Origin of the sequence: Pseudomonas sp. IAC-BECa141 (assembly GCF_020544405.1) — a bacterium.
In the GTDB taxonomy this organism is placed as follows: Bacteria; Pseudomonadota; Gammaproteobacteria; order Pseudomonadales; family Pseudomonadaceae; genus Aquipseudomonas.
The window spans coordinates 2,862,765-2,975,807 of record NZ_CP065410.1; the positions used below are offsets into that span (position 1 = coordinate 2,862,765).

Consider the following 113,043-nt stretch of genomic DNA (forward strand, 5'->3'; position numbering starts at 1 on the left):
CGCGGCGTTGGGATCGGGAATCTGCTCCCGTCGCTGTGGGTCGGCGAAGGCGCTGAACGCTGCAAATTCGTTGCGTCGGCCTTCGCGCACGAGCTTGGCCAATTCGCCGTGATGGCTGGTGAAGAACAGGAACGGTTGTTCGGCAGCGTATTCGTCGCCCATGAACATCAGCGGAATCATCGGCGATAGCAGCAACAGCACCGTGGCGGCTTGAAGCGCGCGCGGGTCGGCCAATTGATGCAGGCGTTCGCCAAAGGCGCGGTTGCCGATCTGGTCATGGTTCTGCAGGAACAGCACGAACGCGGTGGAGGGCAGATGCTCGCTGGGCTCGCCACGGGGCGTGCCATGTCGGGTGGTATGCCCCTGAAACACGAAGCCCTGGCTCAGGCAGCGGGCCAGTTGTTCGGTGGGTTGCTCGGCGTAGTCGGCGTAATAGGCGTCGGTCTCGCCGGTCAGCAGCACATGCAAAGCGTTGTGGCCGTCATCGTTCCACTGAGCATCGTAGGCGTCTTCCAGCAGGCTGGCCTGATTGTGTTCATTCTCCACGGTCAGCCAGACGTGGCGGGTCGGGTCGATCTGCTGACGTACGCGTCGGGCGAGTTCCTGGAGGAAATCCGGGTCCTCGATGGCGTGCACCGCGTCCAGGCGCAGGCCGTCGAAACGGTATTCCAGCAGCCACATCAATGCGTTTTCGATGAAGAAGTCCCGCACTTCGCGACGACGAAAATCGATGGCCGCGCCCCACGGCGTATGTTTGTCTTCGCGAAAAAAGCCTTTGGCGTAGCGATGCAGATAATTGCCGTCGGGACCGAAATGGTTGTAAACCACGTCGAGAATCACCGCCAGGCCATAACCGTGGGCGCTGTCGATCAGGTGTTTGAGTTGTTCCGGCGTGCCGTAACTCGCTTGCGGCGCGTAATGCAGCACACCGTCGTAGCCCCAGTTGCGATCACCGGGAAATTGCGCAATCGGCATCAGTTCAATGGCCGTGATGCCGAGCCCGGCCAGACGCGCCAGATGCTGCTCGACTTCGGCAAACCCGCCGAGTGCACCGACATGCAGTTCGTAGATCACCGCCTCATTCCACGGCCTGCCGTGCCAGGTGGTGTTGCGCCAGGAATAAAGATGAGGATCGACCACCACGCTGTGACAGTCGAGGTCTCCGTCCTGCGCCCTGGAGGCGGGGTCGGGCACCTCCAGTTCGCCATCGATATTGAAACGGTAGCGGCTGCCGGCCGGGCAACGGCTCTTGATCACGAACCAGCCATCGCCTTGAGGCAGCATGGGCAGGGACTGACCGTCTTCCAGCTCGACGCTGACGTAAAACGCATCCGGCGCCCACAACGCGAACTGTGTGTGGTCGGCATCCAGCATGATCGCGCCGTGTGGCCAGCTTTCAGGTGTCCGTGACGCCATCGTTGAAACCTCCCTGGTTATTTGTGGTGCGTTTTGCCCAGTGCCTTGGCCACCAGTTGTTCGTAGAGTTCGGCGTAGGGTTCGACGGCTTTGCACCAGTTGAACGGCGCGGCCATCGCCCGGCAGCGCATCGCGTGCAGCAGTTCCGGGAAAGCAAACACCTTGAACGCGCGGCTCAGGGCTTCGCGGTAGCTGTCCGGTGTCGATTCGTTGAAGAGGAAACCGGTGACGCCGTTTTCGATGGTGTCGGCCAGCCCGCCGGTATTGCGTGCCACCGGCAGCGAGCCGAAACGCTGGGCGTACATCTGGCTCAGGCCGCAAGGCTCGTAACGCGATGGCATCAGCAGGAAATCGCTGCCGGCAAACATGCGCCGGGCGTCGGTTTCATTGAAGCCGATGCGCACGCCGATCTGGCCGGGGAAACGCAGCGCCAGCTCGCGCATGGCCTGTTCTTCTTCCGGTTCGCCACGACCGATGATCGCGATCTGGCCACCATTCTGGACGATGTATTCCGACACCGCTTCGGTCAGGTCCAGGCCTTTTTGATAGACCAGACGCGAAACCACGGCAAACAGCGGGCCTTCGGAGTCATGCAGACCGAACAGTTCGCGCACGTGGGCGGCGTTGATTGCCTTGCCTTCCCAGTCGCCGATGGCGAACGGCGCGAACAGGTGCGGATCGGTGGCGGCGTCCCAGCTTTCATCGATGCCGTTGGGGATGCCGCTGAGCAAACCTTGCTGGGTCTTGGCGGCGAGAAAGCCGTCCAGACCACAGCCGAAATCCGGGGTGGTGATTTCTTGCGCATAGGTGGCGCTGACCGTGGTGATGTGGCTCGAATAGGCCATGCCGGCCTTGAGGAACGACATCTTGCCGTAGAACTCCATGCCTTCCTGTTGCAGGGCATGGGCAGGAATCCCGAGTTCCGGGCACGAGCCCAGGCTGGTCACGCCTTGATAGGCGAGATTGTGAATAGTGAACAGAGTCGGCGTGCGCTGCCCGCGCCAGTGCATGTAGGCAGGCGCCAGCCCGGCCGGCCAGTCGTGGGCGTGCACCAGATCCGGGCACCAGTGGATTTGGGCGAGGTTGGCGGCGATGTCGGCAGCTGCCAGGCCCAGACGGGCGAAGCGAATGTGGTTGTCCGGCCAGTCGCGACCGTTGTTGGCGCCATAAGGGCCGCCGTCACGGGCATAGAGTTCAGGGCAGATCAGCACATAAATCACCAGACCATCGGGCATGTCCATGCGCCCGATCTTGCAGGGCGGCAGTGCGGCGTGGCCACCCAGTTCGCCGATGATATGGATCGGATTCTCGCTGTTCATCACTTGCGGGTAACCGGGGATCAACACCCGGACGTCATGCAGATGCGCCATGGCGCGGGGCAGGGCGGCAGAAACGTCTCCCAGACCACCGGTCTTCACCAGATCGGCGATTTCCGAGGTCACGAACAACACTTTCTTCTTGTTGGGGTTCTGACTGGCCACTGGCGTCAGTGTCTTGGTGCCCGGGACGTTGATCGACCGGCTGCCGGGAACGCTTACGGTGCTCGATTCACCCATCGGCTGATGAGCCCGTTCTCCCTGAATTTCCAATGCCGCACTGATCATATGAATCTCCCGTTTTGTTTGATCTGATTCTTGTCTTGAACAAGCGATGTCCATGGCCAAGTCCTGTGGCCGGGCGCAAACGCGCCACGCATCGGTGAGCAAACGCTACCCAACACGCGCAAGCAGAATGGGTGAAGAGGCCGTTGCAAGGAACGAACCAAACGCTTTGGCCCAGTTGTTCAGATGACCCGGTGCGATCAGCAAAAGTTTCGATTAATTTTCGGCTTTGTGACCGCTCGGTTTAGCTCCGCGAAAACCAGTCTAGGTCAGATCCTAGAGCGGGCCAGGGCAATCGGATGAATTGTTCGACAATCGGTGGGAAGACCTCGAATCTTGCGGGCTGCACGGTGTAACGCACCGACGAAGTGCATGTTTGCCCGTACGAGTGGATCACAACAGTGACTTGTTGGTCGCGATTTAGAGCGCTTCGTGTGGGCGGCTGCACTGTTGCGGTGCGCAGTTTGTTGCCGTGTAGTTCATTTTTCAGAGACGCATCCTACAAGAAGCCTAGAAGTATCTGACTGCGCCTGAGCGCGAAGCCCAGCAAAGTCCTGTGTTTGGATATCACCAGGACCTGTGAATGTTTATCGTCGCTCACTCAGTCACCATCAGGTTCGTCACCGGGGTGGCGCGCCCATGACCCATCCCGCCATCCTCGACGCTGCCGCCGCCTCGAAAGCCCCCATCGTTGCGCCCGCTGCCTGCCCGCTGGAACAAACCCATGTGCAACTGCTGCCGTTGAGCTACGGCCTGGTGGAAAGAGCGGTCGATCCGGGCGCCGAATTGAAATTGCCGTACACCTTGACCGCGCGCCCGCTGGGCATCCGTCGGCTGCGCGATGGCTGGCTGTACATCATCGACAGCCTCAGCGGCGAGTTGTACGAATACCGAATGCTTGACGGTATCGTCACGGCGCTGCTGCATCAGGGCAAACAGGTCAGCGAGGATCAGCGCGCAGCGATTGAAGAGCGTCCGGCGCTGATCTTTCCCCGGCAAAGTACGTTGTACGTGACCTTTGCCGAGGTGCAGTGGACGGCAAGCAAATGCCATCAGGTGCTGGACAGCCGCGAAGAGCGCAACCATTTCATGCAGGCGGTCGATCTTGCACCGGTGGATTGCCTGACCGGTGGCGAGCATTTACTCACGGTCGAGCAGACCCGGCAGTGGTTGGCGGAAGTGGCGGCAGGGGCCGGGCCGGTTGCCGATGCGGACGCGACGCGGATGCCCACCGTGCAGGTCAGCGACGCCCCCGAGCACGAGCGCGAACCTTATCTGTGGGAGCAACCCCGGCGTTTTCGCCCAGCACACATCGGCGAATTCCTCGGCCGGGTGCGCGGGCCCTATCAGGACGACACGCTGTTTCTGCTGGTCAACGACGATCTGGGCGTGATGCGTGACCTGGCCGAGTATCAGGACACCGTGGTCGGCTGGGTCGATGAGTGGAGCAATACCGGCAACAACGCGCGCGATTATCTGCTCGCCAGTTACATCGAGTCGCTGAGCCAACTGAGCGGCGCCGATGTCGACGGATTGGCCAAGGCCAGCGAACAGCCGCAGGCCAAAGCCCTGTTTGCTGATCTGGAGCAGTTGCCCGAGCCGGATCGCGAAAATACGCGCAAGGCGTTGCTCGATTACCTGAACAAGGGTGGGGAGGTCCAGGCCGATGGGCCGGCGCCGCCCGAACTGCAAAAACTGCGCGCCCAGGGTTTTGATGACGGCATGGGACAGAATCGTCTGGCCCCTACGGCTGAGGTGGATCGGCGTTTTTATACCCGCCAGTACTTCGAAGCCGTCGCCCCCGAGGAATTTGTCGAACAGCATCTGGAGACGCTGATCCGCCTCGGCAAGGATCAGGATCGGCGCATCAAGGACGTGCTCGACGGCCCGCTGCTCAGCGGTAAACGCGGGATCAACGACCTGATCGACCGCCCGGCGATGGACGAGCGACTGAACCTGCTGCGTGACGACCTCGGTCGCTGGAACCGCCTGCTCGAACGCATCACCGCCGACCGCACGCAACTGCTGGTCGCCGGACGCTTCCATCGTTCGGCCTGGTACTACGACGCGCAAGTGGCGGCGCAACTCCATCAAGCCCTCAGCGCCGAATACGCGTGCCTCAAGGACCTGTGCCGCAGCGATGAAGCGAGCGAAAAAGTGCTCGGTTATCTGGAGGAACACCCGGAACTGACCCGAACCGTCTTCTACACCTTGCCGCTGCGCCTGCAATCGGAGCAGAGCGGGCAATACTCGACGCTGTTCAACGCGCTCATGGCCACGTTCAACAACCTGCCGGACTGGCTGGCCAGACTGAAAAAGATCGAACAGCCGCAACTGCCGGCCCTCGACGACATGCCCGAACACACCCGCGTCGTCGCGGCGGCGGTGCAGGACACCTACAGCCCGGCACTGAACCTGGGCCTGAACCGTGTGCTGGAAGGCTTCGACCTGTCGGGCGAGAAAATCCCCGACCTCGACGAACTGTTCCAGCGCCTGCCCAAAGCACTGCGCCTGCGCCTGTTCGATGCGGCGAAAACCAGCGGCGTGACCTTCACCGTCGCCAGCCCGGCTGAGCAGTCCGCGCTGCAAACGGCGATCAAGGAACTACTGCGCGAACGCGAATACCTCAAGACCCTCAACCGCGAACGCAACCAGATCACCCACAACAAGAATCGCCAAGGACACAAAACCCCAAGGGCGATGGAGTTGCAGGAAGAAATTGTGCGGGTGCGGGCTCAATTGACGCAGATCGAAGGGCGATTGGCGGCAGCGTTAAGCCCGATTGAAGAACTGCCGGATCGCTCGGCCCGGTTGTACGGCGCGACGCCTGCAAGAGCAGGGGTGACGGTGGTGTTTCCGCCGGCGCAGCAGCAGGAACTGCGCGGGTTGTTGGGGAATATTCGGATGGGGTTGGGTGGGGTGTCGGCGGGGAGTCTGGTGAAGACGGAAGGGATGGGGTTGGTGGTGGTTTTGGTGCAGGTGGTGAATTTGGTGGGGCAGCAAAGGAGCTGAAACAGCAGTCCAAGAACGAAAGGAGTTGGGGGCCGGTTTTGAATGCCTTGATGGCCACTGGTGCTGCTGGGTTCACGGCGGCACAAAGTCTGGCTGATACGGCATTGAAAGCTCGGGGCACGGCGCTTGTTGCTGGGCTTCAGCATCATGCCTTGCAGCACGTGCATGTGCAGATGGGGAAATTACATATTGGGTTGGGAGGTTTTACATACTTTCTAGGATTTTTAGCTTCGTTCTCCAACCTAAAGAATCAGCTTAAAAGTTGGCAGCAGGCAATTCGTAGTGGAAATGTTGCAGCCGAGAGAAGCGCGGCTTTAGCCACAATCGGTGCAACTGGTATGACAGCGGTTAACTCTTACGGGTTGGGTCATACAGTTCACGCTGGGTACAACGTGCTGGCTGCGGAAAACACTGCGGCACGAAGAGCTGCTTGGGCGGCAGCCGGCACACGCCTTTCTACCGTGTTTTTCCGCTTCAACTTGGCGGGCGCGTTATTCACAGTTTTGGAATTCAGCGGCACTTGGCTGTTCAACCGCTACAACCTTAGCGCCCACGACAAGTGGCTAAAGATCACGCCTTGGAGCCGGGACACGGAAATGCGCGGTGATCACACACTGGATGACTATCAAAGCTATCTGGCCTTTCTGATCCACGCGCCTTATGCGCAACTTGGCCCAAATCCATACGACTCCTGGCTGAAAAAACTGTTGTTCAAAGCCAAACCCAGCGATATCCATCTGGTGCTGCCAAGACTGACGTTGAGTGATCTCTTGCCTCCTTGGGGAGGCAAACCGAAATATCGATTAGGTATTGGCGCGCACCGTATTTCCATTCCCTTGCATAGCCGAGGAGCGCCGCGAGAACGCAAGGACGTGATCAGCGATCAGATTTTAAGTAGCCTGCGCATCGTCAACTCAACGCCCGAGGGACTGGTGCTTTGTCTTCACTACCCGGTGGATCCTGATTCGGAGTTCACTCCCGCGAAAGAAACGTTGGAACTGGCAGTTTGCATTCAAAAAATGGGTGACAAAGGCGAGTGGACGTCGCGGACTCGCGTCATACATCTAGACCCAAAGGGTGAAGGGCATTTCGCTGTTGTCACGGCTCAACTAGTCAAGGGGAACCCGCCCATGCTACTGGTTGAAACACAATTTCTGGAGCAGGCCGATCATGCTGAATTATCTCGATAAGTTAGATATGCCGCCGCCTGAAAAGCCCAGAAGAGCAGGCGATATCGAGCCCTTCCCGAGCGGAAAAATTACCTCTCTCGCTCCACTGCCATTACCAACACTAATGCCACCTTACGGTCCGCATATTGGTGAGCTGAATGATGGGTACATGGACTTTGGATTAGGAACTCCTCAAGTTTTCATGTGGCAAGTGACTGTTGGATTGCCGTTCAGTGGGATGTTCTTGGTCGCATTCTTATTTCCGCTTATTGGCGGTTTCATGTTCCTTTTATTTGGCATGGGCTGGGATGATATTTCTCACGCAATCAAGGGTATTTTCGATGAATCTTTTGGACTCGCTTTGTTAGGCGGCTTTTGGGCTCTTTCCATTTGTATTGGAGTCTGGCACCACAACCACAAAAAACGCGCCTCAATCATCCCGACCCGCTTCAACCGCCAACGCCGCGAAGTCTGCTTCATGCCCGAGGGCGCCACCGAGCCAGTGTTCGTCCCCTGGGAATCCCTCTCCGCCTGGATCATCGAAGCCCAGGGCGCCACCCAATACGGCATCCATCGCCAATACGGCATGGGCATCGGCTTCTACGAAGGCGAAACCCTCACCAGCCTCGAATTCCAATGCGCCGGCCTGCCCCTCGCGATCAGCCATTGGGAAGCCATTCGCGGCTACATGGAATACGAGGTCAACGACCTCAAATCGATCCAGGATCTGCAAGACCTGCAAGGCCCCGACGACCCGCCTCACGAAGGCCTGCACACCTTCCGCAACGCCCGAGCGCGCATGCACCAGCAGATCCACGACGGTTCACGTTCTCGGCTGTCGGGTTTCTTCTGGTACCTCTATCACGTCATGACCTTGTGGACGATTCCCAACCACCTCGTCGAATGGGAAGTGCGGCGTCTCGAACGGATCGGCAAACAGGCCCTGCCCGAGGCCATGCGCCAATGGTCGGAGCCTCTGCCGAAAGAGCAGTGGGCCAAACCGAGTGAAGAGTTGCTGCGGCTGAGCGAGCAGGTACGTCAACTGCAAAAGCGCCAGCCGCATCGGCCGATCACCGAGATCTTTGCCGAGGTGCAGCGCACGGCATCTACGGGTAAGCGCCGCGCATGAATTGTTTTCCCAAACAGCGAACGGGGGCCGAATTCACGCCAGCGAGGGAAACACTGGAGTTGGCCGTTTGTATTCAGAACTTGAACGACAAAGGTGAATGGACATCGCGCACCCGTGTCATTCATATCGACCCAAGGGGAGAAGGGCATTTTGCAGTGGTTGCTCCACAACTGGTCGAAGAGAAACCACCGGTTCTAATGGTTGAAACGCAGTTTCTGGAGCAGGCCGACCATGCTGAATAATCACATTGAACCTGTAGTTATCTCGCAAATTGAGACACCTCGAAAAGCAGGAGATGTCGAGCCATTTCCGAGCGGTAAGGTCACTTATCTCGCACCGTTGCCATTGCCAACCTCTATACCTGCTTATGGACCTCATGTCGGGGAGATGAATGATGGTTTCCTGGATTTTGGTTTGGGATCACCGCAAGTATTTATGTGGCAAATGACTTTAGGTGGACCATTCAGCGTGACCTGTACGGTTTTATTTCTCTTCCCGCTGATTACAGGATTTCTTGGGGTCATTTTTGGATATGGACAGGAAGCCATATGGGATTCGATGGCCGCAATCTTTGAAGAGGCATGGGAAAACATAATGTTCACAGGCCCTCTCATGCTCCCAATAACCTTGGGAGTCTGGCACCACAACCACAAAAAACGCGCCTCAATCATCCCAACCCGCTTCAACCGCCAACGCCGCGAAGTCTGCTTCATGCCCGAGGGCGCCACTGAGCCGGTCTTCGTCCCCTGGGAATCCCTCTCCGCCTGGATCATCGAAGCCCAGGGCGCCACCCAATACGGCATTCACCGCCAGTACGGCATGGGCATCGGTTTCTACGAAGGCGAAACCCTCACCAGCCTCGAATTCCAATGCGCCGGCCTGCCACTCGCGATCAGCCATTGGGAAGCCATTCGCGGCTACATGGAATACGAAATCCACGACCTCAAACCGATCCAGGATCTGCAAGACTTGCAAGGCCCCGACGACCCACCTCACGAAGGCCTGCACACCTTCCGTAATGCCCGAGCGCGCATGCATCAGCAGATCCGCGACGGCTCTCGTTCGCAGCTGTCGGGTTTCTTCTGGTACCTCTATCACGTCATGACCTTGTGGACGATTCCCAACCGCCTCGTCGAATGGGAAGTGCGCCGCCTCGAACGGATCGGCAAACAGGCCCTGCCCGAGGCCATGCGCCAATGGTCGGAGCCGCTGCCGAAAGAGCAGTGGGCCAAGCCGAGTGAAGAGCTGCTGCGGCTGAGTGAGCAAGTACGCCAACTGCAAAAGCGCCAGCCGCATCGACCGATCACCGAGATATTTGCCGAGGTGCAGCGCATGGGATCTACGGGTAAGCGCCGCGCATGAATTGTTTTCCCAAACAGCGAACGGGGGCCGAATTCACACCAGCGAAGGAAACTCTGGAGTTGGCTGTTTGTGTTCAGAGCCTGGACGACAAAGGTGAATGGACATCCCGCACCCGTGTCATTCATATCGATCCTCGGGGTGATGGTCATTTTTCAGTGGTTGCTCCTGAACTCGTCAAAGAGAAACCGCCGATTTTGCTTGTCGAAACCCAGTTTTTAGAGCAGGCCGATCATGCCGAATAATCTCGTCGAGCCATTGGTTGTGCAGCAGCTTGAACAACCCAGAAAGGCAGGAGATACGGAGCCGTTTCCGAGTGGGCAAATTACTTATGTCTCTCCGCTGCCATTACCAACACTAATGCCACCTTACGGCCCACATATCGGTGAGTTGAATAATGAGTACATGGACTTTGGGTTGGGGTCGCCACAAGTCTTTTCTTGGCAGGTCGTATTGGGTGGACCATTGAGCGTGTCTTTCACAGTAGTTTTCTTATTCCCACTGATTACCGGGTTTTTGGGAGTTATTTTTGGGTACGGGCAGGAAGCCATTTGGGACTCGATGGTCGGTATCTTTGAAATAGCCTGCGAGAACATATCGTTCACTGGCCCATTCATGCTGCTCATCACCCTCGGCGTCTGGCACCACAACCACAAAAAACGCGCCTCAATCATCCCGACCCGCTTCAACCGCCAACGCCGCGAAGTCTGCTTCATGCCTGAAGGCGAAACCGAACCTGTCTTCGTCCCCTGGGAATCCCTCTCCGCCTGGATCATCGAAGCCCAGGGCGCCACCCAATACGGCATCCACCGCCAATACGGCATGGGCATCGGCTTCTACCACGGCGAAACCCTCACCAGCCTCGAATTCCAATGCGCCGGCCTGCCACTCGCTATCAGCCATTGGGAAGCCATTCGCGGCTACATGGAATACGAAATCCACGACCTCAAATCGATCCAGGATCTGCAAGACCTGCAAGGCCCCGACGACCCACCCCACGAAGGCCTGCACACCTTCCGCAATGCCCGCGCACGCATGCACCAGCAGATCCGCGACGGCTCTCGTTCTCGGTTGTCGGGTTTCTTCTGGTACCTCTATCACGTCATGACCTTGTGGACGATTCCCAATCGACTCGTCGAATGGGAAGTGCGCCGTTTCCAAAGGATCGGCAAACAGGCACTACCCGAGGCCATGCGCCAATGGTCGGAGCCGCTGCCGAAAGAGCAGTGGGCCAAACCGAGTGAAGAGTTGCTGCGGCTGAGCGAGCAGGTACGTCAACTGCAAAAGCGCCAGCCGCATCGGCCGATCACCGAGATTTTTGCCGAGGTGCAGCGTATGGCATCGACCAACGGTCGCCAAGCATGAGTGGATGTTATCGATGGCGAGGTTGCCCGGTGGCTTAGCCACCACCGGTCAAGGCGTCCGATCTGTTCAACAGCCGGATGGGGTTTCCCGCCGACCAGGCCTGAATGTCCTCGATCATCTGTGAAAAGAACAACTCATAGTTCTGACGGCTGACATACCCGACATGGGGCGTGGCCAGCACGTTGTCGAGGGTGCGAAACGGGTGCAGGGCCGGCAGCGGTTCCTGATCGAACACGTCCAGGGCCGCACCGGCGATGCGCTGTTTCTGCAAGGCCTTGATCAGCGCCGCTTCGTCGACAATCGGCCCGCGCGCGGTGTTCACCAGCAGCGCGGTCGGCTTCATCCAGCCCAGTGCCTGGGCATCGACGAGACCCCGGCTGCGGTCGCTGAGCACCAGGTGCACCGACAGCACGTCAGCCTGTTCGAACAGCTGTTGCTTGCTGACATAGGTGACGCCGGCCTGTTCGGCGCGCTCGGCGGTGAGGTTTTCGCTCCAGGCGATGACGCGCATGCCGAACACCTGACCGAACTGCGCCACCCGCTGGCCGATGCTGCCGAGCCCGAGAATGCCGAGGGTCTTGCCGTGCAGGTCGCTACCCAGCCCTTGCTGCCACTGGCCGGCGCGCAAGGCATTGGCTTCGTTCACCAGATTGCGGGTGGCGGCCATGATCAGCGCCCAGGTCAGTTCCGGCGCCGCGTGCTTATAGCTGTCGGTGCCGCAGACCTTGATCCCGAGCCGGGCGGCGGCCGGCATGTCCAGCGCCGCGTTGCGCATGCCGCCGGTGACCAGCAGCTTCAGGTTCGGCAAGCGCTTGAGCAGGTCCTCATCGAAGCGCGTGCGTTCACGCATCACGCAGATCACTTCGTATGGGCCCAGACGCTCGGCCAGTGTGGCGTTGTCCGCCGGGTAGTCATGGACAAAGGTCACTTTGCCGAGACTGTCGAGCACCGACCAGTCGACTACGCCCCGCGCGACGTCCTGCCAGTCATCGATCACCGCAATCTGCACCACCATCAGCGTTACCTCTTCAACGAACGGGATTGGTTTTGTCCAGCCAGCCCAGCAGTGCCTGGTGGAACTTCGCTGGCTCTTCCATCTGCGGGGCGTGGCCCATGCCGGGGAACTCCACCAGCGTGGACTGAGGAATCAGTTTGGCAACCTGCTTGCCCAGCACCTCGTAGTGACCGATTTTGGCCTTCACTTCCGGCGGCGCGATGTCCTTGCCGATGGCGGTTGTGTCGGAAGTGCCGATCAGCAGCAGGGTCGGCATCTTCAGGTCCTTGAACTCGTAGTACACCGGCTGGGTGAAGATCATGTCGTAGATCAGCGCCGAGTTCCATGCGACCTGAGTCTTGCCCGGGCCGTTACTCAGCCCGGCGAGCATGTCGACCCAGCGGTCGAATTCGGGTTTCCAGCGCCCGTCGTAATAGGTCGTGCGTTCATAGTCACGAATGCCCTGGGCGGTGACTTTCAATTCGCGCTGATACCACTGATCGACGCTGCGATAGGGAACGCCGAGGGCTTTCCAGTCTTCCAGGCCGATCGGATTGACCAGCGCCAGTTGCTCGACCTGATCCGGGTATTGCAGCGCATAACGGGTGGCAAGCATGCCGCCGGTGGAGTGGCCGAGCAGGGTGGCTTTCTGGATGCCCAGGGCCTTGAGCAGTTGCTGGGTGTTGGCCGCCAGTTGCTGGAAGGTGTACTGGTAGTGATCGGGTTTGCTGGAGGTGCAGAAACCGATCTGGTCCGGGGCAACCACCCGGTAGCCGGCTTCGCTCAAGGCCTGGATCGAACTGTCCCAGGTCGCGCCGCAGAAATTCTTGCCGTGCATCAGGACCACGGTGCGCCCGTTGGCCTTGCCGTGGGCGGCGACGTCCATGTAACCCATTTGCAGCGACTTGCCCTGGGACTGAAAGGCAAAGTGCTTGAGGGTGTAGGGATAATCGAAACCTTGCAGTTCCGGGCCGTATTGCGGGCCTTCGGCGTGAGCAAGCAGGGGCAGGGCGGCGGTCAGCAACAGGCCGGGCAGCCAGCGGGTCAGCGACACAGACATAGGACAACTCCACAAGAAATCGGCCGATGCTGGAACGGCCGGATTAGGGCGACGTTAAACACAGGCAATGTCCGGGCCCGATCGTTCAACCGAGCCAGCCCAGGGTGAGTATCGCCAGCACCCCGTAGCGGGCGCCTTTGGCGATAGTGACGATTAACAGGAATCGTCCAAGAGGTTCGCGCATGACCCCGGCGATCAACGTCAGTGGATCGCCGATGACCGGCAACCAGCTGAACAGTAGCGACCAGTGACCATAGCGCTGATAGTGAACCCGGGCGCGTTCCATATGTTTGCGGCTGACAGGAAACCAGCGCCGGTCCTGAAACCGTTCCAGCCCGCGCCCCAGCCACCAGTTCACCAGCGAACCGAGGACGTTGCCCAGCGTCGCCACCGCCAGCAGGCCCCAAAGCCAGTAACGATCGCTGACCAGCAACCCGACCAGCACGGCTTCCGATTGCAGCGGCAACAGGGTTGCTGCACCAAACGCGGCCAGGAACAGCCCGAGATAACCCGCCGTCATCAATGGGCCGGGTAATCCGCCACCACGACATCGGCGCCGTCTTTCTTCAGGCCGATCACTTGATACGCATCGCTCATGCCGTCCATTTCCATGCCAGGCGAACCCATCGGCATACCCGGTGCAGCAACGCCAAGCAGGTCGTCGCGCTTGCTCAGGGCCAGCACCTGTTCCGCCGGAACATGGCCTTCGACGAATTTGCCGTTGATGATCGCCGTGTGGCAGGACGCCAGACGCGGCGGTACGCCGTGTTGTTGCTTGAAGCTGCTCATGTCGGATTCGACGTGGTCTTCGACCTTGAAGCCATTGGCTTCCAGGTGGCTGATCCACTTCTTGCAGCAGCCGCAGTTGGCGTCGCGGTGGACTTCGATCGGGATGAGGTCGGCGGCTTGCGCCAGGGAGGAGATAAACAATGCGCTCAGGGCGGCCAGACGCAGATGGTTTCGCATGGAGGGCTCTCGGCTCAAAGGAGAAACGGTCAAAAAAGGAAGGCATTTTGACCGGTTTTTCCTGCCGGGCATCAACGGAGTGTTTCCAAGTGATACGAGGCAGGCCTGCCAACATGATCGTAGATCAAAGCTGACAGGCCGCTGAGCACAAGATGACAAAACTGTCAGCGCACCTTGAAACGCCCCATGATCGCGCTTACCCGGCTGTTGGCTTCCAGCAGCTGGCGGGTGTTGAGTTCGCTGGCCTGGCCGCTTTCTACCAGTTCATCAACCATGTGGCGGATCTGCACCATGCTGCGGTTGATCTCTTCGGTGACCGCACTTTGCTGTTCGGCGGCGGTGGCGATCTGAGTGCTGAGGCTGTTGATGTGGCTGACTGCACCGGCCATTTCGTCCAGCCCGCTGTTGACCCGGGTGGTGGCATCGGCGGCCGACTGGCAGCTGGCCTGGGTGTTTTCCATGGCGCTGACCGACGAGCTCACGCCTTGGGTCAGGCGGGTCAACATCTCGTTGATTTCCGAGGTACTGGCCTGCGTGCGGGCGGCGAGGGCACGGACTTCGTCCGCCACCACCGCAAAACCGCGACCCTGTTCACCAGCCCGTGCCGCTTCGATCGCAGCGTTGAGCGCCAGCAGGTTGGTCTGGCCGGCGATGGCGCCAATCACACCAAGGATTTCGGTGATGCGCTGGGCGTCCTGCTGCATGCTTTCTACCTTGTGGGTGGCGCTGGCCACCTCGTCGATCAACGCCACCACGCTGCCGGACGCTTCACCGACCACGATGCGCGAACGGTCGGCGTTTTCGTTGGCGCGCTGGGTGAAGGCGGCGGTTTCGGCGGCATTTTGCGCGACACTTTCGGCGGTCGAGCTCATTTCGTTGATCGCGGTAACCGTCTGATCGGTTTCCGAAGCGTGACGCAGCAGAATCTGGCTGGTGTGCGCCGAGGTGCGTTGCAGGTTGTCGAGGCTCGAAGCCATGGCGCCGGTAGCCTGGGTGACTTCGCCGATCATGTTTTGCAGGTAGGCGATGAAGGTGTTGACCGAATGCCCGATGGCGCCGAGTTCGTCTTCAGCGCGGATGGTGATGCGCCGGGTCAGGTCGGCATCGCCGCTGGACAGCGAATCGATATTGGCTTTCAGCGCTTTCATGCGCGAAACCAGTTGGCGGATCGCGTAGACCTGCAACAGCACCAGCAGAATCACCAGCGGAATCTGCAACAGGCTCAGACTGCTGAGCACGTCGTCACGCTGGGCGGTGAGCATTTTGGTGGGCAGCGCGGTGGCGAGGAACCACGGGGTGCCTTCGATCGGACGCATGAAGAACGTGCTGGCTTCACCGTGGTTGTCGAATTCGACGCGCTGCGCCTGCTCGCGGTTTTGCAATCCGGCCTTGACCTGGCTGGCGAAGGTGGAGCCGCCGGCCAGTTCGCTGATGTTTTTCAGCACGATCGGCCCGCTGATGCGCGAACTGTTGCTGATGATCTTGCCGTCGGCCTCGACAATCAGCATTTCGGCGTTGAGGTCTTTTTCCTTGCGCGCCACCAGATCGTTGAAGAAGCCCAGGGTCACGTCGATGGTCGAGACGCCCCAGGCGCTGCCGTTTTTCTGAATGGCCATGGCGCAGTTGGTGCGTGGTTCGGCGCTGGCGTCATCTTTATAGGCAGCAGCCCAGGCACACTGGCCGCGCGGGGTCTGCATGCCGCCCTTGTACCAGCTCTGGTCGTAATAGTTGGGGGCCGCGTCGCTGTTCCAGAAGGTGTTCACCGCCAGTTTGCCGGAGGCATCACGGTGCCAGAACGTACTGAACTTGTTGCGTCCGGCCTCACGCTGACCGGGCAACGGCCAGATGCCGCCGCCGAATACTTTCAGTTCACCGTATTGATCCACCAGCCCGGGCAACACGGTGTCGATGGCTGCGCTGTCGAGCAACGGAATGGTCTGGGTGATGCTGCGCTGTTGCGCCTGGACCTTGTTCAATTCGCCCTGGATCTGCTCGGCCACTTCCGCAATGCGGTTGAGCACGACTTGTTCTTCGGTATGGCGCAGCTTGGGCGCGACCAGTTGGCTGATGCCAACCACCGTCAGAACTGACAACAGCAGAATGAACAGAACCAGAAACAGCGTGTAGCGAGCCTGAATGGTACGGAATGCGGGCATGGAAACCGGTCCTTGAGCAGGGATTCTTATTGTGGGCAGGGAAAAAAACAGCGCGGGTTTCCTAACGTATCGTCGGGTCCTCGGGAAGCTTTAGGTACTTTCGTCCTAAAAAAAGCGGTCCCGACCAAAGGAACGTATCGGGCCTGATACACAAGAACTAACCGGGCCGAACATTAGAGCAATAAACCCACTTTAATCACCTTGTCATGATCGCTCTGGTCCCGTATTTCCGGGCGGTTTACGGTTTGTATCGTGAATGTACAAAAATTGTAAAAAAGTGCAGAAAGGAGTTGGTGCCACTAGTTTGCCGGCCGATACTCCGCGCAACTCAAAAGTGGTTCAACAAGGAATTTTTCATGTTTTCTTCGCAAGGAGCCTGCGCATGACTATCGGATATACCGGTGCCTGGCAACCCAAGGCGGGTCTGCTGGTTCGAGATACAGCAAGCTCAAGCAAACCGGTTTCTCAAAGCGTGAAGGTCAAGCAGATGCTGGCCCTGGTCGGCAACGATCCCACCGTGATCAATACGGCGGAGATGGACAAGCAGGGTCTGCACAAGAACATCAAGGGTTTCGATCCGACCAATGTTTCGGCCAAGCAACTGGGCAGCCTGAGCGCAATGCTGCGTAGCCGCGGCCTGATTTCCGAAATCACGTCCATGACCTTGCTCAATGCAGGCGACAAGTTCGATCGCTTCGGCATCCAGAAAGACCCGGATGCCAAGTTCAATGCGCTGGAGTATTTCGCCACGCAACTCGATACCATCCAGAACAACAATCTCAAGGGCAACAAGTACGCGAATACGTTGATCCCCGAGTACAAGAAAGCCATTTATGTACTGCAGAGCCTGCAGACTTACGGTCAGGGCGGGGAGCGCAAGCCTCCTACCGATCAAGGTGTAAAAGCCAAGGCCTGAAAGACAGGGCCCACTCCGGTAACGGGGTGGGCCCTTTCGTTTATATGCGGCGTTTATGGGCGGCTGCCACTTCTGCGATGACAGGCCGGCGGTGCGATCTGCCGCTGCATATCGTCATGCAATCGCTGCATTTGCGGGCAATGCAAGGTCAGGGATTTGGGCTGGAATCCCCGATGAAACAACGCCAGCCATCCTGCTCCTCTGTCATCGGGCGCCAGTCCGCTGAACACGAAGCCTATCGTCGTCAGCCGGTGCCAGGCCTTGTCGAAACCCTGCGCCAGCCTGAGTCTGATCGATATCAGCCAATGGTCGGGCAGTTGCTGCAATTCTTTGAGCAAACTGTCGTCCACTTCTTTGAAAACCCCGTCATATCGCCCCCAGCGCTGCTCCAGCTGCGCCGGCGCGCCGATCCACGGCGACACGTTCAACCGCGTTCCGAACACGTCGCACAGCTGTTGCATGAACTCACGGCATTCATCCGGCCAGGTCAATGCCGGCAGCGGGCGCTGATAACCATCGACGGGGGCGTAACCCAATACCAGCGATTCCGTCACGGCGTCGCCAAAGGGCGACGGCGCATGATCGGGCAATAAGCCGGTGTTGTGAAACCCAAGACCGGCGGCCATTTTCTGCGTGTAGGGGTGATGGGTCATTTGCTTGATCGTGACGCCCTGATAACCCAACGCTTGCGCATGGATCAGCAAGTGCCGGCCCAGTTCAGTGGCGACGTTCTGCCCACGGATCTGCGGATCCACCACGCTCAGCGCCAGCTCGGCGATGGACGATTCCTTGTCGAGAATCAGCGTGGAGTGGCCCGCCACCCGATTGTCGGACACCGCCACCAACGAATGCCAGTGGCCGTCGGCGTGGTTCTGGCTGATCAACCGGGGCAGGTAAACATGCGGCTGAGCGTAATGATCGCCATAGATCTTCCTGAACAGGCGACTGACCGCCGCAGCGTCACTGGTGCGATAACTTCGCAGGGTGATGGAATCCATCAGCAACGCTCCTGGTTATGGCCGTTGTAGACACGACGGTCCAGCACACGCTGACGTTTGCCGGAGCGTGGATGACGTTCCAGTTCCTGCGTCGTACAGCAGCGAATCCGCAGCGCAAGCTGGTGATCGGCGCTCAGTTGCTCGATCAACGGATAGTCTTCAAGCAAGGCGCGATGCAGCGTCTGGTCGGCTTCAGCGATTGCCGGTGACAGGGCGTCCGGTGCCCAGTGCAGACGCAGAATATCCGTCGCACCCTCCTGCTCGATCACCAGTTGCCATTCGTCGCTGCCGGTGATGCGCCACACTGTCTCGCCGATCGATTGCGGCAGCAGGGTCAGGATACCCACGCGCACCCGCTGGCTGTCGGCGCAGCGGCCCATCAATGCGAACTTGCGCCGGGGCGTGCCGGACGGTTCGCACCAGCATGCACGGTCACCGACCGGGTAGCGGATCAACGGCATCAACCGGCGTGTGAGGTTGGTCATCACCAGTCGTCCGGACCGGCCGCATTCTTCGATCACTTCGCCGCTGTTCTCGTCGAGGATTTCCAGCAGTGCGTGACCTTCAGGAACCCGATGTTCACCCAGGGCACAGTCGCGATGACTGGCACCGATGAAGCCGGCGTCGACGCTGGCGTAGCCGATGGACGCCACTCGGGCGTTGGGAAACACTCGCTCAAGCCGTCGCAACTGGGCGTCAAACAGGCTTTCACCGGCGTAAAGCAGGGCGGTGATGTGCTCGAGAGTCCGGCCCTGTTGTTCGAGCCAGGCTGCGAAGGTCAGCAGATGGGCGGGCAGGCCCGCCAGCACGTTGATCCGGTGCCGGGTAATTGCATCGGTCAGCAGGATCGAGTCGACATGGCCGGTAAAGGGAAACTCGACAACCTCGGTTTGCACATGCGCCAGGGCATCGTGGGTAAAGATGAAACTGGCATACAGGTCACCGACAAAAAACAGGTTGGCGACCCGGTCCCCGGCGTTCAATTGCGCACCGAGGCTGCGACCGAAGTCTGTTACCAGCGTCCGCCATTCCTCGCGCCGGAACAGTGAAAACTTGCCGGCGCTGGTGGTGCCTCCGGTCTTGAACACCAGCGCGTCAGTCAGCGGCGCTGTCAGGGCAGGCCAATGGTCGAGGTCATGACTGCCTTTCCAGTATTCCCCTGGGTCAATCACCGGCAGTTGTTCCAGTGATGTGACCGGCCGGGAAAGTTCGGCGAAGTGACGTGCATAAAAGCCGGAATACTGTCGAGCAAACGTGACCAGCTCTTGCCATTCAAACCGTGTGTTCATGTTCGGTTCCTTGCGTGTCTGTGCAGGGACCAACGCCCCGATTGTCGATCAGCAACGGCGTCTTGCCGCTGTGTTTGTTGCGGGTGAACCCGTCGCTGCCGCAAACCTCTACCTCGACGGTCAGCAGCCCGGTCTGGATGAGCGTGGCCAGCGTCGGGTAATCCAGCAGGCGACGCTGAACATCATCGGATTGCCTCGGGCTGCGAAAACGCATGCGCTCCAGTCCGTCCGGGGCGTGCTCGAGGATCAGCTGGAACTCGGTCTCCAGGTGCTCTGCCAGTTGCGACAGACAGATGAAGTCGGTGCCGATGCGGATCAACTTGCCGTGACGTTGCAGCAGCTCGAAGCGCGGTGTAGGCAGCCCGCAGTCACACATACCGGGGAGCCAGCGACCGCTGTCACCGACGTCGTAGCGCTGAACGTCCTGGCCTTCGCGCTCAATGGAGGTAAACACCAGGCGCCCGGTTTCATTACCGGTCACCGCACGATCCGACTCGAAATCGACGATCTCCAGGTGCTGGATATCGCTCATCAGATGGAACACCCCATCGCCGGTGGCCGGGCAGGCATGGCCGAGCGGTCCGGCGTCGACGCTGCCGTAAATGGCCGAGCGGATCAGCCTGACGCCGCAGCTGCGCATCAGGGCGAGGCTTTGTTCACCGGGATGTTCGCCGCCGAGGAAGACTTTTTCGATCCCGCCATAGGTACGCAGTCGTGCCTGCTCGTTGAGGAACAGACGGTGCAGGGTGCTGGGCATGCCGACCAGTACGGTGACGCGCTGATCGATGATGACCTGCGCGATCTCGCGGTAATCGTCATCGGCCGGAGCCCCCATCGGCAGGTGCGTGGCACCCAGCAGTTCCAGCACTTTGGAGAAACTGAAGAAACCGCCATACAGCCCCCCACTGAAGAACAGGTTCATTACCCGGTCGCAACTCGGGTCGAGACCCGCCGCGAACAACCCGTCAGCGCTGGCGCGCATCTGTCGATCAAAGTCGCGGTAGCTGTAACCGGCCAGCGCCGGGGTTCCGCTGCTGCCACCCGAGCGGAAATACAAACGGGCCGCTGGATGGATAGGGCGTCTGACGAAGGTCTCCTTGCTCATGATCGGCAGATTGGCCACGCGAGGTGGCGCCGGCAGCGGATCGAGCGTGGCGCAGGTCGTCAGCGCCGTCGTCGACAGGCTGACCGACACGCGCCGGCTCAAGCGTTGCAGGGCATACACGCCGTCGTGGGGCTCGCCTTCGTAACCATCGTGAATCGCCTGCACCGGGGTAATCCGTGTGACGCCGGCGGCAATCAGCGTCCGGGCCAGTCCGGCCATTTCGTGATCGGCACACATCAGTCCGGCGCTTTGCAATACGTTTCGCCAAGGCAGTAGCGCCTCGGTCACCCGCGCACGTGGCACAGGCTTGAGCAGCAGACTGCGAAACAGCGGCGAGGGGCCCAGTTGCCGGTCGTGGTTCCAGATGACGCGCCAGTCCGGCGCCTGCCAGACCTGTCCGCTGGCCCCGCCAAAGCTCTGAGCCAGTCGCGCCATCGCGGTTCGGGTGGTGATTTGCGAAGCCTCCTGAATTGAAGGTTGCAAGGCCGGCCAGTGTCGGGATCGACGTTCGAATGCCTCGGCCATGCCATTGCCGATCGAGCGCAAGACGTTCTCGTCGTCACTGTCCACCAGCAGCCATTGCGGACTGGAACAAGCCTGCTGGTCGAGGCGGCAGACTTCATCGGCCACGGCGTCCAGCGCTTGTGGCGAGACCGCTGCCGGTGTCAGGTAGATGAAACTGATGCGGTGGCCCCAGTCGATCCAGCGACATCCAGGCGCGAGTTGCTGGCGGATGGCTTGCAGCGCGGACTCGCCGCCCCACGCCGACACTCCGTTGGCCTGTTGGCACAATTCACCGATCCGGGCCGTGCTGGCCGGAACGACTGCAACATGCCCGGCGATCTGGCCGGTGGCATCGCACTGCGCCAATCCATGCAGCAATTGCGCGGTCATCCCCTGATCGCTGCTGCTGGGCCGCAACCAGTTGACGTTGCCGGCCAGCAGTCCCTCGATCACCGCGCAGAACGCCAGCAACGGCGAGTTGCCGGGAGTGATGTGGACCACTAGGCCCAGCGGACTCCAGCGTTCAAAGCGCGGCTGGCGATAATCGAGGCGACGCAGGCTGGCCGGTTGTGCGCCGAGTTCGCGCTCAAGCTTGCAGCGCAGCGCAGCGGGTTGGCAGAACCCGATCAGTAACTGACGTTGTTCAGCGTCGAGCGGAAAGGGCAGATCCGGGTCTTGCAGGCGTCTGGCAAAGGTAGCCGCCGTGTCAAGGACCGTCGCCGTGTCCAGCGGCGTGACCAGCCGTTGTGGCAAGTCCGGATAAAGCTTTTCCAATGCGAGGTCGAAGGTGAAGTCGTCGTGAAGTTGTCCGTTGATCAGGTACATATCAGTGCTTCCCCAGCAGTTCAGACGCGGCCATGGCGCAGCTTCGGCCGGCGGTGGTGGCCGCCCGGCCATGCAGTTCGAACCAGTCCACTGGCAGCCCGCAGCCGCAACTGTCGCCGGGATGCAGGGTGGCGAGGTCACTCATGACCACCGCGTGCGCCGGGCTCGACGAAATGTAAGGCGAGACAAAACTCAGCAAGCCTTGACGGCCATACGGCAGCAGCGAGAAGTCGGCGGGATCACGTACCAAGACCTTCGAATAGACCGGTACGTGGAAGTGGTGGTCAGCGCACTCAAGGTACGGCACTGCATGCTCGACCGCGCCGTAACCGTCACGGCAGCGGGACACCTCGATGCCCAATTGGCGGTGGATCCGCTCGTACAGTTGCCGGCGGGGAATCTCTTGCGCCGCCTGGGTTTTCCAGCCGCCGCCAAACAGCGCCAGCGAACCTTCTGCCAGTTGCAGATCGGCCACCCCGGTGGCCTGCATGCGTTGCAGGGTCTGCCAGAGAAATGCGGGGAAACCGAAGATTCGTACCGGCAAGCCTTCCTCGGCGAAGGACTGCAAGGCGGCGATTACGCCAAAGCTGTCGAATTCATGGCCGTTGCCCGTACGGCGCAGTGCATAGGCCACGCGGTTGACGGGGGCGAAGCGGCACAGGAACTGATCGGTGAAGGACGTTCCCAGGCTGATGCGTCCTTCGGGTTCATAGCTCAGCAGCAGGTAGTTGCACGGCGTGTCCGGGGTGTCCCAGGCATAGTGCCGGAAGATTCGTTCGACCATGTTCTGGGCTGCGCTCAGGCTGCGTTCGTCATATCGCATGCGGCTTTTCTCGCCGCTGGTGCCGGAGGAGGTGAGCTCCCGAGCGTCCGCTGCGGTGGAGCTGAGCAAAGCCTGGCGCTTGAAGTAACTGGCGAAAACCGGCGGGAGTCGCGACCAGTCATCGAGGTGATCCAGATCGCCCACGGTCAGGCCATTGGCGTTCAGCCAGTGTTCGTAGCCGGGTGTGTGCTGGCAGTGAAACCGGCTGATCTCGGCCATGGCCTGGCTGAACAGTCCGTCCGGCACGGAATCCGGGCAATAGGGTTGCGTCAACGCGCAGAGCGCGTCGCTGTGGGGGAGGTGGTTCATCAGGCGTCCTTTTCTTTATGTTGAAGAGGCGGAGTCTGTCGGGGCATGTGGCAGAAACCGGTACAGCAAAGGCAGGCTGAGCAAACCACCCAGCGCCGCCAGAATGGCGAAGGATTCGAGACGGTTGCCGCCGCCGGTCGCAGCAATCAGCGAGCCACCGACACCCATCACGGCAATCGAAATCATGCCGATCGCAGCGGAGACCAGTCCTTTGCTGTCATCGCTGGAAAACAGAGCCAGCCGGTACAGCGCGGCGTTGCTCATGCCAAGCCCGACGGCATACAGCGCAAGACCGGTCATCAATCCGGCAAGGGAAAGGCCGGTCAGTGCGGTGGCTATCAAGGTCAGCAACCCCAGGCAGAACGGCCAGAGCGCCAGACGAATCAATTGCGGCAGATCCCGCGAATTGAGCAGTCTGTCGAGGATCAGATTGCCGACGATCACCGCCGAGAACACCGGAATTTGCCACAGCGCATATTCGCGGGTCGTCAGGCCCAGCAACTGAACCAGCAGCAGCGGCGCGAGACCGATCCAGGCAATCAGCGGCAGGCTCATCAGACCCAGGGCAAGGCAGATGCCGACGAACCGGTGATTGCGCAGCAGCGCCACGTAACGGGTCCTGATCTGGCGGAAGGAGAAGGGGATCGGCGCTTGTTGACCGCCATCGTGGCGGACAACGCCGATCGTCTCCGGCATGCAGGTATACAGTCCGATCCAGGTCAGTGTCGCGATCAGGCCCAGGCCGAGAAACAGCTCGCGCCAGCTCAGCCACTCCAGCAGCAGACTGCCGAGCAGCGGACCGAGCAGGGGCGAAAGCAGGGCGACGTTGCCCAGCAGTGCCATCAGTCGCACGGCATCGGCCTCGCAGAAGACTTCCTGAAGGGCGGGATAACTGACCGCCACGACAAATCCCAGGCCCATGCCTTGCAACAGTCGCAGGGCGTTGAACACTTCGATGCCGGGCGTGGCGACGGCCGCCGCACAGGTCATGCCGAACAGCGCACAACCGGCGAGCAACAGCGGGCGCCGGCCAAACCGGTCGGACAAAGGCCCGATCAGCCATTGCAGGCAGACGCCGCCGATCAGATAGAGATTGAACGCATTGGGAATGTGAGCCGCATCGGCTTCCAGATCCCGGGTGACGGTCAGCATGGCCGGCATGACCATGTCGCTGGCCATGTAGGTCAGCCATTCGAACAGCGTGATGGCGAGACAGAAGCCGAGCGCCTGGAGTGGCGGGAGGGGAATGAGAGTTCGTTGCATGCGCTTTCACGATCGTCGAGAGGTAGCGCAAGAGTAGGGAGGAGCGGGGAATGTCCCTAAGCCATTGGTGTGACGGTATATGACGAGGTTGTGCGTAATGTTACGGAGGGCAGCATTCCTACTTGAGGAGGCGAAGACTCCTATACCGGTAATCGCCGATCCATAAAAAACGCCCACATTCCTGCGGGCAATTCTCCTGACGCTTAAATCCGTTGTTGCATTTGAACGGATGGACGCTGGCATCCTTTCCGCGAGATTGACTTAACGATGGTAGTAATAGCCCGGGCCAGGCGCGTAGTGGCGATGATCGCCATGCCCGCCGCCGTGGGGAAAGATGATGCAGCCGCTCAGGGCGAGCAGTGCAAGGACAGGAATCAGCCAGGTGATTCGACGCAGCATTTCAAAGATCCTCATGGTTGACGCCGCTTGAAGCCAAAGCTCTTCATCGGCTGTAACATGAGACCCCGTTAACGGCGGCGCATCCCCGTCAAAAGGTATGCGCATGGCATCAACGCCGATACAAACCCGATACATTCCAACGGTTCAGGAACCTGTAATGACCCATAAGCAACGCTTGATATATTCGATTCTGATCGCTGTCGCCGTACTGCTGATCATGCTCGGCCTGTCCTGGCTGCAAAACGCCGGCAAGCTCAGCGAGCAAACGTTCCAGTACATCGCCATCGGTGTGGCGGTAGTGGTCGTGGTGATCAACGGCGTGATGCGCCGCAAGGTCAAGCCCTGACGGCGTCTGCCGCGTGCATCAATCGCTGTTGAGCACGGCGGCAGCCTGGGGATGGAGGCTGTAGCTCTTGTCGTCGTTGAACGTGATCACGCCTTCGGCGCACAGGCGCTTGAGTACTTCGCGCACGCTGAGAAAGGACAACGGAATGTCCAGATCCAGCAGTTGGCTATGCACGCCACGCACACCCAGGCGACGGTCGTCCTCGGCGGCGACCAGCAAGGTGTCGATGACTTTGAGGCGAATCAGGCTGGTGCGCAGGCCGAAGCTTTTAAGCAGCAAACGGATGCGTTCATTGCCGTGACGCTCGACCCGTTGCCCGAATACGTCGGCGTGCGAACCCATGGGCGCTCCTTTGGGGGTCTGGCTACCTTCCGATGGTAGTGGCGGGTTGTACATGCGATTACTCCTTTCAGAGCCTGATCAGGAAAGGTTTCTTGTGCTCTCTCTAAACAAGACGTTTCAGCTCGACAAATCATGAAGCGAAAAATGTAGAAATTTTGTCGTCGTTTCGTCTTTTCCCCGTGATCACGGCGCCAAACGGGTGTGTGACCGACTAAATTTTTTTCCGCGGCTTCGTTTTCTGAACAGGCTCATTGCGCGTGACGCGTGGGTGATTTCAGAGCGAGCCGGGCCCGACGTGTTCACGGTGGCGGGTGGTTCGCTCTTCGGCATTTCGATCAGGAGCGAGCGTGACTATTTCCAGGCAATTCACCGGACTGACCCTTGCCGGCCTGTTTCTCGGGCTGAGTCTGTCGGCGCAGGCGTTCAGCCCTTCCGCTTCCGGGCAGGCCGGCGCCGATATCCGTCGCACAGGTTATGGCGTACCGCACATCCGCGCGGAAAACGAACGCGGACTCGGTTTCGGCATCGGTTATGCCTATGCGCAGGACAACCTGTGCCTGCTGGCCAACGAGATCGTGACGGTCAACGGCGAGCGGTCACGGTACTTCGGGCCGGAGCAACTGACGGTCGAGGAGCGCGAGAACCGCGTCAGCGATCTGTTTTTCCAATGGCTCAACACGCCCCAGGCAGTGAATGCCTTCTGGCAGGCGCAGCCGGTCGAAGTGCGTGATCTGGTGGAAGGATATGCCGCCGGCTACAACCGTTATCTGGCCGAGCGCCGCCAGCAGGGGCTGCCGCAACAGTGCCAGGGTGAATGGGTGCGCGATATCGCCGCCGAAGACCTCGTGAAGCTGACCCGGCGTCTGCTGGTCGAGGGCGGTGTCGGGCAGTTCGCCGAAGCTTTGGCGGGTGCAACACCGCCGCAATCCACAGCGCAGATCGAAAACGATGCACGGGCTTACCAACTGGCGGACACGCGGTTGCAACGCTTCGCCCTGGACCGCGGCAGCAACGCCGTGGCGGTGGGCAGCGAGCGCTCGTTCAATGGTCGCGGGATGCTGCTGGCCAACCCGCATTTCCCGTGGGTCGGCGGCATGCGTTTTTATCAGATGCACCTGACCATCCCCGGCAAACTGGATGTGATGGGCGCGGCGCTGCCGGGCCTGCCGATGATCAACATCGGCTTCAACCAGCACCTGGCGTGGACCCATACCGTCGACTCGTCCAAGCACTTCACCCTGTATCGCCTGCAACTCGATCCGAAGGATCCGACCCGTTACCTGCTCGACGGCCAGTCCCTGCCGATGAACAAGCAGACCGTCACGGTGCAGGTCAAACAGGCAGACGGCCAGGTCGTGCCGGTCTCGCGGGATGTGTACAGTTCGCAGTTCGGGCCGATCGTACAGTGGCCCGGCAAACTCGACTGGAACAATCAGTTCGCCTACAGCCTGCGCGATGCCAACCTCGAAAATGACCGGGTGCTGAAGCAGTGGTACGCCATGAACCGCGCCGGCAATCTCAAGGATCTGCAGGATTCGGTGCACACGATCCAGGGCATCCCGTGGGTCAACACGCTGGCCGTGGATGACAAGGGCCAGACGCTGTACATGAACCTGTCGGTGGTGCCGAACGTCAGTGCCGACAAACTGGCCAAGTGCAGCGACCCGCGCATCGGCCTGCAAATGATCGTGCTCGACGGCTCCAACAGCGCCTGTGCCTGGGACATCGACCCGCAAGCCGCGCAAAAGGGCATTTACGCCTCCAGCCAGTTGCCGCAGCTGTTGCGCAAGGACTTCGTCCAGCACTCCAACGACTCGGCCTGGCTGGCCAACCCGGCGCAACCGCTGACCGGTTTCTCGCCACTGATCAGTCAGGACGGGCAGCCTCTGGGCCTGCGCTCGCGCTTTGCGCTGGATCGTCTGGCGACGCTAGACAAGAAAGGCCCGCTGTCGGTGCAGGACCTGCAACACATGGTGATGGACGATCAGGTGTTCCTGGCAACTCAGGTGATGCCGGATCTGTTGAAGTTCTGTGCCTCGCAGTCTGAGGCGGCGTTGAAATCGGTGTGCAGCAGTCTGAAAGCGTGGGACAGCCGGGCGAATCTGGACTCGGGCATCGGCCTGGTGCATTTCCAGAACATCATGCAAGCGATGCAGGAATCGCCGCAGGCCTGGCGCGTGGCGTTCGATCCGAAGGACGCGCAGCACACACCGCGCGGACTGGCCGTCGAAAATCCCGACGTGGCCAAAGTGTTGCGCGAGGCCATGCTGGCGTCGGCCGAGTCGGCGACAAAAATGGGTCTGACCGAGAAAAGTCGTTGGGGCGACGTGCAGGTGGTCAGCAGTGGTGGCCAGCAAACGCCGATTCACGGTGGCCCGGGCACGCTGGGCATCTACAACGCCATCCAGAGCGTGCCCCGTGAAGACGGCAAGCTGGAAGTGGTCAGTGGCACCAGTTATCTGCAAGTCGTGACGTTCGATGACAAGGGGCCGCATGCCCAGGGCCTGCTCGCGTTCTCGCTGTCCAGCGATCCGGCATCGAAATACGCCCGTGACCAGACCGAGGCGTTCTCGAAGAAACAGTGGAGCGTGTTGCCGTTCACCGAACAGCAGATCAAGGCCGATCCGCAGTATCAGGTACAGACCGTACGCGATGATCTGGAAAAAGCAGGGAAAGTCGCGGCGCAGTAATCAGCCGTGCGAGGGGCTGACACCGTAAAAGCAGAAGGCCGCTCCCTCACGGGAACGGCCTTCAGTTTTTTCGCGGTTGTTGCGGCATCGGATTGATCACCGGGTTGCCTTCCTTGTTGCGGGTCAGGAACACCGGCAACACCTTTGGCATCGAGCTGGCGAAACTGTTCAGCTCCTTGATGTTGTAAATGCCGCCCACCCGGATCGCGCCGGTCGCGCTGTCGGCGAGCATCAAGGGTTTGTCCAGGTAGCGGTTGATCATCGGCAGCGCTTCGTTCAGCGACAGGTTGTCGAGAATCAGTTTGCCGCTGCGCCAGGCCAGAGAAGTGTCATTGGCATAGGTCTGGCTGATTTGCGGCGTGAAGTCGCCGTGCCTGTAGCGGGCCTGCATGGAAGGGCCGAGGCGCAAGCCATCGCCCGACAGTTGAGTATTGCTGGTGACCAGTACGGAACCCTCGATCAGGTTCACCTTCACCTGATCTTCGTACATCCAGACGTTGAAACGGGTGCCGGTGACGCGGATTTTGCCTTCTGCGGCCCTGACGACGAACGGATGGCTCAGGTCATGGCTGACTTCGAAGAAGGCTTCACCCTTTTTCAGGGTGACGCGACGCTCGTCCTTGTAATTGCTGTAGGTCAGCTCGGTGTTGAGGTTCAGCTCGACCTGACTGCCGTCAGCCAGCGTGACATGGCGCACATTATCGGTGGCAGCAAAGTGTTGATAGCTGTCGGGCAGCCAACCCAGATTCCACCCGGCCCAGGCCGCCAGCGGCAGCGCCAGAGCGCAAACGGCGGCGGCTACTGCGTATTGGCGCCACGTCCGGGCCGGCGCAGTCTTCGGTACAACCACCGCAGGCTCGGGGCGCGGCAAATGCTCGGCGACATCCCAGATCTCCAGCATCGCCTCATACTCGAATGCGTGAAGCGGATGTGCATCGCGCCACTGTTCGAACGCCTGCCGCTCTTCAGCGGTGCAGTCGACGGCGTGCAGACGCATGCACCAATGCGCGGCGGCATCGGTGATGGCATCGTATTCGGCTTCCGAGAGGGTGTTCTGGGTCATTGACTCTTCCTGATTTCGCGCATTCTAACCTTGAGGGGAAGGCGCCGAGAACAACCGTCATGGCATTTACCCATCAAACGTTGAACTTTTTTCCGCTCAGGCGCCCCAAAAACCAGGACGTCCCATGAACCCTATCCATGAATGGAGTGAAAAAATGATCAAAAGAACCTTGGCCGCCTTCGTCGCAACCGCCAGTCTCCTGAGTGCAGGCGCGGCGCTGGCCGACCGTCCGGGCGCTGGATGGATCACTATCGAAAAGGCTATCGAAATCGTTAAAACCAAGGCCGGTTATGTCGAGGTCTACGAGATCGAGGCCGACAACAACGGCTATTGGAAAGGGGAAGGGCGCAAGGCGGACGGCGTGGTGTACGAGTTCCGTATCGATGGCGCGTCGGGCAATGTCTTGCGTGATCAGAAAGACTGATCCTGAGGCCGTTGCCGGAATGCGCAGGTGATGAGCCTGCGCATTTTTTTTGGATCAAGGGGACGGCACAACCTCCAGCTGCCGGCCGACTTCGCAGATCAGCTGCGCTATCGAATCGGCGTTGTGCAAGATGACACCGACGCGGGCATCTGAAGACTGCCGATCCAGGAACGCATCGCGCGCCTCGCTCATGGTGGCGCTGCCTGTCTGCCTGAAAATCTCCGCCGCCGTGGTCTGTTTCTCCGCAATTCTGTCCAGGTCGATCCAGGCCGCTTGATTCGGGCTCCACTCTGCAAACAGTTGTGCACGGGGCGTGGCCAGTGACAGCGCGGTTCTTCGTTCGTCCTGCAGATGATTGAGCAATCTTTCACCGTCGGGGGTAGCGGAAGATATCAGGTCACAGAAAGGCTCACGCGCCCTGACCGTCGCGATGTCCCACGCATTGCTCAGTTGATGGGCCAACTCATGTATCAGGGTTGCGGCTTGTGCATGGCCGTCAATATCAAAACCAGATGCAGTGACGGGCACGTAGTCCCCCAGATCCTGATTGAAAAAATGCTGGGTGAAATGGACTTTGTTCTTCAGGTCGCCATCGAGGACAAACGCAATCACGTCGTGAAACCATCTGGTTGAGCCGACGATGAAGCGGTCAGTGTTGAGCAGGTCGTCTGCCGGATCTACCAGAGCCTTGCAGATGGGCAGGATCGCGGCGTTTATCCTGGACAGGATCTGCGTCGTGACGCGTGGGACATCAAAGAACTCCATGAGAAACCGGTTGACCCGCCCACCGGGCACGACGTTGATGTCCAGAATGGCCAGATTGTGCAGGCAGTTGAATGCGTAATCCCGCGCCACCGCCACTGCATGCCCCAGTATCCGGGCTTTTTCAGGGTATCTTCGACTGATCTCTTCCATGCCGTGCGCTTCGATGTTGAGCATCATGCGGCGCAGGTGCGTGTACTGTTTGTGCACGATCATTCTGGAATAGGCCTTGCCGTAATGAACGGTCTGACCCTCGGTGATCCGGACTGTCCGTGAGTCGGTCTTGCGCAGCAATGGGCCGCGAACGTCATCCTTTGCCAATTGCCAGTCCGCTCCGTTTTTGACGACCCGGTATACCTTGCCGTCCACTGCGGCATAGCTACGGTTGTTGGATGTCTTCTGGTACACGCCCTGAGTCGCGCTGTAGGTCAGATCCTTGAGTGCGACGTCCATTGCTTCGAAAGGCTGCAGGAGGGTGCGTTGAGGTGACGTCGTTTCGATTTCCGACAGATTCGGAACCACAGGTTTTTCGATATTCTGCGTGCCGGAGGCGATCGTCTGCTGACCGACATCGGCGCCAACCGCCTGTTCAGCGGACGTTTCGGACAGCATCCCGACGGTCACCATATGTTCGGCGCCATCGATAAACGACTTCAGCGCCTTCTTCCAGTGATGATTCTGCAAGGCCTCGGCCGAATCCTTGAAGGCATCGTAGGCTTGCCAGAGAAAGCGTCCGCAGGCGAGTTTGCCCGGCAGCACGTCCGCGACCTGTCGGATGCCGTCGCTGAACAGGGCTTTGGCGTTTTCCCAGTCAGACTGCCCGTCGCTGTCGTTCTGCGAGTCGAGCATCTGTTTCAACAGATCGAGATTGTCCTGATACAGACGTTCCAGCAGGTTGCCGGCAATCGGGTGGTAGTCCAGCGTCATTTCGCTGATCTGTCCCAGGGTGCTGGCAAACAGACTGCGGAAAATCGCTCGCTGAGGTTGCGGCAGGCGACGAAGCAGCAGGTTTTGCAGCAAACCCGGCATGTTCAGCGCGCTGATCAGACTTTCTTCATCGGGAAATTCGTGAAAGGCCTGCTCGGTGTAGGGGCTGTAAAGCAGCCGAGGCCCCTTGTGCCCGGTGCCGGGGGCCAACACATACAGTCCGCATGCTTCGACTGCGGCGGCGCCGACTGTCTTTATCAGCGACAGCGGGCACACCATGGCCTGTGCACCGGACACGGCAGCACGGGCGATGGCATCTGGCATGTCCAGGGCCTGGCGGATGTAACTGAATGCCGTTTCTGACAAATGCTGCTGCAGTTTCAGCGCGTGAGCATGCTGCAACAACTGCCAGGGTAATTGACGGAAGAAAGTCTGCTGCCGCGCGAGGCCGGCAGTCGTATTCGTCGCCAGTGCCTGCCTGACCTTTTCGCTGTAGGTGGCAGGAATCTCGAGCGATAGCAGCAGTTGCGTCACTGCACTTTGATCGAGCCCCTTGGGCAACGCGTTGGCGGTTGTCGATGCCACCTTGAAACCGGTGCCTTGGGCGATATTGATGTGATTGAGGGCAAACTCGAGAAGATTGCGGGCCGGTCCGGCCAGGGCCAGGTTCGGCGTTATCCGGATGTGGCGAGGGTTGAGCCCGGTATCCGGGAATCGCCCTTCGAGCAATGACGTCAACGTCTTTTCGACATGGCTGACCAGAGTTGGCACACCGCTCAGGTAATCCTTGTCGTCGACGACGCTCTGGCGCCACTGCTCCAGGAGTTCGACGTGCAGTTTCTGTTCGGCGAGCGACGCCATGCCGAGCCAGGCAGGATAAGTTTGCCGGGAGACGATTGCCCGGGCATGAGCCGTTGCGAGCTTCAGGTTGGTGTGAAAAGTCGACTCACCCAGCGTTGTCAGCGCCTTGTCGCGCTTTGCCGGATCCTTCACGCGGGTGCGCACCTGCTCGCAGCGCCCGAGAAAATGCTCGGTCGCCGATTGCATGCGGTTATGCAGCACGTTGTGTTCGATGAACTGAAAAGGCCCCAGGGTATAACGCTGATGCAGCTGAAACTGTGCAGGCAGAATATTTTCCAGCAGCGACAGGCGTTGCACCTTGTGCAGCAAGCGTTGCTCGAGCTTTTGCCGGGCAATTGCAACGGAGTCGAATACTTCAAGCCCGAGTGCAGGTGTCCACAACACTGCACGACCGGAGTGCTGGACGTCGAGACCGCCACGCTCGGTCATCAGCAGGCAGTGGGCGAGTGGCAGCAGCTTCTGCTGGTCGCCAGACCGTAGGGTGAGCCCATAGGCATCGGGGCGAAAACCCTGCAGCGCCTGGCGTTGCGCGCGGGTCGGCTGGTCTGGATTGCACACGGCATCGACGATCGCCCGTACCGAGGCTGGCAGTGTGCCGTTCAATGCTCGCAGCCGGGCTTCGCCAGTTACCCCGATAGACCAGGCATGCGCCAGGGTTGCCTTCAGGTTTTCGAGAAACGACCGCTGAGCCTCCTGAGTGGCCATGGGTTGGGTCTTGAGTGTCTGGCGAAGCGGCGCTTCAACGCTGCTGAACGTCTTGATCGCGGCGCGCGCCTTTTCCGCCAGAACCATGGACGGCTGTTGATTGCCCGAAAGTACCGGGTGCGTGCTCCAGCGTCCTGCGCTGTCGAGCTCGAGCAAACGCGCATGAATCATCGAGCGGATGTCCAGGCTCTTGTCGAACAGGGCGTGCAGATTCACCGCGCCATCGCTGTGGCGAAACACTTGCAGGGCGTATTCGATGTTTTGCCGCTGCTTGGTGATGATCCATTCGAAGAGGATCTTGAAGACTTCTCCGACGATCCGCTCTCCCGATACCTGCGGCTGGTCGAAACCGAGAAACCGGTTGCGCTCTTCCAGGCTGAGCAGGCCGTAAAGCTCGTCTTCATGGCCCTTGGCAATGAACTTGCTCTGCAATGTCTGTTTCAGGTCGTTGTAATCGGCGAGCACTTGCAGGCCCTGCACCGGGGTGTAAAGAAAGGCCTGGCTGGCGCTGATCATCAGTGACCCCGCCAGTTCGACGTAATTGGCTTCGTGCTCCCAAAGACGCACGGTTTCGGTGACGGGGCGCTGCGGGCCTTGTGCATCGTGCGACATCAACTGATGCAGTGCGCTGAACTGCGTTGCATCGAGAACGCCGTTTTCGCGTTTGATCATCCATTCGCTGAGCGCCTGGTCCTCCAGAACGTTGGCGAAGAACGCGCGTCGCGTCGAACCGTCGGCAGAAGCCGCGTCCCAATAGTGTTCCAATTGCCGGAAAAGCAGCGCCGGCAACTTTCCGGACGCGCTGGTGACAGCCTCTTCCCATTGCGCCTGATCGCCTGTGGCGGCCGATCTGTCGGGGTGGGAGAACTCTCGCAACGCAGTGGTCGGCCATTGTTGATGCCGGTAATGCAACAGCACTGCATCGCTCAGGCTCATGGAGTCGAGCCAGTGTCTTGTCAGCGCGGTGTCATCGTCCTGGGTGTAGAAACCGACGCGGGTACGGTTTTGCTGCAAGCTGCCGAAATGCGGTTTGAGCAATTCATCAAGGATGTTTTCCAGCCGGTGACTGAGCGTCGGCAGCTTTTCCAGCTCCGCCCGCATGGCCTGTGCATTCAGAATCTGCGCCTGCTGGATGGCCGTGGTGTTTTCATCAAATACATCGCCATCGATGATGCTGAAGGTCACCGTGATGTTGTCGGCATCGAACAGCCGCTTGCGTTGCGGCAAAGACAGGAACGCAAACAGACTGGCCTGGTCATCGGCATTGTTCAGGCGCCGCTCGAGCTGTTGTCTCAATTCGGCGCGGTCACGGTATTTTTTCAGGCCGTCGAACACGGTGTAGAGGATCAGGGCGTTATCGACGGGCGTCTCGCCAAGAACGAACGCACCCGGCAACGGCAGAGGTATTTCACTGCCAACATTGAGCAGGATGCGCTCGGCGCGCATCGGCGGGGTCTGCTGGCTGCGCAAACTGCTGGAGGAGAGCCTGGCATGGGCGAGCCATTTGAATTCGGATTCGGACAGACCGTGGGCCTTGCCCAGTTCGGTCCATCGTCCGGGGGCGTCGAAGACTTCGGGGAACAACAACGGCTGAATGAGGGCTGACATGATTGAGTCTCGATGAGGGGCGCATGCTGGCGGGCGCCGGTGGGTCGAGACGCAAGGCTAGGGCGGGTGAAGGCGACGAGGGTGGTAGATAAATATTGCGGGGTTGACAGGCAACCGGCCAGCCGTGGTTAATCCTCAGGCGGGTTGTTTGTTCGCTGTTGTTCCCTCCAATAATTACTCTGGAGCTTCAGATGTCTGCGCCACACGATCATGCGGTCTCGTCCACGGTTTCGCTGGACGAGCTGACTCAATTGCTGGAAACGATTTTCACCCGTCACGGCACCTCGGCCGAAGTCGCCAGAACGCTGGCCGCCAATTGCGCCAACGCCGAGCGGGACGGTGCTCACAGTCACGGCGTATTCCGGATTCCCGGATATGTCTCTACGCTCAACAGCGGCTGGGTCAACGGCAAGGCTGTGCCAAAGGTCGAGGATGTGGCTTCAGGTTTCGTCAGCGTCGATGCCGGCAACGGTTTTGCTCAACCTGCGCTGGCGGCGGCCCGTGCATTGCTGGTGGAAAAGGCCCGCAGTGCCGGGATCGCCCTATTGGCGATCCGCAATTCCCATCACTTTGCCGCGCTGTGGCCGGACGTCGAGCCTTTTGCCGACGAGGGCCTGGTGGCGCTGAGCGTGGTCAACAGCATGACCTGCGTGGTACCCCACGGCGCCGACCGGCCACTGTTCGGCACCAACCCGATTGCCTTTGCCGCTCCACGGGCCGACGGCGCGCCGATCGTCTTCGATCTGGCCACCAGCGCCATCGCCCATGGCGACGTGCAGATCGCCGCGCGCAAGGGCGAGAAACTGCCGGCGGGCATGGGCGTCGACAGCCTCGGTCAGCCGACCTGCGACCCGAAAGCGATTCTGGAAGGCGGCGCATTGCTGCCGTTCGGCGGGCACAAGGGCTCGGCGCTGTCGATGATGGTGGAGTTGCTCGCCGCCGCGCTGACCGGCGGCAATTTTTCGTTCGAATTCGACTGGAAGAACCATCCGGGCGCCAAGACGCCATGGACTGGCCAACTGCTGATCGTGATCGACCCGAGCAAGACCTCCGGGCAAAGCTTCGCCGAACGCAGTCAGGAACTCGTGCGGCAGATGCACGGGGTAGGGCTCAAGCGCTTGCCGGGAGATCGGCGGCATTTGCAGCGGGCCAAGTCATTGGCCAAAGGAATCGAGCTGGATCAGCAGACCCTGTCACAGTTGCGAGAACTGGCCGGCGAATGAGTGTTTGCCGGACATGAAAAAGGCGAGCCACCGAGGGCTCGCCTTTTTTGATCGCGCTCAGCGGCGACCGAGCAGCAATCCGACCACCAGACCGAAACCGGCGGAAATCGCCACGGTCTGCCACGGGTGCCCGCCGATGTAACTCTCGGTGGCGTCTACCGCGGGTTTGGTGCGGTCACGCACGTTGGTGACCGAATCCAGGGCCAGCTGCAACTTCTGGGCGATTTGACCGCGCAGGGTCTCCGCTTCTTCGCCGACCAGCGAGGCACTGCTCTTGAGCAGTTTTTCCGACTCTTCGATCAGCGCCTGAAGTTCGCTGAAGGCCTGGTCCTTGATTTGGTCTTCGGCGGCTTGAACGGCGGTTTTCCGGGCCATTGGGTGACTCCTTGCAGGTGAATGGACAGTGAACAATGGAGTGTGGCGTGTCTTGAAAAGTTGCAGCAATTTTCCATTCGGAGCAAAAACCTGCGTCAGAGGTTTCCGCCCAGCGTGTAAGATGTCGCCATTTCATGCAGCAGGTAATTCCCGATGAGTTTCAATCTGGCCGATAAATCCCTCGCAGAGCGCGCTGCGCTGGAAGACGAGAAATCCCGACTGTTCGAACTCTGGCAGAACAATCTGGGCAAAGCCAAGGGCGAAGCCGCGCGGTTGTTCGGCGAGCGCTCCAAGCGCAAGGGCAAATGGGCTGAATTCGTGCGCGCAGAACTGGACGGCATGTCGCCGCCAGAGTTCGCCAACATGGTGCGCAGTGAAGTCAATCGCCTGATGGCGGCCAACAAGTAATCACTCGGCCCCGAAACTGGTGGCAATCGCTTCACGTACCGTCAGCACCACCGGATCGATCTGGGTGCTGGTGCGCCAGCCCAGTTCGATCGGATAACGCGGCAACGCCAATGGGCAGGGCAGCAACGCCAGCCCGCTCAGCGAGGCAATGGCCTGCGCCGCGTGAGTGGGAATGGTCGCCACGGCATCGCTGCCCTTGAGCAGGTGCGGCAACGCCGCGAAGTGCGTGGTCGAGGCGCAGACCCGGCGACTGCGGCCCAGCGCCGCCAGCCCTTCATCGGTGATCCCGATAAAACCGCCCGACGACACCAGAAGATGCTCGCGGGTGACGAATTCCTCCAGATCGATCTGCTGCTGGCCCGGCGTCAGACTTGCCGGATCCACCAGACACGCGTAACCCCCTTCGCCCAGCACCTGACGACTGAGCAGCCGCTCGGCAAACCCGCCGGCGGTGATCGCCAGATCGATGCTGCGCTCCATCAGCGCCCGGGCGACGATCTGGCTGTGGGTCTGGCGGAAGATCAGCCGCAGTTTCGGTGCGCGGCGGGCGATTTCCTCGATCAGACGGCGGCCGTAAGCGATTTCGAAATCGTCGGAGAGGCCCACGGTGACCGAGCGTCCGTCGTAGTGATTGGCGGTCGGATCGACCATTGCCAGGCTTTGCCGGCATTTGTTCAGGGCATCGCTGACGACTGGTTTCAACTGATTGGCCTTAAGGGTTGGCGCCAGACCCCGGCCAGTGCGCACGAACAACTGATCGCCATACACCTCACGCAACCGCCGCAACGCTGCGCTGACCGCTGACTGGGTCACGCCCAGACGCAACGCTGCGCGGCTGGCGCTGGACTCTTCATGTAGCGCTTCGAAAACTTTCAGCAGATTGAGGTCGACGGTCACGATATTCATATGGTTCATATCAATCAGCAGTGGATCGGTCTTTATTCATGATCCCGTGGCGCTGGAGAATGAGCAACACCTGAACTTCACGGAGTGACCGCCATGCCCAAATCAATCGTTGCCGCCCTGCAGATCGGCGCCTTGCCCGGTGGCAAGGCTGAAACCCTGGAACAGATCCTGAGCTGGGAAAGCGCAATCATCGAATCCGGCGCCGCGCTGGTGGTGATGCCCGAAGCGTTGCTTGGCGGTTACCCGAAAGGCGAGGGCTTCGGCACCCAGCTGGGTTATCGCTTGCCGGAAGGCCGCGAAGCCTTCGCCCGTTATTTCGCCAACGCCATTGATGTGCCGGGCGCGGAAACCGAAGCGCTGGCCGGGCTGTCGGCGCGCACCGGGGCCAACCTGGTGATCGGCGTGATCGAACGGGCCGGCAGCACCTTGCATTGCACTGCGCTGTATTTCGACCCGCAGGCCGGTCTGGTGGCCAAGCACCGCAAACTGATGCCGACCGGCACCGAACGGCTGATCTGGGGCAAGGGCGACGGTTCGACGCTGCCGGTGCTCGATACACAGGTCGGCAAGCTCGGTGCGGTGATTTGCTGGGAAAACATGATGCCGCTGCTGCGCACGGCGATGTACGCCAAGGGCATCGAGGTCTGGTGTGCGCCGACTGTAGACGAGCGCGAGATGTGGCAGGTCAGCATGCGCCACATTGCCCATGAAGGGCGCTGCTTTGTGGTCAGCGCTTGTCAGGTGCAGGCCTCGCCGAATGAACTGGGCGTAGAAATCGCCAACTGGCCGGGGGATCGACCGCTGATCGCCGGCGGCAGCGTGATCGTCGGGCCGATGGGCGACGTATTGGCCGGGCCGTTACGCGGCGAGGCCGGCTTGCTCACCGCCGAGATCGATACCGATGAACTGGTGCGGGCCCGCTATGACTACGACGTGGTCGGCCACTATGCACGACCGGATGTGTTCGAGCTGAGCGTGGATGAGCGCGCCAAACCCGGTGTTCGCTTCACCGCTTGAGGCGTTGCCGTTGCCACTCCTCACGGGTGATTTCCCAGATTTCCCGTGGGAAGCGGCCGCTGACGAAGTCATCCTCGTCGGTGCGGATCAAGCGCATGCCGGTACGCTCCGAGAGCTTGCGCGAACCAAGGTTCGGCGCGGCTTTCGGCACGCGCATCAACGGTTGATCGAGGGTTTCGAACCAGTAGCGGGTCACGGCTTCGCTGGCTTCGGTCATCAAACCCTGGCCCTGCCAGGCCGGGGCGAGCCAGAACCCGCGATGGTTGTCCGGCTCGTCCATCAGGCTGATGTTGCCGATCAATTGCTCAGGTGCCGACTTGAGACGAAGCGTCCAGTGCCACTCTTTGCCCGCCGCAATGGCAGGCAGCGCAATGTCGCGCAGATAGGTGAGGGCGCCGTCGTCCGGATACGGCCAGGGCACGAAGACGTTCAGATAACGCACCACTTCCCAATGGGGAAATTGTTGCTGGATGGCCTCGGCATCCGCCAGCTCAAGCGGGCGCAGAATCAGCCGTTCGGTATACAGCGTGGGCGTATCTTGCATAAACCAGCGACTTCCATGTTGTTGACGGTGAGCGCTGCAGGCTACCGCATCTTTACCAGGTTGCGGCACTGGCTCGCGGCAGGCTGAGTTTGCCGCTGTCGACAAAACGCATGGTGCCGAAAACGCCGCCCGCCAGTTTGCCGCGCAGCACGTAAGGCAGGTTGTCGAGGGATTGCGTCTGGCTCAGGCCCAGGGTCTGGCGCAATACCGAGAACGCCGAAATGCTCACCGGGACGCTGACAATGGTTTCGGAAAACCGTGGAATCGAACCGCTCTGATCGCTCACACCCGACGCCAGGGAATGCCCGTTCACGTCAAGATCCAGCGCGATGCCGTTGTAGTCGATGGCGGTTTCATTGGGATTCTGCACCCGCAGCTTGATCGCGAAGCGCACTTCCAGATCCTGGCTCGGCAGCGGTTCGAGGCCGACCACGTTGATGTTCACCGGGTCGCGGTTGGGGAACAGCGCACAGGCGCTGAGGGAGAGCAGAAGCAGGGACAGGATGACGGCTTGGATACGGCGCATTGATGCTCTCTCATTGAAAAAGGGCTGAACCGCTGCCGGTATCAGCCCTTTTTCATCGAGCGGACAAGGTCAACGGTTCAAGTGTGCGACAGCGGCCTTTGATGCGGGTTCAGCTTTGGCCGGCAGGTCGGGGTTTTCCATGACCTGAAGGATAGAGGCTTCCGGGTCGAAGTCATCTTCTTCCAGTTCGATGAATTCTTCCGGCAGGAAGATGTTCAGCACGATCGCACACAGCGCGCCAACGGTGATCGGCGATTCGAAGATGTTGCGCAGCGCCTGCGGCAGTTCACGCAGCACTTCCGGCACGGCGGCAATGCCAAGGCCCATGCCGACGGAAATTGCCACGATCAGCATGTTGCGCCGATGCAGGCCGGCTTCGGCGAGGATCTTGATCCCGGCCACGGCCACGGTGCCGAACATCACCAGTTCGGCGCCGCCGAGCACCGGTTTCGGCATCAGTTGCAGCACCGCGCCGATCATCGGGAACAGCCCCAGCACCACCAACAGCCCGGCGATGAAGAACGCCACGTAACGGCTGGCAACGCCGGTGAGCTGAATCACCCCGTTGTTCTGGGCGAAGGTCACCATCGGCATGCTGTTGAACACCGCGGCCATGGCCGAGTTGAGGCCGTCGGCCAGCAGCCCGGACTTGATCCGGCGGATGTACAGCGGGCCTTTGACCGGTTGCCGGGAAATCATCGAGTTGGCAGTCAGGTCACCGGCGGCTTCCAGCGGCGACACCAGGAAAATCACCGCCACCGGCACGAACGCCACCCAGTCGAAGTTGAAACCGTACTTGAACGGCACCGGCACGCTGACCACTGGTACTTCCGGCAGGTTGGCAAAATCCACGGCGCCCATCAGCCACGCCACCACGTAGCCGAGGGTCAGACCGATGACGATCGCACCCAGGCGCAGGAATGGCACGTCGACCCTGTTCAACACCACGATGGTGGCAAGTACCAGCGCCGCCAGGAACACATGGCTGCCCGCGCCCAGATCCGCCGCGCCGAAGCCGCCGGCAATGTCGGTCATTGCCACTTTGATCAGCGACAGGCCCATCAGGGTGATGATGGTGCCGGTCACCACGGGGGTGATCAGCATGCGCAGCTTGCCGATGAACTGGCTCAGCACCACTTCGATGAAGGCAGCGAAGAAGCACACGCCGAAGATCGTCGAGAGGATCTCATCGGTGCCGCCGCCCCGGGCCTTGACCATGAAACCGGCGCTGAGAATCACGCTGATAAAGGAAAAACTCGTGCCTTGCAGGCACAACAGCCCCGAACCGACCGGGCCGAAGCGTTTGGCCTGAACGAAGGTGCCGAGGCCCGAGACGAATAGCGCCATGCTGATCAGGTATGGAATTTCGCTTTGCAGGCCGAGGGCGCCGCCCATGATCAGGGTCGGGGTGATGATGCCGACGAAGCTGGCCAGCACATGTTGCAGGGCGGCAAACACCGTTGCGGTGAAGTGCGGACGGTCGTTGAGGCCGTAGATCAGATCGTTGTTGCGCGGGACTTTTTCAGAGACGGTCATGGTGGTTTGCGTGCCGCAATGCGGGGCCGGGTCGGAAAATGGGTGCGCAGGATGCCGCAAGCGAGGGGCGAGGGCAACGCATGATCGTTCCCACGCTCTGCGTGGGAATGCAGCCGGAGACGCTCAGCGTTCCAAAAAATGATCAGGTTCGACCAAAGGCTGACAGCAGGTCTTCTTCAAAAGCCTTCTGCGCATCTCCCGGCACCTGCGCCCGATGCCGGGCCAGATGGAACGCCACGTCAAAGCTCAACTCGCCTTCGCGCACCGGGCGCAACAGGCCTTTGTCCTGCCATTGGCGGGCGTAATGGTTCGGCAGATAACCGACGTGTTTGCCGGACAAAATGAAGGCGAGGGTGCCTTCGACCTGTTCCGAACGCGCCGAACAGACCTTGCCCTGAAACGGCTCGTCACTGCGCAGAAACCGGTAGGGGTGATCGACCCGGTCGCAGGCCTGCAAAACCGCGTCATCGGGCGCCTCGTCGGTAAACAGCGGATGGCCGGGCGCGCAATACAAATGCTGGGTTTCGCTGAATAGCTCGCGGTAGTCGAACGCGCTCTGCACCTGGGAGAAGTAACCGATGGCTAGGTCCAGCCGCTGTTGCAGCAACAGACGCTCCATTTCGCCGGGCATGGCGCTGATCAGCTCGATGCGCACCGATTCGTCCCGCTCGCGAAAGCGCCGGATCGCCTCGGCCACCCGTTGCAGCACCGAGTGGTCGACCGCCTCCGAGAGGCCCAGCCGCACTTCACCGATCAGGCGCCCGGCGACGCCGTTGGATTGATGACGGAAGGTTTCTATCGAGTCGAACAGGCTGCGAGCGGCAATCAGCAGTTGCTCGCCTTTGGGAGTGAGGCTGAAACCGCCCTTGCCCCGGTTGCACACCCGATAGCCAAGGCGCGTCTCTAGTTTGGCCATTTGCTGGCTGATGCTCGACTGGCTCAGGCCCAGCTCACCCTGCGCGGCGCTGAAACCGTTGGATTCGACCACTCCGAGAAACAGCCGCAGAAGCTGAAGATCGACATCGTGGAGCTGGCCGAGCATCACATTACTCCTGGATAAAGTCAGGTTAACAAACTTGATATTTCTCGAATGTATCCGACGGCGCATCCTGCCACCACTTCCTTCGGTCAGGTGTTCGTCATGGCTCCCGTCTTCAAGCTGTGTTTGCCCGCTTTGTTGCTTACCGTCTCCATCGCTGTCCAGGCGGAAGAAAAAACGCTCAATCTTTACAGTTGGGCCGATTACGTGGCGCCGGAAACCCTGCAGCGCTTCGAAAAGGAAACCGGCATTCACGTGCGCTACGACACTTTCGATACCTCAGAGGTGCTCGAGACCAAACTACTGACCGGCGGCAGCGGTTATGACGTGGTGGTGCCTTCGTCCAGTGTGCTGGCCCGTGGATTGGCGGCGGGTGCGCTCAAGGAAATCCCCCACGAAGGACTCAAGGGTTACGCCAATCTCGATCCGGATCTGTTGGAAAAACTGGCGGCGGTCGATCCCGGCAACCGCTACGGCGTGCCTTACACCTGGGGCACGTTGGGGCTGGGCATGAACGTCGAGGCGGTCAAACAGCGGCTGCCGGACGCGCCGCTCAACAGCCTTGATCTGCTGTTCAAACCCGAATACGCCAGCAAACTCAAGGATTGCGGGATCGCGATTCTCGACTCGCCGCAGGAGGTGATCGGCCTCGCGCTGCACTACCTCGGTAAAGATCCCTACAGCACCGACAAGACCGATCTGGCCGCCGCCGAAGCCTTGTTGCAGAAGTTGCAGCCTTCTGTTCTGTACGTCGCCACTGGCCGGCAGATCAACGATCTGGCCAACGGTAGCGTCTGCCTGGCGCTGACCTACAACGGTGACGCGAGCATGGCCGCCGATCAGGCCCGCAAGGCCAACAAGCCGTTTGAGGTGGCTTACCGGATTCCCAGGGAAGGCACGCTGGTGTGGCAGGACAACCTCGCGATCCCCAAAGACGCGCCGCACCCCGAAGCTGCGCGCACCTTCATCGAGTTCATGTTGCGCCCCGAATCCGTGGCGGCGCTGACCAATACGCTGTTCTTCGCCACCGCCAACCAGGCCGCCACGCCGTTGGTGGATGAAGCGGTGCGCAACGATCCGGACATTTACCCGAAACCCGAAGTGCGCGAGCGGCTGTACGCCGATCGCAGCATGAGCCTCAAGGACATGCGCCAGCGCACACGGCTGTGGACCACTTTCCGCAGCCGCCAATAACACCGTTCATAAAAACAGGAGCACACCGATGGACGTGCCAATGCAAAACGATCAGGCCCTGACCCGTGACAGCCTTTTCGGCACCGCAGCCGAAAGCACCTACGCCGGTATCACCAGTTTCATGCGCCGGCGCTACAGCCGCGACCTGCGCGGCGTGGACGTGGCGGTCAGCGGTGTGCCGTTCGACACCGCCACCAGCAATCGCCCCGGCGCACGGTTCGGGCCGCGCGGGATTCGTGCAGCGTCCACCGGGATTGCCTGGGAACGGCACTGGCCATGGGCGTTCGACCCGTTCGATCATCTGGCGGTGATCGATTACGGCGATTGCGACTTCGATTACGGCTCGCCGCACACCATCCCGGAAAGCATTGAAGCCCACGCCGAACACATTCTGAGCTCCGGCAGCGCCATGCTCACCTTTGGCGGCGATCACTTCATCAGCTATCCGCTGCTCAAGGCCCACGCGCGCAAGCACGGCGCGCTGTCGCTGATCCACTTCGATGCCCACAGCGACACCTGGCCTGACGAGGGCGGCAAACGGGTCGATCACGGCACCATGTTCTGGCACGCAGCGCGGGAAGGGCTGGTGGATCCGGCGCGTTCGGTGCAGATCGGTTTGCGTACCACCAACGACGATCATCAGGGCTTTCAGGTGCTGGACGCGCGGCAGGTGCATCGTCGGGGCTGCGAGGCGATTGTCGAGGCCATTCGCGCGCGGGTCGGAGATAACCCGGTGTACCTGACGTTCGACATCGATTGCCTGGATCCGGCCTTTGCGCCGGGCACCGGTACGCCGGTCTGCGGCGGCCTGAGCACGGTGCAGGCGCTGGAGATTCTGGGCGGCCTGCGCGGGATCAATCTGGTGGGCATGGACGTGGTGGAAGTGGCCCCGGCCTATGATCATGCGGACGTGACGTCGCTGGCGGCGGCAACCCTGGCCATGGAGATGCTTTGCCTGTACGCGGCCAGGCACAAAGTCGACGCGTGATCCCCTTTGAGCCTGGTGAAAGCTCCTGACAATTTCTGACACCAGGCTCTGCTAAGCTCCGGCAAATTTTTGCCCGGAGCCTCACACCGTGTCGCGAACCACTCGATTGTTGACCCTGCTGCAAGTGCTGCGCGGCAAGAAACGTCCGGTGACCGCCGCGACGCTGGCGTCCGAGCTGGAAATCTCTGAACGCACCCTCTATCGCGACATCGCCGAACTGACCGCACTGGGTGCGCCGATCCACGGCGAGGCGGGCATCGGTTACGTGTTGCGCAGCGGTCTGTTTCTGCCACCGCTGATGCTCAACGCCGACGAGACCGAAGCCATCGTGCTGGGCCTGCGTTATGTCGATCAGCGTGGTGACGAGGTACTGAGCAAGGCAGCGGCGGATGCACTGGCGAAAATCGCGGCAGTGCTGGACCCGCAGGCTCAGGAAGCGCTGCGCAATCCGACCGTCATGCCCGGGCCACCGGGTTACGGTTTTCCGCAAAACGCAGTGCCCTTGAACGTTTTCCGCCACGCGATTCGCGATCAGGCCAAGTTGCACATCGATTACGCCGATGCGCAGCAGGTCCAGAGCCAGCGCTTGATCTGGCCGCTGGCGCTGGGCTTTCTCAACGAGGTGCGAATCATCGTCGCGTGGTGTGAGTTGCGCGGCGCCTATCGCACCTTTCGCACCGACCGGATCGCCGCCGCCAGCTTGCAGGGCGAGCGCTATCCGGGGCGTCGCAGCGACCTGTTGCGCACCTGGCAGCGGCAGATGCAACTGGACGAAAACGGCCGTTTCACTCCTGACAAGAATTGACGCAGGGCTGTTCTAGGATGGCGACAGAACCCGAAAAAGGAGCTGTAATCATGTTCCATCCCACCTCGATACTCGCCCCGGCCATCGTTGAATACATCAACGCCGCCAATGCTCGCGATACGTCCCGGGTCGGCAGTTTTTTTGCCGAGGATGCCCATGTGTTCGACGAAGGCCATCATCAGGTCGGCCCGCAGGCCATTGCCGACTGGATGCAAGACACCGCCCGGCGCTATCAGCCACGGGTCGAAGTGCTCGGTGTGCAGCAGCGCACCGGCAAAGTGCTGGTGCAAGGGCTGATTTCCGGGACCTTTCCCGGCAGCCCGCTGGAGCTGCGCTACACCTTTCGCCTGAACGAGCAGGGCAAAATCGCACGGCTGGATATTTCCGCGTAGCCATCGTGGCATACTGCCGCGCATGACTTTCGACTCTCCCCTGAGCGCCTGGCAATACGCCGTCGACCATAAGGGTTTCATCCAGGATGAAGCCCAGGAACACGCGGTCTGGGCCTTGCAAAAATGCCATGAAGCCCTGCACGCCGGTGCCCGTTCGGTCACCGGCGTTTACCTGTGGGGCCCGGTCGGGCGCGGCAAGACCTGGCTGATGGATCAGTTCTACCAAAGCCTGCGGGTGCCGGCGCGGCGGCAGCACTTTCATCACTTCATGGGCTGGGTCCATCAGCGTTCGTTTCAGTTGACCGGGATCGCCGATCCATTGCGGGCCCTGGCCCGTGAGCTGGCGGCCGAGGTGCGGGTGCTGTGTTTCGATGAGCTGTTCGTCAATGACATCGGTGACGCGATCATTCTCGGGCGGCTGTTTCAGGTGATGTTCGATGAAGGCGTGGTGGTGGTCTGCACCTCCAACCTGCCGCCGGATCAGCTGTATGCCGACGGCTTCAACCGCGACCGCTTTTTGCCGGCGATCACCGCGATCAAGCAGCACATGCAAGTGGTCGCGGTGAATGGTGCCGAAGATCACCGATTGCATCCCGGCGCCATCGAACAGCGCTACTGGGTCGCCACTTCGGGGCAGGAGAGCGCGCTGAGCCAGGTCTTCGACGCCCTGGCCGCCGGGCACACCGTCAGTACCGAACCGGTGCCGGTCGGTTACCGCGCCCTGAACGTGGTGCAGGCCAGCGATTCGGTGCTGTGGTGTCGTTACGCCGAGCTGTGCGAGCAACCGTTCGCCGCCATGGATTTCATCGCGCTGTGCGACACCTACCGGGCTATCCTGTTGAGCGAGGTGCCTAACCTCAGCGCGAAAAAACGCGAAGGGCGGATCGCCCGTGGCACTGAGGACGGCGCGGAACGGGTGGTGGCCGGCGATCGCCAATTGCCGCAGCTGTCGGTGCATGACGACGGCGTGCGCCGCTTTATCGCGCTGGTCGACGAGTGCTACGACCGCAAGGTGCCGCTGTACATCGAGGCCGAAGTGCCGATGGACGCGCTGTACACCGAGGGTTATCTGGAATTCCCGTTTCGCCGGACCCTCAGCCGCTTGCAGGAGATGCAGCTGCAACGCTTCGCCGAGACCTGAAAACAAGGAGGGCGCGACATGACTCAGCCACTGTCCCACCATTTGCTGACCATGGCTTATCAGAATGCCTGGGCCAACCATCGACTGGCCAAGGCCTGGAGCCAGCTCGACGACGCCGAGCTGGCAGCGCCACGGGTGAGTTTCTTCCCGAGCATCCGCCTGACCCTCAACCACATCCTCACCTGCGACTGGTTCTACGTCGACGCGCTGGAGCGCGAGTTGCGCGCAGATGAGCCACATCCCGATTGTTACGTGTTCTTCAACGCTGACGAGCCCTTCACCGAGGCGCAGGCCTTGCGCCGTGAACAGGCCCATGTCGACCGCCGCTTGATCGCCTACTGCGAGCAACAGCGCGATGCCGATCTGGGGCGTCTCGTCACCATCGCTCGCGACACGCCGCAACACGACAGCCGCCTGCGGATGATTTCCCACCTGTTCGAGCATCAGATCCACCACCGTGGGCAGGTCCACGCGATGCTCAGCGGTACGTCGGTAAAACCGCCGCAACTGGACGAGTTTTTCTGTGCCGGCGAGTCAAGTTTGCGAGCCGAGGATTTCGCCGAACTGGGCTGGACCGAAGAACTCATCTGGGGTCACTGAAAACGCCGGGTTGTGGCCGGGGCCTTGCGCAAAACGCCTATGTCAAATTCGGCTTCGCGCCGGGCATGTTCGACCCTGATCACGGGCGCATGCTGTTCTGGATCAAGGACCTTCAGGCATAAAAAAGGGCGCCCGGAATGGGCGCCCAAACTGTCGTCTGCGAGGCCAGAGCGGAGCCATCGCAGGTCCATCGGTAAAGTGTTCGCTCAAGGGCGATAGGACTCGGTGACCTGGGCGGTCTGGTCGTCCGGAACCCGAAGCTCGTTGGTCTTCGTGTCAGCCTGCTGGCTTTGTGCGGAGTGAACCGGGAAATTGGCCCAGTAATGTCTCATGCGCTCGGCGCCGCCTTCGGCGAATGCGCTGGCGGATGCGAGGGTGAGTAGAGCAGCAAGGATTGCAGTGGTGGTTTTCATGGTGCCTCCTTCGAAAAATGTCGGAGCCGTTCATCCATGAATCAGGTCCTCGGCGCAGTGTCGGCCGAGGGCATTAACAAGCGGTTAACGCTTGTTCAGTCCAGGTTTTACAGGGTGTTTCCACTGCGTATCGGACGAACGCTGCACGCGTGAATGACGCGTGCAGGTTGCAAGGGAAGGGCGTCAGAGTTTCCAGTCGAGGCTCAGCGTCACGGTGCGAGGATCGCCCCAGAACACGCCGTTGTAGAAGCCGACGTTGTCGTAATACTTCTTGTCGAACAGGTTGTCGACGTTGAGGGATGCCGACAGGTGTTTGTCGAACTCGTAGCGCGACATCAGCTTGACCACGGTGTACGCCTCCTGACGAATGCGCGCCGGTTCAGTGATGATCCGGCCGTTCGCGCCGCGCCCGATCGGCCGTTTGGAATTGCCGTACACATCGCTCTGCCAGTTCACGGCACCGCCTACGGTCAGGGCGTTCCAGTTACCCGGCAGGCGATAGGTCGTGGACAGGCGGAACAGGTTCAGCGGCTGATTGGTGTTGCTGCGCTGTTTTTCGCCGTTGAGCGAGTGGGTGTAGGTGTAACCGGCGGTCATGTTCCAGCCGTCGAGGACTTCACCGGAGACTTCGGCTTCGAAGCCATTGACCTTGTTGCCCTTGCCGCCTGATTTGTAGAACTGCTCGCCGGTGTCCGGATCGGGCAGCGCGGACTCATCGAGCTCGGCGACGTTGTCCTGCTTGCTCCAGAACACGGCGGTGGAGACGTTCAGGCGTTCTTCCAGCAAGCTGCCTTTGAGCCCCACTTCATAGTTGCTGCCAACCACCGGATCGATGTAATTGCGGCTGGCGTCACGCACGCCCTGTGGTTTGAAAATGTCTGTGTAGCTGACGTACGCGGTGTATTCCGGCGTCAGGTCATACAGCAGGCCGGCGTACGGCGTCCACATGTCGTTGTGTCGCTGGCTGCTGGCATCGACGCCAGTCAGTTGCAGGCTCTGATCGTAGGCGTAGGTCTTGCTCGAGGCCTCCCAGCTGCCGTAGCGACTGCCCAGCACCGCGTGCAATTCATCGGTCAGGCTCAGGCGCGTCGCAAGGTAGCCTGCCTTTTGCCGAGTGCTGTCCTTGAAGCTCGGCAGGCTGGTAGTGGTGTCGGGGAATTTGTTGATGCCGCCCATGTATTTCCAGTCGCGCACGCTTTCGTAATCGGATGCGCGCGGGCCATCAACGTTGTACGGGTCGTTCGAGCGGCGCTCGGCTTCGCCGTAGCCGAACATCAATTCGTGTTCACGGCCAAACAGCGAGTAAGGGCCGGCCAGGTTGAGGTCGTAGGCGCGCATGCTCTGGTCGCCGATCATGTGGCCGATGGTCGCGGTCATGCCGCTGCGGTCGGGTTCCGGGTAACCGGAGCCGGCATAGTAGACCTTGCCGTCACCGTCGCTCTTGCGGTGGGTATAGGCCGCCTTCAGATGCCAACCGGCCGCCAGTTGCTGATCGAGGGTGGCGAACGCGGTCTTGTCGCGCAATGGCCAGGAGCTCCATGAGGTCGCCATGTTGGTCGAGCGACCGAGGCCGGCCTTGCTGCCATCGGCATTCCAGTACGGCGTCGTACCCCACGAGGTGCCTTGCACCTGCTTGTCCTGATAGTCGTAACCGACGGCCAGCACGGTCGAATCGGTCAGGTCCGCTTCGAGGATGCCGTAGCCGACTTCCCGTTGCAGGGCGTACTTGTCGCGAAACGAACCGCTGTCGCGATAGGCCAGCACACTGCGACCGCGCAGGCGTCCGTCAAACGCCAGAGGGCCGCCGACATCGACGTAACTGTAGTAATCGTCATAGCTGCCGCCACTGACGCCGGCCTGAGCCTGCCATTGTGCGGTGGGACGTTTGCGCACCATGTTGATGGTGGCAGACGGGTCGCCTGCGCCGGTCGTCAGGCCGGTCGCGCCGCGAACCACTTCGATACGATCGTAGATGATGGTGTCGGCATCGCTCTTCATGTAGCTGAAGGTGTTGAGCATGCCGTCGATCTGGAAATTGTTGATCGAATAGCCGCGGGACGAATAGCTGACCCGATCCGAATCGTTGTGCTGCACCACGATGCCGGTGGTCTGGCTCATGGCTTCGGACAATGTCCCGAGCTTGAAATCATCCATCTGCTGGCGGGTGACCACGGACACCGATTGCGGGGTTTCCTTGATCGACAGGTTCAGCTTGGTCGCGGTGCTCATCGCGCCGGTGGTGTAGGAGCCAGTGTTTTCGGTGTTGCTGCCCAGGCCTTGGGCGGTGACGCTGGTGGAGGCCAGTTCGAGTGTCGTGCCGGCGGGCTCCGGCGCCTGTCCGGCGGAGGTTTCAGCCAGCAGGTCCGGGCTCAGTGCCACACTGCACAGACCGAGGGTGAGGGTCATGGAACGGGTGATGGGCGCGAGCATCGCAGCCGACTCCTTGTCTTCGAGGGAAAAATTCCGTTTGCTCAAAGACGAAGGTGAGCGGTGCGATTTAGTGTCAAACGAGAAATATTGTTATTTGAAGATGTTTCACCTGTATGAAGAAAGGGCCGTTTCCGGCCCTTTCTTGATTATTGCTTTACCACCTCTGCGACATTGGCGACGGGTTTTTTCGGCTTCATCAGGCTGAAGTCGATCAGGGCTCGCTGTTCGCGTTCGTAAGGGTTGCCGATCAACAGCGGACGCGGCTTGAAGCTGTCGCTGACCAGGCTCTTGCTGCGATCCAGTTCATCGAAACTCAAACCGGCCAGATCCGCCCAGGTGTGGATCAGGTGCGAGCTGCTGTACGGCCGGCTCAGATCCCCGGCAAAGTTCCAGTCGTGGTTTTCGCGCCATTTTGGCGACGCCCAGGCCATGAACGGAATGGTGTACATCGGCGCCGTCGGCTTGTTTTCGTTGCGGCCCAGGGTGCCGTGGCCCACCGAGTCGAACACGTCTTCACCGTGGTCGGAGAGGTACAGCAGGAAGCCGTTCGGATCGGATTTGGCGTAGTCCTTGATCAGGCTCGAAACCACGAAATCGTTGTACAGCACCGCGTTGTCGTAGCTGTTGTAAGTCGGCACCTGATCGTCCCGCACGCCGGCCGGAACGCCGTTGCGATCCTGGAACTTGTCGAAGCTCGGCGGATAACGGTACTGGTAGCTCATATGCGTACCGAGCAAGTGCACGACGATCAGCTTGCGCGGTGCTGCATCGGCCAGGGCCTTGTTGAACGGCTCGATCACGTCGCCATCGTACTGGGCGGCGTTCTGGTTGCGGTTGTTGTTCAGGTACACCTGCTCGTCGGCCTGTTCGGAGAAGGTCGTGAGCATGGTGTTGCGCTTGGTCATGGTCTGCTGGTTGGTGATCCAGAAGGTCTTGTAGCCGGCCTGTTTCATCATGCTGACCAGCGATGGCGTGGACAGGTACAGATCCGGATTTTCTTCGTCGGCGAAGGTCAGCACCTGTTGCAGCGCCTCGATGGTGTAAGGGCGCGGGGTGATGACATTGTCGAAGATCGACAGCTGATCCTTGAGCTTGTCCAGCTCTGGCGTGGTTTTACGCGGGTAACCGTACAGGCTCATGCGCTGGCGGTTGGTGGATTCGCCGATCACCAGCACCAGGGTAGCCGGCTGGTTGGCGCCCGAGTCCTTGAGGTTATGCAGCGGCGGGATTTTGCTCGCGCTGTGCAACATGCTCTGCATTTCGCCCAAGGTGTCGAGATAACGGTGATACGCCACTGCCATCTGCCAAGGCACCGCCGGCTCGATACGGGTTTCGAATTTCTCGAATCCGCCGGCGAAGCTGCCGGTGCGCATCGTCTGCTTGACCAGCGGATAACCGATCACGGCTATCAGGATCGCCATGGCGGCCACGAACGCCCGGCCACGGGGCAGGTACACCGGACGCAGTCGGGTCCACAGGAAGTACGCGAACGCGGTGTGCGCGAGGAACGCCGGGATCATCCACCAGGCAAAGTACTGGGTCATGTACTCGCCGGCTTCGGACACGTTCGACTCGAACATGATGAAAATCACGCTCTGCGAGAATTCCTGCTGGTAGATGAAGAAGTAGCCCAGGCTGGCCATCGAACAGGCCCACAGCACGACGCCAATCAGCGCGGCGAGCAGACGGGTGCGCTTGGGGAACAGGAGCATCGGCGCGAGCCATACGGCGCTCATCACGAAGGCCTGGCGGAACCCGGTGAACCCTGAGGTGCCCGTCAACTGGATCAGCAGTTGGGTGATACCGGAGAAGTACCAGAAAAACACGAACAGCCAGATCAAACCGGCCCAGTCGAAACCTGTCGCAGTCGTATTGCTGCGTTTGAACACCGCCATTCAGCACTCCAGCTCTATCGTTACATCCAACGCCGGGCGCCACATGAAAACGGCGCATGAAACCGACGAACGGAGGCCATGCGCAGACACGCACGGCCAGAATGCGCGCGAGTATCAACAAGGGTCTGTGAAAACTTTGTTAATTGCCGAAATCGGTGGGGGGAGCAGTATGTCGGGAACAGCTGAGGCCGTTCCCGAATCGGGCAGGGGAGATCAGGCGTGCGGCGAGCGTTGTACGCGTGGCAGGGGCTGTGGCTCGGCGCCCTGGGTCAGCAGGCGCAATTGCGCGAGTTCCTGCTTGAGCTGGTCGCGTTCATCTTTCAACTGACGCAATTCATCGCGACGGATGGTGACGTACAGGGTTTGTGGCGGCATTGCTGTGTGTACTGTGCCCATTGCTCACCTCGCAAATGGCGTGTCTCAACTGCAGATCAGCCCCCGGTCTGGAGCCTTGATCTGCTATCGGCGCCGATTTTGATTTCTTTTGCTCGTGAATGGAACTTTTTTATTTTTCATGGTCGTTGTGTCTTCGACACGTTTCCCGACGTTATCACTCTGGATCGGGCACAATGCCCGGAAACTTCACACCAACGCTCTGGACTAAGCTCCATGAGTCACGTTGGGCTATAACCTTTGACACACTTTTATTTGTAGTAAGGAGCATCAGCACATGCAACTCGGGATTATTGGACTGGGCCGCATGGGCGGCAATATTGCGCGACGTCTGATGCTCAACGGTCACACCACCGTTGTTTACGACCGCAATACCGCCTTTGTCGACACCCTGGCCGCCGAGGGCTCTACCGGCGTCGCCGATCTGCCTGCACTGGTCGCAGGCCTGGCCAAGCCGCGTGCGGTGTGGGTCATGCTGCCGGCGGGCGCACCGACTGAAGACACCATCGAAACCTTGAGCAATCTGCTCGAAGCGGGCGACACCATTATCGATGGCGGCAACACCAACTATAAGGACGACATCCGTCGGGCCAAGACTCTGGCCGAGAAGGGCCTGCACTACATCGACGTCGGCACCTCCGGCGGCGTCTGGGGCCTGGAACGCGGTTACTGCATGATGATCGGCGGCGATGCCGAGACTGTTAAGCGTCTGGACCCGCTGTTCGCCGCGCTGGCGCCGGGCATGGGCGATATTCCGCGCACCAAGGACCGCAAGTCCGATGACCACCGTGCCGAGCACGGCTACATCCACGCCGGTCCTGCCGGTGCCGGTCACTTCGTGAAGATGATCCACAACGGGATCGAGTACGGCATGATGGCGGCCTTCGCCGAAGGTTTCGACATCCTCAAGACCAAGTCCAGCGAGCTTCTGCCGGAGGATCAGCGTTTCGACCTGAACGTGGCCGACATCGCCGAAGTCTGGCGTCGTGGCAGTGTGGTGTCGTCCTGGTTGCTCGACCTGACCGCCGATGCCCTGGCGGTCGACCCGAAACTCGACGGTTTCTCCGGCTCCGTGGCCGACAGCGGTGAAGGCCAATGGACCATCGAAGCGGCAATGGAACAAAAGGTGCCGGTACCGGTGCTGTCCAACTCGCTGTTCTCGCGCTACCGCTCCCGCGGCCAGGGCACTTTCGGCGACAAGATCCTCTCGGCCCAGCGCTTCGGCTTCGGCGGCCACGTGGAGACTCCGAAGAAATGACCCATACGATCCGCAGAAAATCCAAGGCAGAACCCGCACCACCGACCACGCTGTTTTTGTTCGGTGCCCACGGCGACCTGGTCAAGCGCTTGCTGATGCCGGCGCTGTACAACCTCAGTCGCGACGGCTTGCTTGACGAAAATCTGCGGATCGTCGGCGTTGACCACAACGCCATCACCGATGAAGCCTTCGCGCAAAAGCTCGAAGACTTCATCCGTACCGAAGTGGCAGCCAAGGTCGGCAAGGGCGATCAGATCCTTGATCCAGCCTTGTGGGCCAAGCTCGCCAAAGGCATCAGCTACGTCCAGGGTGACTTCCTGGACGACAGCACCTATTCAGCCCTGGCGGCGAAAATCGCCGACAGCGGCACCGGCAATGCGGTGTTCTACCTGGCCACCGCGCCACGTTTTTTCAGCGAAGTGGTGCGCCGTCTCGGCAGCGCCGGGTTGCTCGAGGAAAACCCGGAAGCGTTCAGAAGGGTGGTGATCGAAAAACCGTTCGGCTCCGACCTGCAAACCGCCGAGGCGTTGAACGCCTGCCTGCTCAAGGTCATGTCGGAAAAGCAGATCTACCGGATCGATCACTATCTGGGCAAGGAAACCGTGCAGAACATTCTGGTCAGCCGGTTCTCCAACAGCCTGTTCGAAGCGTTCTGGAACAATCACTACATCGACCACGTACAGATCACCGCCGCCGAAACCGTCGGCGTTGAAACCCGTGGCAGTTTTTACGAACACACCGGCGCCCTGCGGGACATGGTGCCCAATCACCTGTTCCAGTTGCTGGCCATGGTGGCGATGGAGCCGCCGGCCGCGTTCGGCGCCGATGCGGTGCGGGGCGAGAAGGCCAAGGTAGTCGGTGCGATCCGGCCCTGGACCACCGAGCAAGCACGGGAAAACTCGGTGCGCGGTCAGTACGGCGCCGGTGAAGTCGCGGGCAAACCGGTGGCTGGTTATCGCGATGAAAACAACGTCTCCCCTGAAAGCACCACGGAAACCTACGTGGCGCTCAAGGTGATGATCGACAACTGGCGTTGGGTCGGCGTGCCGTTCTACCTGCGCACCGGCAAGCGCATGAGCGTGCGCGATACCGAGATCGTCATCTGCTTCAAACCGGCGCCGTATGCGCAGTTCCGGGATACCGAGGTCGACGAATTGCAGCCGACTTACCTGCGTATCCAGATCCAGCCCAACGAAGGCATGTGGTTCGACCTGCTGGCCAAGCGGCCGGGGCCGGCGCTGAACATGGCCAACATCGAGCTGGGGTTCGCCTACAAGGACTTCTTTGAAATGCAGCCGTCCACCGGCTACGAAACCCTGATCTACGACTGTCTGACCGGTGACCAGACGCTGTTCCAGCGCGCTGACAACATCGAGAACGGCTGGCGCGCGGTGCAGCCGTTCCTCGACGCCTGGCAGCAGGACGCCAGTGTGCAGGGTTATGCCGCCGGCGAAGACGGGCCGAAAGCCGCCGATGATCTGCTGACTCGCGATGGTCGCGTCTGGCATGGTCTGGGATGAGCGAACCGTTCCGTTTTCTGTTGAGCGACATGGACGGCACGCTGTTGCTGCCCGATCACAGCCTGAGTCAGCGTACGATTGACGCGGTTCGTTCGCTGCGCGAGGCGGGCGTGCTGTTCAGCCTCGCCACCGGGCGTCCGCCCAAAGCCATGCTGCAACAGATCGAGGCCTTGGGCGTGGACCTGCCGACAGCAGCGTTCAACGGCGGCACGATCGTCAATCCGGACGGCAGCATTCTGGTGGCTCATTTCCTGCCCGCGACGGCAGTGTTGACCGCATTGGCATTGTTCGCCGATCAACCGGATGTCGAAATCTGGGTGTTCAGCGGCGGCGACTGGTTGCTCAAGGATCCTCACGGGCCGATGGTGCCGCGTGAGCAGCACGGGCTCGGATATCCACCAGTGGTGGTGGAGAGTTTCGAGCCGTATCTGGAGCGTATCGACAAGATCGTGGCGACCAGCAACAACACGGAACTGCTGATCGAGCTGGAGGCGCGGTTGCTGCCGAAAGTCGAGGGCATGGCACAGGTGTCACGCTCGCAACCGGTATATCTGGACGTGACGGCGCTGGAGGCCAACAAGGGCTCGGCGCTGGTGACGCTGGCTGAACATCTGGGCGTATCAATGGCGCAGACGGTGGCAATTGGCGACGGCGGCAATGATCCGGCGATGTTCCATGTCGCCGGTTTGGCGATTGCCATGGGGCAGGCCGAGGACGCGGTGAAGCGTCAGGCCGATGTGGTCACCGGGCCGAACACCGAGGACGGGGTGGCGCAGGCGATCGAGAAATATATTTTGCCGCGTTGATCGATGCATAAAAAAACGGGAGCCTGATGGCTCCCGTTGTTGTTTTTACAGCCAGTAGCTCACGGCATACCAGCCCAGCAATCCCATCACGATGGTGTAGGGCAATGCCATCCACACCATTCGCCCGTAGGACAACCGCACCAGCGGCGCAATCGCCGACGTCAGCAGAAACAGGAACGCCGCCTGGCCATTGGGTGTGGCCACGCTCGGCAGGTTGGTGCCGGTGTTGATCGCAATCGCCAGTGTCTCGAAATGCTCGCGGCTCATGTGTCCGGACAGGAACGCCTGTTTCACCTCGGTGATGTAGATCGTGGCGACGAACACGTTGTCACTGATGGCCGATAACAGGCCGTTGGCGATGAACAGCATCCCCGGCTGCTGATCGGCCGGCAATGTCAGTACCCACTGAATCAACGGCGCGAACAGTTGTTGATCGTGAATCACCGCCACCACGGCGAAGAACACCACAAGCAGCGAAGTGAACGGCATCGCATCCTTGAAGGCATTGCCCAGACGATGCTCGTCGGTAATGCCGCTGAAAGCCGTGATCAGCACAATCACCATCAGGCCGATCAAGCCGACTTCGGCGATATGGAACGCCAGCCCGGCAATCAGGATCAGCGCAGCGCAGCCTTGCACCAGCAGAGCGGCACGTTGGCGCGGGGTGCGTTCGGCATTGTCTTCGGCGGCGTAGTTGGCCAGCACGGCACGTACGTTGTCCGGCAGCAACGTGCCGTAGCCGAACCAGCGCAGTTTTTCCAGCAGCAGGCAGGTCACCAGTCCCGCAACCAGAACCGGCAGCGACACGGGGGCGACCTTCACGAAAAACTCGGCGAAGTGCCAGCCCATTTCGTGGCCGATCAGAAGATTCTGCGGCTCGCCGACCAGGGTGCAGACGCCTCCCAGTGCGGTGCCGACAGCGCCGTGCATCAACAGGCTGCGCAGGAACGCGCGAAACTGTTCCAGGTCATCATGATGCAACTGGGGCAGATGGCGGTCATCGCTGAACTCGCTGTCCTGGCGCGGGTCGTTGCCGGAGGCCACTCGGTGGTAAACCGAATAGAAGCCCACAGCGGCACTGATGATCACCGCGGTCACGGTCAACGCGTCAAGAAACGCCGAAAGAAACGCCGATAAAAAGCAGAACATCAGGGCCAGCAGCGCCTTCGAACGCACGCCGAGCAACAGGCGCGAGAACAGGAACAACAGCAGGTCTTTCATGAAGTAGATGCCGGCGACCATGAACATAAGCAGCAGAATCACCGGGAAATTGTGCTGCAACTCTTCGTACAGCGCCTGGGGCGTGGTCATTTTCAGCAGCAGCGCTTCGATCAGCAGCAAGCCACCTGGCATCAGCGGGTAGCACTTGAGCGCCATGGCCAGAGTGAAAATGAACTCGATCACCAGCAACCAGCCGGCCGCGACCGGGCCGACGGTCCACAGCACCAGTGCGTTGAGAATCAGAAACCCGACGATGCACGCCTTGTACCAGCGGGGCGAATGCCCGAGAAAGTTGTGCGCGAACGCCTGAGCCATCGAACCGGACATCGGTTGCTCCTTGTTTTAAGAAGCACGCAAGTTGCCGTAAGCGATGGGCAAGATCAAGTGTGAGAAGGTTCGCATCAGTGATTCAGATAACGCGCGACCAGTGCGCGGTAGTTGCCATCCAGCGAATAGCCGCCTACCAGAATGCCGCCGTCAGGCTGTATTGCCAGTGAGGTGGCGGTATCGAGGCTGCGCCCCAGTCGTGTGCGCAACCAGCCATTACCTGATCCGAAGCCTCGATCAAGGCTGCCGTTCGCCAGATAGCGGGCGACGATGAAGTCGGCTTCGACCCCGCCGATCGTTGCGCCGACCGCGATGATGCGCCCGTCCGGCATCACCTGCGCGGCACTCCATTGGCAGCCGCTGAAGGCGATTTCCAGCAGGTGCGGCTGACCACCGTTGCAATGCAGGTCGGGGCGGCCGTTGCCATGGACGGACAGCGCCATGCATCGAATCGGATCGCGGCTGCTGCCAAAACAATGCAAATGCTCCGCCGATTCGATGACCTGGGTAACCAGCGCGCTGTGCCCCTGGGCTTTGAAGGCCATGAAACCGTCCACCGCAAAACGCTCATCGAGCCGCCCGTCCGGCAGATAGCGGGTGAGCAGGCCTTCCTGAGGAAAGTCGATGGAGCCAGCCACCACGATTCTGCCGTCTTCTTGCAACAGCAGAGCGCCGAGCCAGGTATTGAGCAGCAAGTGGCGAACCATGACGAAACCGCGCCCGTTGAACGACGGATCAAGGTTGCCATCGGGTTTGAGGCGGATCAGCATGCCGACGTGATCGGCGAGCTCGAAGTGATGGTTGGCGATCAGCAGGATATGCCCGTCGGGCTGCACTGCAAAATCGCAGGCTTCGGCGCCTGGAACGCCTGGCGGCAACCAGGCATCGCGGGTGCCCATGGACAGGTCGCCGGGCAGGCGGACAATTTGCTGGCCATTGTCACCGAAGTCCGGGTCAGGCCGACCTTGGGTATCGAACAGGGCCAGGGCAGGCAGAGTGCGATGCTCTGATTCGTAGTGCAGGCCCGCCAGCAGGATTCGTCCGTCGGGCAAGACCTGAACCTTGCTGCCGGTGGCCTCGAAGCCGGCGGCGAACTGGCCGATCACGCTGCCTTGAAAACCAAAGCCCAGATCCGCCGAGCCGTCTTCGAGCAGGCGCGCCAGGCCGAAACGACTGCCTTGTGCAGTAGCTACCTTGGCGGCGACCAGAATTCGGCCTTGCGCATCGAGCGCCACACTCTGAGTCAGGCTGGACATACTTCCGACGAAGTAAACCTGCGCCACACCGTTGCTGGAAAAGTTCTTGTCGAGTTGTCCGGCGTTATTCGCTAGCGTCGGCAGCGCGATGGCTGTCTGGGTTGACATGCATGCTTCTCCTTGCGAGTCGACCGGTTTCCGGGAAGCGGAACGGGTAACTGCATGAGCGAAACATTCAATCCCTGAACACTCGCTAGTACAACTGTAAGAACTAACAGGTGGAGGGTCGCACTGTGCCAGAACAGTGTCTTTTTGAACCAGTCGCAAGCCTGCCAAGTATCGAGGCGCGAAAGTATTGAGGAAAGTTGTACAAAAAGACTTAAGTTGGAAAAGGATCCGCAACTAACAGAAGAGGGCGGATGACTTGAACGTCATCCGCATTGCCCGCCAATATCAGTGTGGCATCGACCAGGATTGCAGCGCATAGCCTTCTTCGCTCAGTTCGGCGCGGGCCTGTTGCAGCAGGTGTTCAAGTTGCGCCGGATCGGAGTAGGCGCTGCTCGGGATCTGGGTGCGACCGATGTGGGAATTGGTCCGGTCGATAACGGTCAGGCTCAGTTCGCCATTGCCGTCTTGTGGGGCCCAGGCGACGCATTGAAAAGGTTCAAATGCGCGGTTGGCAATCAAAAGAGCTTCGTTGATACGGAGCGGGGCGGTCATGGGATCTTCTCTCTATTAGTGCCCAATCAAGTGATCGGCCGTCAGTTGGGCTTACCGTACGGCGAGTTACTTGTACTGATGCACGCAACCCGCTGGCGGGTCACACAGAATCTGAAGAAATTTCGACTTTCTTTCATACACTCAATCTTCAGACAGGTTTTGAAAGCCTGGCGAAAGATTTAAGTCGATAGCTAACTAATAAACTGGCTTCTTATAACTGGTTCACTTGTACATTTATAAGCAATCGATACAAGACGCCGTCAATTTCTTGCTAACGTAACAGTCAGGTTTGCCAAATGACTGTTTTTACGATCATTTCCCGAAATTTGGCGCCAAGGAACAGTCATGAACGAAGCGCCTGCCTTAAGACGTTTGTTGGTCGTCGACCCCTGCGACGATTGTCACCGATTGTTGCCGGGTTTACGTGCCGTGGGCTGGGACGTCGACAGTTGCAGCCTGGAAAATGCCGCCGACCGAAGCTGCGACGTCGGCTTGTTGCGGTTGCAGCCTTTTCACCTGGAACGTCCCGAAGCCGTCAAGGAGCTGATCAGCCGCAGCGGCACCGAATGGATCGCCGTGCTGAATCAGGAAGTGTTGCGCTTGCAGAACGTCGGCGATTTCGTCTGCGAGTGGTTTTTCGATTTCCACACCTTGCCGTTCGACGTATCACGGGTGCAAGTTACCCTCGGTCGGGCGTTCGGCATGGCGCGTCTGCGCGGTCAGGGCACGATTCACGTCGACCAGCCCGAACATGAGCTGCTGGGCGACAGCAAACCGATCCGCGAGCTGCGCAAACTGTTGAGCAAACTGGCGCCCACCGAGTCGCCAGTGCTGATTCGCGGCGAAAGCGGTACCGGTAAAGAACTCGTCGCCCGCACGCTGCACCGGCAGTCGCAACGCCACAGCAAACCCTTCGTGGCGATCAACTGCGGTGCGATTCCCGAGCACTTGATCCAGTCCGAACTGTTCGGCCATGAGAAAGGCGCTTTCACCGGCGCCCATCAGCGCAAGATCGGCCGGATCGAAGCGGCTAACGGCGGCACGTTGTTTCTCGATGAAATCGGTGATCTGCCGCTGGAGCTGCAAGCCAATCTGCTGCGTTTCCTTCAGGAAAAACACATTGAACGGGTCGGTGGCAGTCAACCGATCCCGGTGGATGTGCGGGTATTGGCGGCGACCCACGTCGACCTCGAAGCCGCGATCGAGAAAAAACGTTTCCGCGAGGACTTGTACTACCGGCTCAATGTGCTGCAAGTCGTCACCGCACCGTTACGCGAGCGTCACGGCGACCTGTCGATGCTGGCCAACCATTTCTCCCACTTCTACAGTCACGAAACCGGCCGTCGTCCGCGCAGCTTCAGCGAAGACGCGCTGATCGCCATGGGCAAGCACGACTGGCCGGGCAATGTCCGTGAGCTGGCCAACCGCGTGCGTCGGGGTCTGGTGCTGGCCGAAGGGCGACAGATCGAGGCCCGAGACCTGGGACTGATCAGCCAGCAGTCGATCGCGGCACCGATGGGTACGCTTGAAGATTACAAGATCCGCGCTGAACGCCAGGCGCTGTGCGATGTATTGAACCGGCACAGCGACAATCTCAGCGTTGCCGCCAAAGTGCTGGGGGTTTCCCGGCCAACTTTCTACCGTTTGCTGCACAAGCATCAGATCCGCTAGGGCGCGGCGCTTCCTGAGCCCGGGAAGCTGAAAAGGCCCGCTGCGATGCAAATCGCAGCGGGCCTTTTCATGTGTGGTGATTAGAAGTAGTACGGGAATTTCAGGCTGAAGGAGAAGTCCGGGGCATCGTCCGTCATGCCGATGGACAGGTTGGGCACGATGGTCAGGTTGTCGGTGGCCGCGATGGTCATGCCGACGTTGAAGTAACCGGCGTTGGCGTCGCTGGACACCACCGATTCCCAATCGCCGCCATCCTGTTTCAGCTTGCTCTTGCGTTGCACCAGGTCCGAGACGGAGAACGACATACTCATCTTCTCGTTCAGTGCGAAGGCAACACCTGCGCCAATCTGGAAGCTGTCGCCGATGCGTACCTTGCCCGGGGTTTTCTGGTTGACGGTCGAACTGATGTCGTCGAACGATTCCTCGAAGTTATGGGTGTAGGACAGGCTGCCGAACAACACGGCCGGGTCAAACGTCTTGACCAGCGAGATGCCCGGGGTGATCGACCAGACGCCGTTGCCGGTAGGCAGGGTGTCAGGCACGAACAGGTTCGAGTTGGCATCGGTCTGGCGCAGCTTGATCCCGAACGGATCCTTGCCCGTTGGCGCCTTGACCCGCAAGGAAACCACGGCATCCGGGGTGTTGACCGATTCGTCCAGGAACTTGTAGGCGATGCCGAAGTTGACGTCGCCGATGGTCGGGTCGCGGCTTACGTCCTGTTCGGTGGTGACATTGGAGGCGCCTCCGTTGCCGCCGCCTGACTGATAGGTCGATTCACGGTAGACCACCGGCACGTTCAGGTCGAACTGCCAGCGATTGTCAAAGTTGTAGCGTCCGGTCAGGTCGAGAGTCCAGGTATCGGCCTTGATCCGGTCGAGGTTGATGTTGCCCAGAAAGATCGAGTCCAGGGCGAGGAAGCCGTTGAGGATCAGTTGGCGGGTGTCGTAGCGTGAATAGGTCACGCCGGTTTCAAAGCTGAACTTGCCGCCGCCAAAGAAGCCGCTGGCTTCGTCGTACAGGTTGGACACACTCTGTGCCGGTTGCGAATCATCGGCCAGCGACTGGCCATAAGATGCGCCACTTCCCCCGGCGGCGCCCCCCGACGCTGCTGCAGCCCCGGTGCCGGCGGCGACCCGGTTGCCTTTCATGTCCGAAGGCGATTTGGCCAGGCGTTTTGGGGGAGGGGACGCGGGCTGGTCTTCGACCTGGCGGACCCGTTGTTCGAGCACCGCCAGGGCTTTCTGTTGCACTTCGTATCGTTGCTTAAGCTCCAAAAGTTCCTGTTTCAGGGCTTCCACATCTGCGTCGGGTGCTGCTTGCAGCATCGCCGCAGGTAGAAGAGTACTCAAACATACAGCGGCACGCAGTGATACTGATCGATACATGAATAAGCCGTCCCTTTAAGCCCAATGATCGAGACTCAGCGTAGTTCAATATCCGATATTGCGTAGTGCCCTGAGTTGAGTCAGGTTGCAATCCAGTGCGCCGGCACTCATGCCGTTATTGTTAAGGACAACGTTGAGTTGAGTCAGGTTGTTGACTACGTTTGCGCTACCCAGCAAACGGGTGTTTTGCAGCAGTCCGCCCTGGGCGACCTGTTGCAAGGCTGTACCCTGATTGCCGGAGGCCTGAATGGCCATTTGAACACCGCCGCCTGTGGCCGACACCGCGACGCTGCCGGCGCCGTTGCTGCCGGTAATGGTCTGGCCGGCCATCAAGGCCTGGCCCTGGGCAGGCATCAGTGCAGGTGCCTGACTGGCTTCTTTGACGTTGATCGCAACGTTGTTGTAGGCGGAGTTGCCGTCGCCGGCGGCGCGCACACTCTGCGTCACGCCCTGGCTGGAGTTGAGTCCCGCACCACCCACGATCGAGCCCGTCCCCAGTTCCGGGGTACTGCCATTGCCGTGTTCCTTGATGGTCGAGACGTAGAATTCGGGTTTTACCGAAGCTGCCTGCAATTGCATCGTGGCCGAGGCCCCGATCAGATCTCCACTGGCGTTGCGCCAGGTACTGCTCATGACGACACCGAAGCTGATGATCCGGCCCGGCATGACGTAGCGACCGCGTAGCTCAGCGAGCTCCTGGTCCTTGATTTCAATGGGTTTGAATCCTGCATTGGCATAGCCTGATGCGCTCGCTGCCAGGCAGGCGGCGGCCAGCCAGTATGAGGTTTTCATCTGCTGCTCCCGGGACATCCAGCCCCACTCTTGTAATCGGCGATTAAAAGAAGTCGCTCTGTATGAACCCGAAGTCCATCAATTCAGCATCTTTGACCGGGTTGAAAGCATCCAGCTTGTTTTTGGCCGTCAACGGTACCGGAGGGCTGCGCAAGGCATTGGCCTTGTCATATCCGGGGCCGACGATGGCAAAGACGATGCCGTTCCAACCTTTGACAAAGTCATCATGGGAGTAGCGTTTGTGTCCCAGGACCGGGTCTGCGATGTAAACCCAATCCTTGTCCGCCCGCTGCATCACCACGAAATGCTTGTAGCCGCGAATTTCCATCAGTACCACCACCGGGATCGTGACAGCGTCGAGTTTTTCCCGGGGAATCTTGTAGCCTCTGGCGCGCATGCCGATGCTTTCTATGTAGCGCTTCATGTCCAGCATGGAGAAACCCTGAGTACGGACAAGGTCCTGGTCTGCATTGACCAGCATGCCTTTGATGATGTGCTCCTCATCGACGTCGAGCCAATAAGCCTGGCGCAATACCGTAGCCAGTGCGGCGGCGCCGCAGCTGAAGTCGGTTTTCTGTTCGACGATGTCGGCAAACTTGCGCTCACGAATGCTTTGCACGTTTTTGTAGACAAGCGTGCCGCCCGGCAGGGCAGCAACGGGCATCTGGGCAGCCTGGGTCAGGCCACAGAAGCAAAGCACAGCGAGGAGGGCAGTCTTACGCATGATCGATACGCCTTTGCGGACTGAGGAAAAGCCCCGTTTCCGGGGCTTTCGTTTCGATCGCGATTACATGCAGGCTTTGCAACCTGCGGCGATGGACAGCGAGTTGCTTTGTTGGTTGCCAACACCAGCGGCGTTGTTGTAACCAGCGTTACCCGAGAAGTTGTTACCAACATTGGAGATGGAAGCGTTGTTGGTCACAGGGTTTTTCCAGCCATCAGGGGTCATCACTTGTTGAGTGGTCACACCTGCCAGGCCAAAGACGCCCACTGCTTCGAATTTGGCTTTTTGATCTTTGTCGCCGCCATGGCCTCTGTCGTTATTGCCATATCCGCCATGACCGTGATCGTCGCCTTCGATATTTGCAGTGCCCTTCGCGTAGAACGCGCCAGCCCCGGCGAAAGTGCCGGTGAGGGTATCTTTTTTGTAGGTTTGAGTGCCGTTGTTGGCTACGGTCAGGCCAGTGGAGGTCTGGTTCGCAGCAGCAGCGGCGTTAGCTACACGACCACCCGATACAGCAATTGCCAGGTTGTTTTTCTGTTGGTTGAAGTTGCCGGCACTGTTGTTCACGCCAATGTTGCCGGAACCGCCGTTACCCACGTTATTGAGATTGGCGTTGTTTGTGGTGGAGTAGTTCGCAACGGCGTTGTTAGTGTTGACTTGAGTTGCGCTGGAGACCGACACCGCAGAGCCGAAGATGAAACTTTCGTCGGCAGTTGCCAGAGCGGCGGCATTGTCTTGCTGGTTGCCATCGCCGGCGGTGTTGTTCATGCCAACGTTGCCGTTGGTGCCATTGGCCGAGTTGTTGACGTTGGCATCATTTTTGGTGCCTTGGTTGCCGACCAGGTTGCCAGAGCTGCTTTGCGTGTCGAGCACTGCCGCCCCGGCGCCAGCGCCGATTTGCAGCAGTTGTTCCAGGGTTGGGCCTTTTGGTTCATGGTTGCCATGCCCGTTACCATGACCGTGATTATCATCACGACCGCCTGCCTGTGCTGCGATTGCCATCACTGCTGCGAGTGCGAAAACCAGTGGTTTGAGGGCCATTGTAGGTTTCATGGTGTTTCTCCGTCGTGCTTATTAGTTGGTTAAGTGTTGGTACTTTCTAATTGCACTGCTTCTTGTTTGGGTCAGTCAGCGACCCGGATGCTCAGGGTGTTAGCCATTCGGTTCCCCACCCCGGCACTCTGGTTCACCTGGATTACCCCCCGGCTGCCGGTGAAGGCCTGATCACTTGTCGTGACCTGGCGACTGCCGGGTGAGGTGCCAGTTGCTCCTGAGCTCGGTAACAACGCCACGTTCTGTTGGGAAAGGGCGCTATCGTCAACGCTCTGCGGGGCAGCACTGATGCTGACGCGCGTAACGTTGGCCATTTGGTTGTTGGCCCCGGCGCCCTGGTTCACGCCCAGGATTCCGTTGCCATTGCTGAAAGAGTTGCCGCCAATGGTGGCGCTGGCATTGCCAGTGCGCTCGGCGGGTGTATTGATGTGCTGGATGACGCTGGTGGTCGCACTTGCATGGGTGCCAATGGCGATGGCTTTGGTATTGGTCTGTTGCATCTGGTCGCCGGCCGCCTGGTTGACGTTGTAGTTGCCGCGATATTGCATGCCGGTTTCCTGAATGTTCGCGTTGTTCACGGAACCGGGGTCGGCCATGACGCTGGTGCAGCCGAGAAGGGCGAGCAGGAGCAGAGAACGATTCATTTATTGGCCTCCAGCCATGCGGGTCAGCGGAGCAAGACCGGAACTCATTGCACGGTTGACGGTGTTGGAGATCGAGCCACCGGCGCCGCCGCCGTGACCACCTCCCATTCCAGGCAAACCATTCGGATTGGTCACGGTGTTCATGCCCGGAATGTTCGAGGTCGGGGTGGTGATGCTGCCGCGAATTGAAGAGCCGCTGGCTACACTGGCAAATTCACCGTCGTTGAGTTCGGTGCTGGTCATCGCTTGACTGATTCGGGCCGATGGGTTGGCATTGACGGTGGTCGGGTAGGGATCTTTGCCGCCGCTGCGGCCGATCGGGACCGGCTGGACGTCACGGTTGAGCACGATCACGCCATTGCCGTCGGCCTGAACGTTGAAACTGAGAAAAGCGCTGGCGGCTGATCCGATCAGCAGAAGGCAGGTAAAGGCTTTTTTGATGTTCCCCACGGCGGCAATTCCTTCTTCAGTGGGCTGAGCCTGTTCAGCGTTGTGAAGGAGAGAGCGAAAGCTGTGCCGCTTTTTAGATGTCTTTTGATTTCAAAGGGTTGTGTGGATTGGACGCAGGGTTGATACACAATCTGTTTCATCGCTGAAACAAGTCACTGGCTTCGCAACCCCTTAAAGTCATTGCAATGCTCTGGAACAAGGGTTTGCGCGCAGGTGTTTCATCTGCGTAACAAGTCGCATGACAAAGTGATGAAGGGCGCTGAGACGGGCACTTTGCACCCGCAGGAGTGTTTCAGGAACGGACACTTTTGCCCCAAAACAGGGGAAGGAACGGGGCATTCGCCCCGAAACCTGGGTCAGTCCGCGAGCAGTGAGCGCACCGCGTCGAAGGCTTGCTGCTGGCGTTCGGCCCAGTTGCCCTGAATGATCTGCAAAGGTTGATGATGGGTTTGCAGCCAGATCCGGGTGGCCTCATAGAACGCGAGCCGTTCATTCAAGTCGGGCTGGCAGCGCTGACCATCGTCCGTCCACTCGATCTGCTCGGGGGAGAGCAGCAAGTGCAGGTCGTAGTGACGCGCCAGCAACTCGGTTTGCAGCCAGGGCGGGCAGTCGCCGAACAGGGTCTGGCTCCACAGGATGTTGCTCAACAGATGCGTATCCAGAATCAGCAATCGCGGCTGCTGCGCCCGTGCCGCGTCTTCCCATTGCAACTGTCCGCGAGCAATTTCAGGGATGTCGGCGAGGCAGGTATCGCGAGGGTTCTGCTCGATGAACCAGCGCACATATTCGTCCACGCGCAAACCGCCGAACTGCTGTTGGATGCCGGCCGCCAGCCAGCTCTTGCCCGTGGACTCGGGGCCGGTCAGGACAATCACTTTCATCGTTGCAACGCCGGATCGGCACGCCATTCGCGCCAGCCTTGCACCGCAATTACGGTGAACAGGGCATACAGCGCCGCCGTGAGGTACAGCCCTTTATAGAGAAACAGCGCGACGAAGATCACATCCAGCACGAACCACAAAGCCCAGCATTGCAGACGTTTGTGGGCCATCCAGAATTGCGCGACCAGGCTGAAACCGGTCAGCGCCGCGTCGAGCCACGGTTGTGCCGCGTCCGTCCAGTGAGCCATGGCCGCGCCCAGCAGCAGACTGCCCGCCGCGCCAATGGCCAGCCCTTGCGCAATCGAGCGGGTGTCGAGCCGGCTGACCTCGCGTCCGTCGTGCATCGTCCCGGCCCGCGTCCATTGCCACCAGCCATAGAGTTGCAGCCCGGCATACACCACCTGCAGCAGCATGTCCGAATACAGCTTTACCTCGAAGAATACCCAGGTGTAGAGCAACACCATGACCAGCCCGATCGGCCAGCACCACGGATTCTGTTTGACCGTGAGCCACACGGCGATTACACCGAGAGCGGCGGCAAACAGTTCGAGCCCGGACATGCAGGATCCTTGGGGGAATAGAAGAGGGAGCGGATTGTACCGAAAAACAGGTGGGAAACGAGTTCCCACCTGAAAGGGCGTCAGACGCGAAACTGACGCAGCAAGCCGTTCAACTGTTCGCTGAGCTCGCCCAGGCGAACGCTCGCCACACTCGACTGCTCTGCCGCCAGCGCGGTGCTGTGGGACAGCCCCGCGGCCTGGGTGACGTTCTGATTGATGTCTTCGACCACATGCGCCTGCTGCAGCGTTGCGCTGGCAATCGAGGCGTTCAGGCCATTGAGGTTGCGCAGGGCCTGGCCGATGGCATTCAGGCTGGCACTGGCCAGGCCGGCCTGCTCGATGGTCAGTTGCGAAGCCTTGCTGCTGTCGCCGATCACCTTCACCGCGGCTTCGGAATGATTTTGCAGGCGTTCGATCATCGTCTGGATTTCCGCCGTGGACTTCTGCGTGCGTTGCGCCAGCAAACGCACTTCGTCAGCCACCACTGCAAATCCGCGACCCTGTTCGCCGGCGCGTGCTGCTTCAATCGCGGCGTTGAGAGCGAGCAGGTTGGTCTGCTCGGCAATCGAGCGGATCACCTCCAGCACGCTGCCAATCTGCGTGCTCTCGGTCGCCAGCGTGCGGATCACTTCGACGGCCTGATCGATGGTGCCGGACAGCTTGTCAATCTGCTGCAGGCTGCTGTCGATGTTGACCTGGCCTTGTTGGGCCTGGGCTTCTGCGTCACGCATTTCGCTGGCGGCGTGTTCGGCGTTCTTCGCCACGTCCTGCACACCGTAGGTCACTTCGTTGACGGCGGTGGCCACCAGCTCCATCTGCTGCGACTGTTGCTGGCTGCGTTGCCGGGCCTGTGCCGCATCGTTGCCCAGCTCACTGGACGATTGGCCCAATGCGCTGGCGGATACCTGCAAGTCACCGATCACCCGGCGCAGCTTGGCGGTGAAAGCATTGAAGTGATGGGCCAGTTGAGTGACCTCGTCCTGACCCTGGGTGTCGAGGCTGCGAGTCAGATCGCTTTCGCCGCTGGCAATGTTGGCCATGGCGTTCACGGTTTCCTGTAACGGACGGACGATGCTGCGGGCAATCAGGATCACCAGAAGTGCCATGATCGCCGCAATGACCAGACCGACAACCGACGCCTTGAGCACCTGGCCCTGGAACTCGGCCTGCACGTCGTCGACGTACACGCCCGAACCGATGACCCAGCCCCACGGCTCGAACAGTTTCACGTAAGAGGTTTTGGCCACCGGTTCACTGGCACCCGGCTTGGGCCAACGATAGTCGACCATGCCGGCGCCTTTGGCCTTGGCGATGGCGACCATTTCGTTGAACACCGCAAAACCGTCCGGGTCGCGGATCGCCGAGAGGTTCTGGCCTTCAAGCTTGGGATTGGTCGGGTGCATGACCATCACGGGCGTAAGGTCATTGATCCAGAAGTAATCGTTCTGGTCATAGCGCAGGCCACGAATGGCAGTCAGCGCCTGTTTTTGCGCCACATCGCGCGTCAGGGTGCCTGCCGCTTCGAGGCCCTGGTAGTACGTCAGCAAACCGCTGGCGGTCTGCACCACATGTTGGGTTTTCTGGGCCTTGGCGTGATACAGGTCATCATGGATCTGCTTGAGCATCAAAACGCCCAACGTCAGCAGCATGACGACTGCCACGATCAAGATGAGCCACAAGCGTCGGCTGATCGACACACTGCGCAAGCTGTTCATAACGCTGTCACTCCGGATTCTTTTCTTGTAATAAACCACCGCCAGCATCCAACCACGTTTCGGTGACCGGGCATACGCGACCCAAGTCGTATAACGCGGCAGCGCTATTACGGCTTGTCTGTTAGGATTTCGGCGCCGCGCGTAAAAACCTGAATCCAAATTGATTTTTCACGGAATTTTGACTGTTTCGTGTGGATCCTGTGCGTGCGGAATCGGTACAGCTTTGACCAGCTACGCTGAACGCAGTGAACAAAAAAAATACTATCGGGGCATGCCGTCTGGCATCGCTCTTTGGGGGATTGATGGATCTTTGGACGGCCTTGCAGGCATTGATACTTGGAGTTGTAGAGGGGCTGACGGAGTTTTTGCCCATATCCAGTACCGGACACCAGATCATTGTTGCCGACTTGCTCGATTTCGGAGGCGAGCGGGCCATGGCGTTCAACATCATCATCCAGCTCGGCGCGATTCTCGCGGTCGTCTGGGAATTCCGGCGCAAGATCCTCGACGTGGTCATCGGTTTGCCGACTCAGCCAAGTGCGCGGCGCTTCACCGTCAACCTGCTGATTGCCTTCCTGCCCGCCGTGGTGCTGGGCGTGATCTTCGCCGACCTGATTCACCATTACCTGTTCAACCCGATCACCGTGGCCGCCGCGCTGGTGGTGGGCGGGATCGTGATGTTGTGGGCCGAGCAGCGTCAGCATGAAGTGCACGCCGAAACGGTCGACGAGATTCGCTGGACGGATGCACTCAAGATTGGCTTCGCCCAGTGTCTGGCGATGATCCCCGGTACTTCGCGTTCCGGCTCGACCATCATCGGCGGCCTGTTGTTCGGGCTGTCGCGCAAGGCAGCCACCGAGTTCTCGTTCTTCCTGGCGATGCCGACCATGGTCGGTGCGGCGGTGTATTCGGGCTACAAGTACCGCGACCTGTTCGTACCGGCAGACTTCCCGGTGTTTGCCATCGGCTTCGTCACGGCGTTCATCTTCGCCATGATCGCGGTGCGCGGCCTGCTCAAGTTCATCGGCAGCCACAGTTACGCGGCCTTCGCCTGGTATCGGATCGCCTTCGGTCTGGTGATTCTGGCGACCTGGCAATTTGGATGGATCGACTGGTCGGCCGCCCAGCCATGAGTGATTCCCGCGCACGCCGCCCGGATCGCGGGTCTTCCGGTGGCAATATCCAGCATTTGAAACTGAAATTGGTGGTGCTGCTGATCGTCTGCGCGTTGCCGTTGTCCGGCGCGCTGTCGATGTGGCTGCGCGGGATTTCCCTGGTACCGCTGACGGCTTACGGGCTGGTCAGCGTGCTGGCGTTTTTCCTGTACTGGGCGGACAAGCGCAAGGCCCGCGCCGACGCCTGGCGTACGCCGGAAAACATCCTCCATGCGGTGGAACTGGCCGGCGGTTGGCCGGGTGCGCTGATCGCTCAACAGGTCTTCCGGCACAAGACGCGCAAGGTGTCGTTTCAGGTGCTGTTCTGGGTGATCGTGGCGTTGCATCAGGTGTTCTGGATCGATCAGTTGTTCCTGGGTTCGAACCTGCTGGCACTGTTTTAGAGCAACAGCCCGACCTGAGCGCGCTTCGGCAGCTTGCTCACCACCAGTTGATGGGAGCGCTGCAACAGCCCTCGCAGTTCCTCGGCGCCCAGCGGGTAGGGCGGGTGCATGATGATCCATTGCGCCCGGGCCAGATACGGCGCCGGGTGAATGCCCGGTCGGTCGCAATGACCGAGAAACAGATCCTTGTCGACCTTGAATGCCAGCGAATCACCGCGCAGGCCCTGCAGGGCAAACATCTTGTTGCCGGCAATCGAAAACACCCGCACGCCACCCCATTTGTAGTCTTCCCGCGCGCCGGGCAAGGCCAGACAAAATTCTGCGACGTCCGTTTCGCTCATCTTTCCTTGTTTCATAACAGCCGTTCTCCACAGGCGTTGAACGATTCGACCAGATGATCGATCCACGCGCGCACCGCCGGCATCACCCCGCGCCGATGCGGATACACCGCTTGCAGCCAGCCGCCGGGCAATGACCAGTCCGGCAGCAATTGCACCAGCGTGCCGTTATCCAGCTCCGCTTCGCAATACATCATCGGCAATAGAGTGAAACCCTGTCCGGCCAGCACGCACGCCTTGCGCACGATGAAATCGTCGATGCCCAGCCGGGCTTCCAGTGCCAGGTCGCAACTTTTGCCGTGCTGATCGAGCAGGCGCACATGCACCATGCGATCCGCCTCCAGGGCGCCCAGCACCGGCAGGCTCTTCAGGTCCTGCGGATGATTGATTTCCACTCCCTGTATAAAGGAAGGGCTCGCCACCACCACCATTTGTGCCTGACGCAGCCGGCGGGTCACCAGCATCGGTTCTTCATCGCCGTGTTCGCGCACACGCAGGGCCACGTCAATGCCTTCGGTGATGAGGTCGACCCGGCGATTGAGCAGGGTCACTTCCAGTTGCACCTGGGGATATTTGCCAAGGAAATTGCTGATCACCACCGGCAGCATTTCATGGGCCAGCCCGGTCGGACTCGAAACCCGCAGGCGACCGCGAGGCTCGCTGGACATGCTGGCCACCGTTTCATCGGCCATTTCCGCTTCCAGCAGCATCGCCTGACAGTGACGCAGATATCGCTCGCCGACCGCCGTCAGCTTCAGTTGGCGAGTGGTGCGTTGCAGCAGACGCGCGCCGAGGCGCTCTTCCAGCTCGGCGATGCGCCGCGAGAGGCGTGACTTGGGGATGCCGAGCAAGCGGCCAGCGGCGGCGAATCCGCCGGCCTCCACCACTTTGGCGAAATAGTAGAGATCGTTGAGGTCTTGCATGGGGGAAATCCGACTGTTCTATCAGTGGGACAAACTATCGCATTGTTGCCGTCTAATCAGCTATTGGTTTCATCGGTAGGATTGCCACCATTCCGTCGCCGCCGGCGATTCATTCCAGGAGATTCCACATGAAACTGCTGCACATCGATTCGAGCATTCTGGGCGACAACTCCGCTTCCCGTCAGCTGAGCAGCCAAGTGACTCAAGCCTGGCAAGCCGCCGAGCCAAGCGCTGTCGTGACCTACCGCGACCTGGCCGCCGACGCTATCAGCCACTTCTCGTCGACCACCCTGGTTGCTGCCGGCACCACCGCTGAACTGCGCAACGCCGCACAACAGCACGAAGCCGAACTGAGCGCCACCACCCTGGCCGAGTTCATCGCCGCCGACGCCATCGTCGTGGCTGCACCGATGTACAACTTCACCGTGCCGACCCAACTCAAAGCCTGGATCGACCGCATCGCCGTTGCCGGCCAGACTTTCCGTTACACCGAAGCCGGCCCTGAAGGTCTGTGCGGCGGCAAGAAAGTGGTGATCGTGTCCACCGCTGGCGGTATCCACGCCGGTCAGGCTTCGGGCGTGGCCCACGAAGACTACCTGAAACTGGTATTCGGCTTCCTCGGCATCACCGACATCGAAGTCGTGCGTGCCGAAGGCCTGGCCTACGGCGAAGAAGTGCGTAACAACGCGATGACTGCCGCTCAAGCGAAGATCAGCGAGCAACTGTTCGCCGCCGCGTAAGGCTTGCGTAAAGAACAGCTCCTGTTCAGGCAAACCCTCAAAAACTCTGTATTCTGGTTCCGCAAGGGCCAGATACAGAGTTTTTTGTTTCTGACTGTTACATAATCTGGCCCGGGTTATGCAGTCCGATGATCAACGTCTGAGTGCAACGCCGCGCCGGATCACCGAACCTCGGAATCTCGGGCGTCGAACTCCACGGATCTTTCGATTGAGTAACAACAGGGTGGGGCATCCCATGATGCGTCTTTGTGCAGCGTTACTGATTTGCCTGCTCGGCAGCCTGAATTCAGTGCACGCTGCGCCCGGGCAGCACCCGCGCTGGAGCGTCGGGTATCACGAGATGACGTTCCTCGATCCGCTCGACCTGCAACCGATGCGCGCCATCGCGTTCTATCCCTCCAGCGACCGCGAGCATCTTAGTCTGCTTGAAGGCTATTCGGTCGAGGCCGGCGAAGACACCAAAGTCGCCATCGGCCGTTTCCCGATGCTGATGTTGTCTCATGGCAACACCGGCACGCCGCTGGCGCTGCACGACCTGGCCACGTCACTGGCCCGCAAGGGTTTTGTGGTGGTGGCGGTGATTCACCCCGGCGACAACTCCAAGGATCACAGCCGCCTCGGCACACTGAGCAACCTTTATGGTCGGCCGATCCAGATTTCCGAAGCCATTACCGCCACGCTGGGCGATCGCACGCTCGCGCCGTATGTCAACGCCGAACAGGTTGGCGTGATCGGCTATTCGGCGGGCGGCGAAACAGCGTTGATTCTGTCCGGTGCACAGCCTGATCTGGATCGTCTGCGCCGTTACTGCCAGGAGCGCCCGGACGACCGCGACGCCTGCAACACTCAAGGTGAGTTGATTGTCGACCGCGACGATCTGCAACCGGTGGCCGATCCGCGCGTTCATGCATTGCTGCTGATGGCGCCGCTGAGTCTCAAGTTTGGTCGTCACACTCTGGCCGATGTGCATGTGCCAGTGCTGCTGTACAGCGGGGACGGTGACAAACTGGTGGCTTTCGACAAAAACGCCGCGGCCCTGGCGCGCAAGCTGCCGACTGCGCCGGATTTCAAACTGTTGGCCGGGGCGGGGCACTTCGTGTTCATGGCGCCGTGCACCGAAGAGCAGATCCTCGCCATGCCGGCGTTGTGCACCGATGCCGATGGTGTGGACCGCGAAGACATCCACCGCAACCTGATTTCCGAGGCCGGGCGGTTCTTCTCCCATGCCTTGGGCAGGCCGACCCGCGCGGGAATGCAGACGGCGGATCAGTGAGCGCTTACGCCATGGCCCGGCGCTTGAGCAGCAAGGTCAATCCCAGTCCGGTCACGGACAGCACGGCCGCACTGAAGAAAATCCACGAATAGCCAAGATTCAGCGCCACCGCGCCCATCAACGGCCCGGCAATCGCCAACGCCAGATCGAAAAACACGGCATAAGCACTCAGCCCTGCGCCGCGACTGGAGTTGGGCACTTGCTTGATTGCTTCGACGCCCAGCGCCGGGTACACCAGCGACAGGCCGAAACCGGCCAGACCGGCACCGATCAAGGCATACGCAGTCGAAGGCGCCAGCCACAGCATGACCAGGCCGACGGTTTCGATGGTCATGCAGGCAATCGCCGAGGTGAATCCGCCGAAACGCCCGATGGCTGAAATGAACAGCAGGCGCGACAGAATGAAACACACACCGAACACAGTCAGGCAGTACGCCGCGCCGGTCCAGCCGCGATTGAGGTAATACAGAGTAATGAAGGTGGTCAGCGTGCCGTACCCGATCGACGCCAGGCTCAGACTGGCACCGAACGGCGCAATCCGCCCGAATACCGCCCAGAACGGCAGTCTTTCACCGCGCACCACCGGCACCGACGGCTTGTTGCGGATCAACAGCAAGGCGCCGGCCGCGAGCAATGACAAAGCGATGCCGAGGCTCTCGAAACCATAGTCGGCGACCATCACTACGCCCAGCGGCGCGCCGATGGCAATCGCACCGTAAGACGCGATGCCGTTCCACGAAATGGAGCGCGCGGTGTGTTCGGCACCGACCTGGCCCATACACCAACTGATAGTGCCAACGCCGATCAGGCCCTGGGCGATCCCCAGCAGCAGACGACCGACGATCAGGATCGACAGGCTCAACAGCGGCAAGCTCTGCAACAGCGTCGAAACCAGCGTCAGCACACCGCTGAGCACAATCCCCGACAAGCCATACACAATCGCCCGCTTGGTGCCGACGGTGTCCGACATGCGCCCGGCCATCGGCCGGCTGAGCAGGGTGGCCAGGTATTGCGAACCGATTACCAGCCCCGCGATCACGGCGCTGAATCCAAGCTGTTCGTGGACATAACCGGGCAGCACCGCAATCGGCAAACCGATGCAGAGGAAGGCGATAAAGGTATAGAAAACGATAGAGACGATCTGCAGGGTGATCGCCATGGAGCTTTGCGGAGGCTTTTGCTGCGCAGACATGAGGGCTCGTTCGCGGGCGGCGGTGGGAGAGTCCGCATCATGGCTCGGCGCTGAAATAAAAGAAAGCAGGCTAACGATCGTTTCCACGCACCACGCACCACGCACTAACGTCCTCACGTTGATCGTTCCCACGCTCCGCGTGGGAATGCAGCCCGGGACGCTCCGCGTCCCTTCCAGAGCTGGAACGCGGAGCGTCCCTTGAGGCATTCCCACGCAGAGCATGGGAACGATCAGGAATGAGCAAAAAAAGCCCTGTCACAAGGACAGGGCTTTCTGTTTACCGCTCGATTCGACTCAGAACACCACGCCTTGGCTGCGCAGGTAATCGTCGTAGGTGCCGCTGAAGTCGGTCACGCCGTTCGGGCTCAGCTCGATGATGCGCGTGGCCAGGGACGATACGAACTCACGGTCATGGCTGACGAAGATCAGCGTGCCCGGGTAGTTTTCCAGCGCCAGGTTCAGCGCCTCGATCGATTCCATGTCCAGGTGGTTGGTCGGTTCGTCCATCACCAGAACGTTCGGCTTTTGCAGGATCAGCTTGCCGAACAGCATGCGACCTTGCTCACCACCGGAGATCACCTTCACCGACTTGAGGATCTCGTCGTTGGAGAACAGCATGCGGCCCAAGGTGCCACGGATCATTTGTTCGCCCTGAGTCCACTGACCCATCCAGTCGAACAGGCTCACATCGTCTTCGAAGTCGTGGGCGTGGTCCTGAGCGTAGTAACCCAGTTCCGCGCTTTCGGTCCACTTCACGGAACCAGTGTCCGGGGTCAGTTCGCCCATCAGGGTGCGCAGCAGGGTGGTCTTGCCGATCCCGTTCGGGCCGATGATCGCCACGCGCTCGCCGGCTTCAACGGTAAAGCTGAAGTTCTTGAACAGGGTCTTGCCGTCGAAGCCCTTGGACATCTGCTCGATGGTCACGGCCTGACGGTGCAGCTTTTTGGTCTGTTCGAAGCGGATGAACGGACTCACGCGGCTCGATGGCTTGACCTCGGCCAGCTGGATCTTGTCGATCTGCTTGGCACGGGAAGTGGCCTGTTTGGCTTTCGAGGCGTTGGCCGAGAAGCGGCTGACGAACGTTTGCAGTTCGGCGATCTGGGCTTTCTTCTTGGCGTTGTCCGACAGCAGTTGCTCGCGGGACTGGGTCGCCGCCGTCATGTACTCGTCGTAGTTGCCCGGGAACAGGCGCAGCTCGCCGTAGTCCAGGTCGGCCATGTGGGTGCAGACGCTGTTCAGGAAGTGACGGTCGTGGGAAATGATGATCATGGTGCTGTTACGCGCCGTCAAAATCGTTTCCAGCCAGCGGATGGTGTTGATGTCCAGGTGGTTGGTCGGTTCGTCGAGCAGCAGCACTTCCGGATCGGAGAACAGCGCCTGGGCCAACAGAACGCGGAGTTTCCAGCCTGGCGCCACTTCGGTCATCGGGCCGAAATGCTGTTCCAGCGGAATGCCCAGACCCAGCAGCAGTTCACCGGCACGGGATTCGGCGGTGTAGCCGTCCATCTCGGCGAACTCGGTTTCCAGCTCGGCCACGGCCATGCCGTCTTCTTCGCTCATTTCCGGCAGCGAGTAGATGCGGTCGCGCTCGGCCTTGACCTTCCACAGCTCTTCGTGACCCATGATCACGGTGTCGATCACAGTAAATTCTTCGTAGGCGAACTGATCCTGACGCAGCTTACCCAGGCGCACGTTCGGCTCGAGCATTACCTGGCCGGCAGACGGCTCAAGATCGCCACCGAGGATTTTCATGAAGGTCGACTTGCCGCAACCGTTGGCGCCGATCAGGCCATAACGGTTGCCGTTGTTGAATTTGACCGAAACGTTTTCAAACAGCGGCTTGGCGCCGAACTGCATGGTGATGTTAGCTGTAGAAATCAAAGGTTTTTCCTGCGAAGCATTCTGAAAAGCGAGGTGCGGCCGGAGCGCTTGGCCCGAGTCGAAGTGCGCTGAGGCGGGGCAATTCCCGTCATCAACCAAGGGGGGCGCGTAAAGTTTGGCGGCGATTGTACTGGTCTGGCTCTTTAAACGATAGGGCAGTGACACCCGGAGTGCCGATTGGTGCAATCGCGGGACAGTTTTTCACAGATGAAGGTTCACTATTGGTTACAAACTGTGGCTAAAATGCCATCCATTCACCCGGCGCCCTTCCAGCGCGCGGGCTCAGGGATGTGCCACCGGGGCGCTGTTTTGTATTCAGACACTGCGAAAGGCCTGTTGCCAACGCCTGAAAGGCGCGCAGTTTGTTCACTTCTGACGTGTGACGATTTCCGTGAAACTCATCATTGCCGCTGTATATGTCATTTCCATTGCATACGTTCACCTGCGGGGGCGCGTGCGCCACAAACTAGGTCGTCAACTGAGCGATCACTCTTCGTTCCTGGCACCGATCAACTGCTTTCTTTATCTGTTCTCGAAAAAGCCCAATACCCCGTATCTGGACCCGAAAGACTTCCCCGACCTGACTCCATTGCAGACGCACTGGGAAGAGATCCGCGAGGAAGGCCGCAATCTGCTGCGTGCAGGCGAGATCAAGCGCTCGAACCAGTACGACGATGTTGGTTTCAACTCGTTCTTCAAGACCGGCTGGAAGCGTTTCTACCTGAAGTGGTACGGCGACAGCCACCCGTCGGCGCTGCAACTGTGCCCGCGCACCACTGAGCTGGTGCAGAGCATCGGCTCGATCAAGGCCGCGATGTTCGCCGAATTGCCGCCGGGCTCGAAACTGGTGCGTCACCGCGACCCGTACGCCGGTTCCTACCGTTATCACCTGGGGCTGGAAACGCCGAACGATGCCGGTTGCTACATCAACGTCGATGGCGAGAACTATCACTGGCGTGATGGCGAAGCGGTGATGTTCGACGAGACCTTCATTCATTACGCGGAAAACACCACTGACCAGAACCGCATCATCCTGTTCTGTGACGTTGAGCGTCCGATGAAGTACCGCTGGGCAGCGGCATTCAACGGCTGGTTCAGCCGCAACGTGATGTCGGCAGCCGGCGCACCGAACGATGCCGGTGACCGCACCGGTGGCATCAACCGCTTGTTTACCAAAATCTACAAGATTCGCCTGCGTGGCAAAGAGCTGAAAAAGCGCAATCGCAAGCTTTACTACATGGAAAAGTGGGCGATCTTCGGCGGTCTGCTGGCGATCTTCATTCTGATCTGACGAATCGGGCGACTGTTGAAAGACAGTCGCCCGATTTGATTTTCACGACGCTTTTTTGGTCTTCTTCGCCGTTGTTGACTTGCTGGCGGTCTTCTTCGCCGGTTTGGCCGGAGCCTTCCCGCCGAGACTGCGCTTGAGCAGTTCGGTCAGGTCGATAACATCGGCCGATTTGCGCTCTTCTTCGCCCTCAACGGTCTCAACGTCTTCGATCTTGCCCTCATGGGCCTTCTTGTCCACCAGCGCCATGATCTTGTTTTCGAACTCGTCCTTGTAGTCCTCGGGCGTCCAGTCCGCGGTCATGTCTTCAACCAGCCGTTTGGCCATTTCCAGCTCGCCCTTCGCCAACTGCGGCTTGGTCACTTCACTGCCCAGCGCCAGTTCATCGAGGCTGCGCACTTCCTGAGGCCAGCGCAGCTTTACCAGCACCAGCGCCGACTCCAGCGGCATCAACGCCGCCAGATACTGGCGCGTGTGTAAAACCACGCGGGCGAGGGCGACCTTCCGGGTTTTGCTCAAGGTTTCACGCAGCAATGCGTAGACCTTGCCACCGCGTTTGTCGGGGGCCAGGTAATAGGGCGTGTCGATGTTCTGCAAAGGGATCTGTTCACTGTCGACGAAAGCGAAAATGTCGATGGTCTGGGTCGACACCGGGTGCGCCGAACGGATTTCTTCCTCGCTGAGCACCACATAGCGGCCTTTTTCGAATTGCACGCCTTTGACGATGTGCTCTTTGGTGACCTCCTTGCCGGTGACCTTGTTGACCCGTTTATAGCCGACCGGGTCCATGCTGCGGCTGTCGAGCCAGTCGAAGTCAACGCCGTGTGACGAGGTCGCCGAAACCAGAGCCACAGGGATATGCACCAGACCGAAACTGATTGCGCCTTTCCAGATTGCCCGAGCCATGGTGCTGTTCTCCAAGTGATGTTCGGGTGACCCGTGGCCCGGCGCAAAAGTTTCCGTTGTTTGCGGAGGCGGCGGTAAACGGCAGGTCAAGCCGTGTTACATCTTGTTTAGCGGTAACGGGTTAACAAATCCGAACCCACGGCGTAGCGTGGACTCGAAGGCTCTAAGCCACGTGCATCAAAACACGCACATCCAGAGAGGCCGCTCATGAACCGTTTCCTGCTAGGCATTGCGTTGCTGGCCCTCAGTGGCGGGCTGGTTCACGCCGAGGGCGCAACCACGTATTCATCGCTGTTGCTGGCACAAAGTCCGACCGGCAACAGCAACAACCCCTACAACAGCCCGATCCGCCGGGCGAATCCCAACAGCATGCAGGGCACCCAGCCCAGCGCTCCGCCGCTTCGCGGGCCGAACACGGTGCCAGTGCCCCGGCCACCGACCCTGGAAAACCGCGGTATCGGCAACGGTCAGCCGCCGCGCTCCGTTCCGAGCAAGCCCCCCACCTTCATTCCCAATCCTCCGGCCCGTGACAGCGGGAGCAACCGTTGAATGGCAGAGCCACTTCTGTCAGCCCTTCAAACGAACAAAAGGAATCGTGCATGTTGCGTAAAACCCTTCTGGCCGGTCTATGTGCCAGCGCACTGATCTCAGCCCCGGCGTTCGCCGCCGCTCCCAAAGAGCTGCAAAGCGAGCAGGGCACCCTTGAAGTCACGACGATTACCCAAGGGCTCAAGCATCCATGGGCCTTGGCTTTCCTGCCGGATCGTCAGGGCATGCTGGTGACCGAACGCCCCGGTAACCTGCGGGTGGTGGATGCCGGCGGCAAGCTGTCTGCGCCGATCACCGGTGTACCGGACGTCTGGGCCAAGGGGCAGGGCGGATTGCTCGATGTGGTGCTGTCACCGGATTTCAAACAGGATCGCCTCGTTTACCTGTCCTACGCCGAGGGCGGCGGTGCGGGTGACAAGGCCGGAACGGCGGTGGGGCGCGGGCGCCTTTCGGATGACCTGAAAAGCCTGAAGGACTTCAACGTGATCTTCCGCCAGGAGCCGAAGCTGTCGGTCGGCAACCACTTCGGCTCGCGGCTGGTGTTTGACCGGGATGGTTACCTGTTCATCACCCTGGGCGAAAACAATGACCGCCCGACCGCGCAGGATCTGGACAAGCTGCAAGGCAAGGTCGTGCGGATCTACCCCGACGGCAAAGTACCCGATGACAATCCCTTTGTCGGCCAGTCCGGCGTGCGCCCGGAGATCTGGTCCTACGGCCACCGCAATCCCCAGGGCGCCGCGCTCAACCCGTGGACCGGCACCGTTTGGGAAAACGAGCACGGTCCGCGCGGCGGCGATGAGGTGAACATCATCGAGCGCGGCAAGAACTACGGCTGGCCGCTGGCGACTCACGGCATCAACTACTCCATGCAACCGATTCCGGAAGCCAAGGGCAAGACCGCCGAAGGCACGGTAGGGCCGCACCATGTCTGGGAAAAGTCCCCGGGCGTTACCGGGATGGCGTTCTACGATGCCGATCGCTTCAAGCCGTGGCAGCACAACGTTTTCATCGGTGCGCTGGTGACGCAGGAACTGATCCGCCTGCAGTTCGACGGCGACAGGGTGGTGCATGAAGAGCGCTTGCTGGGCGAACTGAAACAGCGGATCCGTGATGTGCGCCAAGGGCCGGATGGTTACCTCTATGTGCTGACCGATGAGTCCGACGGTTCGCTGTACAAAGTCGGACTCAAATGAATCCTTCATGCGGATGAGCGGGCATAGAGCACAACCGCCGCCCGCAATTTGCCACGACCGAAGCGGCACATCTTCTCGAACTCCCCATGGCTGACCGGCACGTGCTGGCAGTCCATGGGCTGACGGTGCTGGCTGTGATCGACATCCGGGTCGTGCAGGTAGACAAAGTCTTCATCGCAGTCGGTGACGATTACCCAGTGCGGCGACTTGGAACGAGTCAGGCGATAGCTGCTGATCAGCACCAGAGGCTGCCCACCGTCGGCCAGTAGCGCCGGCAGGTCCTGCGTTCCGCCAATGAGTTGAACGACATCGGAGTCGTTCAGCTGCGCCATGAACTCGTCGTGCACCAGGCGCATGACGTCTTTTTTATGCGCGTCCCGCACTCCGTCGAGAAACAGCGGGCCGGTCATGCTCAGTTGCAAACGCACTGTAAAACCCCGGCGCCAGGCCGCCAGTGCCAGGCCTTGCGGGCTGCAACCGCCGTGGCCGGCGGTCATGAACACCGTGGTTGCCTCGCGCCACAACTGCAATTCCTCGCGTCGCTCCAGCAAGCGATCGGCTTGCAACGCCCCCATGGCCATCAGCAGGCAGGCCGGGCCGCAGGTGAAATCGGTGGTTTGGCGGTAATAGGGGACCTTGATGTCGCGTGAATCGCGGTGCTGGAGAATGCGTTTCTCCAGCCGCAGCGCGTCGGCGTGATCCTCGTAGTAGTCATGGATCAGCGCGAAGCGCCGGTAGCCGTTGCGCTCATACAGGGCAATGGCGGCGGGATTGTCGGTGCGCACTTCCAGCCGCAGGTACGCGCAATCGTGCTCAAGCGCACAGGCCTCGATCCGTTGCAGCAGTTGTTTGCCCAGACCGCCGCCGCGCGCTTCGGGCGCAATCGCAATGGAATACAGCCGGGCCAGTGAAGTGCCGCGATGAAACAGCACCAGCGCATAACCGGCCAGTTGTCCCTCGCGTTCGGCCACCCACAATTGCCCGTGTGCCCGGGTGATCATCCATTGGAAACTGCGGCGCGTGAGCCGGTCTGTGGTGAAACAGTGCATCTCCAGCGTGAGCAATGCTGGCAAATCCTCAACGACTGCCAGGCGAAAAACAGCATTCATATGACCACCGTAAAAGTTGCGTAACGAAACGGGACTTTCGAAAAACTTCGTGCTTAATAGAAAAGGTCTTGTTCTCCAACGGATCAATTTCTATGTCAGCGGTACAGGGTCATTGGCGCGAAGTATCCATTCAAAGTTTGCCACCGGCAACTTATTTAAAACCGCAGATCAGAACTTCCAGCCAAGTGTTGATCATCGTCGAACGCAAGGAAGACTGGGCTTCGTATTTTCCCAGCGAGGACATCCTGACGGCCCAGGAATACCTCGAACAACCACCCGACAACGAGCAGGGAAAACGGGTGCAGGTGATCAATCTGTGCCGAAGTTACAAGTACCTGGGCCACGGCTACTACTGCTCGCTGCTGGCCGAGGCCCGGGGGCACAAGGTGATTCCTTCGGTGCGGACCATCAGCGAGCTGACCCGAAAATCTCTTTATGGTCTGGCCCTGGATGACCTGGATAAAACCCTGGAAAAAGCCCTCAGCCATCATCTCTATAGCGATACCGAAGGTTTTACCCTCACACTTTATTTCGGCAAAACGCATATCGAACCGTTGCAGGATCTCGCCCGGCAATTATTCGAAGTATTCCCGTGTCCGATTCTGTTAGTTGAATTTCGCCGAACTAACGGTTGGCACATCGAAGGTATAAAATCCGGTGCCTTGCATAAGTTGCGTGACGATCAGGAAGACCAGTTCGCCAATGCGCTGGACGGCTTCAGTCGCAAGATCTGGCGAGTTCCGCGTTCGCCGCAAGTGGCGCGTTATGACCTGGCGATCCTGCATGATCCGCAGGAGGCGTTACCGCCGTCCAACGCTCGGGCACTGGAAAACTTTGTGCGGGTCGGCAAGGGCATGGGCATCGATGTCGAACTGATCGAACGCAAGGACTACGCAAGGCTGGCCGAATACGACGGCTTGCTGATCCGCGAGACCACTAGCGTCGACAACCACACTTACCGCTTCGCCAAGAAGGCCGAAAGTGAGGGGCTGGTGGTGATGGATGATCCGACGTCGATCCTGCGCTGCACAAATAAGGTCTATCTCACGGATCTGCTCAACAGCCATCAACTGGGCATGCCGGCTACGGAAATCCTCTACAAGGAACGACCCGAAGATTTCGAGCGAGTCGGCGAGCGCCTCGGCTTTCCACTGGTATTGAAGATCCCGGATGGTTGCTTCTCCCGTGGCGTGATCAAGGTCGAGAGCCAGCAGGCCTTGCTGGACGCCACCGCCGAGCTGTTCGAACATTCGGTGTTGTTGCTGGCCCAGGAGTTTTTTTACACCGAGTACGACTGGCGCATCGGCGTGCTCAACCGCAAACCGATCTTTGCCTGCCAGTACTTCATGTCCAAGGGCCATTGGCAGATTTACAACCACAAGGCCAAGGGCCAGGACGTCAACGGCGAGTGCCGCACGTTGGCGATCCACGAAGCACCGCGCGCGGTGGTGGAACTGGCGGTGAAGACCGCCAACCTGATCGGCGACGGACTTTACGGCGTCGATTTGAAACAGGCGGGCGACAAGGTGGTGGTGATCGAGGTCAACGACAACCCGAACCTCGACGCCGGCATCGAAGACGCTTATTTGCAGGACGATCTGTATTCACTCGTGTTGGAAGAATTTGTGCGGCGCCTCGAACTCAAGCGCCGTGGCCAGGCCTGGTGACCGGCCGATGATCAACAGCTTTGCACTCAATCACGGCGCCTTGCAGCGGGTCGAGCGACTGGACGCCGAGGTGATGCTGTTCAGCGACCCGGACGCTGCCGAGCGCGATTTGCTCCACAGTCACTTCAAACTCGATGAACACGCGCTGGCCTCGGCGCTGGACCCGGACGAGGTGTCGCGGATTGAATTCCATCCCGATCATCTGTTCCTGATCTGGAAGCGCCCGGAGAACTATTCCGGCGGCGGCAGCCTGGCCTTCGAGGTGTCGTCGTGCGGATTGCTGTTTTCACCAGGTCAGTTGCTGTTGATCGCCACCGACGACACGCCGCTGCACGGTCTCGGCACGGGCCGACCACTCAATACGCCGCTGGATGTGTTGCTGGACCTGCTGTTCAACAACATCCATCACTACCTTGGGCACTTGAAGGTGATCAAACTGGTCGCCCGGGAGTTGCAGCAGAAATTCAACGCCTCGATGCAGAACCAGCATCTGGTGCAGATGTTCAACCTCAGCGAAAGCCTGATCTATTACATCAACGCCCTGCACAGCAATGGCGCGGTACTCACACGCCTGCGCAATCACGCGGAAAAACAGCATTTCGGCAGCGAAGCAATTGGCCTGATCGACGATCTGATCATCGAAAACAACCAGTGCTACAAGCAGGCGGAAATCTACTCGACGGTGTTCTCCGGGCTGATCGACGCTCGGGGCAACCTGATGAACAACAGCATGAACAACCTGCTGCGCAAACTCACGTTGATCAACGTGGTGTTCCTGCCGCTCAACCTGATTGCGAGCATTGGCGGCATGTCGGAATTCAGCATGATGACCGCCGGCACGCCATGGTGGGTGTCGTACCCGTTATTCCTGGCGGCGATGCTGTTGGGGGCGGGCGGGATGCTGTTCGGGCTCAGGCGGCTGGCGAAATGACCGGGGCCGGGCGTTTGCGATCCTGCAGGCCCCGAACAACCAGGTACAACAACGGCCCGACTGATACAAACACCGCCGTCAGCAACAGATACGGCACCACTGACCAGCCCGACTGCCCACGCTTGCGCGCGTCCTTGTACATCCAGACGCCGGCCAGTGTTGCCAGCAGATAGAGATCGATTACCACCTGCGCAGTGTCCGGCCGCGACATCAGGCTGATGCCGAAGTCGATCAGCGATTGCTCGGCTTGCAGCATCACGGAAACGGTGTAGCCGCTGAAGGCAATCAATGCAGTGAGGGGCAGGGCGATGGACATCATTAATCCTTCCTTGGTCAGATGAGTCGGAGTTTCCGGCAGAGCAGCTGTCAGCCGTTGGCAGTTGAAGCATTCAGGGCAGCAGTGGGCGCAGAAAACTGCGTTCGTAGCTGACGATGAACTTCTTTTCGACCAGATCGGCCACCAGTGCCGTGCTTTCCGGGTCGGTCAGTGCGATGTGGCGATAGCTTTCGTAATCCGCCAGCGACGGGAAACTGAACAGGCAATACGCGATATTGCTCGCGCCTTCCGAGGGCAGGAAGTAGCCGTGATGCGTTCCGCCCAGCCGTTCGACGATGCCGAGCCAAGTCTTGGCGTAGGCTTCGAATGCGTCCAGCTGGTAGGGGTCAATCACGTATCTGACGTGGCAGGTAATCAATGCCGCTGCTCCTTGGCGAGTTACTCGGGAATGGCGGTGCCGACTTTTTCCGAGGCCGACCAGATGCGATAACGCACTTCGACGTCCGACGGTGCGTAAACCACGATTGGCAGCTTGCTGTTGTAGCGCACGGTGAAGCCGTCACCGATGACCGGTACGAACGCACGCTTTTTCTGGGTGCCGGGTGGGCAGGCCATCAGGGTGCTCATCGGGCCGCTGACTTTTTCCAGGCGATAGAACGGATAGCCCCAGCCTTCGAGGTTTTTCTCTTCGAGGGTGCCGCCCAGGCGCTGGCGGTTGCAGTCGACTTCGAGGGTCTTGCCGGCGAGGATTTCGACTTTGAAGTTTTCTTCCTGGGCCTGTTGCGGCAGGTGGATGACTTGGCGCGTGAAGCCCGCTTCAGCCTTCGGATAAGGCGCGGTGTCTTCAAGCTTGGCGGCGTGGGTGAGGGTGGACAGGCTGGCGAGCATCAGGCCGGCGGTCGCGTAAACAGTGAAATTTCCCATTGAAGCCTCCTGGCGGGTGTACGTTGGTTGACGGGCATTCTCACTGTCACAGGGGATGAATGCAAACCGCCAGCCGCATGCAAATTGCAGTGCCTGCACGATCGGATCTTGCATTTTGCAACTGGCCAGTTGCCTGTCTTTTTGCCAAGTCATTGATTTGCAAGGAGGTGAATGCAACCTGATGAAAGGCACGTTTTATGCGTTGATTTGGTGCAGCGCACCGAGTTTGGGCGCCTACACTCCAATGGGCTTTCGCAGTACAGCCGCTTGTCACACCCAAGGATTCAGCGGGGATACACCCGTGGGAAACTGTGGCAACGGTCGACGTGAATACTTGATTGGCAGTCTCACAGTAAGGAGAGGTTTCGCCATGTTTCTGTCTGCCTTGGAACTCCGCAACATCATTGAAAGCAGCTTTCTACCGAAACGCTGTCAGTGCACGCTGTCCCCGGATCTGTCGATGACCGTCAAGGTGTATGGCGATCACAAGACCGATCAGGTTGAGCTGCTGGTGAGTGGCATTGATGCCAGTCATCTGAACAGCTGTCGCGAAATCAACGGCCTGATCGCCGGGTTGCGCTCGGATCTTGCGCAACAATCGGCAATCCATTCAGTGCCGCGATCCCGAGTCGTTTAACTGACTGTTTCACCCAGTTCGACCGTCACGCGCCGGGCCTGCAAGAAGCCAAGGCCCAGCGCGAACTCTACCAGCACCGCGAGCAGAATCCCGGGGCCGGCGTGGCCGTTGAGCCATTCAGCAAAACCCAGCACCGCCAGGCCAAAACAGCCGACGATAAAGCCGTTGCTCAGCGCATTACGCGCGATCGACACCGGGGCGTTGCGCACCAGATAAAACATCACCCCCAGCGCCGCAAACAGCACCGCCATGCGTCGTGCAACAAATCCTGCTGCCTCTGTGTACTCAATACTCCAGATCGCCAGCAACATCTGTGGCGCCAGCCCCCACGCCAAAGACAGCAGAAAACACAGGGAGAAAGTGAGGGTCGAGAGCGTGCGAAACGACAACTGCATGGCGAATCCTTGCGGCAGTGAGGAGGGCCCCGAGCATACCCTTCGAGACCCGTGTTCGCCTACCGCAAAGCCGCAAATCAGAGCTTTCTGTCAGTTTTGGAAGCTGCACGCGTCAGATAATTTCCGGTAACTGATTTGCTCGGGTTTGCCGGCGTTGTCGATGTACTTCATGTCGGCGGTGATGACCTTGCATTCCTGTGTCGGCGGCTCAGTCAGGGATACCACTTTGGCGACATGCAACGGCATGCCGTATTCATAGGGAACAGCCTTGGCGGTGTCATTGGCCTGGGCCAGCCCGGCAAACGCGGTGCAGGCGAGGGCAGTGGTGAGCAGGAACGGACGAATGTTCATGATGGACTCCGGTGCGACGGAAAATGAGTTCGGCATGTTGCAAGCCAAACCTGCCGCACTGGGCATCAGCCAGGGACTGAGGGCGTGCGGTTCAGTAGAGTTTTTGACCGCGGCGTTAAGCGATGGTTAACCGGGCTGAACGCCGGCTGTCCGGACGGGGATTGTTTCACGGGGGAGTCTCGGCGGATTCCTACAAGGGTGGATGCCTTGTCTGCTTTCGGGGGCTGGAGTGGGGCGGTTATGGTTTGGTGTCGCTGCAAAATCAGCGGCTTAGGTTTGGTCACCTAACGTAATCACCTGTGCATGTGTGCCATTATTCGCCCCGACGAACATTCGTGTCCGTGGAGTGCATTGCTGTGGCGGCTGTGTGCAGGGTCGCCTTCGGGCGAGCCGAGTCAGGTGGTTCTCGGTTGACCAAGCCTGTTCACAGTCCGCCTCCCCATCGTTTGGTCACGGTGCTGGCGGTTACTTTCAAGCTGCCTTGAGTAATTCCAATGCCAATCCTGAAACTAAGCTCCTCCCGCTATCTCCCGCTCAACAGCGGCGTCACCGACAGCGCACCGCTGGTCATCGACACCCAAGCCAACCCCCAAGACATCTTCGAAGCCGCCGTCCAGCGCGTACGCGCCGCCGCCGACCTGCTCGAAACCCTGCACTGCCTGTGCTTCAAACACGCCGATGTCCAGGACATTCCCCACATCACCCATGCGCTATACCTGCTGACGCAGGATGGCAGTGATTTGCTGCAAGTTGCGCAGCAGAAAATGTTGAGCTGGCAGGCTCCGGTTTGATGGTTTGAAAAGCGGCCTAGTATTCACGGGCAGAAGCATTATCTGCCCGTGATGCTGTTGGAGGCTTTCGATGAGCTAAAGGCGAGGCTCTTCATCCGGGACTGGATCATTTATGAAATCAAAGATATCCAAACTAGTCTGTCAGGGGCAATTTGAGCCTAACCTTAGACTATCCTTACTTCGACTCTAAGCGCCTGACGATTGCGTCGATGGCTTACGCATCATTTGCTCCATGTAGTCTGGCGACATTCCTTTAGTCTTTTTCAAATCAGGAATATCGAACTCTCGAACCAGGAAATATTTTATTGTGCTCGGGGATTGCGTCATATTGTTTATCATGAATCTATCACTCAGATAGAGCTCCAGAAGATCTTCGATGTCGAAGCTGAGGCCCTTTGGTTGCGGGGCAAACCATTCATCCAATAATGCCTTTTCTGATTTCGAAGCAAGTCCGATGCGCAGACGTTTGGCTTCTCTATCAACTTCCTCAAGCCAACCAAGCTCAGCGCGAAGACTTTCTTTGCTCTCACGTGTCTGTTTTAGAGACGTATCACGCTTTTTGGCTTGAGCTTCGGTTTCGCTACCCATTCCCAACATGCGCTTGAAAGATCCATTTTCACCAAAAACCGGTCGCTCCAAACGCTCTTCTTCCTCGGAATAAGCACGGTGTTGCTCACTGTACAACTCCCACAGTCCGCGAAGTCTTTGAATATAAAGACGGCGATGGGCGAGAAAGGCATCGGCAGAAACTTTTTTATTGCCAGCCTTGGAAATGTATCGATTACTCGCCTCAATGGCGCTTGTGCCATTAATGTGGTCGTGTAACTCGAAGAAACTGGACACGTATCTATCTTTTTCCTGGAGCTTTGCCATCGAAGGGAAGGGAACTCCGGCACTGTAGGCTGCGCGGTACATATCGTGCAGAGCTGCCATGTGTAGTTCGCGACTGTGAGGGGTACTGTCTTTTTTTAGTCCTCCCCCTACATCAAAACTTGTTCCTGGAACCAAGCGCTCTTCCCAGCGCGGGGTGAGTGATCCAGTGCCAATCAGTCGAGCACGCCTGTTATCCCTGCATTCATGAGCAGCAACTAGATGAAGGGCTGATTTTACAGGGCCCGGCAGACACTCTCCGTCATCGACTTTATTGGAGATTGGCAGCAAAAAATCAAGAACGACAGATGCTTCCATGCTTCTATCGACCGCATCGAACAAACCCGCGAAGATAACTTCAAGTTTTGCGCCTTTGTAGGTAGTAGTACCAGGGTCGCACGCTTCGAATATCTTATGAGCAAAGGCTCGCGCCAGTGTTGCGCCATAATCGAATCCGAATATCGACACAGATATTTTCTTGATCGAAATCGGATTTGCCTTTTTCACATCTTCAACGAGTTTTTCGAATCGATTTGTTGCGGCTTCTAATCGAGTATCCACACCAGTTTTGAGTAAGCTAAAAACAACTTCGTCGTCACGGACCGGCGAGACACCTTCGACTGACGCTTTTGCTGCTGCTGTGGCAATCGTGGAAATAATATTCTTCGGTCTTATATTGTTCGTGAGGTTTTCCCACCAGTTTTTTCCCGTCAAAAGGTCCTTGCCAACATCGACAGCCGCTTCTGTAGCGTTATCCTTAGGCAGCTTTGAGACATCATCCTTGACTTTACTCACTGCGCCATTGAGGTCGGCGGAACTGGTAGTTGCGTTTGTTCCTAAAGTAGCGTCGAAAGATGTAGCGAGCCCGGATATGTAGAATTTATGATACTGGTTGGCTGGGTCGGAGGGCGCAGCCGTCTTTTCATGAGGATAGGCAAGAAAAAGCCGTCCAATATTCGTAACTCGGTCCTCTCTTAAGTCCTTCTCGAGATTTCGACTGACGCCGTCAAAAAAAAATCCTACGTGAAGAGTTGCTTCACAGGGCAATACCGAACTCTTCTTACCCACCGTGTCCGTGTTTGAACGCGCGCTGATAGCTTGTGCATCAGACAAGTTTTTTGGTGTGCTCATGGATGACTTCCTGGTCCGTCAGATGGAGGATTTGCTGAGTTTTCCGGAGCGTACCTCGTATCCAGGGTCGTGGCAGACCACAAAAGCTCAATCTTGTTTTCGGGGAGAAAATAGACGTGCAATGTATCGTCTCCGGCTTTACGTTTTGGCAGGGGCAACAGAGCCTCATGTCTCTCTATTTTCATGCCCTGGTCCTCCTGAGCTTTTGACATGCTCAGGATCCAAACTAATTTGGCATTTTCTCCGGATATGTCCCAGCAGCAGGTGACGCCTCCGTTTCCACCCCAGTTATCATTTACCCAGTAGCTACCGACAGGTCTGTCCATATAGTTATGAGACGTCAACGCCGCGCCGGGCATTCGGTTTTGGCTATAAATGAAAAATGCTAAAAAAGGGGCAGCAATAATAAGGATGCCGATAGCTAAGGCTCGGTTCTTCCATCTGCGTTGATTCAAATTATTCAGGCTTAACGACATTGAATATTTCCAGGGCTCTTTTTCACCAATCGGCTTTCTACGGAAAAATGTTGACTCATTCAGACAACTCCCTCATCACAACCCCAAGCGGCAACTTCTCCCCAACAGCCCGCTCTTTGGCTTTTCCCCACATCGGCCAATTCGCCGGGAACTCGGGATCCATCAATTGCAGGGTGGCAAACAGGCTGACGTCTTCCGGGTCAGACAAGCCTTCTGCGCGACCTGCGTCCAGCGCGTGCTTGACCTGCTTCAACCGGTCTCCATGGCAGCTACTGGTGAATACCTCCGGCGCGTCTTTTTCCAGTTCGGTGGTCAGGTTGTAGGGCAGGGGATCGATCTCCATGTCCTTCCATAACTTGGCGTCCAGGAAAATCGGCTGGTACTTGCCCGGCTGTTCCAGGTTAAGCCCTTTGAAGCATTGCCACTCATCATCCGCCGCTGGCACCCACCACTCCTGCAACGGGCCGAAAAGCCAGGCATGCCAGGACAGATCGTCGCGGGCGTGGAGCATCGGCAGTACTTCAGGGGCGTAGCTGCGGATCATCAGGACTTCGCCGGCTTCATTTTTTGCCAGCAAGGCGTCGCTCAGGTGCGCCGCGAATTTGTCGGCGGGGCAGTCGGTGCGGATCCAGCTGGCCATGGTGGTGCAGCCGGTGAAGTATTCGTGGGCGAGAAAGGCCTCGAATTCCATGTCGCTGACGTCCACGAGCCATGGGCCGTAGTTGCGCAATTCGGCGAACTCCGGTTGAAGCATCAAGGGGCGGCGTGACGGATCGGATTTGAGAAATTGCTGCCGAGCCGGCTCAGCGAGCAGGCCCGTTTCTACGATTGCGAATCGCGACTGTGCGTTTTTATTCGCCTCTGCCCAGGCTTTCGCTGCGTCGTCCTTCGTCATCAATTGGCTCCCGATTGCAGGGCCAGTTTTTCCCGCATGGCTTTCTTCAGACATTCAACGCAGATGCCTTTCGGCGCCTTCAACTTCGGCACGACGGCCAGCGATTCAGCCTCGATCTTTTGATTCAGCCGGGTTTGCATCAAGCGTCCGGCCTTGTCGAGGGCTGCCAGGCCAGGGATGAAAGGCACGAGGATCTGAACGCCAGAACCCACCCCCGGCGCACCACCAGTATTGGCCTTCACTTCCGCACCGCTGATGGTCACACCACCCGCATCAACCTTGACGAAACTGCCGCCAGCCTTGGCCGTCAGTTCCATACCACCCTCGATCACGACCTTGTCGCCGGCGTGGTAATGAATCTCCGTGCCCGCTTCAACGAACTGCGCGGTGCCGACCTTCACATGCTGGGTCACGCCCACGGTCAGGTGATCATTCGCCCGCATCTCACTGACACGATCCAGATGAGTGATGCGGTGCTCTTCAACCTTGAATTCACTTAAAACATTGGCTTCGACCGTGTCATGCCGTTCGTTGCCAACCCGAATCTTCTGGTCGTGCTCAATGTTCTCATCCCAGTCGCGCTGGGCATGGATGTAGATCTGTTCCGCGCCTTTTTTGTCTTCGATGCGGAATTCGTTGTAGCCCTTGCCACCCGGTGAGCTCAGGGTCTTGAAGGTGCTGCGGGTCTTGTTCGCCGGCAGGTCGTAGGGAACGACGTTTTCCTTGTGGTACAGGCAGCCGGTCACCAGTGGCTGGTCGGGGTCGCCTTCGAGGAAGGTCACCAGCACTTCCATGCCGATCCGTGGGATGGCGATGCCGCCGTAGGCAGCGCCGGCCCAGCCGCTGGCGACCCGCAGCCAGCAGGTGGTCTTGTCGTCGGCCTGACCTTCGCGGTCCCAGTGGAATTGCACTTTCACGCGGCCGTACTGGTCGCAGTGGATTTCTTCGCCGGCGGGGCCGGTGACAATGGCGGTCTGGCTGCCGAGGACTTTCGGTTTCGGGTGTTCGAGGGCAGGGCGGTAGTGGGCGTCCCACGGGGTGGCCACGAAGCTGTTGCGATAGCCCTGGTGGAAATCGCTCTTGTTGTCGGTGACGTCGCTGGTGACGTTTTCGCCCAGCACTTGCGGCTGCTTGCCTTCGTGGAATATTTCCAGCAGCAGCCACAAATCGTTCCACTCGGCGCGCGGGTGCTCGGCCAGGGTCAGGAAGTGGCCGGTGGTCAGGGTCGGCTCGTCACTTTTGCCTTCAGCCAGTTTGTAGTCACTGCGATGGCGTTCCAGGGCGCGGGTCGATAGGAACTTGCCGCGCTCACGCGTGGTGAAGCGGCCGGGGTAGTCGTAGTCCTCCAGGTCCGGGGCGAACGCGGACTTGACGGCACCTTCGGGCAGAATCTTCGGTTTTTCGAAATCGTAATCGCGGCGGCTGACGCGGCTGGTGCGGGTTTCCAGGCGCAGGTTGAAGCGCTTGATGACCGGTTTGTCGGCGGTCATGCCGGAGTCTTGCTGGTAGTTCACCGGTTTCAGTTTGCGGAACACGGTCTGGTCGTCGCCGAACACCAGTTTGTGGCCGCTGCTGCCGTGCTGGAAGTGGAAGTGAATGCCATCCTCTTCGCACAGGCGCTGGATGAAATGCAGGTCGGATTCGTCGTACTGCGCGCAGTAGTCGCGTTCCGGATACTCGGCACCGAGCTGGAAGCTGTAGGCGTCGGACAGGATCCCGCGATCTTCCAGCACCTGGGCAATGATCTTCGGCACCGTCATTTGCTGGAAGATCTGCTGGTCATGGTTGTGCCGCAGGTAGGCCAGTTGCGGCACCAGACTGATGCTGTAACGGGTCAGGGTCTTGCCGGAATCACCTTGCTCGATGCGGTACACCAGACCATGAATCTTGCCCTCGCCAGTGGCGCCGAAGGTCAGGCAGCCAGGCTTGTGCAGGAGTTCTTCGAGTTTGAGGTCGGGGCGGGCGCTGACCAGTTCGAGGTCGAAACGGAACGGTTCGTTGAGGGCTTCGCGACCGGTAAAGCTGAGGACTTGCAGGTCGGCGGAGGCGCCTTCGAGCGTGAGGGTAATGTGGGTAGCATTGGCGTCCAGCATGCCTTTATTTCCGTCCTTTGGATTAGCGTGGGCGGATGGTGCAGGATTAAACCGCCTCGTTCAAGGCGCAAATGCCGTAGAAGCACAGGCCTGAAGTCATAGGGAAAACCCTTAGGTCGGCTGTTTCGCCCCATGAAACAGGCACTTGCGCGCGAGAGATTGCGTGCAATCGTCAACCTCAGCGTCCAGGAACAGCCAGTCAGTTTCAGACTAAAGTCGCCTGTAGCACGTCAAAGCCATCTGCCATCATTGCTCTTCACCCCCGCGTGTTCACTGCCTCCCGGTTCTTTATCGACCCGGGACGGGAGCTATTTCTGGTTGTTTGCGCCTCTGCGCAATCGTTGCCCTGTTGGAGTTTTCAATGCGTCCCCCATTTCCCCTCATCACCCCGCGCCAGTCGCTTGGCTTCGGAGCCTTTGTGCTGTGCGCCGGTTTTACCGCGCAGGTCCAGGCCAGCGGTTTTTTCGAAGACACCACGGCGAAGATCGAATCGCGCACGGTGTACTTCAACCGTGATTTCCGTGATGGGCACACCTCCAATGATCAGGGCGCGTCCAAGCGCGAAGAGTCGGCGCAGGGCTTCATTCTCAATCTGCAATCGGGCTACACCGAAGGCACTGTCGGTTTCGGTATCGATGCGCTGGGCATGGCGGGCTTCCAGCTCGATACCAGCCCTGATCGCAGCAACAGCGGCCTGCTGCCCTCCAGCGGCGACAACCCGCGCGGCTCGAAAGGCCAATACGCAAAAATGGGCCTGACCGCCAAGGTCAAAGTCTCGGACACCGTGCTGAAGTACGGCGCGCTGCTGCCGGATCTGCCGCTGCTCAAGTACAACGACGGTCGCCTGCTGCCGACCATGTTCAACGGGGCAATGCTGACCTCCAAGGAGGTGAAGGACCTGACCTTCATGGCCGCGCGTCTGGACAAATACACCGCGCGGGATTCGACCGATTCGCAAGACATCCGCGTGCACTGCAAGAACAAGCGCTATGCCTGCAACACCACCGCCGATCATTTCGACATGTACGGCTTCGACTACAAGATCAACGATCGCCTGACTGCGCAGTATCACTACGCCGAGCTGGAAGACATCTATCGCCAGCACTTTGTGGGTCTGCTGGCCAATCAGCCGCTGGGTGACGGCGTGCTGAAAGCCGATCTGCGTTTGCTGAAGAGCGCCGACAGCGGTGATGCCAAGGCCGGCTCCATCGACAACCGTGCCTTGAGCGCAATGCTGTCCTACGGCATCAGCGGCCACACCTTCAGCGCCGGCTGGCAGCGCATGAATGGCGATAACTCGATGCCATATCTGGATGGCAGCAACCCGTATCTGGTGAACTACGTGCAGGTCAACGACTTCGCCGCCGCGCAGGAACGTTCATGGCAGCTGCGTTATGACTATGACTTCAAGGCCATCGGCATCAATGGCCTGAGTTTCCTGACCCGTTACGTGAACGGCGATCACGTCAAGGTGCCGGGCAGCGATCAGGAAGGCAAAGAGTGGGAACGCGACAGCGAGTTGAAGTATGTGATTCAGACCGGGACGTTCAAGGATGTCAGCCTGCGTTTGCGCAATGCGACTTACCGTACCAACTACGAGAAGTTTGCCCGGGATGTGGATGAGACCCGGTTGATTGTGAGTTACAACTTTTCGGTGTTGTAACCCATAGGTCGGCGGTGTCTGAGCTGACGCCATCGCGAGCAAGCTCGCTCCCACAGGTTTCCCGGGTGCTCACTAAATTGTGGTCACTCTAAATCCCTGTGGGAGCGAGCTTGCTCGCGAATGCGGTTTCATGGCTACCGCTATAGCCAATGCCAGAACCGGCTCCAGAACCCGCGATTCAGATCATCCTTGCACGCCGCGTATTGCTGACCGTACATGTCCGAGCGGTTCTGCACCTTGCGCGCAGTCGGCATCAGCCACGCCTTGCTGGCATAGGTCTTCTGGCGAAAACCGCCCCAGCCTTCGTGGTAGTTGAGGTACTGGTTGTAGGCGTCGTACTTGTACACGCCGTTGATCGAGGTGGTCTTGTCCATGTACCAGCCGACGAAGTCGATGGCGTCGTCGAAGTCTTCGCGATCGGCGCCATATCGGCCGGTGCTTTTCTGGTAATCGGACCAGACCTCATCCTTGGCCTGCGCATAGCCCGAGGCCGTCGAAACCCGGCCCCACGGGATCACCCACAGCAGGTATTTGCGGGGCGTCTTGGCGTCGTAGCGGTAGCCGGACTCCTGATACATGATCGCGAACGGCACCTGGATCGGTACGCCCCAGCGCTTTTGCGTGACTTGCGCCGCGTCGTACCAATCACTCTTTTCGCGGAAAATCTCGCAGAGGTTTTCCGGCGAACGCGGTGGCGATGTTCCGCAACCGGTCAGCAGTGCCGCCAATACCAACAGTCCAACCGTGCGCCCCGAATTCAAAAGCCGTCATCCCGTCGTGCAAAAAAGGGCGCCAGTCTACGCGGTCAGCTCAACTGGTGGCGATAAGGCAAATCCGGACCCGTTTTACTGCATGTAAGGGCGGCGGCCTGTACGGCAAACCTGAGCATGCCGTCGATCTGTTCGCGGCTCAGGTGCTGAACGCCTTCCACCGAATCCAGCTCATGCTCGGTCAGCCAGGTGATCAACGCGGCCTGGAAGGTATCGCCGGCGCCGACGGTATCGGCGATCTTCACCGAGTTCGCCGGCACCGACCATGAACCGTGGGCCCGGCTGAACACCGTCGCACCTTCACCGCCACGGGTCAGGAACACCACCTGACAACGATGCTGCAGCCAGCCTTCGATGACGCGCTGCGGGTCCTGCTCGGGGTACAGCAGGCTCAAGTCTTCGTCGCTGACTTTGATCAAGTCTGCCAACGGCACCAGCGTAGCGATTCGTTCGCGCCACAGGTCGATGTTCGGCTCGGGGTTGAGGCGCACGTTCGGGTCAAGGCTGATCAGGCGCTTGCCGCTTTCACGCTGCACCAGCGCAAGCAAGGTATCGGCAATCGGTTGCACCACCAGCGAGAAGGAACCGAAGTGCAAACCGCGCACCTCAGGGCCCAGCGTTGGCAGGTGTGCCAGGCTCAACTGGCGATCGGCGCAGCCTTCGCCACGGAAGCTGTAATGCGGCGAGCCATTGGCGCCCACCGCGACCATCGCCAGGGTGGTCGGTGCAGCGAAATCCACCAGATAGTCCGGACGTACGCCCTCATCCTGCAGCACCTGTTGCAAGCGCCGGCCGAGGTAGTCGCTGGACAACCCGCCGAACAGCGCCGAATCCACGCCCAGCCGGCGCAACCCCACCGCCACGTTGAACGGCGAGCCACCGGCAATCGCCTTGAAATTGACTTTTGAGGCCTGCCCGCCGGCATCGTCTTCGCTGAAGAAATCGAACAGCGCTTCGCCACACACCAGGTACATAGTTGTTTGCTCTTTATAAGGTTGCGACATGCAGTCGATAGCGTTCATAGGCCTGCTGGAACGCCGCGACATTCGTGGCAACCGGCAGGGTTTCACTGTTCAGGTCGAGCTTCACGCAGCGCTGGCACAGGTCGGCCAGGGTGTCTTCGTGGCCGTTCGACCACGACTTGCACCACGCCGCCTGAATCGCCGCGCCCAGGGCAGCGGCCTCGCTCTGCTCGGTGCAGATCACCGGGGTGTTCATGATGTCGGCGACGATCTGGCGCCACACCGCACTTTTCGAGCCGCCGCCGATCAGGCAAATGCTGCGGCTTTGTAAACCATTCTGGCGCAACAGATCCAGTCCATAACGCAGGCCGAAGGTGGTGCCTTCGACCGCCGCGCGGCAAAGATTGGCTTGCGTCAGGTTATCGATCGTCAGCCCATGCAGACTGCCAGTGGCGTGGGGAAGGGGTGGCACGCGTTCGCCGTTGAGGAACGGCAACATGCTCACGCCGTCAGCGCCGATCGGGGCCTGGGCCACTAAAGCGTTGAAGGCATCGAGATCAAGGTTGAACAGTTCGCGGATCGCGCCGGTGGCGTTGGTCAGGTTCATGGTGCAGATCAGCGGCAGCCAGCCACCGCTGGAGGAGCAGAAGGTCGCGACCGACGCGTCCGGACTGACCTTTGGCGCTTCGGCGTAGGCGTACACCGTGCCGGAAGAACCGAGGCTCATGGTGATCGCACCCGGCTGAATATTGCCGGTGCCGATGGCGCCCATCATGTTGTCGCCACCACCGCTGGACACCAATGCATCGGGGTTGATGCCCAACTGTTCGGCGATTGCGGGCAGGATCGTGCCGACTGCTTGATGGGCGTCGATCAGCTCGGGCAGCGCGGATTGCAGGCGACCGCTGGCATCGATGTCACGCAGCAGCTGCAAATCCCACTGGCGGGTGCGCACGTTGAAATAGCCGGTACCGGATGCGTCACCGTATTCGCTGCACGCACGGCCGGTGAGCCAGAAATTCAGGTAGTCGTGGGGCAACAGGATCCGAGCGATGCGTGAAAACACCTCTGGATGCTTTTCCTTGGTCCACAACAGTTTGGAGACGGTGTAGCCCGGCGCGATGACCACGCCGAGACGCTCCAGCGAGCCTTGTTCGCCACCCAGGTGAGTCAGCAGGCGATCGTTTTCAGGCGTGGTTTCGGTGTCGCACCAGAGCTTGGCCGGGCGCAGAACCTGGCCTTGCTCGTCGAGCAGCACCAGGCCGTGTTGCTGACCGGAAACGCCGATGCCGAGGATCGACTGGCCGTCCACTTTCGCTGCCAGCAGGGCACGGCGAGTGGCGAGGGCGAAGGCCTCCAGCCATTGCGCGGTGTCTTGCTCGCGACGGCCGTTGGCGCCGCTGATCATCGTGTGGGCGGCGGCGCCTTGGCCGAGGACCTGACCGCTGACAGTGTCGAGGATGATGGCTTTAGTGCCTTGAGTGCCGCAGTCGATGCCGAGGAACAGTTGCTGTGTTGTCATGTGCGCTCCACACAGATCGAGGGACGCGGAGCGTCCCGGGCTGCATTCCCACGCAGAACGTGGGAACGATCAGGTCAACAGGTGTTCGAGGGTGCGAGTCACGCCTTCTTCGCGCAAGCTGTTCAGGCACCATTCAAACGCCGCCACAAACTCCTTCGAGCGCGGTATCGCGGTACCGAAGATTTCTTCAACCCCCAACAACCGCTCAGTGATCAAAGCATCCTCCGCCACCAACCCCTGACAGAACGCCGCCCGAGGATCCGGAATCGAGTAAGTGTCGCCATTCTCGTCCACACCCTTCAAGTACAGCGCCCAGGCCGCCACCACCAACGCCGCTCGTTTGGTCTCCTGTCCGTCGGCAATCAACCGATTGATCGTTGGAATGGTGAACTTGGGAAACTTCGACGAACCATCCGAACAAACCCGCTCCAACTGATCGGCAATCGCCTGATTGGAGAACCGTGCCACCAGCGTGTTCTTGTAGTCGGTCAGGTCGATGCCCGGCACCGGCGCCAGTTGCGGGGTCACGTCCAGATCCATGTAGGCGCGCATATAACGCACGAACAGCGGGTCGTTCATGGTTTCGTGAACGAAGCGGTAACCCTTCAAAAAGCCCAGATAAGTCAGTGCAAGATGGCTGCCGTTGAGCAGTTTGATCTTCATTTCTTCGTAGGGCGAAACATCGTCGGTGAATTGCACGCCGACGTTTTCCCAGGCCGGGCGGCCGTTGACGAATTTGTCTTCCAGCACCCATTGCACGAAGGGTTCGCAGACCACCGGCCAGGCGTCGTCGACGGCGTGTTTGTCCGCCAGTTGCAGGCGATGCGCAGTGCTGGTCATGGGGGTGATGCGGTCGACCATCGCGTTGGGGAAGCTGACGTTGGCGTCGATCCAGTCACGCAGGTCCGGATCCAGCAGCGAGGTGAAGGCCAGCAGCGCCTTGCGGGTGACGGCGCCGTTGTGCGGCAGGTTATCGCAGGACATCACCGTGAACGCCGGAATGCCTGCCGCACGTCGCTTGGCCAGCGCGGCACAGAGGAAACCGAACACGGTTTTCGGCTGTTGCGGGTAAGTCAGGTCGTGCTGAATCTGCGGCAGGTGCGCCATGAACTCGCCGTTGCTGTCATCAATGCAGTAGCCGCCCTCGGTGATGGTCAGCGAGACGATACGGATCTGCGGGTCGGCGAGTTTTTCGATCAGCGCCTGAGCGCTGTCCTCGGCCAGCAGCATGTCGCGGATCGCACCGATGACGCGGACTTCGGTGTCGTCGTTGTCGCCGAGTTCGAACAGGGTGAACAGGTAATCCTGTTCCTTGAGGTCGTCGCGGGCGCGGCGGTCTTCGGCGCGCAGGCCGACGCCGCAAATGGCCCAGTCCAGCGCTTCGCCGGTGTTCATCAGCGCGTCGGTGTAATACGCCTGATGTGCGCGGTGGAAACCGCCGACGCCAATGTGGGCGATGCCCTGGCGGGTGTCGCTGAGGCTGTAGGCCGGCAGTTTTACTTCGGCGGCGAGGCGGTTGAGGTTTTGCTTGTTCAGTTTCATCGGGTCAGTCTCGAAATCAGGCAGCCGCGCGCAGCGGGCGGGTCAGCGCCACGCCGTCGGCATCGAACAGGTGGCAGTGGGCAGCGTCCAGGTGCAGGTTCAGTTGTTCGCCGTAACGGCTCGCCAGATCGCCGCGCACGCGCATGGTCAGGGCTTCGCCGGCGTTGGTCTTGACGTGGCAGAAGGTGTCGCTGCCCAGCCGTTCGCTGACGTCGGCAGTGACTTGCAGGGTGCAGTCGCCCGGTTGCGCGAGTTCCAGATGTTCCGGGCGAATGCCCAGGGTCACGGCTCTGCCGACGCTCAGGTTCGACGCGTTGAATGGCAGGGTGATGCGAGTGCCGGCGTCCAGCGAAACTTCGCAGCTCGCGCCATCGATCCGCGCGATCTGGCCTTTGAGGAAGCCCATTTTCGGCGTGCCGAGGAAGCCGGCGACGAACAGATTGGCCGGGTTGTGGTACAGCTCCAGCGGCGAACCGACCTGTTCGATCTTGCCGCCGTTGAGCACCACGACCTTGTCGGCCATGGTCATGGCTTCGACCTGATCGTGGGTCACGTAGATCATGGTCGCTTTGAGGTCCTTGTGCAGGCGCAGCAGCTCAAGGCGCATTTGCACCCGCAGGGCGGCGTCGAGGTTGGACAGCGGTTCGTCGAACAGGAAGATTTTCGGGTTGCGCACGATCGCGCGACCGATGGCCACACGCTGACGCTGGCCGCCGGACAACTGTTTCGGCTTGCGTTCTAGCATCGGGCCCAGTTCGAGAATCCGCGCCGCTTCACCGACTTTCTTTTCGACCTCAGCCTTCGGCACACCGGCCAGATCGAGGGCAAACGACATGTTCTTTTTCACGGTCATGTGCGGATACAGCGCGTAGGTCTGGAACACCATCGCCAGGTCACGCTTGGCCGGGCTGACTTCGGTGATGTCGCGCCCGTCCAGTTCGATGGTGCCGCCGCTGACTTCTTCAAGGCCGGCGATCAGTCGCAGCAGGGTGGATTTGCCGCAGCCCGACGGGCCGACGAACACCACGAATTCCTTGTCGTTCACCTCAAGGTCGATGCCCTTGATGATGGAGAAACCTTCGAAGCCTTTTTGCAGATTCTTGATTTTCAGGTTGGCCATGATGGCGCTCCTTTTGCGAATTCTTATTTGACGGCGCCGAACGACAGGCCGCGCACCAGTTGTTTCTGGCTGATCCAGCCGAAGATCAGGATCGGCGCGCAGGCCAGGGTCGAGACGGCCGACAACTTGGCCCAGAACAATCCTTCGGGGCTTGAGTAGGAAGCGATCAGCGCGGTCAGCGGCGCGGCTTTGGACGAGGTCAGGTTCAGCGACCAGAACGCCTCGTTCCAGCACAGGATCAGCGACAGCAGCACGGTCGACGCGAGGCCGCCCTTGGCGATCGGCAACAGCACGCGGAGCATTTCCTGGGCGAGGGTGGCGCCGTCGAGGCGGGCGGCTTCGAGGATGTCTTTGGGAATGTCCTTGAAGTAGGTGTAAACCATCCAGACCACGATCGGCAGGTTGATCAGCGTGTAGATCACGATCAGCGCGATGCGCGTGTCGAGCAGGCCGAAACTCTTGGCCAGGAGGTAGATCGGCATCAGCACGCCCACCGGCGGCAACATCTTGGTGGAGAGCATCCACAGCAGCGTGCCCTTGGTGCGCTGGGTTTCGTAGAACGCCATCGAGTACGCTGCCGGCACCGCGATCAGCAGGCAAAGTGCCGTGGCACTGAAGGAAATCACCACCGAGTTCCAGGCGAAGCTGAAGTAGTCGCTGCGCTCATTGATGTGCAGATAGTTCTCCAGCGTCGGCGTGAAGATGAACTGCGGCGGTGTGGCGAAGGCGTCGATTTCGGTCTTGAAACTGGTCAGCACCATCCAGAAGATCGGGAAGAAAATGATGATCGCGATGGCCCAGGCCAGCGTGCCGAGCAGCAGGCTTTGCAGCCGGCGGGATTGTTGAAGAGTCATGGCAGGCCTCAGGCTTTGTCAGTCAGGTTTTTGCCGATCATCCGCACCAGAATGATCGCGGCGATGTTGGCGATGACCACGGCGATCAGGCCGCCGGCCGAGGCCATGCCGACGTCGAACTGCACCAGCGCCTGGTTGTAGATCAGGTAGGCGAGGTTGGTCGACGCGTAACCGGGGCCGCCGTTGGTGGTGGTGAAGATTTCGGCGAACACCGACAGCAGGAAGATGGTTTCGATCATCACCACCACGGCAATCGGACGCGCCAGGTGCGGCAGCGTCAGATGCCAGAAGATTGCGATCGGGCCGGCGCCGTCGAGGCGGGCGGCTTCCTTCTGTTCCTGGTCGAGGGACTGCATGGCGGTCATCAGGATCAGGATCGCGAAGGGCAGCCATTGCCACGAGACAATGATGATGATCGACAGCAGCGGGTAGTGGGCCAGCCAGTCCACCGGTTGCGCGCCGAACAGCTTCCAGATGTAGGCGAGGATCCCGGACACCGGATGGAAAATCAGGTTCTTCCAGATCAGCGCACCGACCGTGGGCATGATGAAGAACGGCGAAATCAGCATCACCCGCACGATGCCTCGACCGAAGAACTCACTGGCCTCCAGCAACGCACTGATCAACACGCCGAACACCACGCTGATCAGCAGCACGCTGCCTACCAGCAGCAGGGTGTTGGTGGCGCCGGGCATGAAGCCTGAGTCAGTCAGGAAGTAGGTGAAGTTTTCCAGCCCGACGAACTCGTTTACGCCGGGGTCGAGCAGGTTGTAGCGGATCATCGAAAAATAGACGGTCATGCCCAGCGGCACGATCATCCACAGCAGCAACAGGGCCACCGAAGGGCTGACCAGGAACCAGCCGGGATTGGCCACGCGGCTTTTGCGCCGGGGCTGCGACAGGTCGATGTGGGCTTTGGCAGTTGAAGTATTCATGGTGATCACAACCGAGTCATACAGACCTATGGAGATCCCCGGTGGGCGCGAGCTGGCTCGCGAAGGCGTCGTGTCAGACAACAAATGTTTCACTGAAACACCGCTTTCGCGAGCAAGCTCGCTCCCACAGGAGGCAGGAGCGAGCTTTACGGGTTACTTCGGATAACCCGCGCGCTTCATCTCGCGTTCGGTGGTTTGTTGCGCAGCGGTCAGCGCCTGGTCGACCGTGGTCTGGCCGATCAGCGCGGCCGAAAACAGCTTGCCAACCTGGGTGCCGATGCCCTGGAATTCAGGGATGGTCACCAGTTGAATGCCGATGTACGGCACGGGCTTGAGGGTCGGTTTGCTCGGATCAGCGGCTTTCAGCGATTCCAGCGTGACCTTGGCAAACGGTGCGGCGCTCATGTAGGCCTCGCTGTAGGTCGAGGCGCGAGTGCCCGGCGGTACGTTGGCGATGCCGTCGGTTTTGGCGACCAGTTCGCCGTACTCCCTGGAGGTAGCCCAGGCGCTGAATTCCTTGGCGGCGTCCTTGGCCTTGGAGCTGGTCGGAATCGCCAGCGCCCACGAGTACAGCCACGCCGAGCCTTTGTCGGTGACCTGATGCGGCGCGTAGGTGAAGCCGACGTGATCGGCGACCTTGCTCTGGGTCTTGTCGGTGACAAACGATCCGGCGACGCTGGCATCGACCCAGATCGCGCACTTGCCGCTGTTGAACAGGGCGAGGTTTTCGTTGAAACCGTTGCTGGAGGCGCCCGGCGGGCCGGACCTCTTCATGGTGTCGACGTAGAAGTTCAGCGCGTTCTTCCATTCCGGGCCGCTGAATTCCGGTTTCCACTGCTCATCGAACCAGCGCGCGCCGTAGGCGTTGGCCACGGTGGTGATCAGCGCCATGTTCTCGCCCCAGCCGGCCTTGCCGCGCAGGCAGACGCCGTATTGTTCCTTGTCCTTTTGGGTGAGTTTCTCGGCGAAGCCGGCGATCTGCTCCCAGGTCGGACGCTCCGGCATGGTCAGGCCGGCGTCCTTGAACAGGTCGGTGCGGTAATAGGTGATCGAGCTTTCGGCGTAGAACGGCAAGGCGTACAGCGAACCCTTGACCGACAGGCCTTCACGCACCGACGGAAACACGTCGTCGAGTGCGTAGCTGGCCGGCAGATCCTTCATCGGTTCCAGCCAGCCCTTGGCGCCCCAGAGTGCAGCTTCGTACATGCCGATGGTCAACACATCGAACTGACCGCCCTGGGTGGCAATGTCGGTGGTCAGGCGCTGGCGCAGGACGTTTTCTTCCAGCACCACCCAATTGAGCTTGATGTCCGGATGCTCGGTCTCGAAGGTTTTCGAGAGCTTTTGCATGCGGATCATGTCGCTGTTGTTGACGGTGGCGATGGTCAGGGTCTGGGCGCCAAGGCTGACGCTGCTGAGGGTCATGCAGGTGAGGGCCAGCAGAGCTTTTGCAGTGGGTTGCATCGTGCACTCCTTTTCTGCGCCCGGCGGGGGCAGAAGGACAGTTATTGTTTTTGTGTTCTTCCGGCAGGGGAAGAATGTGCACTGATTACAGCCTTCTAACGCAGGGCTGACAAATCATCCCTAGCACTTGAATCGATACTTTTTTGCACTCGGGATTGACGCGATAAACGCAGGGAAGGGCGTTTCAGAAGGGCGGCAGCCATGAATCCGTACAGGTTTTCCTGCGTCAGCCGTGGTTTTGCTCGGTCAGGCGCTGTACGACCAGCCGGCGATAATGTGAAGGCGTCATGCCTTTGAGCTGCTGAAAGCGCCGGTTGAAGTTGGAAATATTGTTGAAGCCCGATTCGAAACATACCTCGGTCACCGGTTTGTCGCCGTCCGCCAGCAGCTCGCAGGATTTACTGATGCGCAGGCGATTGACGAATTCGATGAAATTGCGCCCAGTCGCCTGCTTGAACACGCGACTGAAATAGGTGGGTTTCATGCCCAGGTGCTCGGCGACTTCCTCCAACGGCAGTTCACGGGCGTAGTGGGCGAAGATGTAGTCCACCGCGCGGTTGGTGCGGTCGATGTTGTGCTCGTCGGCCAGTTGCGGGGTGGTTGCGCCGGACAACAACTGGTAGTCATCGCAGGCCGCGAGCAACTCCATCAGGATGAAAAAGTGCCCGAGACGGGTAATGCCGTTTGAATCGGCGATGCGTTGCATCAGGATCATGGCCTGACGAATTGTCTGTGGTGAGCGGAATTCGATGCCGTACTGCGCACGTTCCAGCAACGGTGCCAGGGTCTTGAGTTCGGCGAACACATGATGGCCGCTCTCGAACAATTCATCGGTGAAGTTGACCAGCATGTCGCGCTTCTCGACCACTTCGTCTTCGGCCACCTGGCTGATCCAGTTGTGCGGCAGGTTTGGGCCGGTCAGGAACAGCGTCTGCGGGTAGAAGTTGCCGATGTAGTCGCCGATGAACACCTTGCCCGAACTGGCGACGATCAAATGCAACTCGTATTCCTTGTGGAAATGCCAGCGCACCAGCGGGCAAGGGAAGCCGTGCTGGCGGTAAATGATGGACAACCCGTTGTGGTCATCCATCAATTCATACGAGGGGTCGGTGACGCGGGCTGTTCGGGTCATGATCGGGCGCTTTTTTGTTATCGCCTGGCGATCATGCCTCTTTGTGCACGGGATGCGCCAGTTTCCAGTGCAGCTCAAAGCCCCCGTTGCCGGGCTTTCTTCAGGCTGGCGATCCGGCAGAACTCCACCAGGTCCGACTCTTCCATGAAGTCGACATGATGATGTTGCACTTCAACGCCCAGTCGCTCTTATCCAGATCAAACCATTCGTTCAGCTTGTCATGGATATCGACGGGGCCGCCGAGGGCGGTGTAGCTGGTGGCGGATAAAGACCAGAGCCGCCAGCTACCAGGAGGGCTTTGCAAAACTCTGTCAATGAACTGCCTCAGTTCTTCAGGATTGGTAATGCCGCTACCGGACCATTGATGATTGACGACGTCATGAAATGCATTGTGTTCCAGCTGCCAATGAGACTTGGCCGCTGCAAACACGCGCTGTTGGGGGCTGATTCGCTTGAGTTCACGAAGACTCAGAGTTGCATTCTGGCGGGGAACAAGACGTTGCCCCAGAAATTGGATGATTATTTTATTGAAGTAGTCGTAATCAAAATCGGCGCCATCGAGGCTGTGAAAATCCAGAATAATGAACTCATCCGGATTGTTCTCAAGAAACGCTTTGACATCCACTACCAGATTTTTCAGGGTTCTAGAATTTCGATATCCATTGTGGTGAGCGATGAACTTTTCCAGCTCTTTGGCCTTCGCGTCATAAGTCAGACGAATGTCGAGTACCCTGGAACCGTTATTCAGCTGGGCAAAAAAACTGTCATGCTGGCAGGCGAGCCAGTGGCGCGGAGGACCGAAAACCGGATAGGAAGCTTTCCAGTCACTGCCGGCGTTATGGGTGCCCGGCAATGACAGTTCAAATATCGACAGTGAATCAATGGCGGGAGTCGATCCCATCCAGTTATGAGTGCTCATGAATGCATCCTGCATGTATTGAAGTAGTGTGCTGCGTTGCGAAACAGTCAAGGCAGCACTTGCAGGGTCTTTATAATGTCTGGCTTTTTAGTTGACCATTTGGAGTTTGATTCAACGTGTTGGCGAATGTTTTTTTAGTTGTCTGGAGAATTATTTATTCTGGTTTTTGGCTTCAATCCACTGCGACATATATTGCGTGCTCTTGTGCGAATGGTGGCGCAACATGCTGCCCATGAAGTTTTGACGTCTTAGTTGAACAAGGTTTTTGCGACATTCCTGCAACTTTTCGATCAATGCCGGTCCATGTATCGCTTGCGGGTAAACGTCGTTGAGCAGTGCTTGCCCCTGAGACTGAGCGGCTTGCCAACGGACCTCGTCGCGATAGAGCTCAACGGCGGCATTGGCCAGATCCTGCGCCGTACGACAAATGGCACCCGGCCAGGGTTGGTCGGTGCGCATGCCTTCGGCGCCGATCGGCGTAGTGACGCTCGGCGTTCCGCAGAGCATGGCATCGATCAGTTTGCCTTTGATGCCGGCGCCGAAACGCAAGGGTGCCAGGCAGATGCGCGCTTCGGACATGACCTGCAACGCATCTTCCGCCCAGTTCATGATGTGAAAACCCTGCGCCGCGTTGTGCATAGCGGCTGCCTTGGGCGGCGTATAGGCGCCGTAGATGTGTAATTGTGCTTTCGGGAGTTGCGCGCGGATCAGCGGCCAGATGGTTGATTTCATCCATAAAACCGCGTCCCAGTTCGGCGCGTGGCGGAAGTTGCCGATACTGAGGAAGTTCGCGCGCTCTTCAAATGTTTTTGCTGGAACGCGGGCCGGTTCGACCATCAACGGGCACCAGTGCAACAACTCGGGCGGCAATTTGAACTGCTGCACCAGCAACTCGATTTCTACCGGCGAGATCATAAGGTTCAGATCACAGCGGTAGAGCGCGGCAATCTCGCGCTTGGCCAGATCGGTGTCAGCCATCAATTCGAACTCTTCGCGCAGCGCAGGTGCGAACAGTGCATGGAAGTCGTCAGCGTCATCGCTGCTCTTCAGCCGATCCTTCAAACGTTGATGACGAGCGTGCCGCAAACTCTGCAAGTCCGATGTTTCCAGTACGCGCAGAGCATTGGGGCAGTGTTTTTCCACGCGCCAGCCGAATTGTTCTTCGATCATGAACTGGTCGAACAGCACGATATCCGGCGCCAGCTCGCTGACGAAGACATCAAAGCTGCTTTTGTTCAATTCGATCGGAACAGTGCGAATGCCCAATTCGGCAAGATCGGCCGGATGTTCGCCAACGCCTGCGGGGCTGGCAAAAGTAATGTCCCAGCCCTGTTGCAGGAAGGTCTCAAGAATCTGCATCACATGCCCGCTCGCTGCGGAGGAACGGGGTTCCGGCCAGACGTAACCAATGACGAGGACTTTGGTTGCGGGCTGACTCATGAAAAGGTATTTCCTGAAGAACGAGAGAGAAGAAGAAAAAACGCGCGGATTAGAACATATCCTGAGGTTGAATCCGCGCTGCAAAGCCGTTTGCGTCAGTGTTGACCCAGAACGCTCTTCACCTTGTCGCGCAGTTGATCGATCGAAAACGGTTTGCCGATCACATGCATATCTGCCGGCACTTCAATGGTCTCGGCATAACCGCTGGCAAACAGAATCGGCAGTGAAGGGCGAATTGTGCGGGCTTCGGTGGCCAGCTGACGGCCATCCATGATCGGCAGACCGACGTCGGTCATCATCAGATCAATGTGCTGATTCACATCCTTGAGGATTTCCAGCGCCTGTTCGCTGCCATCGGCTTCCAGAACCTTGAACTCCAATTCCTCCAGTACATCGACGATCAGCATGCGCACGATGGCGTCGTCTTCTACTACAAGGATGGTGGACGTGGTGCTGGACATAATGGCGGCTCTCAAGAATGGGGGACGGGGCGCCGGTCGATCAAAAATGCCGGGCTCTTGCATGAGTAAGTGGCGCATAGCCACAAGTTCCCGGATGGATACAAAAAAGAATAGGCGCAAACGGGTGGGCAAGGATAACCGCTGGCCTGCGATTCGGCGCAGGCAAATGTAGGAAAACGATACTAAAACTGTGAGAAAAATGGATCCATGCCGCTGTTTTGGGGCAAACTCCCTGGTTTTCACCAGTTCGACAAGGCTGCCACATGTCCTCTCCGTCTTCGGTTGATGAGCAACGGTTTCGCAAACTTCTGAGCCGCAACGTCAGTTTGCCGTTGGGCGTCGGCTTCATCAGTGCCGTGTTCTTCGTTTCGCTGATCACTTATCTGTTGTCCGTGATTCAGTGGGTGGAGCACACCGACCGGGTGATCAATAACGCCAACGAAGCGGTGAAACTCACCGTGGACCTGGAAACCGGCATGCGCGGTTTTCTGCTCAGCGGCGACGAGCATTTCCTCGACCCGTACGAGACGGCCAAGCCGCGCATCGCCGTGGCGCTAAGCACCTTGCTTGAACTGACTGCCGACAATCCGGCGCAGACCGATCGCCTGCGTCGTCTTCAGGCGCTGCAAACCGAATGGGCGACGTATGCGCAGTCGATGATCGATCTGCAACGCGCGAGCGGTGACTACAAGGCAGCAGTCAAAGCGGGCAAGGGCAAGCGCCTGACCGACGAAATACGTAAACAGTTCGAAGACGTGATTGAAACCGAACAGCTTCTGCGTGCTTCACGCAACGAAGACGTGCGCCGCACCACGATCTGGAGCATCAGCCTCTACCTGCTGTTCGTGGCCGGCATCAGCGGCCTGCTGGCCTATGTAGGCCGGCGCGATCTGCTCAACCTGTCCCAAAGCTATGGCGCAACCCTGGCGGCGCAAGAGGCCAGCGCGCTTCGTCTGGAGCAGCAAGCCTGGCTGCGCAATGGCCAGACTCAGCTTGCAGAGCAGGTATTGGGGCAACTGACGCTCAATCTGCTGGGGCGCAACATTTTGCAATTCTGTGCCCAGTACCTTGGCAGCGCTGTCGCTGCTTTGTATGTGCGCGAAGAACATGGTGGCCTCAAACGCGTGGCGACCTACGGTTTCTCCCGCGAGCAGGAACAACAGGATCAATCGATCTACAGCGACGAAGGCCTTGTCGGTCAGGTCGCCCAGCAGGCCCGGCTGATTCGACTCGATTCGGTGCCGTCCGACTATTTCAAGGTCAGCTCCGGCCTGGGCGAAGGCCTGCCGCACAGCGTGCTGGTGGTGCCGACCAGCGATGACGAACGGGTCAACGGCGTGATTGAACTGGGTTTCCTGCGTCCGCTCACCGATCGTGATGTGGCGTTGCTGGAACTGATCGCCGGCAACATCGGCACCTCCATCGAAGCGGCGCGCTATCGCCAACGCTTGCAGGAAGTGCTCGCCGAAACCCAGCAACTCAACGAAGAGCTGCAGGTGCAACAGGAGGAGCTGAAGACCGCCAACGAAGAGCTGGAAGAACAGTCGCGGATTCTCAAGGAATCCCAGGCGCATCTGGAAACCCAGCAAATCGAACTGGAACAGACCAACGAGCAACTGGCCGAACAGGCCCAGACTCTGGCCGAGCAGCGCGATGCCATGGACCAGAAGAACACCGAGCTCAATCAGGCCCAGATCCAGCTCGAAGAACGCGCCGAAGAGTTGCAGCGTTCAAGCAAGTACAAGTCCGAATTCCTGGCCAACATGTCCCACGAACTGCGCACGCCGCTGAACAGCTCGCTGATCCTGGCCAAGCTGTTGGCGGAAAACCCGCAGGAAAACCTCAGTGCCGAGCAGGTCAAGTTTGCCGAGTCGATCTATTCCGCCGGCAACGATCTACTCAACCTGATCAACGACATTCTCGACATTTCCAAAGTGGAAGCCGGCAAACTCGAAGTGATGCCGGAAAACACCAGCGTCGCGCGTCTGGCCGACAGCCTGCGCAGCCTGTTCGAACCGCTGGCGGCGGAAAAGAAACTGACGTTCAACGTCGAATTGCAGCCTGATGCACCGATCACCCTGTTTACCGACCGTCAGCGTCTGGAACAGGTGATCAAGAATCTGCTGTCCAATGCGGTGAAATTCACCGAGCACGGGACTGTCAGCCTGACCATCGCCGGCCAGCCGGACGATCGCATTGGCTTCATTGTGCGCGATTCGGGAATCGGGATTGCGCAGGATCAACAGGAAAGTATTTTCGAAGCCTTCCGCCAGGCCGACGGCACCACCAACCGCAAATACGGCGGCACCGGGTTGGGTCTGTCGATTTCCCGGGATCTGGCGACGCTGTTGGGCGGTTCGATCAGCGTCAGCAGTGCGCCGGGGCAGGGCAGTACTTTCACTCTGGTGTTGCCGCAGCAATACCGTGAGCCGGGTGACACGCCGATAACGCCGTTGACCTTCACCCCACCGGCCTCTACGCCGGTCATCGCGCCCGTGGCGTCCGTGGCGGCGGTTTCGCCTCTGGCGCCGGTCCACATCCCGCGCTTCGACGATGATCGCAACAAGGCGCCGTTCAATACTCGTTGCATCCTGGTGGTGGAAGACGAGCCGAATTTTGCGCACATCCTCTACGATCTGGCCCACGAACTGGGCTATCAGTGCCTGGTTGCCCACGGCGCCGACGAAGGTTACGACCTGGCGAAAGAGTTCGTGCCGGACGCGATCCTGCTGGACATGCGCCTGCCGGACCACTCGGGCCTGACCGTCCTGCAACGCCTGAAAGAACACGCCGAAACCCGGCACATTCCGGTGCATGTGATTTCCGTGGAAGACCGTGTCGAAGCAGCGATGCACATGGGCGCCATCGGTTATGCGGTCAAACCGACCACTCGCGAAGAACTCAAGGATGTGTTCGCCCGTCTGGAAGCCAAGCTGACCCAGAAGGTCAAACGCGTACTGCTGGTCGAGGACGACGATCTGCAACGGGAAAGCATCGCCCGGCTGATCGGCGACGACGACATCGAGATCACCGCCGTCGGCCTGGCACAGGACGCGCTGGAGTTATTGCGCACGACGATATTCGATTGCATGGTCATCGACCTGAAGCTGCCGGACATGCTCGGCAACGAATTGCTCAAGCGAATGTCCACCGAGGACATCTGCTCGTTCCCGCCGGTCATCGTCTATACCGGACGCAACCTGACCCGCGACGAAGAGTCCGACCTGCGCAAGTATTCGCGCTCGATCATCATCAAGGGCGCGCGCTCGCCGGAGCGTTTGCTGGATGAGGTCACACTCTTTTTGCACAAAGTCGAATCGCAGTTGTCCCATGAACGGCAGAAGATGCTCAAGACCGCCCGCAGCCGCGACAAGGTCTTCGAAGGTCGGAAAGTGTTGCTGGTAGACGACGATGTGCGCAACATCTTCGCCCTGACCAGCGCGCTGGAAACCAAGGGTGCAGTCGTGGTCATCGGCCGTAACGGCCGTGAAGCGATTGAAAAACTGAATGAAGTCGAGGACATCGACCTGGTGCTGATGGACGTGATGATGCCGGAAATGGATGGGTTTGAAGCCACCATGGAAATCCGCAAGGATCCGCGCTGGCGCAAGCTGCCGATCATCGCGGTGACGGCCAAGGCCATGAAGGATGATCAGGAGCGTTGCCTGCAGGCGGGCGCCAATGATTACCTGGCCAAGCCCATCGACCTGGATCGCCTGTTCTCGCTGATTCGCGTGTGGTTACCGAAGATGGAACGCATTTAGTGGAACGTAGTCATCACGTTGAACGAAACAGTGAAATCGAACTGCGGCTGCTGATCGAGGCGATTTATCTCAAATACAGCTATGACTTTCGCGATTACTCTGGCGCTTCGATCAAGCGCCGGGTGCAACATGCGCTGAGCCAGTTCGAATGCGCGACCATCTCGGCCTTGCAGGAGAAAGTCCTGCACGACCCGACGGCGTTCATGCAGTTGCTGCAATTGCTGACGATCCCGGTCAGCGAGATGTTCCGCGATCCGTCGCACTTCCTGGCGATCCGTCAGGAAGTGGTGCCGCTGCTCAGGACCTATCCGTCGATCAAGATCTGGATCGCGGGGTGCAGCACCGGCGAGGAGGTCTACTCGATGGCGATCCTGCTGCGCGAAGAGGGCCTGCTTGATCGCACGATCATCTACGCCACCGACATCAACCCGCGCTCGCTGGAAAAGGCCAAGCAGGGGATCTTTTCGATGGAGAACGTGCGCGCCTACACCGCCAACTATCAGCAGGCCGGTGGCCAGCGCTCGTTCGCCGACTACTACACTGCTGCCTATGGCTACGCGATTTTCGACAAGAGCCTGTGCGAGAACGTGACCTTCGCCGATCACAGCCTGGCGACCGATAGCGTATTCTCCGAAACCCAATTAATTTCATGTCGTAACGTGTTGATTTATTTCAACAAAAAACTTCAGGATCGAGCGTTTGGGTTGTTTCACGAATCGTTGTGCCACCGCGGTTTTCTGGTGTTGGGCAGCAAGGAAACTCTGGATTTCTCCGGCTATTCCAACCAGTTCGAACCGCTGGTGAAACAAGAACGGATCTACCGAAAAACATGAACAGTGCAGCGGATTTGCCTCGGATCGAGGCGATTGTGATCGGAGCTTCTGCCGGTGGCGTCGAGGCGTTGCTGAACTTGCTCGGTTCATTAAAGGCCGGATTCGGGCTGCCGATCATCATCGTGTTGCATTTGCCT

General features: G+C 59.6%; 105 protein-coding genes and 1 pseudogene (2 of these 106 running past the window's edge). 41 read left to right on the forward strand and 65 right to left on the reverse strand.

Going from position 1 to position 113,043, the window contains the following annotated elements; all coding sequences use genetic code 11:
- Positions 1-1,416: the 5' portion of a malto-oligosyltrehalose trehalohydrolase gene (treZ, locus tag I5961_RS13105; protein WP_227235467.1), read on the reverse strand. It extends 387 nt beyond the left edge of the window; only the first 1,416 of its 1,803 coding nucleotides appear in the window; its start codon is at positions 1,414-1,416; its stop codon lies off the left edge, out of view.
- Positions 1,417-1,433: 17 nt separating this feature from the next.
- Positions 1,434-3,020 (reverse strand): glycogen synthase GlgA, encoded by a 1,587-nt coding sequence (glgA, locus tag I5961_RS13110; RefSeq protein WP_085700679.1) that lies wholly within the window; start codon positions 3,018-3,020, stop codon positions 1,434-1,436.
- Positions 3,021-3,656: 636 nt separating this feature from the next.
- Here glgA and I5961_RS13115 point away from each other — a divergent pair.
- From I5961_RS13115 to I5961_RS13145, 7 genes are all read left to right on the forward strand, one after another.
- Complete coding sequence (locus I5961_RS13115; protein WP_227235468.1) at positions 3,657-6,029, forward strand: toxin VasX; 2,373 nt, start codon at positions 3,657-3,659, stop codon at positions 6,027-6,029.
- A gap of 38 nt (positions 6,030-6,067) precedes the next feature.
- Positions 6,068-7,219 (forward strand): hypothetical protein, encoded by a 1,152-nt coding sequence (locus I5961_RS13120; RefSeq protein ID WP_227235469.1) that lies wholly within the window; start codon positions 6,068-6,070, stop codon positions 7,217-7,219.
- Entirely contained in the window at positions 7,200-8,327 is a 1,128-nt protein-coding gene (locus tag I5961_RS13125) for a DNA-binding protein (RefSeq protein WP_085703078.1), read from the forward strand. Before I5961_RS13120 ends, I5961_RS13125 begins: the two co-directional genes overlap by 20 nt.
- Positions 8,324-8,569 carry a hypothetical protein gene (locus I5961_RS13130; protein WP_139834842.1) on the forward strand — a complete coding sequence of 82 codons (246 nt, stop codon included), beginning with the start codon at positions 8,324-8,326 and terminating at the stop codon, positions 8,567-8,569. Before I5961_RS13125 ends, I5961_RS13130 begins: the two co-directional genes overlap by 4 nt.
- Before the next feature lie 370 nt (positions 8,570-8,939).
- Positions 8,940-9,689, forward strand: a complete 750-nt coding sequence (locus tag I5961_RS13135; RefSeq protein WP_227235470.1) for a hypothetical protein — start codon at positions 8,940-8,942, stop codon at positions 9,687-9,689.
- Positions 9,686-9,931, forward strand: a complete 246-nt coding sequence (locus tag I5961_RS13140) for a hypothetical protein (protein WP_139834841.1) — start codon at positions 9,686-9,688, stop codon at positions 9,929-9,931. The genes I5961_RS13135 and I5961_RS13140 overlap by 4 nt, the downstream gene beginning before the upstream one ends.
- 370 nt (positions 9,932-10,301) lie before the next feature.
- Positions 10,302-11,051, forward strand: a complete 750-nt coding sequence (locus I5961_RS13145) for a hypothetical protein (protein WP_227235471.1) — start codon at positions 10,302-10,304, stop codon at positions 11,049-11,051.
- Positions 11,052-11,085: 34 nt separating this feature from the next.
- Here the strand turns inward: I5961_RS13145 and I5961_RS13150 are convergent, their stop codons facing one another.
- The 5 genes from I5961_RS13150 to I5961_RS13170 all read right to left on the reverse strand — a co-directional run bounded on the left by I5961_RS13150 (position 11,086) and on the right by I5961_RS13170 (position 16,227).
- Positions 11,086-12,066, reverse strand: coding sequence for a D-2-hydroxyacid dehydrogenase family protein (locus I5961_RS13150; RefSeq protein ID WP_227235472.1), 981 nt, complete (start codon positions 12,064-12,066; stop codon positions 11,086-11,088).
- 13 nt (positions 12,067-12,079) lie between these two features.
- Positions 12,080-13,105 (reverse strand): alpha/beta fold hydrolase, encoded by a 1,026-nt coding sequence (locus I5961_RS13155; RefSeq protein WP_085703074.1) that lies wholly within the window; start codon positions 13,103-13,105, stop codon positions 12,080-12,082.
- A gap of 85 nt (positions 13,106-13,190) precedes the next feature.
- The gene (locus I5961_RS13160) at positions 13,191-13,625 is read right to left on the reverse strand and encodes a YqaA family protein (RefSeq protein ID WP_227235473.1); all 435 of its coding nucleotides are present in this window, start codon (positions 13,623-13,625) and stop codon (positions 13,191-13,193) included.
- Positions 13,625-14,071, reverse strand: coding sequence for a DUF411 domain-containing protein (locus tag I5961_RS13165; protein ID WP_007957572.1), 447 nt, complete (start codon positions 14,069-14,071; stop codon positions 13,625-13,627). Before I5961_RS13165 ends, I5961_RS13160 begins: the two co-directional genes overlap by 1 nt.
- Positions 14,072-14,235: 164 nt before the next feature.
- Positions 14,236-16,227, reverse strand: coding sequence for a methyl-accepting chemotaxis protein (locus I5961_RS13170; protein ID WP_085696421.1), 1,992 nt, complete (start codon positions 16,225-16,227; stop codon positions 14,236-14,238).
- Positions 16,228-16,609: 382 nt separating this feature from the next.
- On the opposite strand from I5961_RS13170, the gene I5961_RS13175 reads away from it, so the two are divergent.
- A complete protein-coding gene (locus I5961_RS13175; RefSeq protein WP_085696420.1) occupies positions 16,610-17,143 on the forward strand; it encodes a hypothetical protein in 534 nt (177 codons plus the stop codon).
- A 53-nt stretch (positions 17,144-17,196) separates the two neighbouring features.
- Here I5961_RS13175 and I5961_RS13180 read toward each other — a convergent pair whose 3' ends face one another.
- The 6 genes from I5961_RS13180 to I5961_RS13205 form a co-directional block, all read right to left on the reverse strand.
- Positions 17,197-18,141, reverse strand: a complete 945-nt coding sequence (locus I5961_RS13180) for a GNAT family N-acetyltransferase (RefSeq protein ID WP_227235474.1) — start codon at positions 18,139-18,141, stop codon at positions 17,197-17,199.
- Complete coding sequence (locus I5961_RS13185; protein ID WP_085696416.1) at positions 18,141-19,430, reverse strand: phenylacetate--CoA ligase family protein; 1,290 nt, start codon at positions 19,428-19,430, stop codon at positions 18,141-18,143. Before I5961_RS13185 ends, I5961_RS13180 begins: the two co-directional genes overlap by 1 nt.
- Positions 19,414-21,864: an aldehyde dehydrogenase family protein gene (locus tag I5961_RS13190; protein ID WP_227235475.1), complete on the reverse strand. Its 2,451-nt coding sequence runs from the start codon at positions 21,862-21,864 to the stop codon at positions 19,414-19,416. Before I5961_RS13190 ends, I5961_RS13185 begins: the two co-directional genes overlap by 17 nt.
- A 1-nt stretch (position 21,865) precedes the next feature.
- On the reverse strand, positions 21,866-22,996 hold the full coding sequence (locus I5961_RS13195; protein WP_085696413.1) for an acyl-protein synthase: 1,131 nt from the start codon (positions 22,994-22,996) through the stop codon (positions 21,866-21,868).
- Positions 22,997-23,011: 15 nt separating this feature from the next.
- The gene (locus tag I5961_RS13200) at positions 23,012-24,259 is read right to left on the reverse strand and encodes an MFS transporter (protein WP_227235476.1); all 1,248 of its coding nucleotides are present in this window, start codon (positions 24,257-24,259) and stop codon (positions 23,012-23,014) included.
- A gap of 261 nt (positions 24,260-24,520) precedes the next feature.
- Entirely contained in the window at positions 24,521-24,658 is a 138-nt protein-coding gene (locus tag I5961_RS13205; protein WP_170929687.1) for a hypothetical protein, read from the reverse strand.
- A 157-nt stretch (positions 24,659-24,815) separates the two neighbouring features.
- Between I5961_RS13205 and I5961_RS13210 the strand changes: the two genes are divergently transcribed.
- Positions 24,816-25,004, forward strand: coding sequence for a hypothetical protein (locus I5961_RS13210; protein ID WP_007957552.1), 189 nt, complete (start codon positions 24,816-24,818; stop codon positions 25,002-25,004).
- Between the two features lie 18 nt (positions 25,005-25,022).
- Here I5961_RS13210 and I5961_RS13215 read toward each other — a convergent pair whose 3' ends face one another.
- A complete protein-coding gene (locus I5961_RS13215) occupies positions 25,023-25,400 on the reverse strand; it encodes a fe2+ zn2+ uptake regulation protein (RefSeq protein WP_085703067.1) in 378 nt (125 codons plus the stop codon).
- A gap of 293 nt (positions 25,401-25,693) precedes the next feature.
- On the opposite strand from I5961_RS13215, the gene I5961_RS13220 reads away from it, so the two are divergent.
- Entirely contained in the window at positions 25,694-28,036 is a 2,343-nt protein-coding gene (locus I5961_RS13220) for an acylase (protein ID WP_227235477.1), read from the forward strand.
- Between the two features lie 61 nt (positions 28,037-28,097).
- Here I5961_RS13220 and I5961_RS13225 read toward each other — a convergent pair whose 3' ends face one another.
- The gene (locus tag I5961_RS13225) at positions 28,098-29,099 is read right to left on the reverse strand and encodes a FecR family protein (RefSeq protein WP_085696406.1); all 1,002 of its coding nucleotides are present in this window, start codon (positions 29,097-29,099) and stop codon (positions 28,098-28,100) included.
- 154 nt (positions 29,100-29,253) lie between these two features.
- On the opposite strand from I5961_RS13225, the gene I5961_RS13230 reads away from it, so the two are divergent.
- Entirely contained in the window at positions 29,254-29,523 is a 270-nt protein-coding gene (locus I5961_RS13230) for a PepSY domain-containing protein (protein WP_007957544.1), read from the forward strand.
- A 54-nt stretch (positions 29,524-29,577) separates the two neighbouring features.
- Here I5961_RS13230 and I5961_RS13235 read toward each other — a convergent pair whose 3' ends face one another.
- Entirely contained in the window at positions 29,578-34,386 is a 4,809-nt protein-coding gene (locus I5961_RS13235; RefSeq protein ID WP_227235478.1) for a M35 family metallopeptidase, read from the reverse strand.
- A gap of 191 nt (positions 34,387-34,577) precedes the next feature.
- Between I5961_RS13235 and I5961_RS13240 the strand changes: the two genes are divergently transcribed.
- On the forward strand, positions 34,578-35,609 hold the full coding sequence (locus I5961_RS13240) for an Ldh family oxidoreductase (protein WP_085703063.1): 1,032 nt from the start codon (positions 34,578-34,580) through the stop codon (positions 35,607-35,609).
- 57 nt (positions 35,610-35,666) lie between these two features.
- Here the strand turns inward: I5961_RS13240 and I5961_RS13245 are convergent, their stop codons facing one another.
- A complete protein-coding gene (locus I5961_RS13245; RefSeq protein WP_085696402.1) occupies positions 35,667-35,984 on the reverse strand; it encodes a DUF883 family protein in 318 nt (105 codons plus the stop codon).
- Between the two features lie 153 nt (positions 35,985-36,137).
- Here I5961_RS13245 and I5961_RS13250 point away from each other — a divergent pair, with 153 nt between their 5' ends.
- Positions 36,138-36,392 carry a hypothetical protein gene (locus I5961_RS13250; RefSeq protein WP_007957535.1) on the forward strand — a complete coding sequence of 85 codons (255 nt, stop codon included), beginning with the start codon at positions 36,138-36,140 and terminating at the stop codon, positions 36,390-36,392.
- On the opposite strand, the gene I5961_RS13255 is transcribed toward I5961_RS13250, so the two are convergent.
- Positions 36,393-37,307 carry a LysR family transcriptional regulator gene (locus tag I5961_RS13255; protein ID WP_227235479.1) on the reverse strand — a complete coding sequence of 305 codons (915 nt, stop codon included), beginning with the start codon at positions 37,305-37,307 and terminating at the stop codon, positions 36,393-36,395.
- An 84-nt stretch (positions 37,308-37,391) separates the two neighbouring features.
- On the opposite strand from I5961_RS13255, the gene I5961_RS13260 reads away from it, so the two are divergent.
- Entirely contained in the window at positions 37,392-38,315 is a 924-nt protein-coding gene (locus I5961_RS13260; RefSeq protein WP_227235480.1) for a carbon-nitrogen hydrolase family protein, read from the forward strand.
- Here I5961_RS13260 and I5961_RS13265 read toward each other — a convergent pair.
- The 4 genes from I5961_RS13265 to I5961_RS13280 all read right to left on the reverse strand — a co-directional run bounded on the left by I5961_RS13265 (position 38,305) and on the right by I5961_RS13280 (position 41,963).
- Positions 38,305-38,859, reverse strand: coding sequence for a GNAT family N-acetyltransferase (locus I5961_RS13265; RefSeq protein ID WP_227235481.1), 555 nt, complete (start codon positions 38,857-38,859; stop codon positions 38,305-38,307). The two genes, I5961_RS13260 and I5961_RS13265, sit on opposite strands and share 11 nt — an antisense overlap.
- Positions 38,860-38,911: 52 nt before the next feature.
- Positions 38,912-39,385, reverse strand: a complete 474-nt coding sequence (locus I5961_RS13270; protein ID WP_227235482.1) for an LEA type 2 family protein — start codon at positions 39,383-39,385, stop codon at positions 38,912-38,914.
- Positions 39,386-39,454: 69 nt separating this feature from the next.
- Complete coding sequence (locus I5961_RS13275) at positions 39,455-40,921, reverse strand: nucleobase:cation symporter-2 family protein (RefSeq protein WP_085696394.1); 1,467 nt, start codon at positions 40,919-40,921, stop codon at positions 39,455-39,457.
- A gap of 142 nt (positions 40,922-41,063) precedes the next feature.
- Positions 41,064-41,963 carry a LysR family transcriptional regulator gene (locus tag I5961_RS13280; protein WP_085696392.1) on the reverse strand — a complete coding sequence of 300 codons (900 nt, stop codon included), beginning with the start codon at positions 41,961-41,963 and terminating at the stop codon, positions 41,064-41,066.
- Between the two features lie 99 nt (positions 41,964-42,062).
- Between I5961_RS13280 and I5961_RS13285 the strand changes: the two genes are divergently transcribed.
- The 7 genes and pseudogenes from I5961_RS13285 to I5961_RS13315 all read left to right on the forward strand — a co-directional run.
- Positions 42,063-43,154: a polyamine ABC transporter substrate-binding protein gene (locus I5961_RS13285; RefSeq protein WP_085703086.1), complete on the forward strand. Its 1,092-nt coding sequence runs from the start codon at positions 42,063-42,065 to the stop codon at positions 43,152-43,154.
- Between the two features lie 28 nt (positions 43,155-43,182).
- A complete protein-coding gene (gene speB, locus I5961_RS13290; RefSeq protein WP_227235483.1) occupies positions 43,183-44,142 on the forward strand; it encodes an agmatinase in 960 nt (319 codons plus the stop codon).
- Between the two features lie 88 nt (positions 44,143-44,230).
- Positions 44,231-44,947, forward strand: coding sequence for a helix-turn-helix transcriptional regulator (locus I5961_RS13295; protein ID WP_085683779.1), 717 nt, complete (start codon positions 44,231-44,233; stop codon positions 44,945-44,947).
- A gap of 50 nt (positions 44,948-44,997) precedes the next feature.
- Positions 44,998-45,339, forward strand: coding sequence for a nuclear transport factor 2 family protein (locus tag I5961_RS13300; RefSeq protein ID WP_085696381.1), 342 nt, complete (start codon positions 44,998-45,000; stop codon positions 45,337-45,339).
- Between the two features lie 22 nt (positions 45,340-45,361).
- Entirely contained in the window at positions 45,362-46,480 is a 1,119-nt protein-coding gene (gene zapE / locus I5961_RS13305) for a cell division protein ZapE (protein ID WP_227235484.1), read from the forward strand.
- Positions 46,481-46,498: 18 nt separating this feature from the next.
- Complete coding sequence (locus I5961_RS13310; protein WP_227235485.1) at positions 46,499-47,080, forward strand: DinB family protein; 582 nt, start codon at positions 46,499-46,501, stop codon at positions 47,078-47,080.
- A gap of 26 nt (positions 47,081-47,106) precedes the next feature.
- A pseudogene (locus I5961_RS13315) lies at positions 47,107-47,202 on the forward strand (GNAT family N-acetyltransferase); the annotation flags it as partial.
- A gap of 84 nt (positions 47,203-47,286) precedes the next feature.
- Here the strand turns inward: I5961_RS13315 and I5961_RS13320 are convergent.
- The 4 genes from I5961_RS13320 to I5961_RS13335 form a co-directional block, all read right to left on the reverse strand.
- Entirely contained in the window at positions 47,287-47,493 is a 207-nt protein-coding gene (locus tag I5961_RS13320) for a hypothetical protein (RefSeq protein ID WP_085696375.1), read from the reverse strand.
- A 183-nt stretch (positions 47,494-47,676) separates the two neighbouring features.
- On the reverse strand, positions 47,677-49,923 hold the full coding sequence (locus I5961_RS13325) for a TonB-dependent siderophore receptor (protein ID WP_227235486.1): 2,247 nt from the start codon (positions 49,921-49,923) through the stop codon (positions 47,677-47,679).
- 146 nt (positions 49,924-50,069) lie between these two features.
- Positions 50,070-51,818, reverse strand: a complete 1,749-nt coding sequence (locus I5961_RS13330) for a phosphoethanolamine transferase CptA (RefSeq protein WP_227235487.1) — start codon at positions 51,816-51,818, stop codon at positions 50,070-50,072.
- A 213-nt stretch (positions 51,819-52,031) separates the two neighbouring features.
- The gene (locus I5961_RS13335) at positions 52,032-52,214 is read right to left on the reverse strand and encodes a DUF6026 family protein (protein WP_007957508.1); all 183 of its coding nucleotides are present in this window, start codon (positions 52,212-52,214) and stop codon (positions 52,032-52,034) included.
- A gap of 274 nt (positions 52,215-52,488) precedes the next feature.
- Here I5961_RS13335 and gnd point away from each other — a divergent pair, with 274 nt between their 5' ends.
- From gnd to I5961_RS13350, 3 genes are read left to right on the forward strand one after another with little or no spacing between them, the layout of a single operon-like run.
- Complete coding sequence (gene gnd, locus I5961_RS13340; RefSeq protein ID WP_085696368.1) at positions 52,489-53,469, forward strand: phosphogluconate dehydrogenase (NAD(+)-dependent, decarboxylating); 981 nt, start codon at positions 52,489-52,491, stop codon at positions 53,467-53,469.
- The gene (gene zwf / locus I5961_RS13345; protein WP_085703053.1) at positions 53,466-54,989 is read left to right on the forward strand and encodes a glucose-6-phosphate dehydrogenase; all 1,524 of its coding nucleotides are present in this window, start codon (positions 53,466-53,468) and stop codon (positions 54,987-54,989) included. The genes gnd and zwf overlap by 4 nt, the downstream gene beginning before the upstream one ends.
- A complete protein-coding gene (locus tag I5961_RS13350; protein WP_085703052.1) occupies positions 54,986-55,795 on the forward strand; it encodes a Cof-type HAD-IIB family hydrolase in 810 nt (269 codons plus the stop codon). Before zwf ends, I5961_RS13350 begins: the two co-directional genes overlap by 4 nt.
- Before the next feature lie 45 nt (positions 55,796-55,840).
- Here the strand turns inward: I5961_RS13350 and nhaB are convergent, their stop codons facing one another.
- From nhaB to I5961_RS13365, 3 genes are all read right to left on the reverse strand, one after another.
- A complete protein-coding gene (nhaB, locus tag I5961_RS13355; RefSeq protein WP_085696362.1) occupies positions 55,841-57,343 on the reverse strand; it encodes a sodium/proton antiporter NhaB in 1,503 nt (500 codons plus the stop codon).
- A 74-nt stretch (positions 57,344-57,417) separates the two neighbouring features.
- The gene (locus I5961_RS13360; protein ID WP_085696360.1) at positions 57,418-58,707 is read right to left on the reverse strand and encodes a hypothetical protein; all 1,290 of its coding nucleotides are present in this window, start codon (positions 58,705-58,707) and stop codon (positions 57,418-57,420) included.
- 285 nt (positions 58,708-58,992) lie between these two features.
- Positions 58,993-59,259: a hypothetical protein gene (locus I5961_RS13365; protein ID WP_011334006.1), complete on the reverse strand. Its 267-nt coding sequence runs from the start codon at positions 59,257-59,259 to the stop codon at positions 58,993-58,995.
- 345 nt (positions 59,260-59,604) lie between these two features.
- On the opposite strand from I5961_RS13365, the gene I5961_RS13370 reads away from it, so the two are divergent.
- Entirely contained in the window at positions 59,605-60,930 is a 1,326-nt protein-coding gene (locus I5961_RS13370; protein WP_085696359.1) for a sigma-54 dependent transcriptional regulator, read from the forward strand.
- Positions 60,931-61,010: 80 nt separating this feature from the next.
- Here I5961_RS13370 and I5961_RS13375 read toward each other — a convergent pair whose 3' ends face one another.
- From I5961_RS13375 to I5961_RS13415, 9 genes are all read right to left on the reverse strand, one after another.
- Positions 61,011-62,315 (reverse strand): transporter, encoded by a 1,305-nt coding sequence (locus tag I5961_RS13375; protein WP_085696358.1) that lies wholly within the window; start codon positions 62,313-62,315, stop codon positions 61,011-61,013.
- A 45-nt stretch (positions 62,316-62,360) separates the two neighbouring features.
- Positions 62,361-63,107, reverse strand: a complete 747-nt coding sequence (locus tag I5961_RS13380; RefSeq protein ID WP_085703051.1) for a hypothetical protein — start codon at positions 63,105-63,107, stop codon at positions 62,361-62,363.
- A 43-nt stretch (positions 63,108-63,150) separates the two neighbouring features.
- A complete protein-coding gene (locus tag I5961_RS13385; RefSeq protein ID WP_085696355.1) occupies positions 63,151-63,831 on the reverse strand; it encodes a C39 family peptidase in 681 nt (226 codons plus the stop codon).
- Positions 63,832-63,894: 63 nt separating this feature from the next.
- On the reverse strand, positions 63,895-64,884 hold the full coding sequence (locus I5961_RS13390) for a heme utilization protein (RefSeq protein ID WP_085703050.1): 990 nt from the start codon (positions 64,882-64,884) through the stop codon (positions 63,895-63,897).
- Between the two features lie 71 nt (positions 64,885-64,955).
- The gene (locus tag I5961_RS13395; RefSeq protein ID WP_227235488.1) at positions 64,956-65,528 is read right to left on the reverse strand and encodes an adhesin; all 573 of its coding nucleotides are present in this window, start codon (positions 65,526-65,528) and stop codon (positions 64,956-64,958) included.
- Positions 65,529-65,978, reverse strand: coding sequence for a hypothetical protein (locus tag I5961_RS13400; protein ID WP_227235489.1), 450 nt, complete (start codon positions 65,976-65,978; stop codon positions 65,529-65,531). It lies immediately after the preceding gene.
- Positions 65,979-66,334: 356 nt separating this feature from the next.
- Positions 66,335-66,859: an AAA family ATPase gene (locus I5961_RS13405; RefSeq protein WP_085696346.1), complete on the reverse strand. Its 525-nt coding sequence runs from the start codon at positions 66,857-66,859 to the stop codon at positions 66,335-66,337.
- A complete protein-coding gene (gene pnuC, locus I5961_RS13410) occupies positions 66,856-67,419 on the reverse strand; it encodes a nicotinamide riboside transporter PnuC (protein ID WP_085696344.1) in 564 nt (187 codons plus the stop codon). Before pnuC ends, I5961_RS13405 begins: the two co-directional genes overlap by 4 nt.
- Positions 67,420-67,499: 80 nt before the next feature.
- A complete protein-coding gene (locus I5961_RS13415; protein ID WP_227235490.1) occupies positions 67,500-69,134 on the reverse strand; it encodes a methyl-accepting chemotaxis protein in 1,635 nt (544 codons plus the stop codon).
- Positions 69,135-69,436: 302 nt separating this feature from the next.
- Here I5961_RS13415 and I5961_RS13420 point away from each other — a divergent pair, with 302 nt between their 5' ends.
- Together I5961_RS13420 and I5961_RS13425 are read left to right on the forward strand one after the other, a co-directional pair.
- Positions 69,437-70,267, forward strand: a complete 831-nt coding sequence (locus I5961_RS13420) for an undecaprenyl-diphosphate phosphatase (RefSeq protein ID WP_227235491.1) — start codon at positions 69,437-69,439, stop codon at positions 70,265-70,267.
- Positions 70,264-70,692 carry a DUF1294 domain-containing protein gene (locus tag I5961_RS13425; RefSeq protein ID WP_227235492.1) on the forward strand — a complete coding sequence of 143 codons (429 nt, stop codon included), beginning with the start codon at positions 70,264-70,266 and terminating at the stop codon, positions 70,690-70,692. The genes I5961_RS13420 and I5961_RS13425 overlap by 4 nt, the downstream gene beginning before the upstream one ends.
- Here I5961_RS13425 and I5961_RS13430 read toward each other — a convergent pair.
- Both I5961_RS13430 and I5961_RS13435 read right to left on the reverse strand, forming a co-directional pair.
- A complete protein-coding gene (locus tag I5961_RS13430; RefSeq protein ID WP_227235493.1) occupies positions 70,689-71,048 on the reverse strand; it encodes an MmcQ/YjbR family DNA-binding protein in 360 nt (119 codons plus the stop codon). The genes I5961_RS13425 and I5961_RS13430 overlap by 4 nt on opposite strands.
- Positions 71,045-71,953, reverse strand: coding sequence for a LysR substrate-binding domain-containing protein (locus I5961_RS13435; RefSeq protein WP_227235494.1), 909 nt, complete (start codon positions 71,951-71,953; stop codon positions 71,045-71,047). The genes I5961_RS13430 and I5961_RS13435 overlap by 4 nt, the downstream gene beginning before the upstream one ends.
- A gap of 128 nt (positions 71,954-72,081) precedes the next feature.
- Between I5961_RS13435 and I5961_RS13440 the strand changes: the two genes are divergently transcribed.
- Together I5961_RS13440 and I5961_RS13445 are read left to right on the forward strand one after the other, a co-directional pair.
- Complete coding sequence (locus I5961_RS13440; RefSeq protein ID WP_085603899.1) at positions 72,082-72,693, forward strand: FMN-dependent NADH-azoreductase; 612 nt, start codon at positions 72,082-72,084, stop codon at positions 72,691-72,693.
- 235 nt (positions 72,694-72,928) lie between these two features.
- The gene (locus tag I5961_RS13445; protein ID WP_085703040.1) at positions 72,929-73,966 is read left to right on the forward strand and encodes an alpha/beta hydrolase family protein; all 1,038 of its coding nucleotides are present in this window, start codon (positions 72,929-72,931) and stop codon (positions 73,964-73,966) included.
- A gap of 4 nt (positions 73,967-73,970) precedes the next feature.
- Here I5961_RS13445 and I5961_RS13450 read toward each other — a convergent pair whose 3' ends face one another.
- Complete coding sequence (locus tag I5961_RS13450) at positions 73,971-75,158, reverse strand: MFS transporter (protein WP_085696332.1); 1,188 nt, start codon at positions 75,156-75,158, stop codon at positions 73,971-73,973.
- Positions 75,159-75,452: 294 nt separating this feature from the next.
- Positions 75,453-77,039, reverse strand: a complete 1,587-nt coding sequence (locus I5961_RS13455) for an ABC-F family ATPase (protein WP_085696331.1) — start codon at positions 77,037-77,039, stop codon at positions 75,453-75,455.
- Positions 77,040-77,430: 391 nt separating this feature from the next.
- Here I5961_RS13455 and lpxO point away from each other — a divergent pair, with 391 nt between their 5' ends.
- Positions 77,431-78,330, forward strand: coding sequence for a lipid A hydroxylase LpxO (gene lpxO / locus I5961_RS13460; RefSeq protein ID WP_085696465.1), 900 nt, complete (start codon positions 77,431-77,433; stop codon positions 78,328-78,330).
- 42 nt (positions 78,331-78,372) lie between these two features.
- Here the strand turns inward: lpxO and I5961_RS13465 are convergent, their stop codons facing one another.
- A complete protein-coding gene (locus tag I5961_RS13465; protein WP_085696259.1) occupies positions 78,373-79,233 on the reverse strand; it encodes a Ku protein in 861 nt (286 codons plus the stop codon).
- 207 nt (positions 79,234-79,440) lie between these two features.
- Here I5961_RS13465 and I5961_RS13470 point away from each other — a divergent pair, with 207 nt between their 5' ends.
- Positions 79,441-79,782, forward strand: a complete 342-nt coding sequence (locus tag I5961_RS13470) for a hypothetical protein (RefSeq protein WP_085696258.1) — start codon at positions 79,441-79,443, stop codon at positions 79,780-79,782.
- Between the two features lie 50 nt (positions 79,783-79,832).
- The gene (locus I5961_RS13475; protein ID WP_085696257.1) at positions 79,833-80,978 is read left to right on the forward strand and encodes a PQQ-dependent sugar dehydrogenase; all 1,146 of its coding nucleotides are present in this window, start codon (positions 79,833-79,835) and stop codon (positions 80,976-80,978) included.
- A 5-nt stretch (positions 80,979-80,983) separates the two neighbouring features.
- Here I5961_RS13475 and I5961_RS13480 read toward each other — a convergent pair whose 3' ends face one another.
- A complete protein-coding gene (locus I5961_RS13480) occupies positions 80,984-82,087 on the reverse strand; it encodes a GNAT family N-acetyltransferase/peptidase C39 family protein (RefSeq protein WP_085703038.1) in 1,104 nt (367 codons plus the stop codon).
- Between the two features lie 92 nt (positions 82,088-82,179).
- Here I5961_RS13480 and I5961_RS13485 point away from each other — a divergent pair, with 92 nt between their 5' ends.
- Positions 82,180-83,754: a RimK family protein gene (locus tag I5961_RS13485; protein WP_085696255.1), complete on the forward strand. Its 1,575-nt coding sequence runs from the start codon at positions 82,180-82,182 to the stop codon at positions 83,752-83,754.
- 7 nt (positions 83,755-83,761) lie between these two features.
- A complete protein-coding gene (locus I5961_RS13490) occupies positions 83,762-84,685 on the forward strand; it encodes a magnesium transporter CorA family protein (protein ID WP_085703037.1) in 924 nt (307 codons plus the stop codon).
- Here I5961_RS13490 and I5961_RS13495 read toward each other — a convergent pair.
- From I5961_RS13495 to eco, 3 genes are all read right to left on the reverse strand, one after another.
- On the reverse strand, positions 84,666-85,004 hold the full coding sequence (locus I5961_RS13495; protein WP_085703036.1) for a DUF2834 domain-containing protein: 339 nt from the start codon (positions 85,002-85,004) through the stop codon (positions 84,666-84,668). The two genes, I5961_RS13490 and I5961_RS13495, sit on opposite strands and share 20 nt — an antisense overlap.
- 70 nt (positions 85,005-85,074) lie before the next feature.
- Entirely contained in the window at positions 85,075-85,380 is a 306-nt protein-coding gene (locus I5961_RS13500) for an NIPSNAP family protein (protein ID WP_085703035.1), read from the reverse strand.
- A gap of 20 nt (positions 85,381-85,400) precedes the next feature.
- Positions 85,401-85,886 carry a serine protease inhibitor ecotin gene (eco, locus tag I5961_RS13505; protein WP_085703034.1) on the reverse strand — a complete coding sequence of 162 codons (486 nt, stop codon included), beginning with the start codon at positions 85,884-85,886 and terminating at the stop codon, positions 85,401-85,403.
- A gap of 370 nt (positions 85,887-86,256) precedes the next feature.
- Here eco and I5961_RS13510 point away from each other — a divergent pair, with 370 nt between their 5' ends.
- Positions 86,257-86,523 (forward strand): DUF1652 domain-containing protein, encoded by a 267-nt coding sequence (locus tag I5961_RS13510; protein ID WP_085696251.1) that lies wholly within the window; start codon positions 86,257-86,259, stop codon positions 86,521-86,523.
- Here I5961_RS13510 and I5961_RS13515 read toward each other — a convergent pair.
- Both I5961_RS13515 and I5961_RS13520 read right to left on the reverse strand, forming a co-directional pair.
- The gene (locus I5961_RS13515) at positions 86,520-86,918 is read right to left on the reverse strand and encodes a hypothetical protein (RefSeq protein ID WP_085703033.1); all 399 of its coding nucleotides are present in this window, start codon (positions 86,916-86,918) and stop codon (positions 86,520-86,522) included. The two genes, I5961_RS13510 and I5961_RS13515, sit on opposite strands and share 4 nt — an antisense overlap.
- A 90-nt stretch (positions 86,919-87,008) precedes the next feature.
- Positions 87,009-87,269: a DUF2790 domain-containing protein gene (locus I5961_RS13520; protein ID WP_085696249.1), complete on the reverse strand. Its 261-nt coding sequence runs from the start codon at positions 87,267-87,269 to the stop codon at positions 87,009-87,011.
- On the opposite strand from I5961_RS13520, the gene I5961_RS13525 reads away from it, so the two are divergent.
- A complete protein-coding gene (locus tag I5961_RS13525; RefSeq protein WP_170929684.1) occupies positions 87,262-87,399 on the forward strand; it encodes a hypothetical protein in 138 nt (45 codons plus the stop codon). The two genes, I5961_RS13520 and I5961_RS13525, sit on opposite strands and share 8 nt — an antisense overlap.
- Positions 87,400-87,763: 364 nt before the next feature.
- Entirely contained in the window at positions 87,764-88,060 is a 297-nt protein-coding gene (locus I5961_RS13530) for a hypothetical protein (RefSeq protein WP_085703032.1), read from the forward strand.
- 186 nt (positions 88,061-88,246) lie between these two features.
- Here the strand turns inward: I5961_RS13530 and I5961_RS13535 are convergent, their stop codons facing one another.
- From I5961_RS13535 to I5961_RS13550, 4 genes are read right to left on the reverse strand one after another with little or no spacing between them, the layout of a single operon-like run.
- Positions 88,247-90,061, reverse strand: coding sequence for a DUF2235 domain-containing protein (locus tag I5961_RS13535; protein ID WP_085703031.1), 1,815 nt, complete (start codon positions 90,059-90,061; stop codon positions 88,247-88,249).
- Positions 90,058-90,537: a DUF3304 domain-containing protein gene (locus tag I5961_RS13540; protein WP_085703030.1), complete on the reverse strand. Its 480-nt coding sequence runs from the start codon at positions 90,535-90,537 to the stop codon at positions 90,058-90,060. Before I5961_RS13540 ends, I5961_RS13535 begins: the two co-directional genes overlap by 4 nt.
- 55 nt (positions 90,538-90,592) lie before the next feature.
- Positions 90,593-91,432 carry a DUF4123 domain-containing protein gene (locus I5961_RS13545; RefSeq protein WP_227235495.1) on the reverse strand — a complete coding sequence of 280 codons (840 nt, stop codon included), beginning with the start codon at positions 91,430-91,432 and terminating at the stop codon, positions 90,593-90,595.
- Positions 91,432-93,525, reverse strand: a complete 2,094-nt coding sequence (locus tag I5961_RS13550; protein WP_085703028.1) for a type VI secretion system tip protein VgrG — start codon at positions 93,523-93,525, stop codon at positions 91,432-91,434. Before I5961_RS13550 ends, I5961_RS13545 begins: the two co-directional genes overlap by 1 nt.
- Before the next feature lie 361 nt (positions 93,526-93,886).
- Between I5961_RS13550 and I5961_RS13555 the strand changes: the two genes are divergently transcribed.
- Positions 93,887-95,188, forward strand: a complete 1,302-nt coding sequence (locus I5961_RS13555; RefSeq protein ID WP_085703027.1) for an OprD family porin — start codon at positions 93,887-93,889, stop codon at positions 95,186-95,188.
- Positions 95,189-95,328: 140 nt separating this feature from the next.
- On the opposite strand, the gene I5961_RS13560 is transcribed toward I5961_RS13555, so the two are convergent.
- The 12 genes from I5961_RS13560 to I5961_RS13615 form a co-directional block, all read right to left on the reverse strand.
- Positions 95,329-95,949: a hypothetical protein gene (locus I5961_RS13560; RefSeq protein WP_085696242.1), complete on the reverse strand. Its 621-nt coding sequence runs from the start codon at positions 95,947-95,949 to the stop codon at positions 95,329-95,331.
- A gap of 44 nt (positions 95,950-95,993) precedes the next feature.
- Entirely contained in the window at positions 95,994-96,932 is a 939-nt protein-coding gene (locus I5961_RS13565; RefSeq protein ID WP_227235496.1) for a carbohydrate kinase family protein, read from the reverse strand.
- Positions 96,933-96,945: 13 nt separating this feature from the next.
- Positions 96,946-98,442, reverse strand: a complete 1,497-nt coding sequence (gene xylB / locus I5961_RS13570) for a xylulokinase (RefSeq protein WP_227235497.1) — start codon at positions 98,440-98,442, stop codon at positions 96,946-96,948.
- Between the two features lie 69 nt (positions 98,443-98,511).
- A complete protein-coding gene (locus tag I5961_RS13575; RefSeq protein WP_227235498.1) occupies positions 98,512-99,984 on the reverse strand; it encodes a mannitol dehydrogenase family protein in 1,473 nt (490 codons plus the stop codon).
- A gap of 16 nt (positions 99,985-100,000) precedes the next feature.
- Entirely contained in the window at positions 100,001-101,104 is a 1,104-nt protein-coding gene (locus I5961_RS13580) for an ABC transporter ATP-binding protein (protein ID WP_227235499.1), read from the reverse strand.
- A gap of 23 nt (positions 101,105-101,127) precedes the next feature.
- Positions 101,128-101,958, reverse strand: coding sequence for a carbohydrate ABC transporter permease (locus I5961_RS13585; protein WP_007957423.1), 831 nt, complete (start codon positions 101,956-101,958; stop codon positions 101,128-101,130).
- Between the two features lie 8 nt (positions 101,959-101,966).
- Positions 101,967-102,893, reverse strand: a complete 927-nt coding sequence (locus I5961_RS13590) for a carbohydrate ABC transporter permease (RefSeq protein ID WP_085696464.1) — start codon at positions 102,891-102,893, stop codon at positions 101,967-101,969.
- A 153-nt stretch (positions 102,894-103,046) separates the two neighbouring features.
- The gene (locus I5961_RS13595; protein WP_227235500.1) at positions 103,047-104,357 is read right to left on the reverse strand and encodes an ABC transporter substrate-binding protein; all 1,311 of its coding nucleotides are present in this window, start codon (positions 104,355-104,357) and stop codon (positions 103,047-103,049) included.
- 226 nt (positions 104,358-104,583) lie between these two features.
- Positions 104,584-105,489 carry an AraC family transcriptional regulator gene (locus I5961_RS13600; RefSeq protein WP_085696235.1) on the reverse strand — a complete coding sequence of 302 codons (906 nt, stop codon included), beginning with the start codon at positions 105,487-105,489 and terminating at the stop codon, positions 104,584-104,586.
- Between the two features lie 100 nt (positions 105,490-105,589).
- Positions 105,590-106,408 (reverse strand): phospholipase, encoded by an 819-nt coding sequence (locus tag I5961_RS13605; protein ID WP_319633931.1) that lies wholly within the window; start codon positions 106,406-106,408, stop codon positions 105,590-105,592.
- A 150-nt stretch (positions 106,409-106,558) separates the two neighbouring features.
- The gene (locus I5961_RS13610) at positions 106,559-107,848 is read right to left on the reverse strand and encodes a glycosyltransferase (RefSeq protein WP_227235501.1); all 1,290 of its coding nucleotides are present in this window, start codon (positions 107,846-107,848) and stop codon (positions 106,559-106,561) included.
- Between the two features lie 95 nt (positions 107,849-107,943).
- Positions 107,944-108,309 carry a response regulator gene (locus tag I5961_RS13615; protein ID WP_085696232.1) on the reverse strand — a complete coding sequence of 122 codons (366 nt, stop codon included), beginning with the start codon at positions 108,307-108,309 and terminating at the stop codon, positions 107,944-107,946.
- Positions 108,310-108,572: 263 nt separating this feature from the next.
- Here I5961_RS13615 and I5961_RS13620 point away from each other — a divergent pair, with 263 nt between their 5' ends.
- The 3 genes in view from I5961_RS13620 to I5961_RS13630 are tightly spaced (each overlapping or abutting the next) and all read left to right on the forward strand, a layout consistent with a single transcriptional unit that may run on beyond the window.
- Positions 108,573-112,073, forward strand: coding sequence for a response regulator (locus I5961_RS13620; protein WP_085696231.1), 3,501 nt, complete (start codon positions 108,573-108,575; stop codon positions 112,071-112,073).
- Complete coding sequence (locus I5961_RS13625) at positions 112,073-112,906, forward strand: CheR family methyltransferase (RefSeq protein WP_085696230.1); 834 nt, start codon at positions 112,073-112,075, stop codon at positions 112,904-112,906. The genes I5961_RS13620 and I5961_RS13625 overlap by 1 nt, the downstream gene beginning before the upstream one ends.
- A protein-coding gene (locus tag I5961_RS13630; RefSeq protein WP_085696229.1) for a chemotaxis protein CheB crosses the window boundary here: on the forward strand, positions 112,903-113,043 show its start. The gene runs 453 nt beyond the window's last position; 141 of the gene's 594 nt are visible here — the first part of the coding sequence; it begins with the start codon at positions 112,903-112,905; its stop codon lies off the right edge, out of view. Before I5961_RS13625 ends, I5961_RS13630 begins: the two co-directional genes overlap by 4 nt.

What these genes read in the sequence shown, in the direction of transcription:
- I5961_RS13155 (WP_085703074.1), bottom strand. Translation starts at nt 13,105, where the DNA reads ATGTCTGTGTCGCTGACCCGCTGGCTGCCCGGCCTGTTGCTGACCGCC.
- I5961_RS13495 (WP_085703036.1), bottom strand. Translation starts at nt 85,004, where the DNA reads ATGATGTCCATCGCCCTGCCCCTCACTGCATTGATTGCCTTCAGCGGC.
- I5961_RS13245 (WP_085696402.1), bottom strand. Translation starts at nt 35,984, where the DNA reads ATGGCCCGGAAAACCGCCGTTCAAGCCGCCGAAGACCAAATCAAGGAC.
- I5961_RS13555 (WP_085703027.1), top strand. Translation starts at nt 93,887, where the DNA reads ATGCGTCCCCCATTTCCCCTCATCACCCCGCGCCAGTCGCTTGGCTTC.
- I5961_RS13515 (WP_085703033.1), bottom strand. Translation starts at nt 86,918, where the DNA reads ATGCAGTTGTCGTTTCGCACGCTCTCGACCCTCACTTTCTCCCTGTGT.
- I5961_RS13170 (WP_085696421.1), bottom strand. Translation starts at nt 16,227, where the DNA reads ATGCCCGCATTCCGTACCATTCAGGCTCGCTACACGCTGTTTCTGGTT.
- I5961_RS13545 (WP_227235495.1), bottom strand. Translation starts at nt 91,432, where the DNA reads ATGACGAAGGACGACGCAGCGAAAGCCTGGGCAGAGGCGAATAAAAAC.
- gnd (WP_085696368.1), top strand. Translation starts at nt 52,489, where the DNA reads ATGCAACTCGGGATTATTGGACTGGGCCGCATGGGCGGCAATATTGCG.
- I5961_RS13190 (WP_227235475.1), bottom strand. Translation starts at nt 21,864, where the DNA reads ATGTACCTGATCAACGGACAACTTCACGACGACTTCACCTTCGACCTC.
- I5961_RS13330 (WP_227235487.1), bottom strand. Translation starts at nt 51,818, where the DNA reads ATGGCGGTGTTCAAACGCAGCAATACGACTGCGACAGGTTTCGACTGG.
- I5961_RS13360 (WP_085696360.1), bottom strand. Translation starts at nt 58,707, where the DNA reads ATGTCAACCCAGACAGCCATCGCGCTGCCGACGCTAGCGAATAACGCC.
- I5961_RS13225 (WP_085696406.1), bottom strand. Translation starts at nt 29,099, where the DNA reads ATGACCCAGAACACCCTCTCGGAAGCCGAATACGATGCCATCACCGAT.
- I5961_RS13395 (WP_227235488.1), bottom strand. Translation starts at nt 65,528, where the DNA reads ATGAATCGTTCTCTGCTCCTGCTCGCCCTTCTCGGCTGCACCAGCGTC.
- I5961_RS13450 (WP_085696332.1), bottom strand. Translation starts at nt 75,158, where the DNA reads ATGTCTGCGCAGCAAAAGCCTCCGCAAAGCTCCATGGCGATCACCCTG.
- I5961_RS13420 (WP_227235491.1), top strand. Translation starts at nt 69,437, where the DNA reads ATGGATCTTTGGACGGCCTTGCAGGCATTGATACTTGGAGTTGTAGAG.
- I5961_RS13235 (WP_227235478.1), bottom strand. Translation starts at nt 34,386, where the DNA reads ATGTCAGCCCTCATTCAGCCGTTGTTGTTCCCCGAAGTCTTCGACGCC.
- I5961_RS13585 (WP_007957423.1), bottom strand. Translation starts at nt 101,958, where the DNA reads ATGACTCTTCAACAATCCCGCCGGCTGCAAAGCCTGCTGCTCGGCACG.
- I5961_RS13525 (WP_170929684.1), top strand. Translation starts at nt 87,262, where the DNA reads ATGTTCATGATGGACTCCGGTGCGACGGAAAATGAGTTCGGCATGTTG.
- I5961_RS13475 (WP_085696257.1), top strand. Translation starts at nt 79,833, where the DNA reads ATGTTGCGTAAAACCCTTCTGGCCGGTCTATGTGCCAGCGCACTGATC.
- I5961_RS13425 (WP_227235492.1), top strand. Translation starts at nt 70,264, where the DNA reads ATGAGTGATTCCCGCGCACGCCGCCCGGATCGCGGGTCTTCCGGTGGC.
- I5961_RS13300 (WP_085696381.1), top strand. Translation starts at nt 44,998, where the DNA reads ATGTTCCATCCCACCTCGATACTCGCCCCGGCCATCGTTGAATACATC.
- I5961_RS13210 (WP_007957552.1), top strand. Translation starts at nt 24,816, where the DNA reads ATGACCCATAAGCAACGCTTGATATATTCGATTCTGATCGCTGTCGCC.
- I5961_RS13575 (WP_227235498.1), bottom strand. Translation starts at nt 99,984, where the DNA reads ATGAAACTGAACAAGCAAAACCTCAACCGCCTCGCCGCCGAAGTAAAA.
- I5961_RS13125 (WP_085703078.1), top strand. Translation starts at nt 7,200, where the DNA reads ATGCTGAATTATCTCGATAAGTTAGATATGCCGCCGCCTGAAAAGCCC.
- I5961_RS13535 (WP_085703031.1), bottom strand. Translation starts at nt 90,061, where the DNA reads ATGAGCACACCAAAAAACTTGTCTGATGCACAAGCTATCAGCGCGCGT.
- I5961_RS13145 (WP_227235471.1), top strand. Translation starts at nt 10,302, where the DNA reads ATGCTGCTCATCACCCTCGGCGTCTGGCACCACAACCACAAAAAACGC.
- I5961_RS13185 (WP_085696416.1), bottom strand. Translation starts at nt 19,430, where the DNA reads ATGAACACACGGTTTGAATGGCAAGAGCTGGTCACGTTTGCTCGACAG.
- I5961_RS13115 (WP_227235468.1), top strand. Translation starts at nt 3,657, where the DNA reads ATGACCCATCCCGCCATCCTCGACGCTGCCGCCGCCTCGAAAGCCCCC.
- I5961_RS13620 (WP_085696231.1), top strand. Translation starts at nt 108,573, where the DNA reads ATGTCCTCTCCGTCTTCGGTTGATGAGCAACGGTTTCGCAAACTTCTG.
- I5961_RS13465 (WP_085696259.1), bottom strand. Translation starts at nt 79,233, where the DNA reads ATGGCTCGGGCAATCTGGAAAGGCGCAATCAGTTTCGGTCTGGTGCAT.
- I5961_RS13310 (WP_227235485.1), top strand. Translation starts at nt 46,499, where the DNA reads ATGACTCAGCCACTGTCCCACCATTTGCTGACCATGGCTTATCAGAAT.
- I5961_RS13135 (WP_227235470.1), top strand. Translation starts at nt 8,940, where the DNA reads ATGCTCCCAATAACCTTGGGAGTCTGGCACCACAACCACAAAAAACGC.
- I5961_RS13230 (WP_007957544.1), top strand. Translation starts at nt 29,254, where the DNA reads ATGATCAAAAGAACCTTGGCCGCCTTCGTCGCAACCGCCAGTCTCCTG.
- zapE (WP_227235484.1), top strand. Translation starts at nt 45,362, where the DNA reads ATGACTTTCGACTCTCCCCTGAGCGCCTGGCAATACGCCGTCGACCAT.
- I5961_RS13165 (WP_007957572.1), bottom strand. Translation starts at nt 14,071, where the DNA reads ATGCGAAACCATCTGCGTCTGGCCGCCCTGAGCGCATTGTTTATCTCC.
- I5961_RS13470 (WP_085696258.1), top strand. Translation starts at nt 79,441, where the DNA reads ATGAACCGTTTCCTGCTAGGCATTGCGTTGCTGGCCCTCAGTGGCGGG.
- I5961_RS13285 (WP_085703086.1), top strand. Translation starts at nt 42,063, where the DNA reads ATGGCTCCCGTCTTCAAGCTGTGTTTGCCCGCTTTGTTGCTTACCGTC.
- I5961_RS13605 (WP_319633931.1), bottom strand. Translation starts at nt 106,408, where the DNA reads ATGAGCACTCATAACTGGATGGGATCGACTCCCGCCATTGATTCACTG.
- I5961_RS13440 (WP_085603899.1), top strand. Translation starts at nt 72,082, where the DNA reads ATGAAACTGCTGCACATCGATTCGAGCATTCTGGGCGACAACTCCGCT.
- I5961_RS13270 (WP_227235482.1), bottom strand. Translation starts at nt 39,385, where the DNA reads ATGCGCCGTATCCAAGCCGTCATCCTGTCCCTGCTTCTGCTCTCCCTC.
- I5961_RS13520 (WP_085696249.1), bottom strand. Translation starts at nt 87,269, where the DNA reads ATGAACATTCGTCCGTTCCTGCTCACCACTGCCCTCGCCTGCACCGCG.
- pnuC (WP_085696344.1), bottom strand. Translation starts at nt 67,419, where the DNA reads ATGTCCGGGCTCGAACTGTTTGCCGCCGCTCTCGGTGTAATCGCCGTG.
- I5961_RS13380 (WP_085703051.1), bottom strand. Translation starts at nt 63,107, where the DNA reads ATGAAAACCTCATACTGGCTGGCCGCCGCCTGCCTGGCAGCGAGCGCA.
- I5961_RS13485 (WP_085696255.1), top strand. Translation starts at nt 82,180, where the DNA reads ATGTCAGCGGTACAGGGTCATTGGCGCGAAGTATCCATTCAAAGTTTG.
- I5961_RS13265 (WP_227235481.1), bottom strand. Translation starts at nt 38,859, where the DNA reads ATGCAAGATACGCCCACGCTGTATACCGAACGGCTGATTCTGCGCCCG.
- I5961_RS13250 (WP_007957535.1), top strand. Translation starts at nt 36,138, where the DNA reads ATGAGTTTCAATCTGGCCGATAAATCCCTCGCAGAGCGCGCTGCGCTG.
- I5961_RS13275 (WP_085696394.1), bottom strand. Translation starts at nt 40,921, where the DNA reads ATGACCGTCTCTGAAAAAGTCCCGCGCAACAACGATCTGATCTACGGC.
- I5961_RS13350 (WP_085703052.1), top strand. Translation starts at nt 54,986, where the DNA reads ATGAGCGAACCGTTCCGTTTTCTGTTGAGCGACATGGACGGCACGCTG.
- I5961_RS13510 (WP_085696251.1), top strand. Translation starts at nt 86,257, where the DNA reads ATGTTTCTGTCTGCCTTGGAACTCCGCAACATCATTGAAAGCAGCTTT.
- I5961_RS13415 (WP_227235490.1), bottom strand. Translation starts at nt 69,134, where the DNA reads ATGAACAGCTTGCGCAGTGTGTCGATCAGCCGACGCTTGTGGCTCATC.
- I5961_RS13595 (WP_227235500.1), bottom strand. Translation starts at nt 104,357, where the DNA reads ATGCAACCCACTGCAAAAGCTCTGCTGGCCCTCACCTGCATGACCCTC.
- I5961_RS13175 (WP_085696420.1), top strand. Translation starts at nt 16,610, where the DNA reads ATGACTATCGGATATACCGGTGCCTGGCAACCCAAGGCGGGTCTGCTG.
- xylB (WP_227235497.1), bottom strand. Translation starts at nt 98,442, where the DNA reads ATGACAACACAGCAACTGTTCCTCGGCATCGACTGCGGCACTCAAGGC.
- I5961_RS13335 (WP_007957508.1), bottom strand. Translation starts at nt 52,214, where the DNA reads ATGGGCACAGTACACACAGCAATGCCGCCACAAACCCTGTACGTCACC.
- speB (WP_227235483.1), top strand. Translation starts at nt 43,183, where the DNA reads ATGGACGTGCCAATGCAAAACGATCAGGCCCTGACCCGTGACAGCCTT.
- I5961_RS13150 (WP_227235472.1), bottom strand. Translation starts at nt 12,066, where the DNA reads ATGGTGGTGCAGATTGCGGTGATCGATGACTGGCAGGACGTCGCGCGG.
- I5961_RS13390 (WP_085703050.1), bottom strand. Translation starts at nt 64,884, where the DNA reads ATGAAACCTACAATGGCCCTCAAACCACTGGTTTTCGCACTCGCAGCA.
- I5961_RS13435 (WP_227235494.1), bottom strand. Translation starts at nt 71,953, where the DNA reads ATGCAAGACCTCAACGATCTCTACTATTTCGCCAAAGTGGTGGAGGCC.
- glgA (WP_085700679.1), bottom strand. Translation starts at nt 3,020, where the DNA reads ATGATCAGTGCGGCATTGGAAATTCAGGGAGAACGGGCTCATCAGCCG.
- zwf (WP_085703053.1), top strand. Translation starts at nt 53,466, where the DNA reads ATGACCCATACGATCCGCAGAAAATCCAAGGCAGAACCCGCACCACCG.
- I5961_RS13565 (WP_227235496.1), bottom strand. Translation starts at nt 96,932, where the DNA reads ATGTACCTGGTGTGTGGCGAAGCGCTGTTCGATTTCTTCAGCGAAGAC.
- nhaB (WP_085696362.1), bottom strand. Translation starts at nt 57,343, where the DNA reads ATGTCCGGTTCGATGGCTCAGGCGTTCGCGCACAACTTTCTCGGGCAT.
- I5961_RS13430 (WP_227235493.1), bottom strand. Translation starts at nt 71,048, where the DNA reads ATGAAACAAGGAAAGATGAGCGAAACGGACGTCGCAGAATTTTGTCTG.
- I5961_RS13240 (WP_085703063.1), top strand. Translation starts at nt 34,578, where the DNA reads ATGTCTGCGCCACACGATCATGCGGTCTCGTCCACGGTTTCGCTGGAC.
- I5961_RS13385 (WP_085696355.1), bottom strand. Translation starts at nt 63,831, where the DNA reads ATGCGTAAGACTGCCCTCCTCGCTGTGCTTTGCTTCTGTGGCCTGACC.
- I5961_RS13255 (WP_227235479.1), bottom strand. Translation starts at nt 37,307, where the DNA reads ATGAACCATATGAATATCGTGACCGTCGACCTCAATCTGCTGAAAGTT.
- I5961_RS13540 (WP_085703030.1), bottom strand. Translation starts at nt 90,537, where the DNA reads ATGTCGTTAAGCCTGAATAATTTGAATCAACGCAGATGGAAGAACCGA.
- I5961_RS13200 (WP_227235476.1), bottom strand. Translation starts at nt 24,259, where the DNA reads ATGCAACGAACTCTCATTCCCCTCCCGCCACTCCAGGCGCTCGGCTTC.
- I5961_RS13490 (WP_085703037.1), top strand. Translation starts at nt 83,762, where the DNA reads ATGATCAACAGCTTTGCACTCAATCACGGCGCCTTGCAGCGGGTCGAG.
- I5961_RS13480 (WP_085703038.1), bottom strand. Translation starts at nt 82,087, where the DNA reads ATGAATGCTGTTTTTCGCCTGGCAGTCGTTGAGGATTTGCCAGCATTG.
- I5961_RS13445 (WP_085703040.1), top strand. Translation starts at nt 72,929, where the DNA reads ATGATGCGTCTTTGTGCAGCGTTACTGATTTGCCTGCTCGGCAGCCTG.
- I5961_RS13610 (WP_227235501.1), bottom strand. Translation starts at nt 107,848, where the DNA reads ATGAGTCAGCCCGCAACCAAAGTCCTCGTCATTGGTTACGTCTGGCCG.
- I5961_RS13615 (WP_085696232.1), bottom strand. Translation starts at nt 108,309, where the DNA reads ATGTCCAGCACCACGTCCACCATCCTTGTAGTAGAAGACGACGCCATC.
- I5961_RS13590 (WP_085696464.1), bottom strand. Translation starts at nt 102,893, where the DNA reads ATGAATACTTCAACTGCCAAAGCCCACATCGACCTGTCGCAGCCCCGG.
- I5961_RS13530 (WP_085703032.1), top strand. Translation starts at nt 87,764, where the DNA reads ATGCCAATCCTGAAACTAAGCTCCTCCCGCTATCTCCCGCTCAACAGC.
- I5961_RS13550 (WP_085703028.1), bottom strand. Translation starts at nt 93,525, where the DNA reads ATGCTGGACGCCAATGCTACCCACATTACCCTCACGCTCGAAGGCGCC.
- I5961_RS13325 (WP_227235486.1), bottom strand. Translation starts at nt 49,923, where the DNA reads ATGCTCGCGCCCATCACCCGTTCCATGACCCTCACCCTCGGTCTGTGC.
- I5961_RS13365 (WP_011334006.1), bottom strand. Translation starts at nt 59,259, where the DNA reads ATGACCGCCCCGCTCCGTATCAACGAAGCTCTTTTGATTGCCAACCGC.
- I5961_RS13580 (WP_227235499.1), bottom strand. Translation starts at nt 101,104, where the DNA reads ATGGCCAACCTGAAAATCAAGAATCTGCAAAAAGGCTTCGAAGGTTTC.
- I5961_RS13215 (WP_085703067.1), bottom strand. Translation starts at nt 25,400, where the DNA reads ATGTACAACCCGCCACTACCATCGGAAGGTAGCCAGACCCCCAAAGGA.
- I5961_RS13195 (WP_085696413.1), bottom strand. Translation starts at nt 22,996, where the DNA reads ATGAACCACCTCCCCCACAGCGACGCGCTCTGCGCGTTGACGCAACCC.
- I5961_RS13280 (WP_085696392.1), bottom strand. Translation starts at nt 41,963, where the DNA reads ATGCTCGGCCAGCTCCACGATGTCGATCTTCAGCTTCTGCGGCTGTTT.
- I5961_RS13140 (WP_139834841.1), top strand. Translation starts at nt 9,686, where the DNA reads ATGAATTGTTTTCCCAAACAGCGAACGGGGGCCGAATTCACACCAGCG.
- I5961_RS13180 (WP_227235474.1), bottom strand. Translation starts at nt 18,141, where the DNA reads ATGGATTCCATCACCCTGCGAAGTTATCGCACCAGTGACGCTGCGGCG.
- I5961_RS13375 (WP_085696358.1), bottom strand. Translation starts at nt 62,315, where the DNA reads ATGTATCGATCAGTATCACTGCGTGCCGCTGTATGTTTGAGTACTCTT.
- I5961_RS13260 (WP_227235480.1), top strand. Translation starts at nt 37,392, where the DNA reads ATGCCCAAATCAATCGTTGCCGCCCTGCAGATCGGCGCCTTGCCCGGT.
- I5961_RS13370 (WP_085696359.1), top strand. Translation starts at nt 59,605, where the DNA reads ATGAACGAAGCGCCTGCCTTAAGACGTTTGTTGGTCGTCGACCCCTGC.
- I5961_RS13320 (WP_085696375.1), bottom strand. Translation starts at nt 47,493, where the DNA reads ATGAAAACCACCACTGCAATCCTTGCTGCTCTACTCACCCTCGCATCC.
- I5961_RS13130 (WP_139834842.1), top strand. Translation starts at nt 8,324, where the DNA reads ATGAATTGTTTTCCCAAACAGCGAACGGGGGCCGAATTCACGCCAGCG.
- I5961_RS13160 (WP_227235473.1), bottom strand. Translation starts at nt 13,625, where the DNA reads ATGACGGCGGGTTATCTCGGGCTGTTCCTGGCCGCGTTTGGTGCAGCA.
- I5961_RS13205 (WP_170929687.1), bottom strand. Translation starts at nt 24,658, where the DNA reads ATGCTGCGTCGAATCACCTGGCTGATTCCTGTCCTTGCACTGCTCGCC.
- eco (WP_085703034.1), bottom strand. Translation starts at nt 85,886, where the DNA reads ATGGGAAATTTCACTGTTTACGCGACCGCCGGCCTGATGCTCGCCAGC.
- I5961_RS13600 (WP_085696235.1), bottom strand. Translation starts at nt 105,489, where the DNA reads ATGACCCGAACAGCCCGCGTCACCGACCCCTCGTATGAATTGATGGAT.
- I5961_RS13405 (WP_085696346.1), bottom strand. Translation starts at nt 66,859, where the DNA reads ATGAAAGTGATTGTCCTGACCGGCCCCGAGTCCACGGGCAAGAGCTGG.